This window comes from Demequina zhanjiangensis (genome assembly GCF_030418315.1).
GTDB lineage: Bacteria > Actinomycetota > Actinomycetes > Actinomycetales > Demequinaceae > Demequina > Demequina zhanjiangensis.
This window is the reverse complement of sequence record NZ_JAUHPV010000008.1, coordinates 57,672-140,751: the sequence shown is the minus strand read 5'-3', so window position 1 is coordinate 140,751 and position 83,080 is coordinate 57,672. Positions and strand designations below refer to the sequence as shown.

The 83,080-nt window shown below is 69.1% G+C and carries 75 protein-coding genes and 2 tRNA genes (1 of these 77 running past the window's edge); 40 read left to right on the top strand and 37 right to left on the bottom strand.

Features of this window, described 5'->3' with window-relative positions:
- Window positions 1-58: 58 nt before the first annotated feature.
- Window positions 59-637 carry a manganese efflux pump MntP gene (locus QQX04_RS12940; RefSeq protein ID WP_301129867.1) on the bottom strand — a complete coding sequence of 193 codons (579 nt, stop codon included), beginning with the start codon at window positions 635-637 and terminating at the stop codon, window positions 59-61.
- Between the two features lie 324 nt (window positions 638-961).
- Entirely contained in the window at window positions 962-1,492 is a 531-nt protein-coding gene (locus tag QQX04_RS12935) for a helix-turn-helix domain-containing protein (protein WP_301129865.1), read from the bottom strand.
- Between the two features lie 51 nt (window positions 1,493-1,543).
- On the opposite strand from QQX04_RS12935, the gene QQX04_RS12930 reads away from it, so the two are divergent.
- Together QQX04_RS12930 and QQX04_RS12925 are read left to right on the top strand one after the other, a co-directional pair.
- Window positions 1,544-2,743: a benzoate/H(+) symporter BenE family transporter gene (locus QQX04_RS12930; RefSeq protein ID WP_301129863.1), complete on the top strand. Its 1,200-nt coding sequence runs from the start codon at window positions 1,544-1,546 to the stop codon at window positions 2,741-2,743.
- 395 nt (window positions 2,744-3,138) lie between these two features.
- A complete protein-coding gene (locus QQX04_RS12925) occupies window positions 3,139-3,819 on the top strand; it encodes a hypothetical protein (RefSeq protein WP_301129861.1) in 681 nt (226 codons plus the stop codon).
- Between the two features lie 119 nt (window positions 3,820-3,938).
- Here the strand turns inward: QQX04_RS12925 and QQX04_RS12920 are convergent, their stop codons facing one another.
- The 8 genes from QQX04_RS12920 to QQX04_RS12885 all read right to left on the bottom strand — a co-directional run bounded on the left by QQX04_RS12920 (window position 3,939) and on the right by QQX04_RS12885 (window position 11,646).
- Entirely contained in the window at window positions 3,939-4,121 is a 183-nt protein-coding gene (locus QQX04_RS12920) for a hypothetical protein (protein ID WP_301129859.1), read from the bottom strand.
- Window positions 4,122-4,696: 575 nt separating this feature from the next.
- A tRNA-Ala gene (locus tag QQX04_RS12915) sits at window positions 4,697-4,769 on the bottom strand.
- Between the two features lie 101 nt (window positions 4,770-4,870).
- A tRNA-Ile gene (locus QQX04_RS12910) sits at window positions 4,871-4,944 on the bottom strand.
- A gap of 100 nt (window positions 4,945-5,044) precedes the next feature.
- Window positions 5,045-5,896: a DUF3566 domain-containing protein gene (locus QQX04_RS12905; RefSeq protein ID WP_301129858.1), complete on the bottom strand. Its 852-nt coding sequence runs from the start codon at window positions 5,894-5,896 to the stop codon at window positions 5,045-5,047.
- A 96-nt stretch (window positions 5,897-5,992) separates the two neighbouring features.
- Complete coding sequence (locus tag QQX04_RS12900) at window positions 5,993-7,540, bottom strand: SulP family inorganic anion transporter (RefSeq protein WP_301129856.1); 1,548 nt, start codon at window positions 7,538-7,540, stop codon at window positions 5,993-5,995.
- A gap of 139 nt (window positions 7,541-7,679) precedes the next feature.
- Window positions 7,680-9,548 carry a BCCT family transporter gene (locus QQX04_RS12895; protein WP_301129855.1) on the bottom strand — a complete coding sequence of 623 codons (1,869 nt, stop codon included), beginning with the start codon at window positions 9,546-9,548 and terminating at the stop codon, window positions 7,680-7,682.
- 151 nt (window positions 9,549-9,699) lie between these two features.
- Complete coding sequence (locus QQX04_RS12890) at window positions 9,700-11,169, bottom strand: catalase (protein ID WP_301129853.1); 1,470 nt, start codon at window positions 11,167-11,169, stop codon at window positions 9,700-9,702.
- Window positions 11,170-11,205: 36 nt separating this feature from the next.
- Complete coding sequence (locus QQX04_RS12885) at window positions 11,206-11,646, bottom strand: Fur family transcriptional regulator (RefSeq protein WP_301129851.1); 441 nt, start codon at window positions 11,644-11,646, stop codon at window positions 11,206-11,208.
- A 249-nt stretch (window positions 11,647-11,895) separates the two neighbouring features.
- Between QQX04_RS12885 and QQX04_RS12880 the strand changes: the two genes are divergently transcribed.
- Window positions 11,896-14,394 carry an FAD-dependent oxidoreductase gene (locus QQX04_RS12880; protein ID WP_301129849.1) on the top strand — a complete coding sequence of 833 codons (2,499 nt, stop codon included), beginning with the start codon at window positions 11,896-11,898 and terminating at the stop codon, window positions 14,392-14,394.
- An 86-nt stretch (window positions 14,395-14,480) separates the two neighbouring features.
- Here QQX04_RS12880 and QQX04_RS12875 read toward each other — a convergent pair whose 3' ends face one another.
- The 10 genes from QQX04_RS12875 to dnaA all read right to left on the bottom strand — a co-directional run bounded on the left by QQX04_RS12875 (window position 14,481) and on the right by dnaA (window position 29,656).
- A complete protein-coding gene (locus QQX04_RS12875; protein WP_301129848.1) occupies window positions 14,481-16,712 on the bottom strand; it encodes a beta-glucosidase family protein in 2,232 nt (743 codons plus the stop codon).
- Window positions 16,713-16,878: 166 nt separating this feature from the next.
- A complete protein-coding gene (locus QQX04_RS12870; RefSeq protein WP_301129843.1) occupies window positions 16,879-17,985 on the bottom strand; it encodes a hypothetical protein in 1,107 nt (368 codons plus the stop codon).
- Window positions 17,982-18,143: a hypothetical protein gene (locus QQX04_RS12865; RefSeq protein WP_301129841.1), complete on the bottom strand. Its 162-nt coding sequence runs from the start codon at window positions 18,141-18,143 to the stop codon at window positions 17,982-17,984. The genes QQX04_RS12870 and QQX04_RS12865 overlap by 4 nt, the downstream gene beginning before the upstream one ends.
- On the bottom strand, window positions 18,140-19,963 hold the full coding sequence (locus QQX04_RS12860; protein ID WP_301129840.1) for an HSP90 family protein: 1,824 nt from the start codon (window positions 19,961-19,963) through the stop codon (window positions 18,140-18,142). Before QQX04_RS12860 ends, QQX04_RS12865 begins: the two co-directional genes overlap by 4 nt.
- Window positions 19,964-19,966: 3 nt before the next feature.
- Window positions 19,967-22,540 carry a DNA gyrase subunit A gene (gyrA, locus tag QQX04_RS12855; protein ID WP_436968483.1) on the bottom strand — a complete coding sequence of 858 codons (2,574 nt, stop codon included), beginning with the start codon at window positions 22,538-22,540 and terminating at the stop codon, window positions 19,967-19,969.
- A 46-nt stretch (window positions 22,541-22,586) separates the two neighbouring features.
- Window positions 22,587-24,596, bottom strand: a complete 2,010-nt coding sequence (gene gyrB / locus QQX04_RS12850) for a DNA topoisomerase (ATP-hydrolyzing) subunit B (protein WP_301129837.1) — start codon at window positions 24,594-24,596, stop codon at window positions 22,587-22,589.
- A gap of 221 nt (window positions 24,597-24,817) precedes the next feature.
- Entirely contained in the window at window positions 24,818-25,384 is a 567-nt protein-coding gene (locus QQX04_RS12845) for a DciA family protein (protein WP_301129835.1), read from the bottom strand.
- Window positions 25,381-26,586: a DNA replication/repair protein RecF gene (gene recF / locus QQX04_RS12840; protein ID WP_301129833.1), complete on the bottom strand. Its 1,206-nt coding sequence runs from the start codon at window positions 26,584-26,586 to the stop codon at window positions 25,381-25,383. The genes QQX04_RS12845 and recF overlap by 4 nt, the downstream gene beginning before the upstream one ends.
- 8 nt (window positions 26,587-26,594) lie before the next feature.
- Window positions 26,595-27,722, bottom strand: coding sequence for a DNA polymerase III subunit beta (dnaN, locus tag QQX04_RS12835; protein ID WP_301129831.1), 1,128 nt, complete (start codon window positions 27,720-27,722; stop codon window positions 26,595-26,597).
- Between the two features lie 524 nt (window positions 27,723-28,246).
- Window positions 28,247-29,656, bottom strand: coding sequence for a chromosomal replication initiator protein DnaA (gene dnaA, locus QQX04_RS12830; protein ID WP_436968482.1), 1,410 nt, complete (start codon window positions 29,654-29,656; stop codon window positions 28,247-28,249).
- Between the two features lie 236 nt (window positions 29,657-29,892).
- Between dnaA and rpmH the strand changes: the two genes are divergently transcribed.
- The 8 genes from rpmH (at window position 29,893) to QQX04_RS12790 (ending at window position 35,567) form a co-directional block, all read left to right on the top strand.
- Window positions 29,893-30,030: a 50S ribosomal protein L34 gene (rpmH, locus tag QQX04_RS12825; RefSeq protein WP_062314279.1), complete on the top strand. Its 138-nt coding sequence runs from the start codon at window positions 29,893-29,895 to the stop codon at window positions 30,028-30,030.
- Window positions 30,031-30,375 (top strand): ribonuclease P protein component, encoded by a 345-nt coding sequence (gene rnpA, locus QQX04_RS12820; RefSeq protein WP_301129829.1) that lies wholly within the window; start codon window positions 30,031-30,033, stop codon window positions 30,373-30,375.
- Window positions 30,372-30,710, top strand: coding sequence for a membrane protein insertion efficiency factor YidD (yidD, locus tag QQX04_RS12815; protein ID WP_301129827.1), 339 nt, complete (start codon window positions 30,372-30,374; stop codon window positions 30,708-30,710). Before rnpA ends, yidD begins: the two co-directional genes overlap by 4 nt.
- Window positions 30,711-30,720: 10 nt before the next feature.
- Window positions 30,721-31,674 carry a membrane protein insertase YidC gene (gene yidC / locus QQX04_RS12810; protein ID WP_301129825.1) on the top strand — a complete coding sequence of 318 codons (954 nt, stop codon included), beginning with the start codon at window positions 30,721-30,723 and terminating at the stop codon, window positions 31,672-31,674.
- Window positions 31,675-31,725: 51 nt separating this feature from the next.
- On the top strand, window positions 31,726-32,214 hold the full coding sequence (locus tag QQX04_RS12805) for a Jag family protein (protein ID WP_301129824.1): 489 nt from the start codon (window positions 31,726-31,728) through the stop codon (window positions 32,212-32,214).
- An 82-nt stretch (window positions 32,215-32,296) separates the two neighbouring features.
- Complete coding sequence (gene rsmG / locus QQX04_RS12800; RefSeq protein WP_301129822.1) at window positions 32,297-32,971, top strand: 16S rRNA (guanine(527)-N(7))-methyltransferase RsmG; 675 nt, start codon at window positions 32,297-32,299, stop codon at window positions 32,969-32,971.
- Between the two features lie 464 nt (window positions 32,972-33,435).
- Window positions 33,436-34,551: a ParA family protein gene (locus tag QQX04_RS12795; protein WP_301129821.1), complete on the top strand. Its 1,116-nt coding sequence runs from the start codon at window positions 33,436-33,438 to the stop codon at window positions 34,549-34,551.
- Window positions 34,548-35,567, top strand: coding sequence for a ParB/RepB/Spo0J family partition protein (locus QQX04_RS12790; RefSeq protein WP_301129819.1), 1,020 nt, complete (start codon window positions 34,548-34,550; stop codon window positions 35,565-35,567). Before QQX04_RS12795 ends, QQX04_RS12790 begins: the two co-directional genes overlap by 4 nt.
- Window positions 35,568-35,660: 93 nt before the next feature.
- On the opposite strand, the gene QQX04_RS12785 is transcribed toward QQX04_RS12790, so the two are convergent.
- The 8 genes from QQX04_RS12785 to QQX04_RS12750 form a co-directional block, all read right to left on the bottom strand.
- The gene (locus QQX04_RS12785; RefSeq protein ID WP_301129817.1) at window positions 35,661-36,602 is read right to left on the bottom strand and encodes a D-alanine--D-alanine ligase family protein; all 942 of its coding nucleotides are present in this window, start codon (window positions 36,600-36,602) and stop codon (window positions 35,661-35,663) included.
- A 33-nt stretch (window positions 36,603-36,635) separates the two neighbouring features.
- A complete protein-coding gene (locus QQX04_RS12780; protein WP_301129816.1) occupies window positions 36,636-37,937 on the bottom strand; it encodes an aminotransferase-like domain-containing protein in 1,302 nt (433 codons plus the stop codon).
- A 122-nt stretch (window positions 37,938-38,059) separates the two neighbouring features.
- On the bottom strand, window positions 38,060-38,407 hold the full coding sequence (trxA, locus tag QQX04_RS12775) for a thioredoxin (protein WP_301129814.1): 348 nt from the start codon (window positions 38,405-38,407) through the stop codon (window positions 38,060-38,062).
- Window positions 38,400-39,377: a thioredoxin-disulfide reductase gene (trxB, locus tag QQX04_RS12770; protein ID WP_301129813.1), complete on the bottom strand. Its 978-nt coding sequence runs from the start codon at window positions 39,375-39,377 to the stop codon at window positions 38,400-38,402. The genes trxA and trxB overlap by 8 nt, the downstream gene beginning before the upstream one ends.
- Window positions 39,378-39,520: 143 nt before the next feature.
- Complete coding sequence (locus tag QQX04_RS12765; protein ID WP_301129812.1) at window positions 39,521-40,849, bottom strand: protein kinase family protein; 1,329 nt, start codon at window positions 40,847-40,849, stop codon at window positions 39,521-39,523.
- Window positions 40,850-40,926: 77 nt separating this feature from the next.
- Entirely contained in the window at window positions 40,927-42,630 is a 1,704-nt protein-coding gene (gene murJ / locus QQX04_RS12760) for a murein biosynthesis integral membrane protein MurJ (RefSeq protein ID WP_301129810.1), read from the bottom strand.
- 1 nt (window position 42,631) lies between these two features.
- Complete coding sequence (locus QQX04_RS12755; RefSeq protein WP_301129808.1) at window positions 42,632-44,725, bottom strand: DUF6049 family protein; 2,094 nt, start codon at window positions 44,723-44,725, stop codon at window positions 42,632-42,634.
- Complete coding sequence (locus QQX04_RS12750) at window positions 44,722-45,261, bottom strand: NUDIX hydrolase (RefSeq protein ID WP_301129807.1); 540 nt, start codon at window positions 45,259-45,261, stop codon at window positions 44,722-44,724. The genes QQX04_RS12755 and QQX04_RS12750 overlap by 4 nt, the downstream gene beginning before the upstream one ends.
- A 102-nt stretch (window positions 45,262-45,363) precedes the next feature.
- Here QQX04_RS12750 and QQX04_RS12745 point away from each other — a divergent pair, with 102 nt between their 5' ends.
- Window positions 45,364-46,830: a CCA tRNA nucleotidyltransferase gene (locus tag QQX04_RS12745; RefSeq protein ID WP_301129805.1), complete on the top strand. Its 1,467-nt coding sequence runs from the start codon at window positions 45,364-45,366 to the stop codon at window positions 46,828-46,830.
- Between the two features lie 323 nt (window positions 46,831-47,153).
- Complete coding sequence (locus tag QQX04_RS12740) at window positions 47,154-48,032, top strand: PDDEXK family nuclease (RefSeq protein ID WP_301129803.1); 879 nt, start codon at window positions 47,154-47,156, stop codon at window positions 48,030-48,032.
- 315 nt (window positions 48,033-48,347) lie between these two features.
- On the opposite strand, the gene ald is transcribed toward QQX04_RS12740, so the two are convergent.
- Window positions 48,348-49,442: an alanine dehydrogenase gene (ald, locus tag QQX04_RS12735; RefSeq protein ID WP_301129801.1), complete on the bottom strand. Its 1,095-nt coding sequence runs from the start codon at window positions 49,440-49,442 to the stop codon at window positions 48,348-48,350.
- Between the two features lie 166 nt (window positions 49,443-49,608).
- Between ald and QQX04_RS12730 the strand changes: the two genes are divergently transcribed.
- Complete coding sequence (locus QQX04_RS12730) at window positions 49,609-50,142, top strand: Lrp/AsnC family transcriptional regulator (protein WP_301129799.1); 534 nt, start codon at window positions 49,609-49,611, stop codon at window positions 50,140-50,142.
- Between the two features lie 2 nt (window positions 50,143-50,144).
- On the opposite strand, the gene QQX04_RS12725 is transcribed toward QQX04_RS12730, so the two are convergent.
- On the bottom strand, window positions 50,145-51,455 hold the full coding sequence (locus tag QQX04_RS12725; RefSeq protein ID WP_301129797.1) for an MFS transporter: 1,311 nt from the start codon (window positions 51,453-51,455) through the stop codon (window positions 50,145-50,147).
- A gap of 40 nt (window positions 51,456-51,495) precedes the next feature.
- On the opposite strand from QQX04_RS12725, the gene QQX04_RS12720 reads away from it, so the two are divergent.
- The 9 genes from QQX04_RS12720 (at window position 51,496) to QQX04_RS12680 (ending at window position 58,546) form a co-directional block, all read left to right on the top strand.
- Complete coding sequence (locus tag QQX04_RS12720; RefSeq protein WP_301129796.1) at window positions 51,496-52,857, top strand: acyltransferase family protein; 1,362 nt, start codon at window positions 51,496-51,498, stop codon at window positions 52,855-52,857.
- 19 nt (window positions 52,858-52,876) lie between these two features.
- Window positions 52,877-53,575 (top strand): TetR/AcrR family transcriptional regulator, encoded by a 699-nt coding sequence (locus QQX04_RS12715; protein ID WP_301129794.1) that lies wholly within the window; start codon window positions 52,877-52,879, stop codon window positions 53,573-53,575.
- Window positions 53,572-54,216, top strand: coding sequence for a LysE family translocator (locus QQX04_RS12710; RefSeq protein ID WP_367312966.1), 645 nt, complete (start codon window positions 53,572-53,574; stop codon window positions 54,214-54,216). The genes QQX04_RS12715 and QQX04_RS12710 overlap by 4 nt, the downstream gene beginning before the upstream one ends.
- Before the next feature lie 92 nt (window positions 54,217-54,308).
- Window positions 54,309-54,953, top strand: coding sequence for a DUF805 domain-containing protein (locus tag QQX04_RS12705; protein ID WP_301129792.1), 645 nt, complete (start codon window positions 54,309-54,311; stop codon window positions 54,951-54,953).
- Window positions 54,954-55,021: 68 nt separating this feature from the next.
- Window positions 55,022-55,720, top strand: a complete 699-nt coding sequence (locus QQX04_RS12700) for a DUF805 domain-containing protein (protein ID WP_301129789.1) — start codon at window positions 55,022-55,024, stop codon at window positions 55,718-55,720.
- Window positions 55,721-55,859: 139 nt separating this feature from the next.
- Entirely contained in the window at window positions 55,860-56,153 is a 294-nt protein-coding gene (locus tag QQX04_RS12695) for a hypothetical protein (protein WP_301129788.1), read from the top strand.
- A gap of 10 nt (window positions 56,154-56,163) precedes the next feature.
- Entirely contained in the window at window positions 56,164-57,345 is a 1,182-nt protein-coding gene (locus QQX04_RS12690; RefSeq protein WP_301129786.1) for an alpha/beta hydrolase family protein, read from the top strand.
- A 65-nt stretch (window positions 57,346-57,410) separates the two neighbouring features.
- Window positions 57,411-58,088, top strand: coding sequence for an SDR family oxidoreductase (locus tag QQX04_RS12685; protein ID WP_301129785.1), 678 nt, complete (start codon window positions 57,411-57,413; stop codon window positions 58,086-58,088).
- A gap of 89 nt (window positions 58,089-58,177) precedes the next feature.
- Window positions 58,178-58,546 (top strand): DUF805 domain-containing protein, encoded by a 369-nt coding sequence (locus tag QQX04_RS12680; protein WP_301129783.1) that lies wholly within the window; start codon window positions 58,178-58,180, stop codon window positions 58,544-58,546.
- A gap of 92 nt (window positions 58,547-58,638) precedes the next feature.
- Here the strand turns inward: QQX04_RS12680 and QQX04_RS12675 are convergent, their stop codons facing one another.
- Together QQX04_RS12675 and QQX04_RS12670 are read right to left on the bottom strand one after the other, a co-directional pair.
- The gene (locus QQX04_RS12675; protein ID WP_301129781.1) at window positions 58,639-59,733 is read right to left on the bottom strand and encodes an inositol-3-phosphate synthase; all 1,095 of its coding nucleotides are present in this window, start codon (window positions 59,731-59,733) and stop codon (window positions 58,639-58,641) included.
- 14 nt (window positions 59,734-59,747) lie between these two features.
- Complete coding sequence (locus QQX04_RS12670; RefSeq protein ID WP_301129779.1) at window positions 59,748-60,332, bottom strand: PadR family transcriptional regulator; 585 nt, start codon at window positions 60,330-60,332, stop codon at window positions 59,748-59,750.
- Between the two features lie 182 nt (window positions 60,333-60,514).
- On the opposite strand from QQX04_RS12670, the gene QQX04_RS12665 reads away from it, so the two are divergent.
- Window positions 60,515-62,770, top strand: coding sequence for a transglycosylase domain-containing protein (locus QQX04_RS12665; protein ID WP_301129777.1), 2,256 nt, complete (start codon window positions 60,515-60,517; stop codon window positions 62,768-62,770).
- A 58-nt stretch (window positions 62,771-62,828) separates the two neighbouring features.
- Here the strand turns inward: QQX04_RS12665 and QQX04_RS12660 are convergent, their stop codons facing one another.
- Window positions 62,829-63,872 carry a lipid II:glycine glycyltransferase FemX gene (locus QQX04_RS12660; protein ID WP_301129775.1) on the bottom strand — a complete coding sequence of 348 codons (1,044 nt, stop codon included), beginning with the start codon at window positions 63,870-63,872 and terminating at the stop codon, window positions 62,829-62,831.
- 228 nt (window positions 63,873-64,100) lie between these two features.
- On the opposite strand from QQX04_RS12660, the gene rpsF reads away from it, so the two are divergent.
- The 10 genes from rpsF to QQX04_RS12610 all read left to right on the top strand — a co-directional run bounded on the left by rpsF (window position 64,101) and on the right by QQX04_RS12610 (window position 74,596).
- Window positions 64,101-64,391, top strand: coding sequence for a 30S ribosomal protein S6 (gene rpsF, locus QQX04_RS12655; protein ID WP_301129773.1), 291 nt, complete (start codon window positions 64,101-64,103; stop codon window positions 64,389-64,391).
- Window positions 64,392-64,448: 57 nt separating this feature from the next.
- Window positions 64,449-64,934, top strand: a complete 486-nt coding sequence (locus QQX04_RS12650; RefSeq protein WP_301129771.1) for a single-stranded DNA-binding protein — start codon at window positions 64,449-64,451, stop codon at window positions 64,932-64,934.
- Between the two features lie 19 nt (window positions 64,935-64,953).
- On the top strand, window positions 64,954-65,190 hold the full coding sequence (rpsR, locus tag QQX04_RS12645) for a 30S ribosomal protein S18 (RefSeq protein ID WP_301129769.1): 237 nt from the start codon (window positions 64,954-64,956) through the stop codon (window positions 65,188-65,190).
- A gap of 13 nt (window positions 65,191-65,203) precedes the next feature.
- Window positions 65,204-65,650: a 50S ribosomal protein L9 gene (gene rplI, locus QQX04_RS12640; protein WP_301129768.1), complete on the top strand. Its 447-nt coding sequence runs from the start codon at window positions 65,204-65,206 to the stop codon at window positions 65,648-65,650.
- An 818-nt stretch (window positions 65,651-66,468) separates the two neighbouring features.
- Window positions 66,469-67,833: a replicative DNA helicase gene (dnaB, locus tag QQX04_RS12635; protein WP_301129767.1), complete on the top strand. Its 1,365-nt coding sequence runs from the start codon at window positions 66,469-66,471 to the stop codon at window positions 67,831-67,833.
- 201 nt (window positions 67,834-68,034) lie between these two features.
- Window positions 68,035-69,498: an NAD-dependent epimerase/dehydratase family protein gene (locus QQX04_RS12630; RefSeq protein ID WP_301129765.1), complete on the top strand. Its 1,464-nt coding sequence runs from the start codon at window positions 68,035-68,037 to the stop codon at window positions 69,496-69,498.
- Between the two features lie 249 nt (window positions 69,499-69,747).
- Window positions 69,748-71,049, top strand: a complete 1,302-nt coding sequence (locus tag QQX04_RS12625) for a hypothetical protein (RefSeq protein ID WP_301129763.1) — start codon at window positions 69,748-69,750, stop codon at window positions 71,047-71,049.
- Between the two features lie 141 nt (window positions 71,050-71,190).
- Entirely contained in the window at window positions 71,191-72,858 is a 1,668-nt protein-coding gene (locus QQX04_RS12620; RefSeq protein WP_301129869.1) for an amidase, read from the top strand.
- The gene (locus QQX04_RS12615) at window positions 72,855-73,871 is read left to right on the top strand and encodes an agmatine deiminase family protein (RefSeq protein ID WP_301129761.1); all 1,017 of its coding nucleotides are present in this window, start codon (window positions 72,855-72,857) and stop codon (window positions 73,869-73,871) included. The genes QQX04_RS12620 and QQX04_RS12615 overlap by 4 nt, the downstream gene beginning before the upstream one ends.
- Before the next feature lie 83 nt (window positions 73,872-73,954).
- A complete protein-coding gene (locus QQX04_RS12610; protein WP_301129760.1) occupies window positions 73,955-74,596 on the top strand; it encodes a redoxin family protein in 642 nt (213 codons plus the stop codon).
- Between the two features lie 12 nt (window positions 74,597-74,608).
- Here the strand turns inward: QQX04_RS12610 and QQX04_RS12605 are convergent, their stop codons facing one another.
- Window positions 74,609-75,607 (bottom strand): cytochrome c biogenesis CcdA family protein, encoded by a 999-nt coding sequence (locus tag QQX04_RS12605; protein WP_301129758.1) that lies wholly within the window; start codon window positions 75,605-75,607, stop codon window positions 74,609-74,611.
- A gap of 219 nt (window positions 75,608-75,826) precedes the next feature.
- Here QQX04_RS12605 and QQX04_RS12600 point away from each other — a divergent pair, with 219 nt between their 5' ends.
- Window positions 75,827-76,423, top strand: coding sequence for a hypothetical protein (locus tag QQX04_RS12600; protein ID WP_301129756.1), 597 nt, complete (start codon window positions 75,827-75,829; stop codon window positions 76,421-76,423).
- A gap of 28 nt (window positions 76,424-76,451) precedes the next feature.
- Here QQX04_RS12600 and QQX04_RS12595 read toward each other — a convergent pair whose 3' ends face one another.
- Window positions 76,452-77,429, bottom strand: coding sequence for a zinc-binding dehydrogenase (locus QQX04_RS12595; RefSeq protein ID WP_301129750.1), 978 nt, complete (start codon window positions 77,427-77,429; stop codon window positions 76,452-76,454).
- Window positions 77,430-77,498: 69 nt separating this feature from the next.
- On the opposite strand from QQX04_RS12595, the gene QQX04_RS12590 reads away from it, so the two are divergent.
- From QQX04_RS12590 to QQX04_RS12570, 5 genes are read left to right on the top strand one after another with little or no spacing between them, the layout of a single operon-like run.
- Window positions 77,499-79,217: a SulP family inorganic anion transporter gene (locus tag QQX04_RS12590; RefSeq protein ID WP_301129748.1), complete on the top strand. Its 1,719-nt coding sequence runs from the start codon at window positions 77,499-77,501 to the stop codon at window positions 79,215-79,217.
- Between the two features lie 59 nt (window positions 79,218-79,276).
- Window positions 79,277-79,831: an RNA polymerase sigma factor gene (locus tag QQX04_RS12585; protein WP_301129746.1), complete on the top strand. Its 555-nt coding sequence runs from the start codon at window positions 79,277-79,279 to the stop codon at window positions 79,829-79,831.
- Window positions 79,828-80,892, top strand: a complete 1,065-nt coding sequence (locus tag QQX04_RS12580; RefSeq protein ID WP_301129744.1) for a hypothetical protein — start codon at window positions 79,828-79,830, stop codon at window positions 80,890-80,892. The genes QQX04_RS12585 and QQX04_RS12580 overlap by 4 nt, the downstream gene beginning before the upstream one ends.
- A 2-nt stretch (window positions 80,893-80,894) precedes the next feature.
- A complete protein-coding gene (locus tag QQX04_RS12575) occupies window positions 80,895-81,533 on the top strand; it encodes a hypothetical protein (protein ID WP_301129743.1) in 639 nt (212 codons plus the stop codon).
- Window positions 81,534-81,584: 51 nt separating this feature from the next.
- The gene (locus QQX04_RS12570) at window positions 81,585-82,202 is read left to right on the top strand and encodes an isochorismatase family protein (RefSeq protein ID WP_301129741.1); all 618 of its coding nucleotides are present in this window, start codon (window positions 81,585-81,587) and stop codon (window positions 82,200-82,202) included.
- Between the two features lie 7 nt (window positions 82,203-82,209).
- On the opposite strand, the gene QQX04_RS12565 is transcribed toward QQX04_RS12570, so the two are convergent.
- Window positions 82,210-82,560, bottom strand: coding sequence for a GntR family transcriptional regulator (locus tag QQX04_RS12565; protein ID WP_301129739.1), 351 nt, complete (start codon window positions 82,558-82,560; stop codon window positions 82,210-82,212).
- Between the two features lie 84 nt (window positions 82,561-82,644).
- A protein-coding gene (locus tag QQX04_RS12560) for a hypothetical protein (protein ID WP_301129737.1) crosses the window boundary here: on the bottom strand, window positions 82,645-83,080 show its 3' portion. It continues 59 nt past the right edge of the window; the window shows 436 of its 495 coding nt (coding positions 60-495); the start codon falls outside the window, past its right edge; it ends in the stop codon at window positions 82,645-82,647.

The window sequence follows — 83,080 nt, the reverse complement described above, 5'->3', positions numbered from 1 at the left end:
GCCCGGGGCCCCCCGCCGTTTGGGGGGGGGGCCCCGTCGTCTGTCTGAGGGGAGGGGGTCAGCCCGCCATGAGGTGGTCCACGAGGATCTTGACGCCGATCCCGATGAGGACCAGGCCGCCGGCGATCTCGGCCCACGAGCGGAGGTGCTTGCCTGCGTGGTGGCCGACGCGGTAGCCGGCGAGCGAGGCCACGAACGTCACCACTCCGATGACGACGACGGCAAGGACGATGTCGACGTCGAGGAAGGCGAAGGAGATTCCGACAGCCAACGCGTCGATGCTGGTGGCGATGCCCAGCACGACGAGCTCCTTGAGCGGGACACGTATCTCGTGATCCGGCACGTCATCCGCGTCGTCAGCGTCGGCCGTCCTGGCCTCCCACAGCATCTTCGCGCCGATCGCGGCGAGCAGGCCGAACGCGATCCAGTGGTCGAAGGCCTCCATCTGTGCGGCGAACGTGGAGGCGAGCAGCCATCCGATGACCGGCATCAGCGCTTGGAAGAGGCCGAAGGTGAACGCGAGCTGCAGGGCGGGCTTCCACACGAGACGTCGGAGGTGGAGGCCCTTGCCTACGGAGACGGCGAAGGCGTCGGCGGAGACGCCGAGTGCGGTGAGCAGCAGAGTGAGGATCGACAACGAGGAGCCCTCTCGGGTTCGAACGGTCGTGCCGAGAGGATCCGGGGTCGCCTCGGCACGCTGAGCACGTGCCGAAGGTCTCGCTCACCCGGTCGTCTGACCAGGAACCCGCCCCGGGCGCTGGAGCGCCAGTGTGTCGACACGGGTTCGGATCCTCGCGGATCGCTGGGAGCTACTCCCCTTCGTCGCGCACAGTCTCCCACACGCACTGCTGCCAGGTCGAACCCCGGTGCGTGTGGTGCGTGAGCGGATGCCTGGGAGCACCGCGCGCCAGGGCAGGGCGCAAGCGGTCGCGAGTGCGGCTGGAGGCCGCGGCAGGCAGGCTCAGGCGCCGCCGGTCTGCCGGATGACGAGCACGGCCTCGCACGGCCCGCCGACCGCCTCGTACGTGTGCTCCACGTCGGAGAGCCAGGAGTGATGCTCGCCGGTCGAGACCTCCCGCTGCTCGCCTTCGCGGCCGACCCGTGCCGTGCCTCGAGTGACGACGAGGTGCTCGACGGTGCGGGGACCGTGGGCGGGGGAGCGGTGGGCCTCGTCGGGAGTGAGCCGGAGCGTGTAGACCTCGACGGCGTCGTCGGCGGATCCTGTGGTGCCGAGCAGGCGCGTCTCGATGCCGGGGGAGGACACCTCGGCTCCGGGCTGCTCGTCGAGGAGCCATGCGAGCGGAAGATCGAGCGCGTTCGCGAGGGCATAGAGGGTGGACAGATTGGGGCTGCGCACTCCGCGTTCGATCTCGGAGAGCGAGCCCTTGCCGATGCCGGCGTCGGCGGCAAGGGCTCCGAGCGAGAGGCCGCGCTCGCTTCGGAGGCTCCGCAGCCGTGCGCCGACGCGGGGGGCGAGGTCGTCATCGAGCATGGTGCCACTCTACTGTTCCGTGGACAGAACAGTCGCACTATCGTTCTGTTCATGGAACATGCACGTCGGCACACCATCGCGATGGGCCTCGTCACCGCCCTCGTCGGATTCACGAGCTCGTTCGCCGTGGTGCTCGCGGGCCTGCGCGCCGTCGGCGCGACGCCCGCCCAAGCCGCCTCAGGCCTCGCCGCACTATGCGTCACGCAGGCGCTCGGCATGCTGTGGCTCAGCTGGCGCTACCGCACCCCTCTCACGCTCGCCTGGTCCACGCCAGGTGCCGCCCTCCTCGCGAGCCAGGGAGCGGTCGACGGCGGATGGCCTGCCGCCGTCGGCGCCTTCCTGCTGGTCGGCATTCTCATCCTCGCCACGGGGCTGCTCACGCCCCTCGGACGGCTGATCGGCCTGATCCCGCCGAGCATCGCGCAAGCCATGCTCGCGGGCGTGCTTCTCCCGCTCTGCCTCGCACCCTTCACCTCGCTCGCCGACCGGCCGTGGCTCGTCGGTGCGCTGATCGTCGTCTGGCTCGTCACGCAGAGAGTCGCCTCGCGGTGGGCGACGCCCCTCACGTTCGGCGTCGCGGTCGTCATGATGGTGGTCGCAGCTACTCGCGACGGTGGGGTCCCGGTGGCTGCGCCCACGCTCGAGCTGACCGCCCCGACCTTCACCTGGGGGGCCATGCTTGGTCTCGCGATCCCCCTGTACATCGTCACGATGGCCTCACAGAACGTACCCGGCGTCGCGGTGCTCCGCGCGGCCGGCTATGAGACGCCGTGGAAGCCGTCCATGATCGTCACCGGGATCGGGAGCCTCGCGGGAGCAGGGTTCGGTGGCCATGCGATCAACCTGGCCGCCATCACCGCCGCGCTCCCCGCCTCACCGGAGTCGCACCCCGATCCGAAGCGACGCTGGGTCGCCACCGCGACGGCAGGCTGGGCCTATCTGGCGATCGCCGTCGTTGCCGCCTCGCTGACCGCGCTCGTCGACGCCGCCCCGGCGGGACTGCTCGAGGCCGTCGCAGGGCTCGCGCTCCTGGCGACGTTCGCGTCGTCCGTGTCGGGCTCCATGGCCGACGCCGACGATCGCGTCCCTGCCGCGATCACGCTCCTGCTGGCCGCATCCGGCGTCGCGATCCTGGGGATCGGCTCCGCCTTCTGGGCGCTGCTCCTGGGCCTCGGAGTCAGGTGGCTGCTGCGGCGCCGTGCACCTCTCACGCCAGAAGCGTCGACCCCGGCGCGCGAACCTCAGTTGTGAGTTCGCCTGCGGTGCAATCCTGAAGAAGTGAGGCCCGATGGCGGGTCGATATCAAGTCACGCGCTGCGCTTCGTCGAGGGTGGTCGCACGCGTCCAACGGGCGCGTGCTTTGATCTCGCCCACGACTGCCGGGTCCCCCCGCTGAGGACATCCTGAATGGCAGCACCGCCGTAGTCCGGGTCGTGCGCCACAATCCATGACCACGCGCCGATCTCCGCCACGACTTCGTCCCACGGCCTCTCCGAAAGGCTGATGTCTCGATGCCCCCCAACGGCCTGGGGTGGGCGAGAAGGATGGCCCGGAAGTGGGTCGTTGGCTGCGACCTCGCGCGTTGTCGTGCCGGCAGCCGCGCGCGGGGCGATACCGTGGCCATGTCGATCTGAGGGGACTGGTTGATGAACCGCACCATCGTGGCTGCAAGCGTGGCCGGATTGCTGCTGGCGGGCTGCGCCAGCGGAGGCGCTTCTGGGGACACGGCGGCGGTTGATGTCGTCGGGACGGACAATGAGCCGAGTGCCACCGCGGCGCCGAGTGTCGACGCGACCGAGGCTGAGCTCGCGATCGCAGGGGCTCCTGACATGCCAGTGGGGTATCGCGCCGACGGCAGCCTGACGGAGGCGGTGGTCAAGGCGAACCGAGAGATCGCGAAGGCGAGCGTTGAGGCCGCGTCGGACTACCCCTACGGCGAGGGGTACGCCGAGGTCGAGATCAGCCAGGACGCCGGGCCTTGGGGGACGCTTTACGTATACCGGTACTACTACTACAACGGCGCGGAAATCGCAGCGATGGCGGAACAGGAGTCCGAGACCCACGATCTTATAGGCGGGCTTGTAGAAGACACGCTGTTCGCCACGATGAGGCGCGAAGGACTTGTCGGCAACCTCCACGTCTCGTACATCTACGACTACTACGCCAACCGAGTGGAGGGAGAGGAGACCCTCTCCGAGGCTTCTGCGGGAGGGCCGCTCGACCCCGTCGTCTTCAACTTCATGATGGACGGCATCTCGGGCGAGGTGTGTGACACCCCAGACATGGCAGGTGCTCTCGACACCGGAATCGGACCACGCTGCCCGTGACCGCGGTCCGATAGCCGGTCGGCAAACGGGCACCTTGGCCGTCAGCCAGGAAAGCCAAGTTGCGAGCACGGGAAGTGGTGCCCAGAAGCCCGCCCGAGACGATGCCCGGAGATGGGGCGTCAGGCGGGCAGCGGTTCTGCGTCCTGGACGATCAGGTCCACTGGCGGGTGGCGCCTGAGGTCGGTGACGAACCCGTCAGTGCCGTTCCCCCACCGGTCGGCGCTCATGACCGTCGGATTCACGGGACGTCGGATGGTGCGCTCGAGCTCGTTCACGATGCCATACGCGTCGTTCTTCGACACGTCGCCCGCGAAACCGCCTCTCTCACCATCGAAGCTTGCCGTCCACGAGCCGAAGATGTGGAGTTGCTCAAGACCGGGCAGGTCGATGTACGCGTCTCGGATGGGCTCGGTGAACCGCCCCGACTTTCGTAGAGGCTCTCAGCTCATGGCGGATAAGAGGCATGTCAGCACCCAGGAAACACCCAGGTGAGCTGCGTGAGCGGGCGACTCGGATGGCTGTCGAGCTGCGGCAAGACCCCGCTACGAAGACCGGTGCGATCGCGCGCGCGGGTGACCAGCTCGGCATGCATCGCGAGACGCCGCGCGGTTGGGCCCGCCAGGCCGAGATCGATGGCCGCATGCGCGCCGGGGCGACGACCGCGGAGGCGGAGCGCATAGCGCAACTCGAGCAGGAGGTCCGCGAGCTGCGCCGAGCGAATCACATTCTGAAGGCCTCAGCGGCTTTCTTCGCGGCGGAGCCCGACCGCCCCACTCTCAGCTACTCGCCTATCTCAACGCCCATCGCCCCGAGCGGCTCGAACTGGTGTAGAGAGCCTCCGACTGATCGGCCATTTGTCGATGCAGCAGACATGAAGTGGAGCCTAGGGGACTCGAACCCCTAACCCCCTGCTTGCAAAGCAGGTGCGCTACCAATTGCGCCAAGGCCCCGTGATGGGTGTGATCCAGTTTCTCACGGGATCGTGTGGATCGGTAGGGAGCGGCTGCGCCGCCTCGACCTGCGACCGGCGCGACCGTCCGGCCGCCTTCCGTGGGCCCAGGAGGACTTGAACCTCCGACCTCTTCGTTATCAGCGAAGCGCTCTAACCGCCTGAGCTATGGGCCCGTTCTCCGCGGCTTGGCCGCGGCGATAAACCATACCAAATGCCTGGGCGCGAAACCAAACCGGCCTCGCAGCCCTGCATCAGGCCTGGTGTTCCTGCCTGTCAGTCGTCAGTCAGGGTGACGTAGAAGCCGCCGACGACCGCCGAGATCACGTTGTACAGGAACGCCGAGATGGTGGACAGCGCGGTGAGCAGCACCACGTTGACCACCGCGATGAGCGTGGTGGCGGCCATGATCCTGTTGCGGTCGAAGAACTGGAGCAGGTCGAGCTCGCTGTCCTCGGGGAACAGGCGCAGGATCCAGTCGTTGATGAGCATCCACACGCCCATCGAGTTGAGCACGGACCACAGCACGAAGACCGCGACCACCAGCATGATGCCTGCGGCGATGGACAGCAGGAAGCCGATCTTCAGGGCCGACCACGGGTCGATGCGGGAGACCAGGACGCGGACCTTGCGGGGGCCGCCCTTCTTGGCCGATGCGGCGATCGGGTCGGCTGACGCGACCTCCTCCTTGGTGCGGGCGGCAGCAGCCTTGAGCCTGCCGAAGGCTGAGTCAGACTTGCCCGACTCCTCGCCCTCCTGCGCACCTGTGGAGCGGACCTCCGAACGCGACGGCAGGGACGTGGATGCCGGGGCGACCGGCGAGGCTCCGGTCGTCGGTGCGACAGGGGTGGAGCCGGTGACCGGCGGAGCGTAGGTGCCGGACCGCGGAGCGACAGGCGTCTGGCCGGTGGCGGGGGCGAACGACGACGCCGGAGCCGAGCTCGACGCCGCGGGCTGACCCGTCACAGGTCGCGTGGGGATCTGCCCGGAGCGCAGCGACGTGCGCTGCGGGTTGCTGCCCGTCGTGGGCTGCACCGAGGGCGGCATGGCCGGCTTCGTCTCAGAGTCCGTCTGGGGCTTGTAGGTGCCGCCCGGCGTCTGTGTCGTGGCGCGGTCGTCCGCGTTCATGGAATCTCCTCTTGGGACGGCAAGTTGCGCGACCCCTGCCCACTAGGGTAACCGAGGCGCGCGCACCGGGGTAGCGCGCGCCCGCGCATCGGGGGACTAGTGTCCGGCGCCCAGGTGGCCCGAGATGCGACCGTGGAACTGCTGCGAGGCGAGGTTCAGGCCGACGATGTCCACGCTCTTGCCGTGGGTCGCGTACTTGTGCTCGATCGAGTCGAGCGCAGCGACGGTGGAGGCGTCCCAGACGTGGCTGTTCGTCATGTCGATCACGATGCTGTCGGGGTCGCCCGCATAGTCGAACTGGCTGTAGAGGTCGTTGGACGACGCGAAGAAGAGCTCGCCGGTCACGGTGTACCTGCGCACGCCGTCGACCACGTCGCCGCCGACGACCTCCGCGATGTGCGCCACGCGGCGCGCGAACAGCACCGAGGCGAGGACGACGCCCGCGACGACGCCGTACGCGAGGTTGTGCGTGGCGACGACGATCGCCACCGTGACGAGCATGACCGCCGTCTCCGAGCGGGGCATCCGCTTGAGCGTCGACAGGCGGATCGAGTGCCAGTCGAAGGTCGCCCACGACACGAAGATCATGACGGCGACGAGCGCCGCCATCGGGATCATCGCCACGAGGTCGCCGAGCGCGAGGATCAGGATCAGCAGGAAGACTCCCGCCGCGAAGGTGGACAGGCGGGTGCGGGCGCGACCGACCTTGACGTTGATCATCGTCTGGCCGATCATCGCGCAGCCGCCCATGCCGCCGAAGAAGCCCGTGATGATGTTCGCCGCGCCCTGACCCCAGGCCTCCCGAGACTTGTCCGAGTGGGTGTCGGTCACGTCGTCCACGAGCTTGGCGGTCATGAGCGACTCGAGCAGGCCCACCAGGGCGACGCCGAGCGCGAACGGAGCGATGATCTGAAGCGTCTCGAAGGTGAAGGGGACGTTCGGGAAGAACAGCGTCGGCAGACCCTCGGGCAGCGCGCCCTCGTCGCCGACGGTCGGCACCGCGAGGCCTGCGAGGACGGTGACGAGCGTGAGGATCACGATCGCGACGAGCGGTGCAGGAACGGCCGTCGTCAGGCGCGGGAGGAACGCGATGATCGCAAGGGCGCCGAGCACGAGCGGGTAGACGACCCAGGTGACGCCGGTGAGGTGCGGAAGCTGGGCCATGAAGATGAGGATCGCGAGCGAGTTGACGAAGCCGATCATCACTGACCGGGGGATGAAGCGCATGAGCTTCGCCACGCCCAGAAGTGCGAGCACCACCTGGAAGATACCGCCGAGGATCACGGCGGCGATGAGGTAGTCGAGGCCGTACTCACGCGCGAGCGGCGCGACGACGAGCGCGACGGCCGCGGTCGCGGCGGAGATCATCGCGGGACGCCCACCCAGGAACGAGATCGCGATCGCCATCGTGAAGGACGCGAACAGGCCCACCCGCGGGTCGACGCCAGCGATGATCGAGAAAGAGATCGCCTCAGGGATCAGCGCGAGCGCGACGACGAGTCCCGACAGCAGCTCGGTGCGCATCACCCGCGGAGACAGCCACTCGGGCCGACGCCAGGAGCTGGGCCGCCACGGGATGCCGAAGCGGTCGGTGACCTCGGGGACGCCCGTGGACGTGCGCGGGCTGGGCGTGGGCGTGCTCATGAGGACTCCAACGGGACGGGTGCACGGCGTCGACCGGGCAGACGTCAGCACGCGCGTGAGCGCGTGTTCCGTGGAAGGGGAGGCCTGCCGTGGCCGCGTCTAGGCTACCTGATCGCCCCGTCGGGCCCCAGGGACGGCCTCATCTGTCCTCTACGGTGCCCTCCTGGACAGGCTCGTCGGCCGCAGCGGTCGCCGTCGCGGTGCCCGCGCCCTGAGACGCTGGCGCACCCTTGGCGCCCTTCTTCCGCACCGGGAACTGCGGGAGGCGGCGACGCTTGGCCACGGGCGGCGGGTCCGGCTGCGGCTCCTCGAGGCCGTAGTGGTCGCCGATCTCCGACAGGAGCTCCTGCCTGTCGGCGAACTCGTAGCGCAGATGCTCCTTGTGGAACATCTTCCACAGTGACACGACCATGAGCAGCATGACGATCGAGAACGGCAGCGCCGCGATGATCGACGCGGTCTGCAACGCTCCGAGGCCGCCCGCGACGAGCAGAGCGGCCGCCACGAGGCCCTCGGTCACGCCCCAGAACACGCGCACCCAACGCGGCGGGTCGTCGGTGCCGTCGGCCGTGAGCATCGAGACGACGAGCGATCCGGAGTCGGACGAGGTGATGAAGAACAGCGCGATGAGGATGATGGCGCCGATCGAGATGAGATACCCGCCTGGAAGGTCGGCGAGCATGGAGAACAGCGACATGGTGGAGTCGACCGAGCCGTCCTCGCCGATGAGGCCTCCGGGGCCGTTCATCTCGCGGTACAGCGCGGTGCCTCCCATGATCGAGAACCACATGAAGGTGATGATCGTGGGCACGGCGAGCACGCCGGCCACGAACTCGCCCACGGTGCGCCCCTTGGAGATGCGCGCGATGAAGATGCCGACGAACGGCGCCCAGGCGATCCACCAGCCCCAGTAGAACGTGGTCCAGCCGGCCTGCCAGTCCTCGCCCGCCTGACCCTCGTAGGCCGAGACGTCGAACGTCAGGCCGATGAAGTCCTGGATGTACGTGCCGATGGACTGCACGAACTCGCGGGCCAGGAACAGCGAGGGGCCGGCGATCAGCACGAACAGCAGCAGGCCACCCGCGAGCACGAGGTTCGCGTTGGACAGCCACTTGATGCCCTTGCCCACACCGGACAGCAGCGAGGCCAGCGAGATCATCGTGATGATGCCGATGATGATGACCTTGGCGAGGTTGCCCGGGTCGGTCAGGAGGTCCACCGCGTCCATGCCGGACGCGATCTGGCTCACGCCGAGGCCGAGCGACGTCGCCACACCGAACAGGGTGCCGACGACGGCGGCCACGTCGATCGCGTGACCGAGCCCGCCCTTGACCCGGTTGCCGAGCACAGGCTGGAGCGACCAGCGGATCGACATCGGCTTGCCCAGGCGGTGCACGGTGTAGGCGATCGCGGCGCCGACCACGGCGTAGATCGCCCACGCGTGGATGCCCCAGTGCATGTACGACTGGTTGATCGCCTGCTCCGCGACGTCAGCGGTGGGCAGCCCGGCGACGGCGGGGCGGGGGTTGGCGAAGTGGTTGAGGGGCTCGGCGACTCCCCAGAACACGAGGCCGATGCCCATACCGGCGGCGAACAGCATCGAGAACCACGAGACGGTGGAGAACTCGGGGCGGTCCGACTCCTTGCCCAGGCGGATTCGCCCGAAACGGCTCAGTCCCATGTAGAACGAGAACGCGACGAAGATCGCGACGGCGAGGATGTAGTACCAGCCGAGCGCACCGACGATGTTGTCGTTGACCCCCTGGAAGAAGTCGCCCGCCGTGTCGGGCAGCGCCATCGCGAAGGCGACGAAGCCGACGATGATGAGTGCGGAGGGGTAGAAGACCCACGGCGTGATGCCGCTGTTGATGCGGCCGAGCAGCGTGGTCGGCGCCGGCTCCGCAGGTGCGGGAGCCGATTCGCCTGGCTCCCCGACGCCCAGCTCGTGAGCAGCGTCGATCTCGGTGGTCATGGACTCGGTCGGAAACTCTTCCTGATCCTGGGACATGACAGCCACCGTAGCAATGTGGCACCGAGGGCGCATAGAAGTCCTTTACCTGAGCATGACGAAGGCCGGACCTCCCGGGGACTGGAGGTCCGGCCTTCGCGAGGGCGGAACGCGCGTGGCGCGCCGCCGTCAGGGGACTGTGCGCCGCCGCTTACGCGGGGATCGGCGCGAGGTTCGCGCGCAGCGAGGCGCCGAGATCGGCGTCGACGTGGGTCCAGTACTGGATCGCACGCTCACGGATCTCGTCGGACTTCACCGCACCGACGTGGCCGGTGATGGTCTCGAGGAACGCCGCCTTCTGCGCGTCGGTGAAGACGTCGCGGTAGAGCGTGCCCGCTTGGCCGAAGTCGTCGTCCTCGGGGTGGAGCGTCGCGGCGGCGCGCACCATCGCGCCGTCGGCCTCCCAGTTGCCGGTCTCGCCCGCGCGGTCGGCGTCGGCGTGCGCGCCGCCCAGCGAGTTCGGTGCGTAGACGGGGGTCTCGGGTGCCGAGAACGAGTAGCGCATCGCGCCGTCCTTGGAGTACGAGTGACCGTGCGCATCCGCGTTCTTGGGCTGGTTCACGGGCAGGTCGGCGTGGTTCGTGCCGACGCGGTAGCGGTGAGCGTCGGCATAGCTGAAGATGCGCGCCATGAGCATCTTGTCGGGCGAGGTGCCGATGCCGGGCACGAAGTTGCTCGGCGCGAACGTGGCCTGCTCGATCTCCGCGAAGTAGTTGGCGGGGTTGCGGTTGAGCTCCATGACGCCCACGTCGACGAGCGGGTAGTCGGCGTGCGGCCAGATCTTGGTCAGGTCGAACGGGTTGAAGCGGTAGGTCTTCGCATCCTCGTACGGCATGATCTGCACCTTGAGGTCCCAGCGCGGGAAGTCGCCGTCCTCGATGTGCGTGTAGAGGTCACGGATGTGGACGTCGGCGTCGGAGCCGGCGAGCTCGGCCGCCTTCTCGTTGGACATGCCGTGCACGCCCTGCTGGGAGATGAAGTGGTACTTCACCCAGAAGCGCTCGCCCTCGGCGTTCATCCACTGGTAGGTGTGCGAGCCGTAGCCGTTCATCTCGCGCCACGAGTTGGGGATGCCGCGCTCGCCCATGAGCCAGGTGACCTGGTGGGCGGACTCGGGCTGGAGCGACCAGAAGTCCCACTGCATGTCGTTGTCGCGCAGGTGCGAGCCGGGCAGGCGCTTCTGCGAGCGGATGAAGTCGGGGAACTTGATGCCGTCCTTGATGAAGAAGGTCGGGGTGTTGTTGCCCACGAGGTCGTAGTTGCCCTCGGTCGTGTAGAACTTCAGCGCGAAGCCGCGCGGGTCACGCCACGTGTCGGGGGAGCCGGACTCGCCGGCCACGGTGGAGAAGCGGGCGAGCATCTCGGTCTCGACGCCCGGCTGGAAGAGCGCGGCGCGGGTGTACTTGGCGATCTCCGGGTTGGTCGTGGTGAAGGTGCCGTAGGCGCCGCCGCCCTTGGCGTGGACGACGCGCTCCGGGACGCGCTCACGGTTGAACTGCGCGAGCTTCTCGACCAGGTAGTGGTCGGTGAGCGAGGTGGGGCCGTCGTTGCCGATCGTCAGCGAGTGCTGGTCGGAGGCGACGGGCGCCCCGGCGTTGGTGGTGGTGAACTTGTCCGTCATGGCTGGCGGACCTCCTTCGTGGGGATGGGGACCGTGCTACTGGGCAGGGGCGGTGTCGACGGCTGCCTCGCGGCAGGCGGTGCACACGCCCCAGAAGGTGACCTCGGCCTCGGCGATCGCGAAGCCGTGGTCGTCGCTGGGTGTGAGGCAGGGTGCGTGTCCGGTCACGCAGTCGACGTCGACGACGGTCCCGCACACGTGGCAGACCAGGTGGTGGTGGTTGTCGCCGACGCGGAGCTCGTAGAGCGCGGGCGAGCCTGCGGGCTCGATCCTGCGCGCGAGCCCTCGCGCCGTGAGGTCGCCCAGGACGTTGTAGACCGCCTGGAGCGACGTGCGGGGGAGCGTCTCGCTGACCTTCGCGAAGACCGCGTCTGCAGCGGCGTGCGGGTGGTCGGCGAGCGCGTCGATGACGGTGACGCGCGGCGCGGTGATGCGCAGGCCGGCGGAGGCCAGCATCTCTCTCGCGTCTGTCGTCATGCGTGCAAGCCTACATACCAATTTTTAGTTATTCAAATTAAAGCGTCCGGACCGGGCCCCTGCGAAGGAAGTCCCTCCTAGCGAGGCGCCCGCGGGGCCGCTCTCGACCTGCGGTCGCCGCCCTGGCGGGGCATGCTGGGAACGAGGCGCCGCTGCCGTCCCGGAGGTGTGGTGACCAAGGGCCCATGTATGCCCTAGGGGGCATGCCTTAGCCTCGTTGCAGGACAAATACCCCGGGAGGTATGAACCATGAAACTGGTCGTTGTCGGTGGCGTCGCCGCCGGAGCATCCACCGCCGCACGCGCCCGCCGCCTGGACGAGGACGCCGAGATCGTCGTCTTCGAACGCGGCCACCACGTCTCCTTCGCCAACTGCGGTCTTCCGTACCACGTAGGCGAGGTCATCCAGGAGCGCTCGCGCCTCCTGCTGCAGACGCCCGAGAGCCTTCGCGAGTCGCTCAACATCGACGTCCGCATCGCCACCGAGGTCGTCTCGATCGACCGCAAGGCGAAGACCGTCTCCGTCAAGGAGGTCGACACCGGCAAGGAGTACACCGAGTCGTACGACAAGCTCGCGCTGTGCATGGGCGCGGACGCCGTCCGCCCGCCGCTGCCCGGCATCGACCACCCCGCAGTCGAGGTCCTGCGCCGCATCGGCGACATGGACAAGATCAAGACCCGGCTCGACTCGGCGATCGCCGCGCAGAAGGCGGGCAAGCGCGGAACCGTCTCGGCCGTCGTCGTCGGCGCCGGCTACATCGGCCTCGAGATGGCGGAGAACCTGCACCACCGCGGGGTGCGCGTCGACGTGGTCGAGCTCGCCCCCCAGATCCTTCCGCCGGTCGACGCCGACATCGCCGCCCCGGTGGAGCGTCACCTGCGGATGCGCGGCATCAACGTGCACCTGTCGACCGCCGCGGCCGCCTTCCAGCCGCTCGCTGACTCCGACGGTGACAATCGCGTCAACGTCGAGCTCAACTCCGGCACCACGCTCAAGGCCGACCTCGTGATCCTCGCGGCCGGGGTGAAGCCCGCGGTGCAGCTGGTGAAGGACGCGGGGATCGAGCTCGGCGAGCGCGGCGGCATCAAGGTCGACACCCACATGCAGACGTCCGACCCCGACGTCTACGCCGCAGGCGACGCCGTCGAGACCCCGCACCCCGTGCTGCCGGGCGAGCACCTCGCCCCCCTCGCGGGACCCGCCAACAGGCAGGCGCGCGTCGCGGCGGAGAACATCTGCGGCCGCGACACCGAGTACAAGTCCACCCAGGGCACCTCGATCGTCAAGGTGTTCGACATGGTCGCAGGCGGCACCGGCGCCACCAAGCGTCAGCTCGACGCCGCCGGCATCGAGTACCGCGTCATCCACGTGCACCCGTCGGGCCACGCCGGCTACTACCCCGGCACCGCCATGATGCACATCAAGCTGCTGTTCTCGCCGAAGGACGGCACGATCTACGGCGCGCAGGTCTGCGGCTTCGACGGCGTGGACAAGCGCATCGACGTGTTCGCGATGGCGATCCGTGCGGGCCTCACGGTGTTCGACCTCGAGGAGCAGGAGCTCGCCTACGCGCCGCCGTTCGGTTCCGCCAAGGACCCGGTGAACATGGCGGGCTTCGTCGCCGCCAACACCATCCGGGGCGACTTCGACCTCTGGTACGCCGAGGAGTGGCCCCTGGCCGACGGCACCCGCCTGGTCGACGTCCGCACCCCCGAGGAGTACGGCATACACCACCTGCCGGGAGCGGAGAACGTCCCGCTCGCCGACTTCCGCGAGGCCGTCAAGACCTGGACCGACAAGGACCAGCCGATCCGCGTCTACTGCGCCGTCGGCTTCCGCTCCTACCTGGCGCACCGCATCCTGATCCAGAACGGCTTCACCGATGTGAAGACGCTGTCCGGCGGCTCCACCACCTACGGCCACGTCCACGACAACCCTGCCGAGGGCTACGAGGCGCAGCCGCCCATGGAGAACTACGCGGAGAAGGTGTCCGTCGCGTCGGCCGTCGCCGCCGCCACCGGCCAGATCAGCGACCTCGACTGCACCGGCCTCGCCTGCCCCGGACCGATCATGCGCCTCGCCGGCGCGATGAAGGCCGCGAACGCCGGTGACGAGATCCGCGTCACCGTGTCCGACCCGGGCTTCGCGCTCGACGGCCCCGCGTGGGCGTCCAAGAACGGCCACACGCTCGTGTCGATGGACCCGAAGGGTCCCGGCTTCGTCGCCACGTTCCGCAAGGGCGGCGTGGCGCCCGTGCAGTCCGGCGGGGGAGCGGGCGGCAACAAGCTGTCCATGGTGGTCTTCTCCGGGGACCTGGACAAGCAGCTCGCCGCGTTCATCATCGCCAACGGCGCGATCGCGATGGGCCAGGAGGTGTCGCTGTTCTTCACCTTCTGGGGCCTCAACGCGCTGCGCAGGACCGACCCGCCCAAGCGCGACAAGAGCGTCATGGACAAGATGTTCGGCGCCATGATGCCCAAGGGTGCGGAGAAGCTGACGCTGTCGCAGATGCACATGGCGGGCGCGGGCACCGCGATGATCAAGAACGTCATGAAGCAGCACGACGTCCAGTCGCTTCCCGAGCTCATCAAGAACGCGCAGGACGGCGGGGCTCGCCTGCTCGGCTGCACCATGACGATGGATCTGCTGGGGATGGCCCAGTCCGACCTCATCGAGGGTGTGGAGCTCGCGGGTGTCGCCACCTTCCTGGGCGAGGCCCAGGAGTCGGGCACGACGCTGTTCATCTAGGAGGCGCACGGCGCTTCGCGCCGGCCTCACGCACGGGGGCCCCGGGGATCTTCCCCGGGGCCCTCGTCGCGTTCAGCGCGTGTGGATCACGAGCGCGAGGACAGCTCCGCGAGCATGCCCTCGACCGTCTCGTGACCGTGGCCGGGCGCCACGAAGTCAGCGACCTTGATCATGGGCATCTGCAGCATCATGCCCGCCATCTCGGGGTCATCCATGAGGGACGGTCCGGACTCGCGTGACTTCGCCCCGAAGTCCTCGAGGACCTTGGCGCCGACGGGGTGCGCGGCCCAGTCGCCGAGGTTCGAGTCGATGTCGAGCGTCGGCACGAGCGGCGGCACATCGAGCGTGAGGGTGGCCGTCGCGACGATGTCGCGCGACGAGCGGCCGACCTCGATCGTGTACTCGCCGGGCTCGACGATCCAGCCGTCGGCGCCCCAGTAGGCGAAGGCACGATCGTCGAGCTCCAGCGCGACGACGGTCGACTCGCCAGGGGCGAGCGACACCTTCGCGAAGGCACGCAGCTCTCGGACGGGACGATCCACGGCGGCGACCGGATCGCCCACATAGATCTGGACGACGTCCGTGCCCTGGCGCTCACCAGTGTTGATCACACGGACGCGCACGGTGGCGGCCGCGACGCCGGCATCAGGGAGATCCACTCCCTCGAGGACGTGCTCGAACGAGGTGTACGAGAGCCCATGTCCGAACGGGAACGCGACGTCCCGGTCGGTCGCGTCGTACCAGCGGTAGCCGATGTAGATCCGCTCGCCGTGGCGCACCACCTTGTCGCCGCCGGGCCAGTTCACGTGAGCGGGCGTGTGCGCCAGCTTCCACGGGACCGTCTCGGCCAGTCGGCCTCCAGGCTCGGCGAGCCCGAACAGGATCTGAGCGAGCGCCGAACCGCCGGCCTGGCCGGCGAGCCACATGTCGAGGATCGCGGGGGCCTTGCCCACCACGTCCTCGAGGGAGACGACGGCGCCGTGCTCGAGCACGACCACCACGCGGGGATTGACGGCCGCGACAGCGGCCAGCACCTCGAGCTGCACCGCCGGGAGGTCCATGTGCTCGCGGTCCCAGCCCTCTGACTCGACAGCGTCGGGGAGCCCGAGCATGAGCACCACGGTGTCCGCCGATCGCGCGGCGTCGACAGCGACGGCGAGCAGGTCCGCGTCGGCCTCACCGTCGAGCCTGAAGGCCGGCGCGTGGACGACGTCGCGGCCGGTGGTCTCGGCGATCGCGGCGAGCGGCTCGTCGAGCCGGGTGGGGACCACGTGTGAGGATCCCGCGCCCTGATAGCGGGGTGCCGTGGCGAACGGGCCGAGCACCGCGAGCGTGCCGCCCTCCTGCGGAAGGGGGAGCAGGCCGCCCTCGTTCTGCAGCAGCACGGCCGAGTCGGCGGCCACCTCACGTGCGAGCTCGTGGTGGGCGTCGACATCGAACTCGACCTCGGTGGTGCGGTCGGCGCGGAGGCGGTCGTGGACGTCGAGGATGCGCTGCACCGCCTGGTCGAGCACGGCCTCGTCGAGGCTGCCGTCCTTCACCGCGGCGACGACGGTCGCAGGTCCGGCCTCTCCGGTGCTCGGCATGGTGAGGTCGAGGCCCGCCTGGAGGGCGCGCACGGGGTTCCAGGTCGCGCCCCAGTCGGAGACGACGTAGCCCTCGTAGCCCCACTCCTCGCGCAGCACCTCGGTGAGAAGCCAGTGGTTCTCCGAGGCGCGCACGCCGTTGATGCGGTTGTACGAGCACATCACGGTGGCCGGCTGCGACTTCTTGACCACGCGCTCGAACGCAGGGAGGTAGATCTCACGCAGAGTGCGGTCGTCCACCTCGGCGCTCACGCGCATGCGGTCGGTCTCCTGGTTGTTGACGGCGAAGTGCTTGACCGACGCACCGACGCCCAGGGCCTGGATGCCGTTGATCCACGCTGCGCCGAGCTCGCCTGCCAGCAGCGGGTCCTCAGCGAAGTACTCGAAGTTGCGGCCGCCGAGCGGGGAGCGCTTCATGTTCACGCCAGGGCCGAGCAGCACGTCGACGTCCTCGACACGGCACTCGCGTGCGAGCGCGGCGCCCATGCGGGACAGCAGGGCGGGGTTCCACGAGGATCCCGTGGCGGCCGCGGTCGGGAAGGCCGTCGCCGGCACCGACTCGTTGATGCCCAGGTGGTCGTTGCCGGCGACCTGCTTGCGCAGGCCGTGCGGGCCGTCGGTCAGCATCGCCGACTCAACGCCCTTGTCGGGGATCCCCATCGTCGTCCAGAAGTCGGCCCCGAACACGATCCGGGCCTTCTCCTCGAGCGTGAGGTCAGCGACGTCTGTCATGGATGCTCCTTCACCGTTGCAGGATCGGTCCTCGCGCACGGCGGGCGCGTGCAGGGACCCTCGTCGAAACGTTACAACTGTCTGACAGCATCCGGTGACCACTTGCGGTCCAACGTCCGCGCGGCTCTCGTGATGTGACCTCGACCGCGTGGCGTTGCCCGCCCGCTCAGCTCGTCTCGGCGAGGAGCCTCTCCAGTTGTTCCACGTGGAACATCGTGCCTGCACGGGCGTCGAATCGCGCAGCGAGCTCTCGCGCCTCCCTGACAAGCGCGGGACGGGCCGACGAGACGGTCCATCCCTCGGTCCGGGCGGGCAGGAGTGGTGACGTCCGTGGATCTCGCGCCGCGCGCAGCTCGCGGCCCCCGAGCCCTCGCAGGTCGAGCCCGGTCAGCGCGGCGGACAGCTCTCGCAGCGCGCCGAGCCTGAGATGCGTGGCGATCGACGGGCCGAAGACCCAGGGGAGAGCCGCCTCCACGTGCGCGAGCGCGTCGTCGTCCCGGCCCGCGGCCAGGGCGAACCGTGCGAGCCTGCCGAGCACCTCCGGGGTCGTCTCGCGTGGCGCGGCCTCGCCAGCGGCCTTCCGGTAGGCGGACTCCGCCTCATCACCCCGCCCCGACGTGTGCCACGCGAACAGGCCTCTGGACAGCGCCGACGCAGGCTGATCCAGATCGGTGCACGGATCGGTGAGGTAGTCGTCGCACACGGTGACCACGGACGCATGGTCGCCGGCCGCTTCGAAGATCTGGGCTGCGATGTCGCGCGTGCAGCGGGTGCAGTGAGTCATGGCATCCCCCGGAAGGGCGAGCGCCCGCCGCACCGCTTCGGTGGCCGCGACGAGATCTCCGCAGGCCCACGCGTGGAGCGCGCGGAGCACCGCGACCGAGTGGTCGCCCGAGCCGGGACCGAGCCTGCGCTCGTGGGCATCGATCAGCGTCTCAAGGTCGCCAGGACCGACGGCGTCGGACAGGCAGATCTGCCGGAGGCACCAGTCCTCCAGGTACAGCAGGTCTTCGGTACCCGGCAGACGGCGAGGGAACCTGGCGTTCTCCGAGTCGTGCCGGCTCACGCACCAGGCGACATGGGTGAGGGCGTCGCCCACAGCGAAGCGCAACGCCGCTGCAGGCACCGCCCGCATCCGTGCCGCGTACTCGAGCTCCGGATCGTCGGCCTCACGGGCCAGCCGGATCGCCGAATCGAGCAGCTCGGCCTGCGCCTCGGGGTTCCACGTGGCGTCGGCGCGTCGCACGAGCGCGAGCGCATGAGCGGCGGTCATCGCTCGCGCTTGGCCTTGCGGGTCTCCGACACTCGAGCACCGGTCGCCGCCGCGGCGGCCTTGGCCGCCTGGATCGCTGCGGAAGCGCGCGGAGGGATGGTCTTGTTCTCAAGACGGTGCTCGGAGTCGTCCTCGGACCACTCCTTCTCGTCCGTCATGCGAAATCCTCCGGTCTCATCTCGCCGAATCCGGCGAGGCCCACGCTCAGCGCCACGAGCTCGCCGAGCGCGTCGGTGAGCTGGGCGCGGTCGCGCCCCTCTACAGGATGATGCCCTGCGAGAAGCGCGGTGACCAGCAGCAGCCCCACCGCGCGTGTCAGCACCGACTCGTCCTGAAGCCGCGCAAGCGCCTTCACCGTGGGGTTCGACCAGTCGAGAACGAGCCGCGCCTGAGGTGATCCGGCACCATCGCGACGCTCCGCGTCCTCCACGGCGTCGAGCACCCTGGCCCACAGCGCGTCACCGTCGTCGCGCGCCCGCCGACGATCGGCCGCGCGAAGCATGGACGCGTCCTGGACGAAGATGGCGGGGAGTGTGCCTTCGGGCACGAGGCGCACGTCCACCGACACCCCCTCGCGGTCGTCGAGGGCTGCGGTGGCACGACGCGCGAGCGTGGCGGCAGCCTCGGCATCCTCCGGAGGTGCAGGCCTGAGGGCGTCGACCAGTTCGATGACGTCCACGCGCTCGACGCGCGCGAGGCCGAGGGATGCGAGGAGCCTCATCATCGCCTCGTCGTAGGTGTGGCCCGCATTGACCAGCACGCCCCGCGCGAGCGGCCCCGCCTGCCTGAACTCATCGACCGTGGCGGCATACCGGACGGTCCCCTCGGCGATCAGGTCGCCTAGCCGCACGTCGCCTGCGGTGGTCGGCACCACCAGGTGGGGGATCACCACGTGCGCAAGCTCGGGATCCGCCAGGGCGAGCCTCCGGAGCGCGAGGCCGTGAACCGCCGCGAACACGCGCAGCAGCATCGGATCGGAGACGGCGAGACCCTCCACCCAGCCACGTAGCGTGTGTCCGATCGCCTCGCGCGTGAGGACGAGGGCGTCGTCGTCGACCAGCGCCTCACGCGCGGCGGTGGGCGTGAGTCCGGTCGAGTCGACGGCGAGCGCCGTGAAGAAGGCCCAGTCGGGAAGAAGCCCATCCACGTGAGTGCCGACGAGCATCCCTCCCAGGTGCGCCTTCACGGCGACGGTGGCGCCCGGCGCGGGAGTGAACGGGAGCACATAGGCGGTGCCACGTGTGCCGGTCTCCGGCACGTCGATCGGAATCGCGGCGAGCGGTGCCTGCCCGACCAGCTCGTGGCCATAGGCGAGCCGCTCCTCGACATCGCCCAGGAACCCCGCTCGCACCGTGACCTGCTCCTCGGACCCGTCGGAGAGGACGACGCGGACGGGTACCGGCAGGTGCTCGGCGAACCGGCCGGCAGCGGTCAGCACGACGGGCGTCTCGGCCAGCGTACGGTCGTCGCCGCGCGGACGGACGAGCACGGTGGATCCCACGGGGACCTGGTCCGCCTCGGGTCCCTCGAGCTCACGCACCGTGAAGGTCCCGTCGGAGCGTCCGACCCAGACGCAAGGCGCAGCATCGACGAGCGATCGGGACCGTACCTCGACCTCGTCGGCGATCATGAACGCGCTGAGGAGTCCGACGCCGAACCTGCCGAGCCGATCGCTGCGGGGAAGGTCGAGCAGATCGCGCTTCGAGGTGCGTCCCACCGTCGCGAGCAGCTCGCGGGCCTCGCGCGCCGTGAGGCCGATGCCGTCGTCGGTGACCGAGAGGACGCGGTCGCCCACATCGGCCGGCACGATCCTGACCGTGCCGGAGAAGCCAGGCTCACGCTCTGCTCGGGCGCCCACCGCGTCGGCCGCGTTCTGGATCAGCTCTCGCAGATAGACGCGAGGGCTGGAGTACAGCGACCGCCCGAGCAGATCCACGACCCCACCGAGGTCGACCTGGAACCGCTCGGGCGTGGTCACCGACTACTCCGCGCTGTCGGCAGCGGGCGTCTCGCCCTCTCCTGACTCGGCATCCGCCTCGTCCTCGTCCTCCGCGAGATTGCGCTCGACGTTCCGAGCGATGCCGATGATGCGGTCCTTCTTGCCGGGCTTGGCGAAGGTGACGCCCATCGTGTCCTTGCCCTTGGCGGGCACCTCGTCCACACGGGAGCGCATGACCTTGCCGGACTCCATGATGACGAGGACCTCGTCGGTCTCGTCCACGAGCATGGCGCCCACCAGGTCGCCGCGCTCGTCCGTGAGCTTCGCGACCTTCACGCCGAGCCCGCCGCGGTGCTTCGGCGTCCATGCGGACACGGCGGTGCGCTTGGCGAAGCCGTGCTCGGTGACCACGAAGGAGAACGGGCCTCCCGCGTCGGCTGCCACCGCAGCGGCGTCCTCATCGGACGCGTCGGTCACGCCGAGCTCCTCGGCATCGGGCACCGACGCGTCGATGACGTCCAGGGCGAGCAGCTCGTCGTCCCCGCGGAACGACATGCCCTTCACGCCGGAGGTGGCGCGGCCCATCGGGCGGAGCTCCTCGTCCGTCGCATGGAAGCGGACCGACTGGCCCTTGCGGCTGACGAGCATCAGGTCGTCCTCGGGCGCCACGAGCCTCGCGGCGACCAGTTCGTCCGGACGGACCTCGCCGTCATCGCCCTCGACGTCACGCAGGTTGATCGCGATGAGACCGCCGCTGCGGTTGGAGTCGTACGAGGCGAGCTCGGTCTTCTTCACGAGGCCACGCTTGGTGGCGAGCACCAGGTACGGCTTGTCCTCGTAGGTGCGCAGCTCCATCACCTGGGCGATCTCCTCGCCAGGCTGGAAGGCGAGCAGGTTCGCGACGTGCTGACCCTTCGAGTCGCGTCCGCCCTCCGGAAGGTCGTAGGCCTTCGCACGGTAGACGCGACCGAGGTTCGTGAAGAACAGCAGCCAGTGGTGCGTCGTCGTGACGAAGAAGTGGCTGACGGTGTCATCCGAACGGAGCGAGGCGCCTCGCACTCCCTTGCCGCCTCGCTTCTGGGCACGGTACTGATCCGAGCGCGTCCTCTTCGCGTAGCCGCCGCGGGTGATCGTGACGACGATCTCCTCCTCGGCGATCAGGTCCTCCACATCGACGGACCCATCGAACGGCGAGATCTCGGTGCGACGTTCGTCTCCGTACTTGCGCACGATCTCCGTGAGCTCCTCGGAGATGATCGTGCGCTGACGCAGCTCGGAGCCGAGGATCGACCTGTAGTCCTCGATCTTGCTCATCAGCTCGGCATACTCGGCCTCGATGCGCTGGCGCTCGAGTGCTGCGAGGCGACGCAGCTGGAGGTTCAGGATCGCGTTCGCCTGAATCTCGTCGACGTCGAGCAGCTCCATCAGCCCCGTGCGCGCCTCGTCGGCAGAGGGAGAGCGGCGGATGAGGGCGATGACCTCGTCGAGCATGTCGAGGGCCTTGACGTATCCGCGCAGGATGTGGGCTTCGCGTTCGGCCTTGGCGAGGCGGTACGCGGTGCGACGCTGGATGACCTCGATCTGATGCGAGATCCAGTGCTTGACGAACTGGTCGATGCTCAGGGTGCGGGGCACGCCGTCGACGAGCGCGACCATGTTCGCGCCGAAGGTCTCCTGCAGCTGCGTGTGCTTGTAGAGGTTGTTGAGCACGACCTTCGCGACGGCGTCGCGCTTGAGCACGATCACCAGGCGCTGGCCGGTGCGCCCCGAGGTCTCGTCGCGGATGTCGGCGATGCCTGTGAGCTTGCCGTCCTTGACGAGCTCGGCGATCTTCAGTGCCAGGTTGTCAGGGTTCACCTGGTACGGGAGCTCGGTGACCACGAGGCACTGGCGTCCCTGGAGCTCCTCGACGTTGACGACGGCGCGCATCGTGATCGAGCCACGACCGGTGCGGTACGCCTCCTCGATTCCCCTGCGGCCCAGGATCATGGCATGGGTCGGGAAGTCAGGTCCCTGGATGCGCTCGATCAGCGCCTCCTGCAGCTCCTCGCGGGTGGCCTCAGGGTGATCGAGCGACCACTGGACGCCGGCGGCGACCTCGCGCAGGTTGTGCGGCGGGATGTTCGTCGCCATGCCCACCGCGATGCCCGCGGAGCCGTTGACAAGCAGGTTGGGGAAGCGCGACGGGAGCACCGATGGCTCCTGCGTCTTGCCGTCGTAGTTGTCCTGGAAGTCGACGGTGTCCTCGTCGATGTCCCGGACCATCTCCATGGCGATAGGCGCCATGCGCGACTCGGTGTATCGGTGAGCCGCGGCAGGGTCGTTGCCCGGAGAACCGAAGTTGCCCTGACCGTCGGCGAGCGGGTAGCGCAGCGACCAGTCCTGCACCATGCGCACGAGGGTGTCGTAGACCGCGCTGTCACCGTGCGGGTGATAGTTACCCATCACCTCGCCGATGATGCGCGTGCACTTGGAGAACGAGCGATCGGGCCGGTAGCCGCCGTCGTACATCGCGTAGACGACACGGCGGTGGACTGGCTTCATGCCATCGCGGACGTCCGGCAGGGCGCGTCCGACGATGACGGACATGGCGTAGTCCAGGTAGGACTGCTGCATCTCCACATTCAGGTCGACCCTGTCGATCCTGCCGTGGTTGTGGACCTCAGATGTCAAGGAACCTCACGTCCTTCGCGTTGCGCTGGATGAAGCTGCGGCGGGCCTCGACGTCCTCACCCATGAGGATCGAGAACGTCTCGTCAGCGAGGGCCGCGTCATCCATGGTGACCTGAAGAAGGGTGCGGGTCTCGGGATCCATGGTGGTCTCCCACAGCTCCGAGTAGTCCATCTCGCCCAGACCCTTGTAGCGCTGGATGCCGTTGTCCTTGGGCATCTTCCATCCGGCATCGCGTCCGAGCTGAAGCATCGCGTCACGCTCGCGGTCCGTGAACGCGTACTCGTGCTCGTGGTTCGACCACTTGAGCTTGTACAGCGGAGGCTGCGCCAGATACACGTAGCCGGCCTCGATGAGGGGACGCATGTAGCGGAAGAGCACGGTCAGCAGGAGGGTGCGGATGTGCTGGCCGTCGACGTCGGCATCGGCCATCAGCACGATCTTGTGGTACCTGGACTTCTCGATGTCGAACTCGTCGCCGATGCCGGAGCCGAAGGCGGTGAACAGCGCCTGGATCTCCGCGTTGGCGAGCGCCTTGTCGAGCCGTGCGCGCTCCACGTTGAGGACCTTGCCTCGCAGTGGCAGGATCGCCTGGGTCGCCGGGTTGCGGCCGCGCACCGCGGAGCCGCCCGCGGAGTCTCCCTCGACGAGGAAGATCTCGGAGATCGAGGGGTCCTTGGAGGAGCAGTCACGGAGCTTGCCCGGCATGCCGCCTGACTCGAGGAGTCCCTTCCGTCGCGTCGCCTCGCGCGCCTTGCGCGCGGCCATGCGCGCGGCAGACGCCTGGATCGACTTGCGGACGATCTCCCTGGCCTCGTTCGGGTGGGCGTCGAGCCAGTCGGTCAGCTGCTCGCCGACGATGCGCTGCACGAACGTCTTCGCCTCGGTGTTGCCCAGCTTCGTCTTCGTCTGGCCTTCGAACTGCGGCTCCCCGAGCTTGACCGAGATGACGGCGGTCAGACCCTCACGGACGTCGTCACCCGTCAGGTTGTCGTCCTTCTCCTTGAGGAGGTTCTTGTCCCGGGCGTAGCGGTTGATGAGACCGGTGAGCGCCGCACGGAACCCTTCCTCGTGAGTACCGCCCTCGGTGGTGGAGATGGTGTTGGCGTAGGTGAAGACCGACTCCGAGTAGGCGGTGGTCCACTGCATCGCCATCTCGAGCGAGATCTTCTTCTCAGTGTCCTCGGCCTCGAGGCTGATGATCTCGGGGTGCACCTCCTCGGCCTTCTTGGTCGAGTTGAGGTGCGCGACGTAGTCGACGAGTCCGCCGTCGTAGCGGTACGTGACGGTGCGCGAGGTGGGCTCCGGCTCATCGTCGGCGACCTCGGAGTCCTCGGCGACGACGTGCTCGGGGCGCTCGTCGGTGAGGATGATCGTGAGGCCCTTGTTGAGGAAGGCCATCTGCTGGAAGCGGGCGCGGAGCGTCTCGTAGTCGTAGACCGTGGTCTCGAAGATGGCGGGGTCGGCCCAGAAGGTCTGCTGCGTGCCGGTCTCGTCAGTCGACTCTCCCATGACGAGGGTTCCCTGCGGCTTCCCGCCTTCTGCGAACTCCTGGCGCCAGACGTGACCTTGACGCCTCACCTCGGTCTCGACGCGGCTGGACAGCGCGTTGACGACCGAGATGCCGACTCCGTGCAGACCACCTGAGACCGCGTAACCGCCACCGCCGAACTTTCCGCCGGCGTGCAGGATCGTCATGACGACCTCGACGGTGGGCTTGCCCTCGGTCGGATGGATGTCGACGGGGATGCCTCGGCCGTTGTCGGTGACCCGCACGCCTCCGTCGGCGAGGAGCGTCACGGTGATCGTGTCGCAGTAGCCGGCGAGCGCCTCGTCGACCGAGTTGTCCACGACCTCGTAGACGAGGTGGTGGAGGCCGCGCTCTCCCGTCGAGCCGATGTACATGCCCGGACGTTTGCGGACGGCCTCGAGACCCTCGAGGACGGTGATGTTGCTCGCGCCGTAGTCGGGCGTGCCCGGCTTGACGTCGTCTTCAGCCACGTGGATCGCCTTTCAAGCCCCCGACGCGGCCGGAGATGGCTCGCGTCTTATCCTGGATCATTCTAGTGGCTCTGTGGGCCGTTCTGGGCCTATTGAGGCCATATTCACGACTCCTGGGGCGAACACCTTTTCGGCGTGCGAGAAGCGTGCACCTCACGAGCGGCGTGTCAAGGCGTTCACAGGCCCTCGTCGACCTTGCGCGGCGCGACCGGCGGGCGCGATCACCCGTAGGTGTCGCGCGGCCCGCGCCCTCTCACCTTGCGCGGCCCCTTGCTCCAGGTGCGCGCCGTGGGCCCGAGCACCCTGAGCTCCTTGACCAGGTCCCGTCCGAGCTCCTCGTTGAGCCGGTGGATGAGCTGCCCCTTCATGAGGGTCAGCTGGGTCGCCCACGCGGTCGACGATGCCTTGACCGTGAGGGTGCCGTCCTCGAACTCGAGAGGCTCGCACCTGTCGGCGATCTGCTCGCCCACCACCTCACGCCATCGGGCGGTGACAGAGGTCACCTCGATCTGCTCGGCCCACCCCATCCTGCGCATGAGCGACTGCACCGCGTCCGACATCGGTTGGGGATCGCGGCCGACGCCATAGGGGAGAGCATCACGCTCGGTGCGGTCCCGCTTCTCGTTCCGATCGCGTCGGGCCGCCCGGGGGCTGCCCAACCGCGCGCCCCGTTGACGAGCGGAGTCCCGCGCGCGCTGCATCGCCTCGCGCGCGATGTCCTGCGCGGAGCGCAGAGGCACACCTTCCTCATCCGCCGGGACCGGCGGCAGCTCTCCCTCGTCCGTCATCCGGCACCGCCTGCATCCGCCACGGCCGTCGTCAGTCCCGACTCGTCCCGCGAGACGAGAACCGTCGCGGCTCCCGCGGGGTGCGCGGCGAGCTCGGCCGGCACGTCCTCGGCGACGGCGGCCGTGATGAGGACCTGGCGCGCGTCGGTGAGTCGGCGCGCGAGTGCCGCGCGGCGGCCGGAGTCGAGCTCGGCGAAAACATCGTCGAGGATGAGCACGGGCTCACCGTCCGGGTCGTCGTCGGGTCCGCCGTCGGCCGTCAGCAACGTGTAGGTGCCGAGCCGAAGCGCGAGCGCGCACGACCAGCTCTCGCCGTGGCTCGCGTACCCCTTCGCCGGCATGCCGCCCAACGTGATGTCCAGGTCGTCGCGGTGCGGTCCCGCGAGGTTCACGCCCCGCTCGATCTCCTGCGAACGGAGGGTGCGGAGCCTGTCGAGCAGCCGAGACTCGATCTCGGCGACCGTCGCGTCGGCAGGGAAGGGGATCACCGGGTCCGCGTCGCGATGCGCAGGCGAGTCGAGCGAGGTGGAGTAGGTGAGCTCGCAGAGGCCGCCTTCCGGCGCGACGTCCGCATAGGCCTCGGCGACATGCGGTGCGAGCGCGGCGACCGCCCGGCGTCGGGCATGGATGATTCGGGCGCCCAGCTGCGCGAGCTTCTCATCCCAGATGTCGAGCATCGTGAGGTCGCCCCGCGCATTCTTCGCGGTCTTGAGCATCGAGCCGCGCTGCTTGAGCACCCGGTCGTAGTCGGCGAGGTCTCCGGCGAGCGCGGGCTGGAGCGAGACGACGAGCTCGTCCATGAGCTGTCGCCGTCCCGCCGGATCGCCCTTGACGAGCATGAGGTCCTCGGGAGCGAAGACGACCGTCCGCAGCACACCGAGCAGCTCGCGCGGCCGGATCTGGCCACGGTTGAGGCGCGCGGTGTTCTGCTTCCCCGAGTTGAGCGTCACCTCCATCGACAGGGCGCGACCGTTCTTCTCGATCCGTGCGCCGATGACGGAGCGCTCGGATCCGAACCTCAGAAGAGGAGCGTCGGCCGCGACCCGATGCGACGACAACGTCGAGAGGTACCGCACCGCCTCGACGAGGTTGGTCTTCCCCTGACCGTTCCGGCCGACGAAGGTCGTGACGCCGGGACCGATCGCGAGATCAAGGCTCCCGTACGAGCGGAAGTCTGCGAGCTGGACGTGCGTGACGCGCATCCGCGAGGTCAGGAGGCGATGCGGATGGGGACAAGCAGGTAGCGGAACTCGCTGGCAAGGTCGCCACCCGGCTCGGAGAGTCCGACGAACTCGACCGGCTTGGTGTCCTGCGTGAAACCGAACCGCACGTACTCGGTGCCGAGCGCGTTCAGACCGTCCAGCAGGTACTGCGGGTTGAACGCGACCGTGATGTCACCGCCCTCGACGGTGGCCTCGAGCGCCTCGGACGCCTGCGCGTCCTCGGTCTGACCTGCGTCGAGCGTCACCTCGCCCTCCAGGAAGGCGAGGCGCACGGACGAGTTCCGCTCGGCGACGAGCGAGACGCGTCGCGTGGCGTCGATCAGATCCTGGGTGCGCACCACCGCGGTGATCGGGCTCTCATCCGGGAAGAGCCGACGGACCTGCGGGTAGTCGCCGTCCATCAGCAGCGAGGTGGTGACGAGGCCGCCGGCCGAGAAGCCGACCAGGTCGATGCCCTGGCCCGAGCTGAGAGCGACGGTGACGTCGCCGGCGCCAAGAGCCTTGGCCGTCTCGGTGAGAGTCTTCGCACGCACGAGCGAGATCGCCGACGCGTCGGAGGCAGACGGCTTCCACGACAGCTCGCGCAGCGCGAGCCGGTAGCGGTCGGTGGCGAGCAGCGACACGTGGCTGCCCTCGATCTCGATGCGGATACCCGTGAGGATCGGGAGGGTCTCGTCTCGAGACGCCGCGACGCTCACCTGCGCGACCGCCTGCTGGAACTCGGCGCCGTCGATGGTGCCGGACTGCTCGGGCAGCTGCGGAAGGTCGGGGTACTGGTCGACCGGCATCGTCGCAAGCGTGAAGCGCGAGGCGCCGCAGGTGACGGACACCTTGGTGCCGTCGAGCTCGAACTGCACCGGCTTGTGGGGGAGCGCGTTGGCGATGTCGCGCAGGAGGCGACCGCTCACGAGCACCTCACCGGCCGTCTCGACGTCGGCGGGGAACTCGCCCCGTGCGGAGACCTCGTAGTCGAAGCTCGACAGGCGGACGACGCCCTGAGCGTCGGCCTCGATGTGCACTCCCGCGAGCACGGGAACAGGGGGACGGGCCGGGACGGCGCGCGACGTCCACGTCACGGCGTCGGTGAGAACGTCGCGATCGACGGAAAACTTCATGTGCGGTCTCTCCTCTGGTCTGCGCCACAGACTACGCCAGTTCGGACCTCGTTCCACGGGAAACCGGGACGCGTGGCGCGGAGCGTCATGAAGGTCGGATGGGGAGTAATCACAAGAAAGGTTGAGAAGTAGTCATAGGGGCGGTGGAATCTGGGGATTCCTGTCATTCGCGCTGGTAACTACAAGATCTGTGTTGTGGATCGCTCGGGGACGGAGCTGCGGAGACGCTGAGCTTCGCGGTGGATGAGGAATGCGGACTCACAGGAAGCGGCGCGTAGTTCACAGGTTGTTCGTCTGTGGACTTCTTGTCGTTCACAAGAACTCACAGGCTTTTCCCCAGGTGTGCATGACGCATCGATCCGTGGTATTGCGGTCGTGAACTGTTGTCGTTCCGTGACATCGAGAACGCGCGACTCAGCGCTCCGAGGGCACCGCGAGCAGGCGGCAGCGGGCATCGTCGGGCCATCACAAGGCCGGGACCGAGCCGCGAAGCCGAGGGTGTCGGGCGAGCGAAGGCGAAAGGATCAGCCGCGGGTCTGCTGCTTGACGCGCGCGTGGATCTCGTTGACCTGGTTGTACATCTGCCGACGCTGCGCGATCTGATCCTCGACCTTCTTGACCGAGTACATGACCGTCGTGTGGTCCTTGCCACCGAAGTGCTCGCCGATCTTCGGAAGCGACAGGTCGGTGAGCTCACGGCACAGGTACATGGCGATCTGACGCGCGGTCACGAACACCCGTGAACGTGAGGTGCCGGTGAGCTCGTCCATCGAGATGCCGAAGTAGTCGGCCGTGGTGCCGATGATCGACGACGCCGTGATCTCCGAGTCGTTGTCGCTGATCAGATCCTTGAGCACCACCTGCGCCAGGGACAGATCCACTGTCTGCTTGTTGAGCGCCGCGAACGCGGTCACACGGATCAGCGCGCCTTCGAGCTCGCGGATGTTGCTCGTGATGTTGGAGGCGATGTACTCGAGCACGTCTCCGGGCGCCGCGACGTCGTCCGCCTGCGCCTTCTTCCTGAGGATGGCGATGCGGGTCTCGAGGTCCGGCGGCTGGACGTCGGTCATGAGGCCCCACTCGAAGCGGGTCCTCATGCGCTCCTCGATCCCGTCCAGGTTGCGCGGGCTCACATCCGAGGTGATCACCACGTGCTTGCCGGCGTTGTGCAGCGCGTTGAAGGTGTGGAAGAACTCCTCGAGCGTCTGCTCCTTGCCCTGCAGGAACTGAATGTCGTCGATCAGCAGGACGTCGACCTCGCGGTACGTCCTCTTGAACGTCAGCGAGCGGTCGTCACGGATCGAGTTGATGAAGTCGTTGGTGAACTCCTCCGAGTTCACGTAGCGGACCCGGGTCTGCGGCTTGATCTGGCGCGTGTAGTGGCCGATCGCATGCAGCAGGTGCGTCTTCCCCAGTCCCGACCCGCCGTAGATGAAGAGGGGGTTGTAGGTCTTGCCGGGTGATTCGGCGACGGCGAGAGCTGCCGCATGCGCGAACCTGTTCGACGAGCCGATGACGAAGGTGTCGAAGGTGTACCGCGGGTTCAGATGAGGATCGGGCACCGCGTCGGGCGTCCTCGTCACGGGCGTCGGGGCCGACGGCGCGCTGGTGCCTGCGTCGTCCACCGCCGTGGGCTCGGGGACAGCGATGTCCGGGGGAGTGACGGACGCGTCGACCGTGACGGCGATCCTGATGTCCCGACCCAGCACATGCGAGAGGGCCTCGGTCACTCCGCCCCGAAGCGTCGACTCGATGTAGGTCTTGGTGAAGTCCTCGGCCACAGCGAGGAACACGTTGTCCTCGACGACCGCGAGCGGCTTCACGAGCCTGAGGAACGATCGGTGCTGTGCGCTGATCCCGCTGTCGTGGACCAGATGCTCCAGGGCCTCTCGCCAGATGTCCTCGATGCTTGGCGCACCCGCCTGCTCGGTCACCTGACCCCCATCCGATCGTCAATCCACAGAGTTCTACACAGCCCGTTGAGAGTACGTCATACGCTCGTTACTTGGGAAGCGGCGTGTCGGTCCAGCGCCTTCGATGTGCGAAGGTGGACTCTATACGTTTGACCTCGAGCGCGCTCAGCAGCGGTGGAATTTGACCGTCCACGCGCGAGCGCGTAACGTTGGTGCGCTGATGTGACCCCATCCCCCATAGTCTTTGGAGCATTCCCGTGAGCAAGCGGACCTTCCAGCCGAACAACCGTAAGCGCGCCAAGACGCACGGCTTCCGCCTGCGCATGCGCACCCGTGCCGGACGCTCGATCCTCGCATCGCGTCGCCGCAAGGGCCGCGGCAACCTTTCGGCCTAAGTGCTGAAGGCCGACTCCCGACTCCGGACGGCCGCGGACTTCCAGTCCGTGATGCGCCGCGGGTCGCGGAGCGGTCGCAAGACCATGGTGGTCTACGTCGAGCGAACCGGTGATGCCCCGAGCATGGCCGGTTTCGCCGTTTCTAGGGCAGTGGGTGTCGCAGTGGTGCGCAACAGGGTGAAGCGTCGCCTCCGCGCGATCAGCGCCGAGCTTCTTCCCACGCTGCCCGACGGGACCCGCATCGTGGTGCGCGCGCTTCCGGCTTCCGCGTCCTCCAGCTTCGAGGCGCTCCGACGCGACCTCCGTGACGGCGCCGCCGCCGCGTTGAGGAAGGCCTCGCTATGACGTGGGCCCAGGTGGGTCGAGGCGTCGCCTCCGCGCCTCGCCTCCTGCTGATCGGCCTCGTCCGCACCTACCAGCTCGTCATCTCGCCACTGACCGGTCCCCGCTGCAAGTACTACCCGTCCTGCTCGAGCTACGGGCTCGTGGCGCTGCAGCGCCACGGCGCGATCAAGGGCAGCGCCCTTGCCGGCTGGCGCGTGCTCCGCTGCAATCCGTGGAGCCACGGGGGAGTCGATGACGTCCCCCAGGTGGGCGAACCTCTGTTCCGCAAGCGCGAGGTCTCGGTAAGGCCGCACGCCGAGCCTGTACCCTCGACGCCAGTCGACCTCAACGAATAGGCAACACCTCATGGACTTCTTCGCGATTCTGCAGCCGCTCGAGTGGGTGGTCGCCAATGTCATGGTGATCTGGCACCAGCTGCTCGAGTTCCTCGGCATGGATCCGGCCGCGGGCATCACCTGGGCCCTCTCCATCGTCGGCCTGGTGGTGACGATCCGTATCGCGCTGATCCCTCTGTTCGTCAAGCAGATCAAGGCATCGCGTGCGATGCAGGTGATCGCGCCCGAGCTGCGCGCGGTGCAGGACAAGTACAAGGGCAAGAAGGACCAGGCGTCCCGCGAGGCCATGAGCCGCGAGACCATGGAGCTGTACTCCAAGCACAAGACGAATCCGTTCGCCTCGTGCCTGCCGATGCTGATCCAGGCGCCCATCTTCTTCGCACTGTTCCGCGTGCTCAACTATCGACTCGAGCAGGGTGGCGGTGAGATCGGCCTGCTCACGGATGAACTGATCAACCAGGCACAGCAGGCGACGTTGTTCGGCGCGGGCTTGGATGAGACATTCCTGTCCGACGGCGCGAGCACCTCTGCGAGGGTCCTATCCGCCGTGCTCATCATCGCGATGGTCGCCACGACCTTCCTCACCCAGCACCAGCTGACGCAGAAGAACATGCCTGCCTCGGCCCTCGAGGGCCCGATGGCGCAGCAGCAGAAGATCCTCATGTACGTGCTGCCGTTCATCTTCGTCATCTCGGGTCCGAACTTCCCGGTCGGTGTCCTCATCTACTGGACCACCACCAACCTCTGGACCATGGGTCAGCAGTTCTACGTCATCCGCAACAACCCGACCCCCGGGTCCGAGGCGGAGCGCAAGCTGCTCGCCAGGCGCGCGGAGAAGGCGAAGCGCAAGGGCAAGACGATCGAGGGCGAGGCCTTCGACATGACCGCCGAGACCGAGGTCGAGGAGACCAAGGCTTCCGGCCAGCGCCAGCAGCCCAAGCGCAAGAACCGCAAGAAGCGATAGTCAAGACCACCCGCGTCGCCTACGGCGGCCGCACAACGAACGGCAGGAATCATGACTGACGAGAAGGACACCGCTCGCCTCGAGGCTGAGGGCGACGCGGCGGCGGACTTCCTTGAGGAGCTGCTCGACATCCTCGACATGGACGGCGACATCGACATCTCCGTCGAGGCGGGACGAGCGAAGGTCGCCGTGATCGCGGACGGACCCAGCCAGGACCTCAAGCGGCTCGTGGGTCCCGACGGAGAGGTGCTCGACGCCCTCCAGGATCTCGCGCGTCTCGCCGTGCAGGCGGACACGGGTGAGATCAGCAGGCTGATGCTCGACATCGCCGACTTCCGTGCCGGGCGACGCGAGCGTCTCGCGGAGCAGGCTCGCGAGGCCGTCGCGAAGGTGCAGGAGTCGGGCGCGCGTGTGTCGCTTCCGCCCATGAACGCCTTCGAGCGCAAGGTCGTGCACGATGTCGTGCTGGCGGCGGGCCTCGGATCCGAGTCGGAGGGCGAGGACCCGAACCGCTACGTCGTGGTGCTGCCCGCGTCCTGATCTGCAGTGCGTTCGCGCGCCGTTCACTCCCGTAGGGGAGTGGGCGGCGCGCTACTGTTTCACGTGAAACCAAGGGAGATCGATGACCGAGACGACTCAGCCGCGCGACGAGAGTGACGTGCCACGCGGACTCCAGGACGATCCACTGAACGGGTCGCCCGATGTCGAGGCGTACTTCGGTGACCGCTATCCGCAGGTGCGCCACTTCGCAGAGCTGCTCGCGGACCAGGGAGTGCTCCGCGGCCTGATCGGGCCGCGCGAGCTGGAGCGCGTGTGGGAGAGGCACATCCTCAACTCAGCGGCCGTCGTGCCGTTCCTCGGCGACGGAGTGATCGTGGACATCGGCTCCGGCGCCGGGCTGCCCGGGCTTGTCGTCGCCGCGATGCTTCCCGAGCGTCGGGTGGTGCTCGTGGAACCCATGGAGCGTCGCGTGCAGTGGCTGCTCGAAGCCTCGCGAGAGGTGGGCATCGACAACGTCACGGTGCTCCGGGGCAGGGCGGAGGAGGTCAAGGAGAGCGTCGAGGCCGACGTGATCACCGCGCGTGCCGTGGCGAGCATCGACAAGCTGGTGAAGTGGTGCGCGCCGCTCCTGGCCCCCGAGGGTGAGATGGTGCTCCTCAAGGGTCGCTCTGCGGGCGATGAGCTCGAGCGCGCGAAGTACGCGCTCCGCAAGCACCGACTCGTCGGCGAGGTTCTTGAGGCGGGCACGTTGCCTGGGCTCGAGCCGACGCGCGTGGTCAGGCTCACGCGCGCCTAGTTGCGGCGGGGAGAAGCAGGCGGTCGAGCAACGGTGTGCGCCTCTCGGTCAGCGCACCTCTGTCGCGGAGGCGACCCGCGAGGTCGTGGTGGCTTCCCTGTCGCGACGTCCTCTCGCCGCATGGCGGCCCGATCCGTGCCCTTGTGCGTGTCGGCGATCGACCCGGATCGGCGGCAGATGTCGCTCCCTGGCCGCGATTTTCAGAATCTTCTCCACAGCGGATCTCCACAGGCCTGCGTGCGGGGGCGGAGGGTCGCCACCATGGTTGTCCACAGAAGGCACGGTTGAGCGCGGATGAAACCGTCGGACCGCGCAGGTAGTCTGACTGCTCCGGGGTGCGCAGCCCACGTGGTTTCACGTGAAACAGCGCGTGCTGGACAGGGGTGATCAGGCGACGACATCACATGTGCGCGGTTGCGCCATGCCTGATCCCTGGAAGCAGAGCATCGATGCGAGGAGGATCCGTGACGGACAGTCACGAGGCACACGCACCTTCCGGCGAGCCCGTCGGCGCTGCGCAGGCGTGGCGGGGCGACGTCGCGCGACCCAGTGTTCCGCGTTCCCCGGAGCGGCGGGCTGCCGACCCAGACTTCGCCAAGCTCGCCGGCGACGCGCGGGACGCCTCCGATGTTTCACGTGAAACGGGCGCCGCCGAGGACTCCGGGCCGGGCGAAGACTTCACGCCAGGGGAGGACAGTCCGGTCGGCCGTGAGCTGTGGGAGACGGAGCAGCTCCGCAGAGCCCTTGAGGACGCCGACTTCCCCCGACCGCCGAAGACGCGGATCATCACCGTCTCGAACCAGAAGGGCGGAGTCGGCAAGACCACGACCTCCGTGAACCTCGCCGCGGCCCTTGCGAGCAGGGGAGCGAACGTGCTCGTGATCGACGCCGACCCGCAGGGGAACGCCTCGACTGCACTGGGCGTCGAGCATCGTTCGGGCACCCCCTCGATCTACGAGGTCCTGCTCGAGGAGACGCCGCTCGCGCGTGTGGCGCAGCGCAGCCCCGACATCCCGACCCTCTGGTGCGTCCCCGCGACCATCGATCTCGCCGGTGCGGACATCGAGCTCGTGTCGATGGTGCGTCGAGAGTTCCGTCTCCACGACGCACTCCAGGAGCTGCTCCAAGGTTCCGGCAAGCAGCTCGACTACGTGTTCGTCGACTGTCCGCCGAGCCTGGGTCTCCTCACGCTGAACGCGATGGTCGTCGCCACTGAGGTGCTCATCCCTATCCAGTGCGAGTACTACGCACTCGAGGGCCTCACGCAGCTCATCAAGACTGTCGACATGGTCAAGAAGCACCTCAATCCGACCATCCACGTCTCGACGATCGTGCTCACCATGTTCGACGGCCGTACCAACCTCGCGCGCGAGGTCGCCTCGGAGGTCCGAGGTCACTTCCCGGAGCAGACCCTCGACCAGACCGTCCCCAGGTCAGTGAGGGTCTCCGAGGCCCCCAGCTTCGGGCAGACGGTGATGACATACGACCCGACGTCATCGGGCGCGGTGGCCTACCTCGCCATCGCACGGGAGATCGCTGCGCGAGGCGCAGCGGCTGCGCAGACCGGAGGACAGCAGTGAGCAAGCCCAAGCGTGGACTTGGACGGGGCCTCGGCGCCCTCATCCCCACCGAGGACGAGTCGGTCACGCCGGCCGAGCGCCCCTCGGACGTCTTCTTCGCCGGCACGGGCGCGATCCCTCAGGTGAAGGCTGACGAAGCCGCCCTGGCCGAGGATGACGAGGACGGACTCGTCCCCGTTCCCGGCGCGCGCTTCGCGCACATCGATCCGATGTCCGTGGTCCCTAACCCGCGACAGCCGCGGACCGTGTTCGACGAGGACGCGCTTGCCGAGCTCGTCGGCTCGGTGAAGGAGATCGGCGTGCTGCAGCCGATCGTCGTGCGGCCCCACCCGTCGGGGGAGGGCTACGAGCTCATCATGGGTGAGCGTCGACTCCGCGCCTCCAAGGAGGCCGGGCTCGAGCAGATCCCGGCGATCGTGCGATCCACGGACGACGTCGACATGCTGCGGGACGCTCTCGTCGAGAACCTGCATCGCAGCCAGCTGAACCCGCTCGAGGAGGCCGCCGCCTATCAGCAGCTCCTCGACGACTTCGGGATCACCCACGACCAGCTCGCCACGAAGATCAGTCGTTCGCGACCGCAGATCTCGAACACGCTGCGTCTGCTCCGACTGCCTCCGCTCGTGCAGCGTCGCGTCGCGGCCGGCGTCCTCAGCGCCGGTCATGCGCGTGCGCTGCTGGGACTCGAGGACCCGGCTGCGATGGAGCACCTGGCACAGCGGATCGTCGCGGAGGGCCTCTCCGTGCGCGCTACTGAGGAGATCGTGACGCTCGGAGTGGAGGCGCCCGCGCCGACGCGCAAGGGAGCGGTGCGTGCCGGCGGCCGCACGGAGGCGCTCGACAACCTCGCGGCGCGGCTCGGGGATCGCCTGGACACCAGGGTGAAGGTCCAGCTGGGCAGAAGCCGAGGCAAGGTGACGATCGACTTCGCGACGGTCGAGGATCTGAACCGGATCGTCACGATCCTGGCTCCTAATGATCCGGGAGTGCTCGGCGCGGCCGCAGAGGACGCCTGACGCCCGAGGAGTCCTTGGGCGTGGGCCCCAGACGGAATCAGCGCGCCTGAACGCTCTGAGGCCCGCTCATCGGCGTCTGAGGCGTACCTGTGATCAGACGCCGCGGCTCGCGGCCGACGCAGCGATCGCGTAGTACAGCTCGCGGAGCGGCATGCCAGCTGCACCGATGGCTTGCGGCATGAGCGAAGTCTCGGTCATACCAGGGCAGATGTTGATGTCGATGACCTGCGCGACGCCGTCGTGGTCCAGGATGATGTCCACTCGCGACAGATCTCGCAGGTCCATGGACTGATGCACCCGCAGAGCGGTGTGCGCCACCAGTTCCGCCTCCTCAACGCTCAGGCGGGCGGGGGCGAAGTATTCGATGCGTCCAGGGTTGTAGCGCGCGTCGTAGTCGTAGCGGCCGTCAGCTGCCGAGACCTCGACCCCGGGAAGCGCACGGGCGTCGTCACCGGAGCCGATCACGCTCATCGCGATCTCGCGACCCTCGACGAACCGCTCGATCAACGCCATATCGCCGTAGGCGAAGCAGTGCACCATCGCTCGAGCGAGATCCTCCCGCGTCTGCACGATCGAGAGTCCGAGCGCAGAGCCTCCCCGCACAGGCTTCACGACCAGAGGGAAGCCGAGCTTCGCGGCGATCGAGTCGAGCATCTGCTCCGCGCCCACCTCACGGAACAGCGACTGAGGCATGGTCACAGCGTCGGGGGTGGAGATTCCGTAGCGCGCCATCAGGGTCTTCGCGACCGACTTGTTCCATGCGACGCGGGCTGCCTGCGAGGTGGTGCCGACGTACGGGACCCCGACGACCTCGAGCAGCGCCTGAAGCGAGCCGTCCTCGCCAGAGGCGCCGTGCAGGAGGGGCCACACCACGTCGACGCCGCCCTCCTTCAGTGCAGGGATCAGGCCGTGGTCGACGTCGTGCATCGACACCTCGACCCCGGCGTCGCGAAGCTCCTCCATCACGCGACGGCCCGAGCGGATCGAGACGTCGCGCTCGTGGCTGAGTCCGCCGGCAAGGATCATCGCGTGCATGGGTGGGGTCCTCTCATGGGAGCCGGCAGCGGCTCAGGTCAGGTCGGGGGAAGGGAACTCGACGGTCTCGGCGCTGCCCGAGCCCGCGGTGCCGAAGATCCGCACCGTCTCGAGCTCTGCATCGACGACGCTGGCGAGCCTGCGGATGCCCTCGCGGATGCGGTCAGGCGTGGGGTAGCAGAACGACAGCCGCAGGTGATCGGTGCCCGAGCCGTCGATGTAGAAGGCGGACCCTGCCACGTACGCGACCCTCGCGGTGATCGCGCGTGGGAGCATCGACTTGGCGTCGAGCCCCTCGGGGAGCTTCACCCACACGTAGAAGCCACCGTCGGGGACGTTCCATGTCGCCTCCGGGATGTGCTCCTGAAGCGCGGAGATGGTCGCGTCGCGACGTTCGCGGTACTGCTCCCTGAATCCCTTGATCTGACCCTGCCAGTCGTGGTGGTCCAGGTAGCTGCGGATCGCGAGCTGGCTTGCATTCGAGGGGGAGAGGATCGCCGCCTCGGAGGCGAGCACAAGCTTCTCGCGGACCGCGTGAGGTGCGACCGCCCATCCGACTCGGAAGCCGGGGGCGAAGGTCTTGGAGAAAGACCCCAGGTAGATGACCCCTTCGGAGTCCATCGAGCGCAACGCGGGCATGGGTTCACGATCGAAGCCGAGAAGCCCATACGGGTTGTCCTCGAGGATCAGGACGCCGTGCCGCTTGCAGATCTCGAGCACCTGCGGGCGTCGCTCGAGCGACAGGCTGACGCCAGCCGGGTTGTGATAGTTCGGCACGGTGTACAGGAACTTCACGCGCCGACCCTCGGCCTTCAGGCGCGTGAGGGTCTCGTCCAGCTGCTCCGGGATCAGACCGTCGGCATCCATGGGGACATGGACCACCGACGCCTCACGCGCCCTGAAGACGCCCAGCGCACCCACATACGAGGGAGCCTCGGCCACGATGACGTCGCCCGGGTCGATGAAGATGTTCGTCACCAGGTCCAACGCCTGCTGCGAGCCCGTCGTCACCACGACATCGTCAGGATGTGCCGTGATGCCCTCGAGCGCCATCACGTCCAGGATCCGCTCACGCAGACCCTCGTCTCCCTGGCCCGAGCCGTACTGGAGCGCCACCTCGCCCTGCTCGACGATGAGGCGCTTCATCATCTCGCCCAGCTCTTCGAGCGGCAGCCCGCCGATGTAGGGCATGCCGCCCGCGAGCGACACCACCTCGGGACGGCTGGCGACCGCGAAGAGCGCGCGGATCTCGGACGCCCGCATCTCGTGTGCGCGCGCTGCGTACGACCCATACCAGGGGTCGAGCCGCGTGCCGCCGGAGTCCGAGATGCTCATGCGCGCCAGTCTCGCACGTCGGAAGGCCTCGGGACGACCCTGGAGTCGAGGTGGGTCCAGTGAGACGCGCAGAGGCCCGGTCCCGCCGCGCGGAACCGGGCCTCCGGCATCGTGAGACCTGGCTAGGCGGACGCGCCAGTCTCGGCAAGGACCTCGTCGAAGAGCGAGACGAGCGCAGGCTTGGGCTTCGCGCCCACCACGGACTTGACGACCTGACCGCCGGAGAAGAACGTCATCGTGGGGATCGAGGTGACGCCGTAGGCCGCTGCGAGCGAGCCGTTCTCGTCCGTGTCGACCTTCACGACCTTCAGACGTCCCTCGTACTCGCCGGCCAGCTCGTCCAGGATGGGAGCGACCGCGCGGCACGGACCGCACCAGGCGGCCCAGAAGTCGACCACGACCGGGACGTCGGACTCGAGCACCTCGCTCTTGAACGTGTCGACGGTGGCGGGGACGGGAGCGTCAGACATTCGCGTCAACCTCCAGATCCACGGTGGCGCCCGCCTCGGCGCCGTGCGCATCGAGCCAGTGCTGCGCGTCGAGCGCGGCGGCGCAGCCGGAGCCGGCCGCGGTGATGGCCTGTCGGTAGCGGTTGTCCACGAGATCACCGCAGGCGAAGACGCCATCGACGTTGGTGGCCGTGGTACGGCCGTCTACCAGGACGTATCCGCCCTCATCGGTGTCGACGACACCCTTGACGAGCTCGGAGCGGGGGATGTGACCGATCGCGACGAAGAGACCCGTCGCCTCGAGCGTGGACTCCTCACCGGACTTCACGTTCGCGATGCGGACGCTCGAGAGCTTCGCGTCGCCCTCAAGGCCGACCACCTGGGAGTCCCAGACGAACTCGATCTTCGGATCCGCCTTCGCTCGGTCCGCCATGATCTTGGAGGCACGCAGCTCGTCGCGGCGATGCACCATGTAGACCTTGCGTGCGAAGCGCGTGAGGAACGTCGCCTCCTCGACAGCCGAGTCCCCGCCGCCGACCACGACGACGTCCTGGTCGCGGAAGAAGAAGCCGTCGCACGTCGCGCACCAGGAGACGCCCTTGCCCGACAGACGCTTCTCGTCCTCGAGCCCCAGCTCGCGATAGGCGGAGCCCGTCGCGAGGATGACAGCCTTGGCGGAGTAGGTCTTGCCCATGCCCGTGACGACCGTCTTGACGGGGCCCTCGAGGGACAGCTCGGTCGCGTCGTCGAACAGCACCTCGGCGCCGAACCGCTCGGCCTGCGCCTGGAGGACCTCCATGAGCTCAGGGCCCTGGATTCCCTCGACGAAGCCAGGGAAGTTCTCCACCTCGGTGGTGTTCATCAGCGCGCCGCCCGCCGTGATGGAGCCGGCGATGACGAGGGGCTGGAAGCCGGCGCGTGCGGCGTAGATGGCCGCCGTGTACCCGGCGGGGCCGGAGCCCACGATGATCAGATTGCGGATGTCGCTCATGAAAGTCCTCGGGGTGTGTTCGGAGCGTGTCTTCTTCCGGATGTCACAACGAATGCTAGTCGTCCGATCTTCCGCTGTTCGCCGCGGGCACAGCACCCCTGGCAGCCACCCGTAAGCGGCCACCGCATGGCAGCCGGCCGACGCTACTCCTCAGACGGGGAGGCCGTGGGGCTGAACGTGTACACCGGATACGTGTGGCTCGGTGGGTTGTGGCGGTCCTGCTCGACCTCGATCGGCGCCGCGAGCAGCGAGAGCGCTGTCATGACCGCGAAGATCACGAGCGCGACGCCGCCGGTCATCAGCAAGGCACGCGTCGGGATGGGGCCCGGAGTGGCCGCCCGCGCATGCGCCTCGTCATGGAGACGCGCGAGCGTGTCCGACTCGGGCCAACGGGTGTGCAGCCGATAGAGGAGCGCTTCCCACACCGATCGCGAGGGACCGGAGTTCTGGGCGTCGACCATCTCGTCGTACGCCTCGAGATCGTCGAAGAGCGCACGCTCGTCCTCAGCACTGCCCGGCACGGGATCGACCGTGGGCGCAGGCGGGGTGGGAGCAGGCAGCGCCGCACGGATCCATGTGAGCCTGCCGGCCTCGACCTCGGGCGCCAGGTCGGGTGCGCTGCGCTGGACCGCGTGCGCCACGGCGCACACGGCTGCCGCCCGGGACAGTGTCACAAGCGTGACGACCTCGGTCGCAGGCTTTCCCACGGTCTCCCGCAGCTCCGCGCGCGCGACCTCAGCCCGCAGCGGCATGCTCCTCACCGCGGAAGGGAAGCCCCTGAGCGCGACGTGATCGGGCGGGAACGCAGCGACGACCTCGGACAGCGCCGTCGGCCCGTCGCCGGTGAGCAGCGAGACGCACAGCCCCCGCGCAGGACCGGACACCTCCGAGGGGATGTCGTCGACGGTGAGCAGATCCGCGTCGGAGCCCGTCAGGCAGCGCAGGAACAGACGCGTGAGCGCCTGCGCGTCCCCCTTCTCGCTCGGCGACTCGTGATCGCCCCCGTCGGACTGCTCCATCAGCACGGCATCCAGTCCCAGGCCCGTGAGCACGGGGATGCCCGCATCCGACACGGTGACCGCGGTGGAGCGGATCGCGCCATGGTGGATCCCGCGCGCATCGAGCGGGACCAGCGCGCGCGACAGCGAGCCGACGATCGCTCCAGCAAGCCGAGGAGTGAGGTCCCGGCGGGCGATCACGTCCTCCAGCACCACCCCGCGCGGCCTGTCGACGATCACATAGGCGACCGACGCGTCGTCCACCGCATCAGTGCCGCTCGCGACGACACGGGCAAGGCGAGGGTCTCGTACCGAGGACACGCGCGCCACCGCGGACAGCACGGAAAGGGAGTCGTCGCCGGGCAGCGTGTAGGCGGTGACGTCCTTGCGGAGCCGCTCGTCCTTCGCATGCCAGCGCGCGGCACCGGCCACGTCGAAGTCCTCCCGGGCAACGAGCGTGAAGCGGCGCGCCAACGTCACACCCGATTGCACCTGAAGACCCCCAAGAACCCTGCGGAGGCGCTGTGAGCGGCCCCTGACTCGACGGACACCTATCGTACGCGGCGCAGCTTGCGCATCAGCGGAGCCATCACCTGATCCAACTCCTCAACGCGCAGGAGCTTCAAGACGATCCCATATACCAGGCCCATCACGAGCGCGATGCCCAGGCCCGCGGCTGCGGCCTGGAAGAGTCCGCCCCACCCGGAGAGCTCTGACACCGGCGGCACGAAGCGTTGCAGCACCCATCCCGCAGCCGCAGCCGGGATCATCGCGACGACCGCCCGTGCATACAGCGTGACGATCCTGCGACCGTCGAGGCGCCCCAGCTTCCGCTTGAGCGTGACCGACCGCAGCACCACGGCCACAGTGTTCGAGGCGACGAGGCCGAGCGCCACACCGACGGTCCACCACTGCGGCTCGGCGAAGTACATGACGGCGTACGCCACCCCGATCCATGCGATCGTCATGGGGATCTGCACGAAGAAGACCGACCTTGCGTCCTCCATGACGAAGAGCACGCGCTTGACGAGGACCATCAGGCCGAGCGGCACGAGCCCGAGCGCAAGGGTCTGCAGCACCGGCGCCGTGACGGCGACGGACTCCGCACTCGCGGTAGGCACGAGCACGCGGACCGCGAGCGGCCCGAGCAGGAAGAGGGTCGCGCTCGCCCAGATGGCGAAGACGCCGACCAGGCGCGCGCCGCGCGAGATCTCCGAGATCAACGTGTCGTTGTCGCCCCGTGCATAGGCACGCGCCATGGAGGTGAAGAGCGCCGTCAGCAGTGAGACCGTGACGATCGAGTGCGGCACGATGTAGATCATCATCGCGTTGAAGTACGCCGCGTTTCCGGCGATCACGCCGCCGTCGGCTCCCGCCGCGGTGTCAGCAGCGGTCATCACCCGGCTGGTCAGCAGGACCCCCAGCTGCTCGATGCTCACCGCGGCGAGCGCCCACGTGACCACCGTGCGGAGGGCGGCGAGCTCGCCCTTCTCACCGCGCCACCTCCACTTCCAGTGATAGCCGCCCTTGACCAACGGGATGATGAGCACGAGCGCCTGTGACGCGATGCCGAGCGTCGCGACGCTTCCGAGAACAGCGATCCTGTCCGGCGTCCACTCGTCGATGGCGAGCGGCGGAGGCGGATCGCCGATCGCGCCGAACATGGCCAGGTAGACCGCGAACCCGCTGATCGAGATGACGTTGGCCAGGACCGGCGCCCACATGTACGGGCCGAACTGCCCCCGCGCGTTCAGGATCTCCCCGAGCAGCGTGTACAGCCCGTAGAAGGTCAGCTGCGGGATGATCCAGTACGCCAGCGCCGTGGCCAGCGCGAGCTGGTCGTCGCTCCACCCGTTCGAGTAGATCCGCACCATGATCGGTGCCGCGATCGTGAAGACGACACCCGCGACGACCGAGGCGGTCGCACCGATCGTGAGGATCCGGTCCACGATCCGCTTGCCGCCAGGCTGCTGGAAGGCCTTCACGATCTGGGGCACGAGCGCGGAGTTGAGCACTCCCGCCGCAAGCAGTGCGTAGAGGGTGTTCGGCAGCTTGTTCGCGAGGTCGTACGAGTCGGCCACCTGGCCCGTCATGCCGACCGCCCACACGAGCATCGCGCCTCGGACGAGCCCAAGCCCTCGGGACACGATGGTGCCCGAGGCCATGAGCGCGGTGGAGCGTCCCAGGCGGCGTCCGCTCATGGGCGCGTTCGGCTCGACCGCGTCGGCCCCGTCCTCGGGTTCGGGTGAAGTCACGTCACGTATTCTCGCGCCTGGCGGGATCGGATCCGTTCCGTTCCACAGGAGATCCCGGTTCGACGCTGGGGTCGGCAGGCTCGTCAAGCGTGGATGCGCCGTCGTGACCGTCGGTCGAGGATCCGGTGTCCGCGTCGTCCGGGCCGGCTCCTGCGTCGTCGGCCGCTGCGTCGTCCCGGCCGCCCTCCTCGTCGGCACCTGTCGCGTCGTCGAGCTCGGCTTCGGAGAGCTCTCCTGGACCCACGCGGGTGTCGCGTCGTCCCCGTCGCACCGTGCGGATGACGCCTGCGACCAGCAGGAGCGCGAGGAGCACGGAGAAGACGAGCGTCGCGGCGCTTCCCCAGTCAGCGCGCACCCTCACCGTGAGCACCTGCGCCTCCGAAAGAGCCTCGCCCGAGGCGGCGCGGATCACCACCACGACATTCACGTTGGCCGACGACACCGCGGTGACAGGGATCTGGACGGCCAGCTCGGACCCTGCGGGCACGACGACCTCCGGCCGGCCCGTGACCCGGAGGTTCGGCGAGCTCGACTGCGCGGAGACGACCACGGTCACATCCTGGTCGATGCTGTTGCGCACAGTGATCGGAAGCGCGCCTTCCTCGGCGATCAGGTTCAGGTCGGCCGAGGTCGCGACGGAGATGCCGTCGATCGCCTCATGAGCGACGACGAGCGAGCGCTCGACGAGGGAGTCGCGTGTGGCCGACCGCGCCCGGCTCTCCATCGATGCCGCGCGGACCAGCCCAAGCCCGTACTGCTCGAGAGCCGCGCCCTCGTCGGTCGCGGCGGACGCGACGAGCGCCACCCCGTCGAGAGCCTCGGACAGCTGTGTGACGCTCTCGGCATCCAGATCGTCCTCGACTCCCGTGGAGGAGCTCGCAGGCACGCCCACTGGGTGCTCGCCCGCAAGCGCCGTCGTCAGGGGCACCGGGGCGACCCACGGCGCCTCGAGCAACGCCCGCAGCACGTCCGAAGTCCCCTCCTCGGAGAGCATCCACGACTGACCAGGCGCGACGACCACCAGGCCGGACGCCGACGCCTCCGCTGCGATCGCCGCCTCAGCGACGATCCTTGCCTGTGCGGCCACGGTCCCCGGACGATAGGACGCGAGCACGGTGCTCAAGTCGACGTCGGGACGGATGACCGGGACGGACCCCTCAGCCGTCGGCACGTCGACCACGGCCGCATCGCCGCCACCCGTGACGCCCTCGGGGTCGAAGCGGGTCTCGAGCAGCACGGCAGTCGCCCCGATCCTCTCCGCAGCGTCGAGCGTAGCCTGGTCCGCCACCGCGACATTCGGCACGAGCGTGGCCGCCGCGGGGTAGTGCGGAGCGTTGTCGTTCGCGGCGTCCTCAGCGAACTCGAGCAGCGACAGACCGTCTCCTCGCGCGAGCGATGTGACGTCCGCGTCGCCCGCGAGGGTGCGATAGACCTCATGGCCACCCACGGACAGGCCCTCCGACACCGTCGGATCCATGAGCAGCGACACCGTGTCGAGATCCGCGTTCGCGACCACCGCCTCCGCGCGGCTCTGCGAGCTCGAGGCGATCGCGACGGCCGCCACCTGGAGCTCCGGGATGGCGACCGGCGCCCACGTGAGCACCATGGAATCGACCGTCACCGCACCGTCGGACCCCACCACGGTCACCGTCACGCCGTAGACGCCCGACCGGGTCGCGGGCAGGTCGAGCTCCTCCGGCGAGGCGACGAGGGACAGCGTCGACTCGCCCTCGGGTGCGAGCCCCGTGACACCTCCGAGCGGCCGCGTCGCCACGGTGCGCCGTGCGGACGACGATGGAGAGTCGAGGAAGCGCTCCACCGCCTCATGGCTGGTCAGCGGGGCCTCCGTGAGGCGAAGATGCACGGTCTCGCCCATCACCGTCGTCCCTGTCCCATTGGCGATCCTTGCGGTCACCCTCAGCGAGTCGTCCGCCTCCAGGACGGTCGAGCTGACGGCTGCGATCTCTCCCGTGAGCGTCGAGACCTCCACCTCGGCGCCCGGCACCATCGGTTCGTCGCCGAACGCCGCAGCAGGTGCGGACGCCAACGCGCCGGCCAGGAGGAGCGCGACCAGGGAACGGGCCGCCCGGATCACGAGGGAGCCAGCAGGGTCACGGCGACCTGCGCCATCTTCCGCTCGTTGGGGAAGGCGAGTCGCTGGACCAGGCGCGACAGCGGGACCCACTCGGCGACCTCCGCCTCGTGATCAGGGTCCTTCTCAGTCGTGATGTACCCGCCGCGCGCCTCGAGAAGGTAGTGGTGGACCGTCTTGTGGACCCGGCGGTCATCGCCCGTGAACCAGTAGTCGATCACGCCGATGGGCTGGATGATCTCCGCATCGATGCCCGTCTCCTCGGCGACCTCACGGACCGCCGCGATCTCCGGCGTCTCGCCCTCCTCGATGTGGCCCTTCGGCAGGCACCATTCGAGCCGACCTGCACGATTGCGTCGGCCGATGCATGCGGCGTAGGCCACGCCGTCCTCCACGCGGATCGCGATGCCCCCAGCGGAGACCTCGTTGCTCACAGGCAGGTGCGTGGCACGCTGCGACCCTTCGCGCCGACGTCGCAGCGACGAGCCCGCGGGCGGCATCGGTGCCGGGCGGGGTCGAGGGCTGGACGGCAGAGGCATGCCGAAATCCTAACCGTGGTGTGTTGCGCGAACATATCTGCCGCACGGGCCGCACCGAGCATCGCTCCTGACTCACGTCACGTTTCTGGGATGCTTGACCGCATGAGCCGACGACCCTCCGCCCCTGATCGCGTGTCGATCGACGTGCTCCGTCAGCGCGCCGCGGGCCTGTGGACCGCGCTGCCGCCTCAGGTGGCCGAGCTGGGCGAGCTGTTCGCCTCAGCCGGGCACGAGCTCGCGCTCGTCGGCGGTCCCGTGCGCGACGCGTTCCTCGGTCGTTCGAGCGCGGACCTCGACTTCACCACGAGCGCGTCGCCGGACGAGACCGAGCGGCTGCTCAAGCGGTGGACGTCCGCGACCTGGGACATGGGTCGGGCGTTCGGCACCATCGGGGGCCGACGCGGAGACGTCGTCGCCGAGATCACCACGTACCGCGCGGACGAGTACGACGGGGCCACGCGCAAGCCCACCGTGTCATTCGGCGACTCGCTTGAGGGAGACCTCGCCCGCCGCGACTTCACCGTGAACGCGATGGCAGTCTCGCTGCCGTCCCTCACCTTCGTCGACCCGTTCGGCGGGCTCGAGGACCTGGCCGGTGGACTGCTTCGCACGCCCATCGAGCCCGCCGTGTCCTTCGGTGACGACCCGCTGCGCATGATGCGAGCGGCACGCTTCGCGTCGCAGCTCGGCTTCGAGATCGAGCCCGCGACGTTCGCGGCGATGCACGAGATGGCGGAGCGGATCGAGATCGTCAGCGCCGAACGGGTGCGCGACGAGCTCACCAAGCTGCTGCTCGGCGCAGACGTGCGCGCCGGACTGACCGCGCTCGTCGACTCCGGCATCGCGGACGTGATCCTGCCCGAGCTGCCGGCCCTCAAGCTCGAGGTGGACGAGCACCACCATCACAAGGACGTCTACGAGCACACGCTCACCGTCATCGACCAGGCGATCGACCTGGAGACCGACGCAGACGGCGCCGTGCCGGGACCTGACCTGATCCTGCGCCTCGCCGCGCTCATGCACGACATCGGCAAGCCCCCCACCAAGCGCAACGAGCCGGGCGGTGCCGTCAGCTTCCACCATCACGAGATCGTGGGCGCGAAGATGACCACCAAGCGGCTCAAGGCGCTGCGATTCGACAAGGAGACGACCAAGGCGGTCAATCACCTTGTCTCGCTCCACCTCAGGTTCCACGGTTACGTGGACGCAAGGTGGTCGGACTCGGCCGTGCGGCGCTACGTCACTGACGCGGGCGATCAGCTCGAGCGGCTGCACCGCCTGACGCGCGCGGACGTGACGACCCGGAACCGTCGGAAGGCGGAACGGCTCGCGTTCGCGTACGACGACCTGGAGCACCGGATCGCCGAGCTGCGCGAGCAGGAGGAGATCGACGCGATCCGGCCTGACCTGGACGGCACGCAGATCATGGAGATCCTGGGAATCAAGCCCGGGCGCGAGGTCGGCCAGGCGTACAAGCACCTGCTCGAGCTGCGCATGGAGCACGGACCGCTCGGCCCGGAGCGCGCGGAGGCAGAGCTGCGCGAGTGGTGGGCGGCGCAGGCGGACTAGCCGTCGAGACCGCCACGTCGGCCCGCCGACCGTCGCGCGTCGGGCCATCTCCACCAGGAGATCGGCGACCGCTGTCCAGGCCAAAGCGCCTCCCACAGGAGACTGGGGACCGCTTTCCACGCGAAAGCGCCTCCCACAGGAGACTGGGGACCGCTTTCCACGCGAAAGCGCCTCCCACAGGAGACTGGCGACCGCTTTCCAGGCCAAACCGCCTCCCACAGGAGACTGGCGACCGCTCTCCACAGCCCACCCCCGGCCGGCTGCAATCCCCACCCCTCATTCGTACGCCGCCCGCTCGAGACAAACCACGCGATGGTGGTCGGATGTCGATCGCCAATCTCAAGCGGCACATGCTCACCCACCTCGGCCCGTTCACGCGCCGAGAACTGCTGTCGCATGCCTCGAGCACCGCGGTGAACCGCGCTATCGCCCGCGGGGAGATCGTCAGAATTCTCCCGAATCGGTACGCCGCGGCAGTCCACGCCGACTCGTGGCTGGTCCGGACCCTCGCGGTCTCCGACTGGACTCGCGGCACTGTCGGGGGTGACGCAGCGCTCCGATTGGCAGGCCTAGCCGAGGAGCCCCGCATCGTGGACGTCACCGTTCCTCCAGGTGAGCATCGGCGCGGCCCGCACTGGGTGAGGATCCACTCGACATCCGCGCGCGTGGACACATGGACTGCGCACGGTCGCCCGGTGTCATTGCCTGCACTGGCAGTGGTGCAAGCATTCTCGTGGGCTGACGCGCGGGAGCGTTCCGAGCGAGTGTTCGGGCCGTGCCGGCGCGGTGCGAACAAGAAGCTGATACTTGAGGCTGCGGCCGGGTTCTCCCGGATCCCTGACCGCCGCCTTCTCGTGCGCTGCCTGGCCGCTGCGCAGCAGGGAGCAGAGAGCTACCTCGAGATGCACGCAGCGCGGGTGCTCGCCGGGCCGCTGCTTGGCGCTTGTGTGCGACAGCACCGTGTGCGGGTCGAGGGCGAGGCGTTCAGGCTCGACGCATTTCACGTCCGTTCCGCGACGGCGTTCGAGTTCGACGGCGAGGAGTTCCATTCCAGGCTCGCCGAGGTACGGGAGGACCGTCGAAGGGATGCGCTTCTGGCCTCGATAGGGATCCAGACGGTGAGATTCGCCTACCGGGACGTGATGGGCGATCTCGGGAGGTGCCGCGCCGTTGCTGAGAGCACTGTCAGGAGGCGGATGTAGCGGAGGAGCGCGGTCGCGGATCTCCTGGGGGAACCATTTTCTGTCACGGAGCGGTCGGGAGTCTCCTGGCGGAGACTCCGGTCGGACGGAAGGCTCCGCGGGGGGACCGGGCCTGTCGGGTGGCGCGGGACGCGCGGGGAGTGCCGGAGGCGACGACGCGGCCGACGCTCGGGCGGGAGAAGTTGCCCGGGTGCCGGCCGCGTCGTGGCGGCTGTGTGGAGTCGGGTGCGGTTCACACCGCTGGGTTCACACCGTGCGGGTCAGACCGTGCTGGTCAGGCAGCGCGCGCCAGACCGCTGGGTTCAGACCGCGGGTTCAGACCGCCGCGGGGAGCTGCGGGAAGATGTCCGCGACCGGGCCGTGGACGATCTTGCCGCCGACGGTCGCGAGGCCGCGTGCGAGCGCCGGGTCCTTGGCGGTGGCGACCTCCCAGCCGTCGTTCGCGAGGCGCACCGCGTACGGGAGCGTGGCGTTCGTCAGCGCGAGCGTGGAGGTGTTGCCGACGGCGCCGGGCATGTTGGCCACGCAGTAGAAGATGGAGCCCTCGACCTGGAAGGTCGGCTCGGCGTGGGTGGTGGCGTGAGAGTCCTCGAAGCAGCCGCCCTGGTCGATCGCGATGTCGACGAGCACGGATCCGGGCTTCATGCGGGACACGAGGTCGTGGGAGACGAGCTTGGGTGCCTTGTCCCCGGCGACGAGCACGGCGCCGACGACGAGGTCGGCCTCGAGGCAGGCCCTCTCGATCTCGTACGCGGAGGAGACGACGGACTTGACCCGGCCGGCGTAGAGCGCGTCGAGCTGGCGCAGGCGGGGGATCGACAGGTCGAGCACGGTGACATCGGCGCCCATGCCGACGGCCTGGGAGATCGCGTTCTGGCCGGACATGCCCGCACCGAGCACGGTGACCTTCGCGGGGCGTACGCCGGGCACGCCACCGATCAGGACCCCTCGGCCGCCGGCCGATGACTGGAGGTTGAAGGCACCGACCATGGTGGCCATGCGGCCCGCGACCTCGGACATCGGGGCGAGCAGGGGCAGCGAGCCGTCGGGAAGCTCGACCGTCTCGTAGGCGATCGAGGTGGTGCCCGCGGCGACGAGCGCGGAGGTGAGCGCCTCGTCGGCGGCGAGGTGGAGGTACGTGAACAGCAGCAGATCGTCGCGCAGGTAGCCGTACTCGGAGGCGATGGGCTCCTTGACCTTGAGCACCATGGGCTGTGCCCAGGCCTCCTCGACGGTGCCGAGGGTGGCGCCGGCGGCGACGTACTCGGCGTCGGTGAACGCGGAGCCGAGTCCAGCGCCGGCCTCGATGGTGACGGTGTGACCGTGCTTGACCAGCTCGTGAACGCCGGCGGGCGTGATCGCGACGCGCTTCTCGTTGTTCTTGATCTCTGCGGGGATGCCGACGTGCATGGTCCCTCTCCTTCGCTGTGCTGCGGTGTGCGGCAGGAGGCTCGGGGGGTCCGGGTCGCCTGTCGCGGACATCTGCCTGTCCTCACTTCAATTGTCGAAGATCCTCCGGCGACAGCAACAGATCGTGAATACAATCGCCGAAACGGCGGAGAATCTCGGAGGATCTATGTCAGAACGCGGCGCAGGCGGCCCGACGCCGTCGAATCTTCGGCTCGACGAGCTCGACGAGCAGATCCTGTGGGAGCTCTCGAGGGATGCGCGGCTGTCCAACACGGCGCTCGCCGCGCGGGTGCACGTCTCGCCGTCCACGACCCACGCGCGCGTCAAGGCGCTGCGCGATGCCGGCGTCATCAGGTCGTCGCATGTGGAGCTCGACTACGAGGCGCTGGGCCTGCCGGTGCAGGGCCTCATCTCGGTGAAGCTGCAGGCTCAGGCGAGGCCGCAGATCAAGACCTACGCTCGCAAGGTCGTCCGGCTTCCGAACGTGACGTCCGTGTTCTTCGTGGGTGGCCAGGTGGACTTCCTGATCCACGTGGTGTGCACGTCCACGGGTCAGCTGCGCGACTTCGTGGCGAGCTACATCTCGATGGACCCGGTGGTCGCGTCGACGGAGACGAACATCGTCTTCGAGCACTTGATCGGCGCGGAGCACCACGGGACGACGGGCGGGATCGCCGCGATGCGGAAGCCGTTCGAGTAGGGCTACTCCGCCGTGGCGGGGGCAGGCATCGGGTTCGGCTCGCGCGGCGTCCTCGCGTACACGACCGCGACGGCGAGGTAGGCGACGGCGATCCCGAGCATCACAGCGCGTGACCAGCCGTTGTCGGGAAGGATGACGGCGCCGAGCACTGCTGCCGACATGAAGGCCACGTTGTAGGCCATGTCGTAGAGGGTGAAGGCGCGGCCACGCACGTGGTCCTCGGTGTCGCGCTGGACGATGGTGTCCACAGCGATCTTCCCGCCCTGTACGGCGAAGCTCACGACCACGGCGGCGGTGAGCAGCGTCCACGCCTCAGGTCCGATCGCGAGCAGCGCTTGTCCGACGGCGCCGACGCCCAGGCACATGAGGATCCATCTCTCGCGCGACACGCGATCGCCGAGCAGGGGGGTGAGCACGGCGGCAAGCCCGAACCCGACGGCGGCGAACCCGAGCACGATGGAGAAGGCGCCGAGGGCGGCCTCCGCGTCGTCCGGGTCGGCCAGCACGTGGCGGGACGCGAGGATCGCGGCGACGAACATGACCCCGTAGAGCAGCCGCTGCGCTGACATGACGCCGAGCGCGTGCCACGGCGTGCCGCGGGCTCGCAGGTAGCGCTCGCCCTCAAGCAGCTCGGCGGTGAGGGCCCGCACCTGAGCGGCGAGCTGGAGCTTGACGAGCGGGTGCACGGGACCGAGCTCTCGATGTCCGATCCGTGTGGCGGCGAAGGACGAGGCGCCGAACCCGAGTGCGGCACCGAGCAATGCGGTGATCGCGAGCGAGCTGTCGCTGAGCGACGGGACGACGAACGTGGCGACCGCCCCGATCGCCCCGCCGACGGACGCGGCGATCGTGCCGAGCGTCGGGAGCACCGAGTTCGCGGCGAGCAGCTGATGTGCGGGCACCACCTGCGGCAGCCCCGCCGTCATCGCGGCGAGCAGGAAGCGGTTGACCGAGAGCGTCAGCAGCGCGGCACCGTAGAGGGTCCACAGGGGCGCGTCGGCCAGGACGAGCGCGACGATCGCTCCGGCGAGCAGCAGGCGGATGAGGTTTCCCACGAGCAGGATGCGCTGCCGCTGCCACCGGTCGATCAGGGGTCCGACGAAGGGCCCGACGAACGTGAACGGCGCGAGCAGGACGGCGAAGCCGATCGCGATCTGCTCGGGGGTCGTCGCCTGCGTGGGGTCGAAGAAGAAGGCGGTGGCGATGCCCACCTGGAACATGCCGTCGCCGCCTTGCGACAGGAGCCGGGCCCAGGTGAGGCGACGGAAGCCGCGGGACTCCCAGAGCACGTGGAGGTCGGCCCGCAGAGACATGGCCCCAGCGTAGAGGCGTGCCGGTCGCTAGCATCACGGCATGGGTGCACCGGTGAGCCTGGGGGGACTGGCGGAGGCGACTCCTGACACGCGTGATCGCTATGCGGATCTGCTGCGGGTCGGTTCGCTGTTGGGAGTGGTGCTGGGTCACTTCTTCATGGCGGCGGTGACGCTTGATCACGCGGCGGGCACGATCGCGGTGGCGAACGTGCTGGACACGCAGGCGTGGGCGCGCCCGCTCACCCTCGTCTTCCAGGTGATGCCAGTGTTCTTCGTGGTGGGCGGCTTCGCGCACGCGACGGCGTGGCGCAGCCTGCGGGCGCGGGGTGGTGGCTACGCGGACTTCGTGCGCTCGCGGATCGTCCGACTTCTGAAGCCGACGCTCGTCTTCGTCTCGGTGTGGATGGCGGTCGCGGCGGTCGTCGAGTGGGTCGCGGGTGACGACGCGGCGTCGGGCCCCGTCCTGCAGGTGGCGGGCCAGCTGCTGTGGTTCCTCGGGATCTATCTGATCGCGGCGGGCCTCGCGCCTGCGCTGCTGACGGCGCACGAGAGGTGGGGCTGGCGGGTCCTCGTGGCGTTGGGCGGCGCGGTGGTGCTCGTGGATCTGCTGCGCCTCGCGGCCGGCGTCGGCTGGGTGATGTGGCTCAACTTCGCGTTCGTGTGGCTCGCGGTGCATCAGCTGGGCTTCCACTACGCCGACGGCGTGGCGGACCGGGTGGGCTCGCGTCGGCTGGGGGCGTGGATGCTCGGAGGCGGCGCTGTCATCCTCGCGCTGCTGGTGGCGGTCGGGCCGTACTCGACAGCGATGGTCTCGTACGCGGGGGAGGAGCTGTCCAACCTCGCGCCGCCGACGGTGGCGCTGCTCGTCTTCGCCGTCGCCCAGGCGGGGGCGCTGCTGATGTTGAGGGAGCCGGCCCGTCGGCTGCTCGCGAGGACGGCGGTGTGGAAGGCGGTGATCGCCGCGGGCTCGGTCGCGATGACGGCGTTCCTGTGGCACTTCACCGCGCTGATCGCGGTGTTCGGGGTGCTGTGGACCCTGGGTGTGGACCTGGCCGGCGACCCGTCGTCGGCATCGTTCTGGTGGGCCAAGCTCGCGATGCTGGTGCCGTTCCTGGTGCTGGTCGGCGTGCTGGTGCTGGCGTTCCGCTGGGCGGAGCGGCCGCCGAGGCGGCCGGACCCGGTCGGGCCGTCGCGGTTCAGGACGGTGGTCGCCGCAGTCTCGGTGATGCTGGCCATCGCTGGACTGCTGGGCTTCGCCGTGACCGGCTTCCGCGGGATCGTCGTGCCGTTCGTGGGCCACGTCGCGGGGGTGCCGATGACCGTGGGTCTCGCCTTCGTGCTGGTGGTCGCGTCGTGGTCGGCCGCGCAGTTGGCGACGCGGGTCTACCCTGAACGCAGTTGAACGCGTTCAGGAGGTCCCCTTGCCCACCCTCGACAGCACCACTCGCGACCGCATCGTCGAAGCGGCGACGGAGCTCATCCTCGAGCACGGCTACGAGCGCACGACGATGCGCGCGATCGCGGAGCGCGCCGGGGTGTCTCAGGGCAGCGCCTACTACTACTTCTCCGGCAAGGAGGACCTGGTCCAGGGCTTCTACCTGCGCATCGCTCGCGAGCACGCGGACCTCAGCCGCGAGCGGATGGAAGGCGAGAAGGCCCTCAAGACCAGGCTTGCGATCACGCTCGACACCTACCTTGAGGTCTCCGGGCGCTATCGCGCGGTTGCCGAAAGCCTCGTCAGCATGGCCGTCGTCCCCACGAGCCCGCTCAGCCCGTTCAGCGCCGAGTCGAAGCCGGCCCGAGAGACGTTCATCGCCCTGTATGACGACGTGGTCGAGGGCTCCGAGCTGCGCGCCGACGCCCGCCTCCGAGCGGCGCTTCCTGAGCTGCTGTGGCTCGTCCAGATGATCCTCACGCTGGGCTGGGTGCAGGATCTCTCTCCGGAGGCGAAGGTGTCTCGCAAGATCGTCAGTCGCCTCGCGCCGACGCTGGCGCGCCTCATCAAGGCTGCGCGGTTCAAGCCCCTCTCGCCTCTCGCAGGGGAGGCGATCGACGCGCTCGACGCCATCAAGGAGGCTCGGCAGGCGCGGGTGCGCGGGGACGACGGGGCGGCGCCGTGATCTCGCCCGGCACGCTCGCTGCCTTCGCCGCCCTTGCGTTCGTGGTCATCGTGATCCCGGGGCCGAGCGTGCTCTTCATCGTGGGCCGCGCGCTCCAGCACGGTCGGGGACGTGCTCTCGTCTCGGTCGTCGGCAACGCAGGCGGGTTCGTGGTGCACGCGGTGCTCGTGGCGACCGGGGTGGGGGTGCTGATCGCGGCGTCCGAGGTCGCGTTCGTCGCGCTCAAGATCGTGGGTGGCCTCTACCTCATCTACCTGGGCGTGCAGGCGATCCGGCATCGGCGCGACGGGCTCGTCGGCGTGGACGAGGCGGCGGAGGCCGACGACGCCCCCGTGTGGAAGGTGCTCACCGAGTCCTTCGTCGTCGGCGTGACCAACCCCAAGACTCTTGTGTTCGTCGCGGCGGTGCTGCCGCAGTTCGTCGATCCCGCCGCAGGGCCCGCGTGGGTGCAGATCCTGGTGCTCGGACTCGTCTTCTCCGTGATCGCGATCGTGAGCGACGGGGCGTACGCACTGCTCGCCGCAGGCGCACGGGACTGGTTCGCGAGCTCGCCGCGGCGGCTCGCACGGATGCGCGCTGCCGGCGGCGCGCTGATGGCGACGCTGGGTGGCGTCCTGCTTCTGTCGCGTCGGGCGGTCTGACCTGGCCACGACGCGAGGAACGCGGCGGTCCCGCCGGCCCCACCGACCCGCGCGCTAGGGTGGCGTCGCGCACCACAGCCGAAGGGGAGAGCATGGGCTTCGTCGAGGCCGTCAGGACGGGCTTCAGCAAGTACGTGGACTTCGACGGCCGCGCCCGCAGGTCCGAGTACTGGTGGTGGGCGCTCTTCCAGGGGCTCCTTCTGGTGGTGCTCCAGGCGATCGTCATCATCACGGTGTTCATCGCGTTCGTGCCCCTGCTCACCCAGGTCGCTGCTGATGGCACCCTCGAGCCCGACGCGTTCGGCGCGACGGTCTGGCTCCCGGTGGCGATCACCTGGGCCCTGCTCGCGATCGTTCAGCTCGGACTTCTCCTCCCAGGGCTCGCCGTCTCGGTTCGCCGCCTTCACGACATGGGCCGAAGCGGCTGGTGGTACTGGATCTCGGCAGTCCCCGGGGGCAGCATCGTGCTGATCGTCTTCGCGGTGCAGGACTCGCACCCCGGACCCAACGAGTACGGGGAGAACCCCAAGGGAATCGCCGCCGCCTGGCCTCCCGCACCGTACGCGGCGGCCTACCCCGCTCCCTACGCGGCCGCGCCGACCGGTCCGGCCTACGGGCCGGTCCCCACGCCGGGCGCGCTCGCGGTTGAGCCGGGTCGTCCCACTGCTTCGGCCGCACCGCCCATTCCACCGCCCACTCCGCCGGCGGCGCCTCCGGACGCGGGCGCGCGCCCCTGAGACCGCTCCGGCGATCCGTCGGGTCGCGCGGCTAGGCTGAGGCCAACCACGAACGACAGGGGAGAACGATGGGTTTCGGTCAGGCGGTCAAGGTCTGCTTCAGCAAGTACGCGGTGTTCTCGGGCCGCGCCCGTCGGGCCGAGTTCTGGTGGTTCTTCCTGTTCCAGCAGGTCGTCGGGATCGTGCTCTCGATCATCTTCACCGTCCTCTACTTCGCCTCGCTCGGCCCGGCCTTCGCGCAGATCGAGGCAGACGGGACCATCCCCGACTCCGCTTTGGAGGACATCAACTGGGCACCGATGACGATCGGCATCGTGATCGCCAGCGTCGTCAGCCTCGCACTGCTTCTGCCGAGCCTCGCGGTGACCGTGCGTCGTCTGCATGACACGGGCCGCAGCGGCTGGTGGTACCTCATCTCGTTCATCCCCTTCGGTGGAATCGTGGTGCTGGTCTTCGCCGCTCTCGAGTCGGAGTCAGGGACGAACCAGTACGGCCCCGACCCGAAGGCCGGCGACCGATGGAGCGGCATGCCTGCCGCCCCCGTGTACCCCGGTGCCCCCGTGGCGCAGGGCGCGATGCCCAGCTATCCCGGAGCGCAGCCCACTCAGCCGCAGCCCGGAGCCATCCAGCAGCCCGCCCCCGCAGCGCCGCAGGCCCCCGCACAGACGCCGCCCCCGGCCGCTCCTCCTGCGCAGTCCGCGCCGCCTGCCGCACCGTCGCCGGACGCCGGCGGCACCGACGATCCCTTCGCCCAGCCCCCGCGCTGACTCCCCGCGCGACGCCCCGGCGGCGAGCGCGACCTTCGCACCCAGGCCCTGACGCAGTCCCGACGCTTCCCCAGGAGGTGCGCGACCGTCGTCAGGGCCTTCGTGCTGTCCCTACCGTGACTGCGACGGAAGGGGAGCGATGGCAGATCTCACGGTGGATCACGACGCGGCGGGGATGGCCGCCGCACGGCTGCGGGAGCTCGCTGCGTGTCAGTGGGAGGCGGATCCCGGCGCCGCCGCTGCCGCCACTGGTCACCGGCGTCTGATCGAGGCGGCGGCGCAGGTCGGTGCAGCGCAGCGGCGCGGTGCCGACGCCGTGCACGCCGAGGCGTGGGACCTCGCCCGTCTGGTGGACGAGGCTGCTGACCGTTTCGTGACCACTGACCGGCGGCTCGCGCAGGGACGGACGCGAAAGTCCGCTGCCGATGAGTGAGGCCGCACGGATGCTTGCTTCGTGCGCGGGCCTCATGGAGCTCGAGGCCGGGCGCCTGGACAGCGCCGCGGCTCGCCTGAGTGGTCCATGGGGGGAGGGAAGAGCGCTCGACAGCATCGCCGACGCTCGGGCCTCGCTCGCCCTCGCCGCTCACGACCTGGCGCAGGGGCGCCGCGATGCGGCCGCGCTGCTCCGGCGCGCCGGCCACGTGGTGGACGCGGCCGGGCCGCCGCCGGCCCTCGACGACCCTGCCGCCGGTGGCGCTGCGAGAGCCCTTGAAGCCCTCGCATCCGAGCTCGACGCGCTGCCGCAGCCGGCAGCGCTGGCGGCGCGTCGGCATCTGACGCTTCCGTTGATCGAGGCAGGGATGCTCGCGGCCTCGCCTGCGCTGGGATCGTGGCTCCTGTGGCGCGCCGCCGGCGACGTTCGCGCACCCGATCCTCGGGTGAGCCGGGCGTTCGGAGACGGGTCTGCCTCGTCGCGGGAGGCGGCCGAGCGGCTGTCGGCGAGCAGGCCGGAGACTGTCAGCGACCTGATCGTGGGCTGCGGGCTGGTCGACGCGATGGGGCGTGAGCGACGCGCAGTCGTGGACATCGCACAGGTCACCACGGCCGACGGCGACGAGGCCTGGATCGTCACGCTGCCGTCGACGCAGGACTGGGTGGTGCCTCACGGAGATGCTCCCGCGCCCAACGATCTCGACGCGATCCTCGCGCACGCGATCCTGCCCGGAACGACGTCCACCTACGCGCGTGGAGTGGAGGAGGCGATCCGTCAGGCCGGGATCCCTGCCGGTGCCCCCGTGCTGCTCGTCGGGTTCTCGCTCGGCGGCATCGCTGCGACGGACCTCGCCAGGAGCGGAGTCGGGCGGGTGTCGGTGGAGGGGGTGGTGAGCGCGGGGGCGCCGATCGACATGGGTGAGGACCCGCCGGGCGTACCAGTGCTGTCGCTCGTCCACCACGGTGACGCGGTTCCCGCCCTCGACCTCGCGGCCGAGGGGGACGGGCCGCTCCGGACCACGATCGCTGACGCCGCACCCGAGGGGATGCGGCCGCACAGCGCCTCCGCCTATGCGACCACCGCCGCAGCGCACGACGCCGATGGGGGCCTCACCGCGCCCTACGAGCGGTTCCTCGTCGCCGACCCCGCCACAGAGGTGGTGCACCGCCAGTACGAGATCGTCGAGAGATGACGGCCCGAGACCTGCTGGGAAGCCGGGGAGGGGAATAGGGGCCGGCGCCCAGGCGTCGCACCCGTATGGACACGACAGCACAGCACGCCCGCGTCGCGATCGTCGGCGGCGCCGGGAACATCGCCCGCCGACTCATCCCGTTGCTCCAGGACAAGGGGATCGAGGCGGTGCCCCTCGCACGCCGCCAGGAGCAGCTCGATGAGCTCGCCGCCATGGGGGCGTCCCCGCGCATGCTCGACATCGAGGCATCCACGACCGAGGACTTCGTCGCCGCGTTCGAGGGCTGCGACGCCGTGGTCTTCTCCGCCGGTGGAGGCGGGGATGGGAACGTCGAGCGCAAGCGCACCGTCGACCTTGAGGGATCCCTCAAGTCAGCGGAGGCAGCCCGGGCCCTGGGCATCGACCGCTTCATCCAGGTGTCCGCGATCGGCGTCGACAAGCCTGCCGACACCTCGCGCGGCGACGCCTGGACCGCGTACGTCGCCGCCAAGCGTGACGCCGACGCCTCGCTGCGCGAGTCGTCGCTGGCCTGGACGATCCTCCGGCCCGGCCGCCTCACCGACGATGAGCCGACGGGGCAGATGCAGCTCGCCTCCGAGGTGGAGCCCGGCTCGATCCCGCGCGCCGACGTCGCCGCGGTCATCGTCGCCTGCCTGGAGAACGCAGCGACGGTGGGCTATCAGTGGGAGCTCGTGTCGGGCGACGTGCCGATCGCAGACGCGCTCGCGCGTCGCGCCAGGTAGAGGCGCACGTTCCCCTGGTGGCACCCGGCGTCTCTCGCTAGGCTCGGCGTGCACTCGCGCCACGGTGGGGCGAGACGGAGGGGAAAGACATGAACGGTTACAAGGCAGCGCTGAGCAAGTACGCGCAGTTCAGCGGACGCTCACGCAGGGCCGAGTTCTGGGGCTTCGCGCTCGTCAACATCCTGATCTCGATCGTCTTCTCGATCCTGATCACGCTCGTCGGCGTGTCCTCGGACGGCACGTACACGACCGTCGGATGGATCCTGGTCGCCGCGATCGTCCTGTACGGCCTCTTCATCCTCATCCCGAACCTCGCCCTCCAGTGGCGCCGGTACCAGGACATCGGCTGGGCGGGGGCCGTGTCGATCATCGGCTGGTTCGTCCCGCTGCTCACGTTCATCGTGGCGCTGATCCCCGGCAACGCCGGACCCAACCAGTACGGCCCGGACCCCAAGTGATCCGCTGACCGACAGCACGAAGGCCGGGACCCCTCACGGGATCCCGGCCTTCGTGCTGTCAGGGCTGACGGGTCAGCCTCGACTCATGCTGCTTAGCGCTCCACGTCGCCGAGGATGAACGCCTCGAGCTGCGCACGGCCCTTGGTGTCCTCCATCTGGACGGGCGGCGACTTCATGAAGTAGGTCGACGCCGAGAGGATCGGGCCGCCGATGCCGCGGTCCTTCGCGATCTTCGCGGCGCGGACCGCGTCGATGATGACGCCGGCCGAGTTGGGGGAGTCCCACACCTCGAGCTTGTACTCCAGGTTCAGGGGCACCTCGCCGAAGGCCGAGCCCTCGAGGCGGACGTACGCCCACTTGCGGTCGTCGAGCCACTCGACGTAGTCCGACGGGCCGATGTGCACGTTGCGGTCGTTCTTCACGCCGGCGAGCGGACCCTCGTCGATGTTGGAGGTGACGGCCTGGGTCTTCGAGACCTTCTTCGACTCGAGGCGGTTGCGCTCAAGCATGTTCTTGAAGTCCATGTTGCCGCCGACGTTGAGCTGGTAGGTGCGGTCGAGGCGCACGCCGCGGTCCTCGAACAGCTTCGCCAGCACACGGTGCGTGATCGTGGCGCCCACCTGCGACTTGATGTCGTCGCCGACGATCGGGACGCCGGCGTCCTCGAACTTCTTGGCCCACTCGGGGTCCGAGGCGATGAAGACGGGGAGGGCGTTGACGAAGGCGACGCCCGCGTCGATCGCGCACTGCGCGTAGTACTTGGCGGCCTCCTCGGAGCCCACGGGGAGGTAGCAGACGAGGACGTCGGCCTCGGAGTCCTTGAGGACCTGCACCACGTCGACGGGAGCGTCGTCGGACTCGACGATGGTCTGGCGGTAGTACTGGCCGAGACCGTCGAGCGTGACGCCGCGCGAGACCTGGATGTCGGTCTTGGGGACCTCGCAGATCTTGATGGTGTTGTTCTCGGACGAGTTCGTCGCCTCGATGAGCTCCTTGCCCACCTTGAGCGAGTCGACGTCGAACGCCGCCACGAACTCGATGTCGGAGACGTGGTAGTCGCCGAGCTGGACGTGCATGAGGCCGGGGACCTTCTCATCGGCAGGCGTGTTCTTGTAGAACTCGACTCCCTGGATCAGCGACGTGGCGCAGTTGCCGACGCCGACGATGGCAACCTTGAGATTCGCCATGGGTTCATTCCCTTTCAGTTGTCCCCCGCAGATGCGGCGGGTCCGTTTTCTCCGCGGGTGGCGGAACGTTCGTTCTCGATGAGCTGGTCGAGCCACTCGACCTCCCGCTCGACCCTCTCGAGGCCGTGGCGGTGGAGCTCGGCGGTGTAGGCGTCGGCGCGCTCGCGCTGCCGCCTCCGCATCTCCTGGAGCTCCTCGATCCGCTCGGACAGCCGCATGCGACGGCCCTCGAGGATCCTGAGGCGCGTCGCCGAGTCGGTCTGGCCGAACAGCGAGAAGCGCAGGTCGAAGGAGTCGTCGTCGTAGGAGTTCGCGCCTGCGGAGGCGAGCTCCTGCTCGAGGCGGGCTCGGCCGGCGTCCGTGAGGGCGTACGCGATGCGGGACCGGCGTGAACCGGTGCCCGCGGCGTCGTCCTCGCCGACGGCGTGGATCAGTCCTGCCCCGACCATCCGCTTGAGGGCCGGGTACAGGGAGCCGTAGCTGAGGGCCCGGAAGGGGCCGAGCTCGCTGCCGAGACGCTTGCGGATCTGGTAGCCGTGGAGCGGCTGCTCGGCGAGCATCCCGAGGATGCCGAGGGTCAGCACGTCGGTCTTCGCCATGCGTCGCCTCCTGCCTGGTATCCGTCCAGCTCGTGCGCATCGGCACCTCGGACGCACCGTGCGCCGCGATGTATCGATGCGATATGTAGCACCAAGTTGTATCGCATCGATACATCGTCTGCAACCTCGCCGCGCCTGTGGGAAAGGGAACCTCCCAGGCACGCCGTTCGTAGACTTGCTTCGTGAGCGATGAACGTCAGGCCCCCCGCCGTCAGTCCATGCGCCCCACCTCCTCGGGTGCGGCCGAACGGACTGCACCCACGCGCCGTGCGACAGGTGCTCAGCCCACCCGCAAGGGATCCGGGGGCGGCTTCACCGGCTCCGGAGACGGCAAGGCGCCGATCAAGGGAACGCCGCCCGAGGACTCCAAGCCCGCATGGAAGGTGTGGACCAAGCGCATCGGGATCGGCGCGCTCGTCGCCGGCCTCGTCGTGTTCACCGCCGGAGCCATCGGCCTGTTCGTGAAGTACCAGAGCCTGCCCGAGCTCACCGCGTCCGACTTCGCGCTCTACCAGTCGTCCACGCTGTACTACGCCGACGGCGAGACCGTCATGGCCACGCTCGGCGAGGCCGAGCGTGAGATCGTCGACTCCGAGGACATCAGCGTCCACATGAAGGACGCGATCGTCGCTGCCGAGGACCGCTCGTTCTGGACCAACTCCGGCGTGGACCTCATGGGCACCGCACGAGCGCTCTACCGCACGATCGTCCTGAACGATCGACAGGGTGGCTCCACGATCACCCAGCAGTACGTCGAGCGCTACTACTCGGGCGAGACCGTCACCGACATCCCGGGCAAGATCGAGGAAGCGCTCATGGCGCTCAAGGTCGGCAGCACCCAGGAGAAGGAGGAGGTGCTCGCCAACTACCTCAACACCATCTACTTCGGGCGCGGCGCCTACGGCATCGAGAAGGCCGCCGAGGAGTACTTCGGCAAGACCGCCGCCGACCTCACCATCTCCGAGTCGGCGATGCTCGCCGGCATCGTCCCTGCGCCGTCGGCCTGGGACCCGCGGCTCGACCCTGATCGGGCCGAGCAGCGCTGGAACTACGTGCTCGACGGCATGGTCGAGACGGGTGCCATCACCCAGGAGGAGCGCGACGCGCAGACCTTCCCCGAGTGGATCCCCTACGACCAGAGCGACACGTACGCCGGCCCCACCGGCTACCTCATCCGCTCCGCGCTCGACGAGGTCGTCGCGACCACCGACTACACGATGGAGCAGATCGAGACGCTCGGCCTCTCGATCGTGACGACCATCTCCCCGACCCACCAGGCCGCAGCCGAGGCCGCCGTCGCAGGCATGCCCGACGACCACGACGAGAACCTTCGCGTCGCCGCGGTCACGGTCGACTCCGCCACCGGAGCGATCACCTCCATGTACGGCGGCGCCGACTACCTCACGGTGCAGCGCAACGCCGTCACGCAGGACATCGCCCAGGCGGGCTCCACGTTCAAGCCCTTCGCCCTCATCGCCGGCCTCTCGCAGGGAATCGGCCTCGGCACCGAGTACCTCGCGAACAACAACATGGTCCTCGAGGGCTACGACAACCCCGTGCGCAACTTCGGCGGCGCCAACTACGGCGTGATCGACCTCGTGCGGGCCACGCAGAACTCGGTCAACACCGCCTTCGTGCAGCTCACCAATGACGTGGGCCCCGAGAACGTGATGCAGGCCGCGATCGACGCCGGCATCCCGGAGGACACCCAGGACCTGAACGCCAACCCGTCCGTCGTGCTGGGTGCTGCGGCGCCCCATCCTCTCGACATGGCGTCCGCGTACGCGACCATCTCCGCGGGCGGTGTGCGCACCGACACGTTCATGGTCCAGTCGATCACCGACGCCGACGGCGAGACCACCTACGAGCACGAGGCGGTGTCGCGCCGCGTGTTCGACGAGGGCGTCATCGCTGACACCACCTACGCGATGCAGCAGGTGGTGAAGTTCGGATCGGGGCGCACCGCCAACCAGCTGGGCCGCGACATCGCAGGCAAGACCGGTACGTCGAACGACAACAAGTCCGCGTGGTTCGTCGGCTTCACCCCGCAGATCGTCGGAGCGGTCGCGCTCTACCAGGTGGGCGAGGACGGGTCCCAGGAGAACATCACCACGTTCGGCGGGTACCCGCAGATCACCGGCTCCACCGTCCCCACGGATGTGTGGACGGAGATGATGCGACCGATCCTCGACGAGTACCCGGCCGAGAGCTTCCCGCCCAGGGCCAACGTGGGCACCGACACGCCGCTCGAGCCCACCACGTCGCCCACCCCGGAGCCGACGCCCGAGGTGACCGAGACGACGGAGGCGCCCGAGCCTGAGCCGGAGCCGACGCAGACGACTGAGCCGCCTGCGCCGTCGCCCTCGCCCACGCAGACGACCCCGCCGTCGCCAGCGCCGACCGTGGCCGCCTCGCCCGGGCCTCCAGGCCAGGGCTGAACGCACGAGGGCCGGCACCGCGAATGCGGTGCAGGCCCTCTGTCGTTGTCGCGCGCGGTCAGCGACGCAGCATGCGCTTGAGCCGCAGCGCCTGCGTGAGCGCGGTGTAGCGCAGTCCCTTGACGGGCACGTCCCAGGCGCCGTCCACCTCGACGATCTCCCCGAGCTGCTGCTTGAACTCGCGCACGCCCATGAGCTGCGGCGCACGATCAGAGCCCACGCCCATCAGGTCGTACTGTGTCACGCCCTCGGCCTTGAGCGTGGTGAGGATGTGCCACTTGAGCCGCAGCGCGGCGTTGGTGTCGCGCGCCTCCCGGTTGCCGGCAGCGTAGACATCCACACCCGCGTTGTCGTAGACGGTCGAGATGACCCACGACACGGCCCGCCCCGGCGTCAGGTCGCCGTTCTCGCCGGTGTCGTGTCGCCTCGCCACGAACAGGCGGACGTGCTCGCCGAGCGAGCGGAGCATCGTCAGGTACACGTCCGCACCGAAGATCCCGAAGCCGTCCCGCGAGGCTGTTTCCCTGTAGATCTCGTAGAGCTCCGCGAACTCCTCGTCGCTGAGGCCGGTCTCCTCGGTGACCGTCATCGCCTCGTCCTTGAGCGTGCGACGCGTCTTGTAGCGACCGCGCTTGGAGAAGGACTGCATGATCGCGTCCTCGTCCCGCGTGAGGTCCACGACCACCGTGTGGTCGTACGTCACCGTCTGGAGCAGCTCGCTCAGGTCCGACGCAGCGTGCCGGGCGTGAAGGCGCAGGAAGGTCGCCCACGGAGCCTCCTTGCGCGCGTAGGCGACCAGCGCTCGACGCACCGCCCGCTCGCGCTCGGGCGTCTGCTCGGAGAGCCAGATCGGTCCGTGCTTCGCCCACAGGTAGCGGAAGCCTCGCCCCTCGAAGGAGGAGAAGGCGATCACGGCGACCGGACCGTCGGCCGCGGCGACCACAAGGCGACGCCACGGAGAGCGTCCAGGGACTGCGTCGTCGTACGGGTCCCACACGGGCGACTGCTCGATCGGCACCGGATGGGCGGCGCCGTGCGCCAGCTCCAGGAAGCGATCGTCAGGGACCTGGGCGACGCTGAGGGCGTCAGCTGAGGCGTTCACCCCCCAAGGGTAACGGGGGCGCCGAGAACACCCCGCTTCGTCCCCAGGCCCGACGCCGCGCTCGCGCGTGCGCAGACCCTGGGGACGCACGTGGCGGCGGCACCGCAGATGCCGTACCCTTGTTCCTCGTGGTTGAGCGCCGTCACCCGGCGGCGTGAACCGCGAAGCATCAGCCCTCCTGCCACGGAACGTCCGTGGCCGTACAGTCCAGAGGAGGTGGGTATTTCGATGCGTCATTACGAGATGATGGTCATCCTCGACCCTGAGGTGGATGAGCGCACGGTCACCCCGTCGCTCGAGAAGTACCTTGGCGTGGTCACCAACGACAACGGAACGGTCGACAAGGTCGACGTCTGGGGTCGTCGCCGCCTTGCGTACCCCATCAAGAAGAAGAGCGACGGCATCTACGCGGTGATCGACTTCACCGCGGAGTCCGCGACGGCCAAGGAGCTCGAGCGTCAGCTCGGCCTCAACGAGACCGTCCTGCGCCTGAAGCTGCTCCGCCCGGACGCCAAGTAAGGCTCCGGGACTCGTCAGAACCCTCACCCACAGCAAGCGACCCCTAGGGAGCTATTCATGGCAGGCGAGACCCAGATCACTGTGATCGGAAACCTCACCGGCGACCCCGAGCTGCGATTCATCCAGTCCGGCGCCGCGGTGGTCAACTTCACGGTGGCGTCCACCCCCCGCACGTTCGACCGTCAGTCGAACGAGTGGAAGGACGGGGAGACCCTGTTCATGCGCTGCTCCCTGTGGCGCGAGGCCGCGGAGAACGTGGCCGAGTCGCTGACCAAGGGCATGCGCGTCATCGTGACGGGCCGCCTGGTGTCGCGCTCGTGGGAGGCCAACGGCGAGAAGCGCACCGTCAACGAGATCCAGGTCGACGAGGTCGGGCCCTCGCTGCGTTACGCCACCGCGAAGGTGAACCGTAACCAGCGCGGCGGCGGCTCCGGCGGCGGCGGTGGATTCTCGGGTGGCGGTGGCGGCTACTCCGCTCCGGCCGGCGGTTCCGACAACGACCCGTGGGCGACCGCCCCGGCGTCGGACGAGCCCCCCTTCTAAACACCCAGGAACAAGAGATATGGCTAAGAACGACATCCGCAAGCCGCGCAAGAAGGTCAACCCTCTCAAGGCGGCCAAGGTTCAGAAGATCGACTACAAGGACACCGCGCTGCTGCGCAAGTTCATCTCCGACCGCGGCAAGATCCGCTCGCGTCGCGTGACCGGTGTCACCGTCCAGGAGCAGCGTGAGATCGCCCGCGCCATCAAGGTTGCGCGCGAGATGGCCCTGCTTCCCTACGCCGGCTCCGGCCGCTGATCGGGGGACTCTCATGGCAAAGGTGATCCTCACCCACGAGGTCCACGGTCTCGGCATCGCCGGTGACGTCGTCGACGTCAAGGACGGCTACGCCCGCAACTACCTCGTGCCCCGCAAGCTGGCCACCCCGTGGTCGGCCGGTGCCGAGAAGCAGATCGACGGCCTCCGCAAGGCGCGCCGCGCCAAGGAGATCGAGAGCATCGAGGGCGCCCAGGCTGCCCGCGACGCCCTCCAGGGCACCGAGGTCGTCGTCGAGGCGAAGGCTGGCGAGTCCGGCCGCCTCTTCGGCGCCGTGACGCCCGCCGACATCGCGGCCGCCATCGGCGACCGCGCCAAGGTCGACAAGCGCCGCATCCACGTCGCGCAGCCGATCAAGGCGCTCGGCGAGTACACGGTCTCCGTGTCGCTGCACGACGACATCGCGGCCACCGTCGCCGTCAAGGTCGTCGCCGCCAAGTAACGATCTCCGGCGAGCAGGCTCCGGCCGGCCCGCCAACGATCCTCGGACCTCACGGTCCAGCCGAGGCCCGGCTCCCCAGGGAGCCGGGCCTTCGTGCGTCCAGGGGCGCCGCTGTTCGGCGGCCGTCGTGGTTCCGGAGGTCACCGCTGTCCAGGGTTCCTCGCGCGGGAACCCTCCTCGGTGGGGCGCTCTCGCAGCTCCGCATGGCTCCGCTCCGCAGGGTGTGGCAGTCGGCCTCCCGCCAGACAGTACGAACCAACGGCCGACGCGACACGCCGGTCCGCGGCCGCCGAGGGGCGCCCGCGCCGGCGTGTCGGCAGTCGGCGTGGTTCGCAGTGTCCGGGGCTCGCACGGAGGGAGGTCGGGGCGATCGGAGTGGCCGTCCCGGTGGCCGTCGATATCGAAGCAGGAGGGCCCAGGTCAAGGGGACGAAACCGGAGGAAACGGGCGGCTTCGTGACACTCCGTGCGGCGCGCGCGACACGCCGATGCGCGACACGCCGAGGACTTTTCCCACCTACTTCTCCACAATGTTGATACCGCCAACATGCCTGCTAGGAACCGGTTTTCTCTTGGTCGCATCACTCTATTCACAGAGATATCCACATGCGTCCACGGCGTCGTTCACACCGCCTTCCCCACGTGATCCCCAGGTTCTCCCAAGGTTCTCCACTGAACCCGGGATGGCGTCGACATCGCCGGTTTGATAACGACGCGCCGCCCGCCTACGGTCCGTTGTCAGACCTGCGCGAGAAGGTGGGGTCGAGACCTCCAGCGGGAGGTCAGCGCAGATCGATCGAGACGAAGGGAAGTGGCTGCATGTCCATCGACGAGCTGGAGTCGTCGTACACCGGACCGGCCACGTACGAGCGTCTGCCGCCGCAGAACCTCGAGGCCGAGCAGTCCGTGCTCGGAGCCATGCTCATCTCCAAGGATGCGATGGCGGACGTCATCGAGGCGATCCGCGCGGATGACTTCTACAAGCCCGCGCACGAGACGATCTTCGACACCGCGGTGAAGCTCTACAACGGCGGCGACCCCGTCGACGCGCTCACCGTCAGCGCCGAGCTTCAGCGCGCGGGCAGCCTGTCGCGCATCGGCGGCGCCGAGTACCTTCACACGCTGATCGCGTCCGTGCCGTCCGCCGCCTCCGCCGGCTACTACGCCCGCCTGGTAAGGGAGCAGTCCATCCTGCGCCGCCTCGTCGAGGCCGGCACGCGCATCGCGAACATGGGCTACGACGGCGACGGCGGCGAGGCCGACATGATCGTCGACGGCGCACAGGCCGAGATCTTCGCGGTCACCGAGCGTCGCAACTCTGAGGACTACCTGCCGATCGGCGACATCCTCGAGTCCACGCTCGGCCAGATCGACCAGGCCTCCAAGCACGACGGCACCCTGCGAGGCGTCCCCACGGGCTTCCGCGACCTCGACGACCTCACTGGCGGCCTGCAGGGCGGGCAGATGATCGTCATCGCCGCGCGACCCGCGATCGGCAAGTCGACCCTCGGCCTCGACATCGCGCGCGCGGCATCGATCCACAACAACATCGCCTCCGTCATCTTCTCGCTCGAGATGAGCAAGGAGGAGATCACCAAGCGCATGCTCGCTTCCGAGGGCAAGGTCAAGCTGACCCAGCTCAACAAGGGTCCGCTGGGCCCGAGCGACTGGGACCGCCTCGCGCGAGCGTCGTCCCGCGTCTCCACGGCGCCGCTGTTCATCGACGACTCTCCGAACATGACGCTTATGGAGATCCGCGCCAAGTGCCGCCGCCTCAAGCAGCAGCACAACCTCGGGCTCGTGGTCCTCGACTACCTCCAGCTCATGAGCTCGGGCCGCAAGGTCGAGTCCCGTCAGCAGGAGGTCTCGGAGTTCTCGCGTGCGCTCAAGCTGCTCGCGAAGGAGATCGAGGTGCCGGTCATCGCGATCTCGCAGCTGAACCGTGGACCCGAGCAGCGCACCGAGAAGAAGCCGATGCTGTCCGACATGCGTGAGTCCGGCGCGATCGAGCAGGATGCCGACATCGTGATCCTGCTGCACCGCGAGGACGCCTACGACCGCGAGAACCGCCCCGGTGAGGCGGACTTCATCATCGCGAAGCACCGCGCGGGACCCACTGACACCATCGCTGTCGCCTTCAAGAAGGACTACGCGCACTTCGCCGACATGGCGCACGAGATGTAGCCAGCTGCACCGCGCATGCCGGGCCGCGCCCGGTGCGCCCGGCGCAATGCACCGGGCCCTGCGCAGTGCGGCTTGCGTCGAACGCCGAGCCAGTCGCACAGCGTGTTGCACGGACCACGCTCCGCCCGCACATCAAGGCCGTCTCAGGTCTACCGTGGAAGGAGAGGACGCCTCGTCCATGGCAGACGGGAGGCGTGGGCCATGAGTGCGGTGAGGCGCCGCGTCCTCCTGACGGGCGCGACGGGAAACTGGGGTCGCGCGACGATGCGCGAGTTCCGGCACGTCGACGACCTGAGCGTCCGCGTGCTCGCGATGCCTGGCGCAGAGGAGCACCTGCTCCTCGAGGAGTTCGCGGACCTTCCGCACCTCGAGATCTACAAGGGCGATCTGACCCGGTACGCGGACATCGCGAGGGCGATCCAGGGCGTGGACGTGGTGCTGCATGTGGGGGCCGTGGTCTCGCCCTACGCGGACCAGCATCCCGCGCTCGCTCACCGCGTCAACGTGGGGTCCATGAGGAACCTCATCCAGGCCGTCCAGGCGCTTCCCGACCCTTCCGCTACTGCGATCGTCGGCGTGGGGTCCGTGGCGGAGACGGGTGACCGCCAGGAGCCGCATCACTGGGGGAGGGTGGGCGACCCGATCCGCGTCTCGAGGCTGGACGAGTACGGCCAGACGAAGGTCGAGGCGGAACGCCTGCTGGTGGACTCCGGGTTGCCCCGATGGGTGTGGTTGCGCCAGACGGGGATCATGCATCCAGGTCTGCTCGCGGTGCGCGATCCGATCGTGACGCATGTGCCTCTCGCGGGCGTGATGGAGTGGGTCTCGGATGAGGATGCGGCCCGGCTCCTGGTGGGTATCGCCCAGCACGAGGCCCCCGCGGCGCTGTGGGGTCGGGTCTTCAACGTGGGCGGGGGAGAGGCGTGGCGTCTCACGAACTTCGGCTTCCAGGAGCGGGTGGCGGCGGCGCTCGGCGTGAGGGATGTCAGGCGCTGGTACGAGCGGAACTGGTTCGCGACGCGAAACTTCCATGGGCACTGGTTCTCCGACAGCGATCTCCTTGAGGAGCTGGTGCCGTTCCGTCGCGACACCGTCGATGAGGCGCTCGAGCGAGCTGTCGACCTCCTCCCGACGAATGCGCGGCACGCGGGGAGGGTGCCGGCCTGGCTGGTGAAGCGCTTCGTGATGCGTCCGTTGGCGTATGAGCCGCGCGGGACGATGCATGCGGTGCTCCACCGGGATGGCGCGGAGATCGCCGCGCACTTCGGCTCTCTGGAGGAGTGGCTGCGAATCGGCGGCTGGGATTCCTTCGAGCCGCCGGCGCCGAGCCGCACGCCCACGACGCTGGATCACGGGTTCGACGAGACGAAGCCCGCGCGCGAGTGGACCCACGATGATCTGGCGGGGGCGGCAGCGTTCCGTGGCGGTGAGCTGCTTGCCGGTCTCGTCCGAGTCGGCGATGTGACGACGCGTCTGCCGTGGCGCTGCGGGTTCGGACATGAGTTCAAGGCGAGTGCGCGCCTGGTCCTCGCGGCGGGCCACTGGTGTCCGGTGTGCGTGAAGGACACGGCCCGCTATGCCGAGCAGGCAGAGCTGAGCCCGTTCCTCGCACAGCTGGAGAGGGCCCCGGAGCGGGTGAAGCCCGCCTCGGTCGGGGCGCCGTGAGCGTCGGGCCGGTAAGTCTCTGGCGGGTGAACGTCGGGCCCGTGAGCGAACTCCGAGCCCGCTGTCGCAGGATGCTCACCTCCCCCTCACGTCTGCGATGAGATTGAAAATCATTCTCATCTAGTCTACGCTCGGTCGCGTCCGAGGGGCAGGCGCGCATGCCGTTCGGACGCCACACCGCGGACGCTGAACCGCGGTCAGGAACCGAACGATGAAAGGCAAGCCCCTGCCTCAGGGGCGAGGTAGTCCATGTCCCGCACCCTTTCCCTTCCGGCGCGCTACGGCACGCTCGGCGTCGCGCTGGCGCTCGGCCTCACGGCCTGTGCGACGGCGGATGCCGCTGGCGACGCGTCGCCCTCGGAGCACGCCGATGACCATGCCCACGAGGAAGGCGAGGCGCAGCACGGCGCGTCCGAGGCGTCCGCCCAGACGCCGCGCCTCGTGATGACCTACGACGGCGGCATCGTCGTGGTCGACGCGAACAGCCTCGAGCTCGAGGCCGACCTGGAGCTCGAGGGCTTCAACCGGATCAACCCGCTCGGCGACGGCCGCCACGTCGCGGTCTCCACCGCGGGCGGCTTCCAGGTGCTCGACGCGGGCACGTGGTCGAGCGCGCACGGCGACCACGCGCACTACTTCACCGGACCCGCCTCGCTCACGGAGTTGATGGTCGCCGCAGAGCAGCCCGGCCACGTCGTCGTCCACGACGGCCTCACCACCCTGTTCGACGACGGCACCGGAGACGTCTCGGTCTTCCACGCCGACGACTGGGCGCACATGGTGGAGGAGGGCCACCTCGACACGATCCGCACCTACACGACCGCCGCGGCGCATCACGGCGTGGCCGTCACCACTGACGAGGGGAACCTCATGGTGACCCTCGGCGACGAGGAGGGCCGCACCGGCGCCATGCTCCTCGACTCCGAGGACCAGGTGCTCACCGAGAACGCTCAGTGTCCTGGAGTCCACGGCGAGACCGCCTTCGCGGACGCTGAGGGCGACCACCTCGTCATGGTCGGCTGTGACGACGGTGTGCTGATCCTCCACGGAGATCACTTCCACAAGATCGACTCCGGGCTGGACTACGCACGGACCGGCAACCTGTACTCGGTCGACGGCTCGAGCATCGTCGCCGGCGACCGCAAGACCGACCCGGACGCAGGCATCGGTCTCCACGAGATCGTCCTGATCGACACCGACGCGGAGACCATGAGCGTCGTCGACCCGTTCGGTGGGGCCGAGGCGCAGTACACGTGGCGCGACGTCCGCCGCGGCGACGACGGCCAGGTCCTCGTGCTGGGCACCGACGGCACGCTCCGCGTCCTCGACGAGACGGGCGCCGTGACGGCCGAGATCCCCGTCGTCGACGCGTGGGACATCCCCGAGGAGTGGCAGACGGCCCACCCCGCAGTCGAGGTGCTCGCGGGCATGGCGTACGTCACCGAGCCCGCGACGGGCGAGGTTCACATCGTCGACTACGTGGGCGGTGAGATCTGGAAGTCGGTGGAGGTCGGCGTCCAGATGAACGAGATCGTGGGTGTCACCGGCTGATCCGGCACAGTTCGGACCCACCAGCACGACCAGGGGGTCGGAGATCGGCGAGAGCCGTGCTCCGACCCCCTGCCGCTTCCCCGGTGCGAACCGCTACTCTGTGCGTCACCCTGGGAGTACGCGAGAGGGGCGTGATGAGTGGTGTTCGACGTGGTGGAGGCCTCGATCGCCGACGTGCGTGCGGCCTTGGATTCGGGCGAGATCACGGCGGTCGAGCTGGTCCAGGCCTACCTGGACAGGATCGCGCGCCTCGACGCGGGTCCCGATGGGCTGAACGCCGTCTGCGTGCTGGATCCGACCGCGCTGGACGCGGCACGGGCGTCGGATGAGCGACGTGCGCGCGGCGAGACGCTGAGTCCGCTGGACGGCGTCTGCTTCACCGCGAAGGACTCGTACATGGTGGAGGGCCTGACCTGCGCTTCCGGGTCGCCGGCCTTCAAGGACCTGGTCGCGACGCGCGACGCGTTCACGATCGAACGCCTGCGGAAGGCCGGCGCGATCCACCTCGGCAAGACGACCATGCCACCGATGGCGAACGGCGGGATGCAGCGTGGCCTCTACGGCCGCGCCGAGAGTCCCTACAACCGCGAGTACCTGAGCTCGGCCTTCGGGTCGGGCTCGTCCAACGGCTCGGGCGCCGCCACGGCCGCGAGCCTCGCGACGTTCGGGATGGGCGAGGAGACCTGGTCGAGCGGTCGTGCTCCCGCGTCGTGCAACGGTCTCGTGGCGTACACGCCCTCGCGCGGCCTGATCTCGGTGCGCGGCAACTGGCCCCTCGTGCCGACGATGGACGTGGTGGTGCCGCACACGCGCACCGTGGCGGATATGCACGAGCTCGTGCCTTTCCTCATCGCCTTCGACCCTGAGTCGCGTGGCGACCTGTGGCGCATGCAGCATGCGGTGGTCATGCCGTCGCCGGAGGAGATGGCGGCGAGCCGCGACAGCATGCGCTCGGACTTGTCGCTCGCGGGCATGAGGTTCGCCGCGCCGCGCATGTACCTCAACGGTGAGCCCGAGGCGGCGCATCCGATCCGCACACGTGCCTCGGTGATCGCGCTGTGGGAGCGCACGCGCCAGGCGCTCGAGGCCGCGGGCGCTGAGGTGGTCGAGACGGACTTCCCGGCGGTCGAGGACTACGAGTCGGGCGCTCTTGTGGAGCGCGGCTGGGTTCCCGAGGAGTTCTTCACCCGTGAGCTGTGGGACCTGTCGATCTGGGCGTGGGACGAGTTCCTCGCCGTCAACGGGCAGCCGGGCCTGTCTCGCCTGGCCGACGCGGACCCCGAGCTGATCTTCCCGGCCCCGGAGGGTGCGCTTCCGGATCGCTACGACTCGCCCGACCTGCCTGCGCGGTACGCGGACGACGCGTTCGACCTGGGCGACTATGTGCGTCGCGCGCGTGACGGCGTGGTGCCGTGGCAGCAGATCCCCTTCCTCGCGGAGGGTCTGCGGGGGCTGGAGCGCGCCCGCAAGGTGCTGCTCGAGGACTGGATGGACGACCACGGCTTCGACGCCGTGCTGTTCCCCGCGATGGCCGACGTGGGGCCAGCGGACGCTGACGTGAACGTGGAGTCGGCGGAGCTCGCCTGGCGCAACGGGGTGTGGGTCGCGAACGGCAATCTGGCGATCCGCCATCTGGGGATCCCCACGGTCACGGTGCCGATGGGCGTCATGTCGGACACGCACATGCCCGTCGGGCTCACCGTCGCGGGGCGCGCGTGGGACGATGCACGCCTGTTGAGCATCGCCGCCGCGATCGAGCGCGCCGCGCCCGGTCGGGAGGCGCCGTCGTACCTGGGAGGACACGCATGACCTGGACCATGCCGGCCGAGTGGGAGCCGCACGAGCGGGCGTGGATGGCGTGGCCGTCGGCCGACTACACCCTGGGCGAGAGGGCCGACGAGGCGTGGGGCACGTGGGCCGCGGTCGCCAACGCGATCGTCGCTTTCGAGCCGGTGACGATGATCGTCCCCGCGCACCTGAAGGACGTCGCGGACCGCTTCCTGGATCCCGCCGTGGACACGGTCGAGGGGGCCCTGGACGACGGCTGGTACCGGGACATCGGGCCGACGTTCGTGCTCGGGGCCGACGGCGATGCGGCGCTGGGTGCGGTGAACTGGCAGTTCAACGGCTGGGGCGCGCAGGACTGGGCGAACTGGGAGCACGACCAGCATGCGAGCCTGATCGCGACGGGAGCGTCGGGCGCGGACGCGATCGACTCGCCGCTCGTGAACGAGGGTGGCGGCATCCACACCGATGGCGAGGGCACGTTCCTGGTGACGCGCACGGTGCAGCTGGATCCTGGCCGGAATCCTGATCTCACCGAGGCGGATGTCGAGGCCGAGCTCGCGCGCACCCTAGGGGCCCGCAAGGTGATCTGGCTGCCGCGGGGCCTCACTCGCGACTCGGACCGCTTCGGCACCCGCGGTCACGTGGACATCGTCGCGGCCTTCACGAGGCCGGGCCGGGTGCTGCTGCACGACCAGCAGGATCCCGCGCACCCCGACTACGAGGTCACCCGGCAGATCCGGGAGACCCTCGAGGCGGCCACCGATGCGCAGGGACGACGCCTGGAGGTCGTCTCCCTGCCTGCGCCCACGGTCCTGAGGGACGACGAGGGCTGGGTGGACTACTCGTACGTCAACCACTACGTCGCGAACGGGGGAGTGGTGCTGTGCGCGTTCGATGACCCGAATGACGCGGTCGCACGCGACATCCTCGCTGCCGAGTACCCGGGGAGGGAGATCGTCCAGGTGGACGCGCGCCCGCTCTTCGCGCGCGGCGGCGGCATCCACTGCATCACCCAGCAGCAGCCCCGAGCGTGACGTTCCCGGCCGTGAGAAAATCGGAGCGGGTCGATTCCTGACCGACGACCCGTCCCCGGTCCCCACGTCTCCGAACGGTTCGTATGAACACTCTGCGCACAGTCCCCGCCCCCGTCGTCCGTGCAGCCCTCCTCGGGGGTGCCGCCTTCGCGCTCGCGGCCTGCGCGTCGCCAGGTGCGGAGCCTGCGTCGACGCCCGACGCCGAGATGTCGGCGACGCACGACGCCATGGAGTCCGGCGACGCCATGACGGACGATGCGATGGACGAGGAGTCGATGTCCGACGACACCATGGACGAGGCGGCCGCCGACGTCCCCGAGCAGCTCCAGTTCACGACCACGCTCCTCGCCGACGGCGCGACGTTCGACGGCGCGAGCCTCGCGGGCCAGGACACGCTGATCTGGGTGTGGGCCTCATGGTGCCCCACGTGCCAGGCGGAGGCGCCCGAGGTGGTCGACGCCGCCTCGCGCCTCCCCGAGGGGGTCGGCTTCTACGGTCTGCCGGGCAAGTCGGACGTCGCGGACGCCCAGGCCTTCGTCGACGAGTACGGGGTCGACGGCTTCCCGCACCTGTTCGACGACGATGGCACCCTGTGGGCGAACTTCGGGGTCTCGTACCAGCCGGCGCTCGTCCTCATCGATGACGATGGCAGCGTCGAGGTGATGCCGGGGGCGACCGACGCGGATGGCATCGTGGCGGCGGCGGAGAAGCTCGCGGCGTCCTGACCCACTGGGAGGTCAGCGCTCCGCGCGTCCGATCGCGTCGCGGATGGCGCTGAGCGTCGTCGGGTCCGCGGTGACCACGCGGTCATCGGACGAGGCGGCCGAGCCTTCGTGAGCGTCGGCTCCGCCAGCGGCGACCGGCACCGAGGCCCTTTCCTGACGCCGGGCCGCGACGAGCACCACGACGACCGCGACCGCGACGGCGATGACGGCCGCGACAAGCAGCGTCGTCCCCCAGGACGCGATCCAGGCGGACACGGTCGACTGCCACTGCGCCGTGGTCAGCAGCACAGGGTCAAGGGCGCGGATGCCGAAGTGCGGGAGCACCTCCGCAAGGCCGAAGACGAGCACGTAGAGGCCCGCCGCGATCATCAGCACGCCTCCGATCCGCATCAGCAGCGGCGTGCGCGAACGCAGCGTCGCGGCCGCCTGCGCACCCGCGAGGGCAGCGAGCATCGAGACGGTGAGGATGCTCGCGCCCATGCCCACGCCGTAGGCCACGAAGGGCACCACGGCGGCAACGGCGCCCGGCGCCGCGAGCGACTGCGCCACGACGCCGAGGAACAGTCCGATCGTGCAGCTCAGCGACGCGACGGCGAATGCGGCGCCGTAGGCGAGCTGCGAGGCGAAGGAACGGCCCGGAGCTGAGCCGCGCATCGACAGGCCAGGGCCCCGCAGCTCGCCCTTCCACGCGACGACGGCGCCGAGCACGACCAGCGCCGCGCCGATCGCCACTGTCACGTAGGAGACGTAGGGCAGGATCGAGCCCTGCAGGCCTGCGTTGACGGCGCCGAACAGGAGTCCGAAGACGAGGAAGACCGCGGTGAAGGCGAGGGTCATCGCCGCACCGAAGCCGATCGCGCGCCGCATCGCGACAGCCCTGCCGACCCGCTCGTCGGCCGTACCCGTGACGATCACCGTCACGTACGCGGGGAGCAGCGCGAAGCCGCACGGGTTGAACGCCGCCACCGCGCCGAGAAGCAGCGCGTAGGCCGCAGCCGTGGGATCGATCACCGGGGACACCTCACCTTCGCCGGCGGCGGTTCCGCCGCTCGAGACGGGTTCGGAGTCAAGTGTCGTCCGGATCGGTGCTGGGCTCTACCGCGGGCGTAGCGCGCAGATCATGACGCCCTGCCGACAGGTTGAGAAACCGGCGGCCGCTGGGGAGCAGAAGTGCATTAGCGTGCGTCGGGCCGGGCGCTCCGGCGGCCCACGATCAGGAGGACACGGCAGATGCAGCTCGCACAGCGGATCGCGCAGTGGTGGCAGGACTTCAGCGCCTCCCACACGCTGATCGCGGAGATGGCGAAGTTCTCCGGTCTGTCCTTCCTGGTGGCCGCTCTCCAGTACCTGCTGCTGACCTTCCTGCCGGTGCTGCTCTTCGAGACGACGGGGTGGGGCGCGGTTCCGGCGCAGTTCCTGCACGTCAGCCTCGGCCCCATCGACACGTACGTCTTCGACTACCCGGTCACCGGCGATGCATTGGGCGGCCTCAGCTACTTCGTGGCGTTCGTGCTCATGCTTGTGATCTCGCAGGGCGTGAACTTCCCGCTGCAGCGCAACGTCACCTTCAAGTCGAAGGGCAACGTCTGGTTCCAGCTGTCCTGGTACGTCGTCGCGCTCGTGCTCATCACCATGGCGTGCAGCCTGCTGATGAGCCTCTACGTGCCGATCCTGCGCGAGTACGTGGACCCCGCGATCTACAACATCCTCGTCACCGTCATCAACGGCGGCGTGCAGCTGGTGATCTACTTCCCGGTCTTCAAGATCATCTTCCCGGCCGCCAAGGACGTGGAGCAGGTCGAGGAGCCGGAGCTCGTCGACGCCTAATCGACCGCGGGCCCCGAGGGTCGCGGAGTCACGGCATCAGCAGGATCTTCCCGGTGCGTCCGGGCTCGAAGTTCGCGGCGGCCGCCGCGCCGATCTGATCCAGCGGGTAGAGCGCTCCGACGGGGAGCGTGAGGGTGCCGTCGGCGAGGCGGGCCATGAGCTCGCCCATGAGGCGTCGGCGGTCATCTGCCGGCATGGCCGCGCTGACCTTGCTGCCCCAGAAGCCCTTGACCGTGGCCTGCTTGAAGATGACGTCGCCTGAGGAGACATTCATGGTGGGGGACGCCATGGCTCCGAAGGAGATCAGCGTCCCTTCCTCGCCGAGGAGGCTGAGGACATCGCCCGACGCGTCGCCGCCGAGGGAGTCGATGCCGACCTTGAGCGGGGAGTCGCCCGCGAGGCGGCGCACCTCGTCCTGCCAGCCTTCGCTGTCGGTAGCGACGACCTGGTCGATGCCCGCGGCCGCCAGTTCGGCCACGCCGTCGGCGCGGCGCACGAGCCCGATCACGTGGATGCCGCGCGAGGGTGCGAGCTGCGCGACGAGGCGGCCCACGGCGCCGTTGGCGGCGTTCTGGATCATCCAGTCGCCCTCCTCGAGCCCCAGGGAGTCGAGCAGGCTGATCGCGGAGAAGGGCATCGCGACGAGCTGGGCTGCCGCCTCGTCTGGAATGCCGTCGGGCACGGGGATGAGCGCGGCCGCCTTCGCGAGGAACTGCTCGGACCAGACTCCGAACGTGCCTCCCGTCGCGACTCGTTGGCCGACCTCGAGACCCTCGACTCCCTCGCCCAGAGCGTCGACGACGCCCACGGCCTCGGTGCCTGCGCGGGCGGGCAGCTCGGGCTTGTAGCCGTAGGTGCCTCGCACCGTCCAGAGGTCGTGGTTGTGGATGGGCGACAGCAGGAGTCGGACGCGCGCTTCGCCGGGGCCAGGCTCGGGCAGCGGGGCCTCCTCGACGGACAGGACGGAGGTTGGGTCGCCGAACTCGTGATGCACGATGCTTCTCATGTCATGAACCAACGGCCGCGGCGCGCGGGTCATTCCTGATCACGAGAAGATGGAGGTAGGAGGTTGCCGATGGCGGTGACTGGCGTGGCGCGATGGGTGCCCGGCGTGCGAGTCGTGCGCGAGTACCGCCGCGCCTGGCTCTGGCCTGACGTGCGTGCCGGCATCGTGGTCACCGCGTTGATGATCCCGGCCGGCATGGGCTACGCGCAGGTGGCAGGCCTTCCTCCCGTCACCGGGCTCTACGCGTCGATCGTGCCGCTGCTCGCCTACGCGGTCTTCGGACCGTCACGCATCCTGGTGCTCGCACCCGACTCCGCGCTCGCGCCGATCATCGCGGCCGCGATCCTGCCCCTCGCCGTCGGCTCCGAGAGCCGGGCCGTGGCGCTCGCGGGCCTGCTCGCGATCATGGTCGGGGCGCTCATGCTGCTCGGCGGTGTGCTGAGGCTCGGGTTCGTGACGGACCTGCTGTCCAAGCCGGTCAGGATCGGCTATCTCAACGCGATCGCGGTGATCGTGATCGTCTCGCAGGTGCCGAAGCTGCTGGGCTTCTCCGTGGAGTCGGACGGACCGTGGCAGGGCTTCGTGGGTGCGTGGTCGGGGATAGTCGAAGGGCGCGTCCTTCCTACTGCTGCCGTGATCGGGCTCGGGTCGCTCGCGGTGATTGTCGTGCTGCGGCGCCTGCGGTCGCGTGTACCTGGAGTGCTCGTGGCGGTCGTCGTCGCGGTGGTGACGGTCTGGCTGGCCGGCCTGCAGGACCGCCTGCCCGTCGTCGGATCCCTGCCCCAGGGACTGCCAGCACCTGCGCTCGGGGGCGTGACCTGGGCCGACGCCGGAGAGCTGCTCGCCGCAGCCGCCGCCATCGCCCTCGTGTCCTTCACCGACAGCGCCGTGCTGTCCCGAACTCTCGCCGCGCGCCGGGGTGAGACGGTGAGCGGCAGCGCCGAGCTGAGGGGGATCGGCGCCGCCAACGTGGCGACGGGGCTGCTCGGCGGCTTCCCCGTGTCAGCGTCGTCGTCTCGCACGCCGGTGGCGCAGGACGCGGGGGCCCGCACCCAGCTGACGGGCGTGGTCAGCGCGATCCTCGTAGCGCTGTTCATGCTGCTCGTGCCCGACCTCACGCGCTACCTCCCGCAGGCCGCGCTCGCGGCCGTGGTCATCGGTGCCGCGCTGACCCTCATCGACGCGCCGGGCCTGATGACGCTGTGGCGCCGGAACCGTGTGGACGCGGGACTGTCGATGCTCGCCCTCGTCGGCGTGCTCGTGTTCGGCGTCCTCGAGGGGATCGTCGTGGCGATCGCGCTGTCGCTGCTCACCTTCGTCAACAGGTCATGGCGGCCCTACCGCACCAAGCTGGGTCGCATTCCCGGCCGACGCGGCTATCACGACGTGTCCCGCCATCCCGAGCATGCGGCCTTCGTGGACGGCGTCGTGCTGCTCCGTTTCGATGCGCCGCTGTTCTTCGCGAACGGGTCGATCTTCGACGACTGGGTGCGCGAGATGGTGGACGACGCGGGCTCCGAGATCCACACCGTGATCCTGGCCGCCGAGCCGGTGACGGGCATCGACACGACCGCCTTCGACGAGCTGGTCGAGCTGGACGACTACCTCTCCGCGAACGGCATCCGGCTCGTGTTCGCCGAGATGAAGGGGCCCGTGAAGGACGTGCTGCGCCGCTACGGCTCGGAAGACCGCTTCACGCCGGACCGCTTCTATCCGACGGTCGGCGCGGCGGTCGACGAGGTCACCGGCACTCGACGCGACGACCTCGAGGACGGTGCTGCTGGCTGACCCAACGTTTCCGCCTAGGGTTGCGTTGTTGCTGGCATGACCGACGGGGGACTGGGCCGGTGAGCGACTGGCGGGGGATGCTCGACGCCGTGGTGCGCGAACGCGGGCGCGCCCTTTTCGGCTACGCCTATGTGCTGACGGGCGACCGCGACCAGGCGGAGGACCTGCTGCAGGACGCGCTCGTGCGCGCCTTTCGGAGCGGCAGGCGGGCTTCGTCGGTCGAAGCGGCTCAGGCGTACGTGAAGCGTGCGATCGCCACCGCGTTCATCGATCGGGCCAGACGGGCGGCAGCCCGTCCAGTCGCCGGAGGCGACCTGCAGGACTGGGTCGCGTACACGCCGAAGACCCCTGACCATGCGCCTCGCGTCGAGGCGGCGCTCGACCTACAGTCGGCCCTGCTCACGCTTCCGCCACGGGAGCGCGCCTGCGTGGTGCTGCGCTACATGGACGACATGACGGTCGCGGCGGTCGCGGACACGCTCGGTCTCGCGCAAGGAACGGTCAAGCGCTACCTGTCCGACGCCGTCGGCCGGCTCAAGGAGGCGATGCCGGAGGTGGTCTTCGCAGAGTCCGAATCCGTCCCCGTCGACGTTCGAGAGGGAGGTGCCCGATGAGCGATGCACGACAGGCGTTCCGTGACCTCCACGAGGTCGCCGGCCAGGTCTTCGACACCACCGAGCTGCGCGCCGACCCCGCGCGGGTCGAGGAGAGGGTATCGCGGTACCGGGCCGGACGCGCGGTGCTCGCGTCCTTCGCTGGAATCGGAGTGGCAGGGGTGGTCGTCGCCGGCGCTCTGCAGGCACCCGGTGCCGCCGAGGTGAGTCCTGCCACCTCGCCGACTCCGCCGCCGATTCCCCAGCCGACGGATATCGTCACCGACGCGCGCGATCCTGCCTGCGCCGACGCCACCGTGGTCCCGGGTGCCCCCGCCGGTGACGTGGGGGGCCTCGAGGGATGGTGGAACGCCACGCCGATCGCTCCGTGCGACGAGTGGAATCCTGCGATCCTCGCCCACCCTGACACGGTGACGATCAACACCTCCGACGGCACGATGCTCGAGGCGTCCTACCGCACGAGCCTCGCCGCGCTCGGCGTCTACGCAGACCTGGGGCCTGACTTCCGGGTGCCGGACCCCGACCCGGAGTGGCCCGCCGCCAGCATCATCGTGATCGACGCAGCGACCGGCGAGGTCCTGTCATCCTCCCGGATCTCGGAGCTCCACGGTCAGATCTACTCCGCCGCTGAAATCCAGCTTGACGATCCCGGGTTCTACAAGGTCGAACGTCCGTACCCGGCCGGTGCCGTCGAGCCGACGCTCGAGGACCTGTGGCCTCGGGCCGCAGGCGCCGAGGTCCTCTGGGAGGACGACAAGGTCGTCCGCTTCCTCTCCGGCGAGGCGCAGCCGGGAGAGTTCAGCGTCGTGAAGGCCGACGCGTCCGTCTACGCGGCCAGGGACTGGCAGTGCGCGTGGCTACGCGAGTATTTGTGGGGCGCCGGGGCGGCGGATGCCAAACGGGTCTCCGCGGCCCTTGGCGAGCTGGAGCGGTTCAGCCAGCTCGACGCTATCGCGAACTACCAGCCGGAACTTGGCGAGCAGTTGGATGAGGTTCTGCTTGAGCCGCTCCGCACCGGCGACACGAGCGAGATCACGTCGTTCGTCTCAAGGAGCTGCTGAGCGTGGGATCAGAGGATCACCGCCATGCCGGCCCCGCCCGTCGCGGCGCAGTCGCAGTCGCCCAGGGGTGCGGAGTCGTCGCCCTGGGTGCGCTCGCGATCATCGTGGCGCTCGCGCTGTGGTTCGTCCACGGCTGGTCGCGCGCCGGCTACCCCGAGGCCCACGACGCGGCTGAGGCCTCGATGGCGCAGTCGCATCGAGAAGTGGTCACGTGCCTGGAGGGCCGTGCCGGAGAGCTGTCGGGGGCTACGGAGGCGCGCGACCTGACGCGCGTCACCGCGACGTGCTTCGACAGGCCCGAGGCGCATCGCGGCGACTTCACGCTCACCGCGCTCGTCAGCCGGCATGACACGGTGATGCAGGTGCTGTCGCACTCGCTGCGCTACGGCTCGTACATCATCGGCGCGCGGGCCGACGCCGGCGAGGGTGCGATCCAGGGGCTCGACGTGGGCAGCGGATCCTCGCCGGAAGTCCTCTTCGGCGCGACCGCCAATGTGACCCTTGCGCAGTGCTGGGAGGCGAAGGTCGCTCTGGACTCGGGTGAGATCGGTCGGCGCGAGCGGATCGAATGCGACGCGGACGTGGTCGCGCTGGTCTATGGCAGCCGTGCCGACGAAGGATATGGGCTCGCCGGGGAGTGAGCGCATCCGTCATGCGGCTAGCGTGGTCGTCGGACCATCTTGGGAGGAAGCATGACCGCACCCCGCCGCGCACTCGTGATCATCGATGCGCAGAACGAGTACTTCACCGGACGGCTACCGATCCAGTACCCGCCGCGGGACGAGTCGCTCGCCAGGATCCTTGAGGCGGCCGAGGCTGCCGATGCTGCCGGGATCCCGGTCGTGGTGGTCCAGCACGACAGCGGAGCGAGCGCTCCCGTGTTCGCCCCCGGCACCGACGGCTACGAGCTGCATCCCGCGCTCGCGGACCGTATCGCTCCCGAGTGGAAGCGCGTGGTGAAGCATCACGCCTCGGTGCTCGTGGAGACCGGGCTCGACGCGTGGGTCGCGGAGCAGGGGATCGACACCCTCACCCTCGCCGGCTACATGACGAACAACTGCGTGCTGGGCACGTCGGTGGACGGCGCGACCCGCGGACTCCGGATCGAAGTCCTGGCCGACGCGACGGGCGCGATCGACCTGCGCAACGACGCGGGGCAGGCCGACGGCAGGCAGGTCCACGAGACCTTGCTCGCGCTGCTGCACTCGAACTGGGCCGCGGTCGCCTCGACCGAGGCGTGGGTGAGCGCGGCGCGCGCGGGTGAGCCGCTGCCGAAGAGCAACCTCGTGGCCTCCGCCGCAGGATCCTGACCGCCGGTCAGGTGGCGCGCAGGCGCACCAGCGTCACCAGAGCCGCCGCATCCAGGCCCTTGGCCCTCGCCGCCGCGATGTAGGCGTCGGCGGCCGCGGTGACCTCGGCGTCGGCCATGGCCTGCCCGACGACGCGGGTGCCATTGCGGCCCGCCGTCACCACCAGCCCGTCGTCCTCAAGTGCGGCATACGTCTTGGCCACCGTGTTCGCGGCAAGGCCCAGGTCGGTCGCGAGCTGACGGATCGCGGGGAGCTTCGCCTGATCGGCCAGCCGCCCGTCCAGGATCTGCGCAGCGATCTGATCGCGCACCTGCTGGAACGGAGGGACGGCGCTCGAAGGGTCCACGGAGAGGTCCATGCCGCCGAACCTACTGCGGGAGATGCTCCGATGGCACGTCGGCGGGCAACAGGGCTCGATGCCGTCGGCGTGGGAGAGGCGCCCTCACGACGAGGGCGACGGGCGCGTGACGGCGGTAGAGGGGGTCACCGACGCATTCGGCCCGAGCGGCTCCACGTCTCCCCAGACCACGCCGTAACACCCGCTGTACGTGTTCGGATCGTCATCCGCATCCTCCAGTTCGAACACGTCGAACACGTGGAGCTCAGCTCCGTCGGCATCCTCCACTGTCGCCTTGAAGGTGCCGTAGCCCTCGCCGTCGCGCACGATCACCGTTGATTCGGAGGCGGGACCCAGGGTCTCCGACAGCGCTGCGAGGTCATTCTCGGAGAACGTGAGGCGCGGGTGCAGCACCGCGGTGACGGCGTCGGTGTCCTGGGTGTCCACCGCGGCGAGGAAGTCGGCCATCGCCTGCTCAGGTGAGTCGGCGCCTGGCGTGCAGCCGGCCGAATCGGCGGGCGTGCACGCGGTGAGCGCGAGT

Bases quoted from the DNA above. Each gene is read 5' to 3' on its own strand.
- QQX04_RS12685 (WP_301129785.1), top strand. From the start codon at position 57,411: ATGGACACGACAGCACAGCACGCCCGCGTCGCGATCGTCGGCGGCGCC.
- QQX04_RS12880 (WP_301129849.1), top strand. From the start codon at position 11,896: ATGAAACTGGTCGTTGTCGGTGGCGTCGCCGCCGGAGCATCCACCGCC.
- rpsF (WP_301129773.1), top strand. From the start codon at position 64,101: ATGCGTCATTACGAGATGATGGTCATCCTCGACCCTGAGGTGGATGAG.
- QQX04_RS12615 (WP_301129761.1), top strand. From the start codon at position 72,855: ATGACCTGGACCATGCCGGCCGAGTGGGAGCCGCACGAGCGGGCGTGG.
- QQX04_RS12745 (WP_301129805.1), top strand. From the start codon at position 45,364: ATGAGCCGACGACCCTCCGCCCCTGATCGCGTGTCGATCGACGTGCTC.
- QQX04_RS12750 (WP_301129807.1), bottom strand. From the start codon at position 45,261: ATGCCTCTGCCGTCCAGCCCTCGACCCCGCCCGGCACCGATGCCGCCC.
- QQX04_RS12900 (WP_301129856.1), bottom strand. From the start codon at position 7,540: ATGAGCACGCCCACGCCCAGCCCGCGCACGTCCACGGGCGTCCCCGAG.
- QQX04_RS12595 (WP_301129750.1), bottom strand. From the start codon at position 77,429: ATGAGAAGCATCGTGCATCACGAGTTCGGCGACCCAACCTCCGTCCTG.
- QQX04_RS12705 (WP_301129792.1), top strand. From the start codon at position 54,309: ATGGGCTTCGTCGAGGCCGTCAGGACGGGCTTCAGCAAGTACGTGGAC.
- QQX04_RS12690 (WP_301129786.1), top strand. From the start codon at position 56,164: ATGCTTGCTTCGTGCGCGGGCCTCATGGAGCTCGAGGCCGGGCGCCTG.
- QQX04_RS12650 (WP_301129771.1), top strand. From the start codon at position 64,449: ATGGCAGGCGAGACCCAGATCACTGTGATCGGAAACCTCACCGGCGAC.
- recF (WP_301129833.1), bottom strand. From the start codon at position 26,586: ATGCGCGTCACGCACGTCCAGCTCGCAGACTTCCGCTCGTACGGGAGC.
- QQX04_RS12725 (WP_301129797.1), bottom strand. From the start codon at position 51,455: ATGTCTCTGCGGGCCGACCTCCACGTGCTCTGGGAGTCCCGCGGCTTC.
- QQX04_RS12895 (WP_301129855.1), bottom strand. From the start codon at position 9,548: ATGTCCCAGGATCAGGAAGAGTTTCCGACCGAGTCCATGACCACCGAG.
- QQX04_RS12630 (WP_301129765.1), top strand. From the start codon at position 68,035: ATGAGTGCGGTGAGGCGCCGCGTCCTCCTGACGGGCGCGACGGGAAAC.
- dnaB (WP_301129767.1), top strand. From the start codon at position 66,469: ATGTCCATCGACGAGCTGGAGTCGTCGTACACCGGACCGGCCACGTAC.
- trxB (WP_301129813.1), bottom strand. From the start codon at position 39,377: ATGAGCGACATCCGCAATCTGATCATCGTGGGCTCCGGCCCCGCCGGG.
- QQX04_RS12695 (WP_301129788.1), top strand. From the start codon at position 55,860: ATGGCAGATCTCACGGTGGATCACGACGCGGCGGGGATGGCCGCCGCA.
- QQX04_RS12730 (WP_301129799.1), top strand. From the start codon at position 49,609: ATGTCAGAACGCGGCGCAGGCGGCCCGACGCCGTCGAATCTTCGGCTC.
- QQX04_RS12865 (WP_301129841.1), bottom strand. From the start codon at position 18,143: ATGACGGACGAGAAGGAGTGGTCCGAGGACGACTCCGAGCACCGTCTT.
- QQX04_RS12805 (WP_301129824.1), top strand. From the start codon at position 31,726: ATGACTGACGAGAAGGACACCGCTCGCCTCGAGGCTGAGGGCGACGCG.
- QQX04_RS12925 (WP_301129861.1), top strand. From the start codon at position 3,139: ATGAACCGCACCATCGTGGCTGCAAGCGTGGCCGGATTGCTGCTGGCG.
- QQX04_RS12680 (WP_301129783.1), top strand. From the start codon at position 58,178: ATGAACGGTTACAAGGCAGCGCTGAGCAAGTACGCGCAGTTCAGCGGA.
- QQX04_RS12700 (WP_301129789.1), top strand. From the start codon at position 55,022: ATGGGTTTCGGTCAGGCGGTCAAGGTCTGCTTCAGCAAGTACGCGGTG.
- ald (WP_301129801.1), bottom strand. From the start codon at position 49,442: ATGCACGTCGGCATCCCCGCAGAGATCAAGAACAACGAGAAGCGCGTC.
- rpsR (WP_301129769.1), top strand. From the start codon at position 64,954: ATGGCTAAGAACGACATCCGCAAGCCGCGCAAGAAGGTCAACCCTCTC.
- QQX04_RS12885 (WP_301129851.1), bottom strand. From the start codon at position 11,646: ATGACGACAGACGCGAGAGAGATGCTGGCCTCCGCCGGCCTGCGCATC.
- QQX04_RS12570 (WP_301129741.1), top strand. From the start codon at position 81,585: ATGACCGCACCCCGCCGCGCACTCGTGATCATCGATGCGCAGAACGAG.
- QQX04_RS12780 (WP_301129816.1), bottom strand. From the start codon at position 37,937: ATGAGCATCTCGGACTCCGGCGGCACGCGGCTCGACCCCTGGTATGGG.
- QQX04_RS12740 (WP_301129803.1), top strand. From the start codon at position 47,154: ATGTCGATCGCCAATCTCAAGCGGCACATGCTCACCCACCTCGGCCCG.
- QQX04_RS12935 (WP_301129865.1), bottom strand. From the start codon at position 1,492: ATGCTCGATGACGACCTCGCCCCCCGCGTCGGCGCACGGCTGCGGAGC.
- yidD (WP_301129827.1), top strand. From the start codon at position 30,372: ATGACGTGGGCCCAGGTGGGTCGAGGCGTCGCCTCCGCGCCTCGCCTC.
- gyrA (WP_436968483.1), bottom strand. From the start codon at position 22,540: ATGCAGCAGTCCTACCTGGACTACGCCATGTCCGTCATCGTCGGACGC.
- QQX04_RS12905 (WP_301129858.1), bottom strand. From the start codon at position 5,896: ATGAACGCGGACGACCGCGCCACGACACAGACGCCGGGCGGCACCTAC.
- dnaN (WP_301129831.1), bottom strand. From the start codon at position 27,722: ATGAAGTTTTCCGTCGATCGCGACGTTCTCACCGACGCCGTGACGTGG.
- QQX04_RS12785 (WP_301129817.1), bottom strand. From the start codon at position 36,602: ATGCACGCGATGATCCTTGCCGGCGGACTCAGCCACGAGCGCGACGTC.
- rsmG (WP_301129822.1), top strand. From the start codon at position 32,297: ATGACCGAGACGACTCAGCCGCGCGACGAGAGTGACGTGCCACGCGGA.
- QQX04_RS12590 (WP_301129748.1), top strand. From the start codon at position 77,499: ATGGCGGTGACTGGCGTGGCGCGATGGGTGCCCGGCGTGCGAGTCGTG.
- QQX04_RS12625 (WP_301129763.1), top strand. From the start codon at position 69,748: ATGTCCCGCACCCTTTCCCTTCCGGCGCGCTACGGCACGCTCGGCGTC.
- rplI (WP_301129768.1), top strand. From the start codon at position 65,204: ATGGCAAAGGTGATCCTCACCCACGAGGTCCACGGTCTCGGCATCGCC.
- QQX04_RS12890 (WP_301129853.1), bottom strand. From the start codon at position 11,169: ATGACGGACAAGTTCACCACCACCAACGCCGGGGCGCCCGTCGCCTCC.
- QQX04_RS12610 (WP_301129760.1), top strand. From the start codon at position 73,955: ATGAACACTCTGCGCACAGTCCCCGCCCCCGTCGTCCGTGCAGCCCTC.
- QQX04_RS12675 (WP_301129781.1), bottom strand. From the start codon at position 59,733: ATGGCGAATCTCAAGGTTGCCATCGTCGGCGTCGGCAACTGCGCCACG.
- QQX04_RS12565 (WP_301129739.1), bottom strand. From the start codon at position 82,560: ATGGACCTCTCCGTGGACCCTTCGAGCGCCGTCCCTCCGTTCCAGCAG.
- QQX04_RS12580 (WP_301129744.1), top strand. From the start codon at position 79,828: ATGAGCGATGCACGACAGGCGTTCCGTGACCTCCACGAGGTCGCCGGC.
- QQX04_RS12720 (WP_301129796.1), top strand. From the start codon at position 51,496: ATGGGTGCACCGGTGAGCCTGGGGGGACTGGCGGAGGCGACTCCTGAC.
- QQX04_RS12845 (WP_301129835.1), bottom strand. From the start codon at position 25,384: ATGACGGACGAGGGAGAGCTGCCGCCGGTCCCGGCGGATGAGGAAGGT.
- QQX04_RS12875 (WP_301129848.1), bottom strand. From the start codon at position 16,712: ATGACAGACGTCGCTGACCTCACGCTCGAGGAGAAGGCCCGGATCGTG.
- QQX04_RS12670 (WP_301129779.1), bottom strand. From the start codon at position 60,332: ATGGCGAAGACCGACGTGCTGACCCTCGGCATCCTCGGGATGCTCGCC.
- QQX04_RS12870 (WP_301129843.1), bottom strand. From the start codon at position 17,985: ATGACCGCCGCTCATGCGCTCGCGCTCGTGCGACGCGCCGACGCCACG.
- yidC (WP_301129825.1), top strand. From the start codon at position 30,721: ATGGACTTCTTCGCGATTCTGCAGCCGCTCGAGTGGGTGGTCGCCAAT.
- trxA (WP_301129814.1), bottom strand. From the start codon at position 38,407: ATGTCTGACGCTCCCGTCCCCGCCACCGTCGACACGTTCAAGAGCGAG.
- QQX04_RS12930 (WP_301129863.1), top strand. From the start codon at position 1,544: ATGGAACATGCACGTCGGCACACCATCGCGATGGGCCTCGTCACCGCC.
- QQX04_RS12600 (WP_301129756.1), top strand. From the start codon at position 75,827: ATGCAGCTCGCACAGCGGATCGCGCAGTGGTGGCAGGACTTCAGCGCC.